Origin of the sequence: Ruegeria sp. HKCCA5929 (genome assembly GCF_013034525.1) — a bacterium.
GTDB lineage: Bacteria > Pseudomonadota > Alphaproteobacteria > Rhodobacterales > Rhodobacteraceae > Ruegeria.
In genome coordinates this window covers 1-114623 of sequence record NZ_WQGE01000003.1, presented here as the reverse complement: position 1 = coordinate 114623, position 114623 = coordinate 1, and the positions used below count along the sequence as shown (strand labels likewise).

Genomic DNA, 114623 nt, shown 5'->3' with positions numbered 1-114623 from the left:
AGGCAGACTGGAATGACCAAGATAAAAAACATGGAAGAGTTCGCGGCCCTCAGCGGGATCTCGCGACCCACGGTGTCTAAGTATTTCCACGACCCCGACAGCGTACGCCCGACAACAAGAGCGCGCATCGAAGAGGCGCTGGAACGGTTTGACTACCGCCCGAATATCTATGCTGTGAACCAGAACCGGAAACTGACCAAGAACATTGGCATCGTCGTGCCCTATCTTGCCGATCCGTTCTTCGCTGAAATTGCCCGGTATCTGGAACAATCCTGCATTGCGGCGGGCTATCGACCGTCCCTGTTCAGCTCACACGGGGAACAAAAACTGGAAAACGAAATTCTGGACGGGCTGCAATCCATGAAACCCGCAGGGGTTTTGCTGGCACCATTGGGGCGCATCTCGGACCGATCCGCAGTCGAAAAATTCTGTGCCAATGTGCCAACCGTCCTGTTCGACAGTAACCTTGATGGTCTTGGGGCAGCTTTTGTTGGCTCGGACAATTTCAGCTTTGTATCGCAGACCGTGGAATACATGACACGGACAGGCGAGCCGCCTTCTTTCTTTGAAATGCGCACACCTGCAAACCCAAACGCAAATAAGCGACGGAAGGCCTATATTGAGGTTATGGAACGCTTGGGGTTCGAGCCTCATATCATCAAAGTCGATGGCAAAGGCTGGGCTTTTGAAGAGATTGGGCATCGGGGCGCTTTGAAAGTTCTGGCAGAGCGTGGGCTGAAGACAAACTCGGTTTTGTGCAGCAATGACCGGCTGGCCATTGGATTTCTTGCGGCCTGTTTTGAACAGGGGATTCGGGTAGGGCGCAAAGATGATTGCACGCTGCGCGTGGCCTCGAATGACGATCACCCCTTTGCAAAGTTTACGTGCCCGTCTCTGACGACTGCTGCACATGACTACGACAACGTTGCGGGGCGCAGCGTAGAGACTTTGTTCGAACTTATTGAAAATGGTGGAGAATTTGAAACACGCAGTGAAACCCTTTTTCCCGCAAGGCTGGTTCTGAGGGATTCTGCATAAACGAATTATTTTAACGCGCGTAAAGTTTTTATTGACGGCGCGACAATTTACGATCTAGGCTCCCTGCACGACATCCAAGCTCAGGGAGGACAGGGATGTATCTGAAGCACGCACTTCGTGCGGCGACTGCATTGACTTTCGTCGCCACGGCAGCGGCCCACGCGCAATCCATTACCATCGCCACTGTGAACAACGGCGACATGATCCGGATGCAGGGCTATACCGACAAATTCACCGAAGCGACCGGCATCGACGTCGAATGGGTGACACTGGAAGAAAACGTGCTGCGTCAGCGCGTGACCACCGACATCACCACCAAGGGCGGTCAGTTCGATATCATGACCATCGGCATGTACGAAACGCCGATCTGGGGCGCGAATGGCTGGCTGGTCCCGTTGGAAGGCATGTCCGCCGAATATGACGTGGACGACATCCTGCCCGCGATGCGCAACGGCCTCAGCAACGACGGCACACTGTATGCAGCCCCGTTCTACGGCGAAAGCTCGATGGTGATGTATCGCACCGACCTGATGGAACAGGCCGGGCTGGAGATGCCTGATGCGCCGACGTGGCAGTTCATCCGTGAAGCTGCGGCAGCCATGACCGACCGCGACAACGACATCAACGGCATTTGCCTGCGCGGCAAGGCCGGTTGGGGTGAGGGCGGTGCGTTTATCACCGTGACCGGGAATTCCTTCGGTGCCCGCTGGTTCGATGAGGACTGGAAACCTCAGTTCGATCAACCCCAATGGAAAGAGGCGCTGACCTTTTTCGTCGATATGATGAATGAGTCTGGCCCAGCGGGATATGCAACCAACGGGTTCAACGAAAACCTCTCGCTGTTCCAGCAGGGCAAGTGCGGCATGTGGATCGACGCCACCGTTGCGGCATCCTTTGTGACCAACCCTAATGACTCGACCGTGGCTGACCAGGTTGGCTTTGCGCTGGCACCAAATTCAGAAGGTGTGGACAAACGTGCCAACTGGCTGTGGGCTTGGGCACTGGCCATTCCTGCGGGCACGCAGCAGGAAGATGCCGCCAAGCAGTTCATCGAGTGGGCAACTTCGAAAGACTACATAGAGTTGGTGGCCGAAAATGAAGGCTGGGCCAATGTGCCTCCGGGTGCACGGACCTCACTGTATGAGAATCCGGAATACCAGAAGGTTCCATTCGCCAAGATGACGCTGGATTCGATCCTTGCGGCAGACCCCGACAACTGCTGCGCGCAACCGACGCCCTATGTTGGCATCCAGTTCGTCGCGATCCCGGAATTCGCAGGCATCGCCACGCAGGTGAGCCAGGAGTTCTCGGCAGTCTATGCCGGACAACAGACGGTGGACGAGGCGCTTGAAAAAGCGCAGGCCTTCACCGCTGAAGAAATGGAAGCCGCAGGGTACTGACGTCTTCTCCCCGCGGGTGGGCAGCGCTCTGCCCCCCGCCTCAACCCTTCCACAACCCGCGTTTTTCTCGCAGGCTAAGCTACGCCTGAACAGAGAGGTCTTGCGTCATGGCTACTCAACATTCCCGATCCGTTGCTCGCCTGATGATGGCACCCGCAGTGATCCTGCTGCTTGGCTGGATGCTGGTGCCTCTGACGATGACGCTGTATTTTTCCTTCAAGAAGTACCTGCCCCTGCGTGGCGGTGATCTGGGATGGGTCGGGTTCGACAACTACGTCCGCTTTGTCTCGTCCAGTTCGTTTTGGCCTGCAGTTCAGGCAACGCTGATGATCGTCGGCGGTGTTCTGGTCATCACCGTTGTTCTGGGCATCCTACTGGCGATGCTTCTGGATCAACCGATGTGGGGCCAAGGGGTTGTCCGCATCCTCGTCATCGCACCCTTCTTTGTCATGCCCACCGTGTCGGCGCTGGTCTGGAAAAACATGTTCATGGACCCGGTCAACGGCCTGCTGGCGCATCTGTGGCGTTTTTTCGGGGCCGAGCCGATCTCATGGCTGTCCGAGGCGTCGATGACCTCGATCATCATAATCGTCTCTTGGCAGTGGCTGCCCTTTGCAACATTGATCCTGTTGACCGCGATCCAGTCGCTGGACAGTGAGCAGTTGGAAGCGGCAGAGATGGACGGCGCACCGGTCCTGAAACGCTTTTACCACATCATCCTACCGCATCTGAGTCGCGCGATCACCATCGTGATCCTGATCCAGACCATCTTTCTTCTGTCGATCTTCGCCGAGATCTTCGTGACCACGGGCGGTGCGTTCGGCACCCGCACACTCACCTACCTGATCTTCCAGCGCGTGCTGGAAAGCCAGAATGTCGGCCTCGGATCCGCCGGAGGTGTCTACGCCATCATCCTTGCCAATATCGTTGCGATCTTCCTAATGCGCATCGTCGGCAAAAACCTGGACGCGTGAGGAGGTAAGACCATGGCCCGCGCCGTCACAACCCGCCGCAAATCGCTGAACACTGCCCTTGCCTGGGCCGTTGGACTGCTGATTTTTTTCCCGATCCTGTGGACGATCCTGACCAGCTTCAAGACCGAGGCGCAGGCAATTGCAAGCCCACCGATTTTTCTGAACTTCAACTGGACGCTTGAGAATTACGCCATCGTGCAGGAGCGCTCGGATTATATGCGGTTCCTGTGGAATTCGGTCATCATCGCAGGTGGGTCGACCGTATTGGGTGTGATCATCGCGGTGCCCGCAGCCTGGGCAATGGCTTTTGTTCCGTCCAAGCGCACCAAGGACATCCTGCTGTGGATGTTGTCCACCAAGATGCTACCTGCGGTCGGCGTGCTGTACCCGATTTACCTGCTGTTCATCCGTCTGGGCCTGCTGGACACGCGTGGAGGGCTGGTCGTCGTCTTGATGCTGATCAACCTGCCGATCATCGTCTGGATGCTCTACACATACTTCCGCGAAATTCCGGGAGAGATTCTGGAGGCCGCGCGGATGGATGGCGCAACTCTGAAAGAAGAAATCCTCTACGTCCTGACACCCATGGCTATCCCCGGCATCGCCTCAACGGTGCTGCTGAACTTCATCCTCGCGTGGAACGAGGCGTTCTGGACGCTCAATCTGACGGCCGTTGATGCGGCACCGCTTACGGCTTTCATCGCCAGTTACTCCAGCCCCGAGGGCCTGTTCTTCGCCAAGCTCAGCGCGGCCTCGACCATGGCTATCGCACCGATCCTGATCCTTGGCTGGTTCAGCCAGAAACAACTTGTACGCGGCCTGACCTTCGGCGCTGTGAAATAAGGAACACGACACATGGGACGCATTCAACTCAAGTCCGTGACCAAAAGCTTCGGCGACGTGCAGGTCATCCCGCCACTGGACCTAACCATTGAAGATGGCGAGTTCACCGTCTTCGTCGGCCCCTCGGGTTGCGGCAAGTCCACCCTTCTGCGCCTGATCGCGGGTTTGGAAGACATCACCTCAGGCTCCATCGACATTGACGGTTCGGACGCCACAGACGTGCCGCCCGCCAAACGTGGATTGGCGATGGTGTTCCAGTCTTACGCGCTCTACCCGCATATGACAGTGCGCAAGAACATCGCTTTTCCCTTGCGCATGGCCAAGCTGGATCAGGCCGAGATCGACAAACGCGTCGAAGGCGCTGCAAGCGTTTTGAACCTGACCGACTATCTGGACCGCCGCCCCGGCCAACTGTCCGGTGGTCAGCGCCAGCGCGTGGCAATTGGCAGGGCGATTGTTCGGGAACCGGCGGCGTTCCTGTTCGATGAACCTCTTTCAAACCTCGACGCGGCGTTGCGCGTAGGTATGCGGTTGGAAATCAGTGAACTGCACGAACGTCTTGCAACGACGATGATCTACGTGACCCACGATCAGGTGGAAGCCATGACTATGGCTGACAAAATCGTTGTTCTACAGGCCGGCGTGATCGAGCAAGTCGGCAGCCCGCTGGAGCTATACCGCACACCGCGCAATCTGTTCGTAGCTGGCTTCATCGGCTCGCCAAAGATGAACTTCATCGAAGGGCCAGAAGCGGCAAAACTCGGCGCTCAAACCATTGGAATCCGGCCAGAACATATTGCTGTCTCAGAAACGGAAGGTGAATGGTCTGGGGTTGTAAGTGTTTCAGAGCACCTTGGATCCGACACCTTTTTCCACGTTCACGAAACCGGATTGGCGGAAACGATCACCGTCCGTGCGGATGGCGAGGTTGGGTTCCGCCATGGGGACCGCATCCACCTGACACCAAGGGATGACGTCATTCACCGGTTTGACGCAAAAGGTCTGCGGATCGAATGAAACGGCTGGCAGGCAAAACCGCCCTGATCACCGGGGCCGCGCGCGGCATTGGATTGGCGTTTGCCGAAGCATATGTGGCAGAGGGCGCCCGCGTAGCTATAGCCGACATTGAAATCAAGCGTGCGCAGGACGCAGCCGCCGGGATAGGCGAGGCCGCCTTTGCTATCGAAATGGACGTAACCAGCCAACAGAGCATAGACGCAGCCGTTGCCAAGACGGCCTCACTTCTCGGCCCCATCGACATATTGATCAATAACGCAGCCATCTTCTCAGCGGCACCCATCGTCGAAATCGAGCGCTCAGATTACAACCGTGTTTTCAACATCAACGTCGCGGGCGCCCTGTTCACAATGCAAGCCGTTGCGCGCCATATGATCGAGCATGGAACCAAGGGTCGGATCATAAACATGGCATCGCAGGCCGGGCGCAGGGGCGAACCTTTGGTCGCTGTTTACTGTGCCAGCAAAGCCGCGATTATCTCCCTCACGCAATCTGCGGGACTGAACCTGATCTCTCATGGGATCAACGTGAACGCCATTGCCCCAGGTGTCGTCGACGGCGAGCATTGGGACGGTGTCGATGCTTTCTTCGCAAAACATGAGGGCAAACCGCTTGGTCAAAAGAAACGCGAAGTGGCGGCATCCGTTCCGTACGGCCGGATGGGTCGCGCCGACGATCTGACCGGGATGGCGGTGTTTCTAGCCTCGGATGAGGCCGAATACATTGTCGCACAAACCTACAACGTCGACGGCGGAAACTGGATGAGCTGATGGACCCTCTGGCGAACGCAAATCTCCCGGTCAGGTTACAGCGCAACACCCTGCCAGACCTGCCAGAAAGTGTTGGGACGCCCGCGTATGAACGCGCTGACCTTGCGCCGGGCATCGTTCACATCGGGCTTGGTAACTTTCATCGTGCGCATCAGGCTTGGTACATTCACCAACTGATGCAGCAAGGTCTGGCCTATGACTGGGCGATCATTGGGGCCGGTGTACGAAACTATGACGCCAAGATGCGAGAACGCCTGCTGGAACAGGACTGCCTGACAACGTTGATCGAGCTGGATCCCAACGGGATAACAGCAGAGGTAATCGGGTCGATGATTGATTACCTGCCGATTGAACCCGGCAATGGTACTTTGATCCAATGCATGGCCGAGCCATCCACGAAAATCGTGTCAATGACGGTAACGGAAGGCGGGTATTTTCTGAACGCCAATACCGGTACGCTCGGCCTTGATCACGAAGATATTCGGTATGATGCGAAAAACCCGGATCAACCCCGTACGGTTTTTGGCGCAATCGTTTCGGCCTTGAAAAAACGCCGGGACACAGGCCTCAGACCATTCACCGCGTTAAGTTGCGACAACCTTCAGGGCAATGGGGCAATCCTGCGAGAATGCGTTGTCGGGCTGGCGCGCCTGTCTGACACTGATCTGGCCGAGTGGATTGACCGAAACGGCGCGTTCCCCAATTCCATGGTGGATTGCATCGTTCCGGCAACCACAGACCAAGTGATATCGCAGTGCCGCGCGCTTGGCGTCGACGACCGCGCGCCGGTCTCTCACGAAAACTTCCGTCAATGGGTGGTCGAAGATGATTTCTGCGCAGGACGACCGCCACTCGAAAAGGTTGGGGTAACGCTGACCCGCGATGTCCATAGCTACGAAACAATGAAACTGCGCATATTGAACGGCGGTCACCAACTGCTTGCGAATGTCGGTGAAATTCTAAATGTTTCGACAATATCCGATTGTATGTCAGACCCGGACATCCTGGCATTTTTTCGGAAAGTTCAAGCAGATGATATTTTGCCGTTTGTCGAAGCCGTTCCCGGAACGACCCCGAAAGAATACCTAGAGTTGGTTGAGAAGCGGTTTGCAAACACCGCAGTTCATGACACGACGCGCCGGGTTGCGTTCGACGGATCGGCACGGCATCCGGGTTTTCTGCTTCCATCGCTGCGCGATGCAACGGCATCTGGGTCTTTCGCAAATGGGCTTGCACTTGCCGAAGCTTTCTGGTGCCGGATGTGTGCGGGTATTCGTGAAGACGGCTCGGAGATTGAGCCCAACGATCCGCAATGGGACACCCTGCACAAAGCTGCTTTGGTCTCTAAAGCCGATCCGGAAGCATGGCTCGAACAGCGTCAGTATTACGGCGACCTCGGGCGCGGAACGCGATTTGCCGAAGTCTTTGCCATGTGGCTGAACGCGATTTGGCGGAATGGGAGCCGGGCAGCTATAGCTCGATACATCGCATGATTGATCCGGTCACTTAAGGCGAACTGGCAGCCGTGTTTCGGGGTATCGGTTTCGATTTCAGCACCATTTTATCAGTAAAATGGTCAGAACTTGGCGATACAATTGGCCAACGGGGAATGTTGCAAAAACAAACCCTACATCAAAGCAGCAGCTTCGCGTGCTACAGTTTGAAAAGCTTGATAGGTTTGAAATCGTCTTTGATGAAGATCTGAAATCCGTCCGCCCGAGGGCCGATAAACATCAGAAACGCGTGACATCTCTGACATACATTTGGACAAACTCGCACCGTGCTGTCCGGCTGCGCAGGCCCCAAGGATCGCCGCGCCTAAAAGAACCGGCTCTTCAGTTTCCGGGCCAGAAATTGAGATGCCCGTTGTATCCGCCAAAAGCTGCCGCACGGGCTCTTGTCGGCTGGCCCCTCCGGAGACAACTATGTTCGAGATTTTGGCATTGTGTTCCGCCTGCGTTTCGATGATCTGCCGCAGCCCGTAGCCCAACCCACAGAGACCTGCGATATAGAGGCTGACAAGACTGTCCAGCGATGTGTCCATGTCCAGCCCTGCAATCACCGCGCGTGTGCGCGGGTCGGCAAACGGTGCGCGGTTGCCGAGGAACTCGGGAACAACATGCAAGTCACGGGCGAGGTCAACAAGATGGCCAGAGCTGTCGACCATTTCCGTTGCCTTCGTCATCAGCCAGTTGGGAACGGAAAGGTCCGCATTTTTGGCGTGATCTGCCGCTTGCTGGACTGCGGGGTGCATCGCAATCAGCCGCTCTATTCCAACGCCAGCAGCGGACTGACCACCTTCATTCAGCCACATGCCCGGCAGCATTGCCGAGTAGTACGGACCCCAGACACCAGGAACAAAAGTAGGATTAGCGGTTGTTGTCATTGTACAAGAAGATGTCCCGAACACATACGCCATGTTTTCGATCGCAGGACCAAGCCCCTTTGCGCCCACCGTTCCGACACCGCCAGCATGAGCGTCGATCAACCCGGCGGCCACAGGGGTACCCGCGACAAGACCAAGCGATTTGGCCGCATCGGCAGTAAGTCCATTCGCCAAAGGCTGCCCTGGGTCGACAATTTCATTGCCAATGCGACGAAAGCCTTCTTCCGCCAGTTCGCCTAGACCTGTTTGTTTGAAAAAGCTTTCATCCCAACCGCCGCTTCGCGCGACGTAGGTCCATTTGCATGTCACCGTGCAACTTGACCGCGCCGTAAATCCTGTGGCCTTCCATGTCAGGAAATCCGTCAGGTCAAAGAAATGCTCGGCAGCAGTAAATGTTTCGGGCATGTGGCGTTTGAGCCAAAGAAGCTTCGGTAACTGCATTTCGGGTGAAACAGCTCCGCCCACATAAGCCAGAACAGCATGCTTCGTTGCGTTGATTTCATCCGCCTCTGCCATGGCACGATGATCCATCCAAACGATGATGTCCCGCGCTGCGTCCCCGCTGGATCCCACGGGTAACGGTGCCCCGTTCTTGCCTACAACGACGAGAGAACATGTGGCATCGAACCCGATGCCGGCAACATCCTTCAGGTCGACGTTGCTCTGGCCCACTGCTGCTTGCACAGCCTTGCAGACTGCGGACCAAGCTTGCGTCGAGGATTGTTCGACAATATCCGCGCCTTCTTGAAACAGCGCAAGTTCACACACACCGCAGCCTTGCAGGTGACCTTCTGAATCGAATATTCCTGCGCGCGCACTGCCGGTCCCGACATCAACCCCCAAGAAAAATCGCATTGTACCCGTCTCTTCCGCTTTCTCTGGCGTTGTTAGTTGCGTGGCCTCGCAACATCGTTGCTGCCCTCGGACTCAGGTCCAAAACCATACTTCATACGCTGCATCTGATCGATAACACGTGACATTTCATCGTCCGACAATACCGGTGGTTCCCCCAACGGCAACGCCTGCACGTAAAGGCGCGACAAGGTCTCGACTTCAGTCGCCAGCCAAAGAGCTTCGTCCAAAGTCTTGCCAATCGCGATCTGCCCGTGTTGGGCCAATAGACACGCGGTTCGGTCCTTAAGCGCAGTCAGCACCGCGTCAGACAAATCCTGAGTCCCAAAGGTTGCGTATTCTGCGCAAGGAATCGTTGTGCCCCCGGCCACACCGACCATGTAGTGAAACGCCGGAATCTGACGATGGTGACAGGCAAGCGTGGTTGCGTAGACCGAGTGACAGTGCAGCACCACATCGATATCCGTGCGCTTTTGCAAAATATCACGGTGGAACCGCCATTCCGACGATGGCCTGCGCCCGACATAGGTGCCCTCGAAATCCATCTCGACCAGATCTTCGGGTTTCATCTTGTCATACGGCAGAGATGATGGCGTGATCAGGAACCCGCGCTCGAAACGGGCCGACAAATTGCCTGCCGTACCCTGATTAATTCCGGTGGCATTCATCTTTAGGCATGTCTCGACCATGCGCTCGCGCAATTCTCGTTCAGTCATTGAGGCGGGCTCCTTGTTCGTTTGCGGCCTCGCGCCACTGCATCGCGTATTCTGCCAGACCAGGCATCACAATAGGGGTTACCGGATCAAGCGCCAGAGGTGGCGGTGAAGATCCAGAGTGTTTGCAAGCCAGTTGCAACGCACCTGCGACAACACCATGCGTTTCATGTGACGCTTCGGTCCGACGTTGCGGGCGCAGAGCAGCAACAATGGGCGCATAAAGCGGCTCATTCAGAAAGGTCCCATCCAGAATAAGCCTGTCCCCACCGTTCAACACATCAGAACAGGTCACTGTCAGCAACGCCGAATGAAGCACCGCCAGCGCTTTGCGTTCTAACTCGTCTGCCGGAGGTGCCCCAACGAAATGCCCTTGCCTTGCCGAGCCGGGAAACTGCCCTTCGTTTTCTCCAAAACTTGGTATCGCCATGGTTCCGCGTCTAATCAATCGTTCCAAGACCTTGCGATCGGCAGCCTGTTTATCGGGGTCTGGTCCTGCTATGGCCGAGAATTCGCGCCCACCCATCGTCAATGCACCTCCGACCGGGTCGCCATCCATATCGGCGTTGATTGTTGTTCCGCGCGTTTGATCAAGACTTGCAATGTCTGCTTCGCGCGACAATGCAACCACCCAAGTACCCGTGGAAACAAGTGTAAAGTCGGCAATCTGAGAAGCCAGATACCGGAAGAAATTCGCGGAAGAGTCATGCGCGCCAGTCAGTACAACCAGGTTTTGAGGCATCCCGAAACGCTGCACCAGAGTGTTGCGAACCGGTCCAAGCGGTTCCCAGGCCGCCCGAAACTCTGGGATCAATCTCTGCCAGCCATGGTCTTGAACTATTGGTGTCCAGCGGCGGCGCGGGACGTTCCACAGATGCGACTGCGCGCCCATCGCAGAGTATTCCGAAGCCGCAACACCCGTCAGCCACCATCCCCAGAATTGCGCAATATTCAGAAAATGCCGGGCCTTTCCGAACTCAGTTGGACAGGCACGCTCCATCCATAGCAACTGTCGGGCGGAGTGAGTGGAAGCCATCATTACCGGACTGCCACGGTCCTCGAACGTTCCCGCCTTTCTGCGATATTCCACATCAATTTCGGGTGGACATGCCTGTTCATAGTCGATCATGGGCAAGACGCATCCGGAGCCGGTGCTATCCGGATCGGAACCCACAAGCACACCGCCCGAACCGTGACCAACGGGAACAATCGTCCGAATTGGGTGCCGTTGGCAGAGCTCGCAAAGCGTGCCGATAAGCCAGGCTGCGATACCATCCAGGTCGTGAAACCGCCAAATCTGGCCATCCAGCACAGTGTTGGGGGTCGACCAATTCTCCAGCAAAGTGCCATCTTCGCTGGCGACCCAAAGTTCGACATTGGTTTTACCAACGTCTAGAACCGCGATATCTCCCTTGCCCGTCAACGCCTTACCACGGGGGTAGTGGGACGGCCTCTCTCATGTCCGGGTGAACCTTGCACCGCAGTCATATGAGCCGATATTGGGCGGCCTTGTTCCTGAGGAACGGCAAACCCTTGTCCATAACATCCTTGAAAGAAGGGGCAACGGGTCGCCAAATCGCCAGCCCGTACCCGATCTGTGGCGGCATATTGATGAAACTCTCCATTGCGAGCCCGCCCTTGAACCCAATCGCCGCCAAAGTGGCGTAGATCTCGTCCCAATCACAGGTCCCCTCGCCCGGCGTGCCGCGGTCACTTTCCGACAAATGAATGTAGCGCAGGTGTTCGCGTGCATCGAGGATACCGTTGCCTGCGCCCTTCTCTTCGATATTCATGTGATAAGTGTCGAGATGGATGAAAATATTATCGGCACCTACTTTCTCGATCATTTCAACTGCCTGCCAGCCCGTATTGATCAAGTGGTTCTCATAGCGATTCACGGGCTCGATACCAAAGGCGATGCCCAGCGTTTTTGCGTGTTTCGCGGCGCCCTCCAAGGCGCGGGCGATATTGTCATACTCGGCCTGAGTGGGCGGCACACCCGTGCGTTCTCCGATCCCACCGTACGTGACGCCGGACAGGGCTTCTGCGCCCATCTCCTTGGCTTTGTCCATAGCGTTGACAAGGTGCCCGATTGCGCCATCGGGATTGACCGAGGCCCAGTTTTGATCGGGCAGCCCCAGCGAGCAGACAGCCCGCATCTCGTGTTTTTCAAGTAAGTCACGCGTATGGGCCGCGTCGACAACGCCTGTATCCAGCAGGGCAATCTCGATGAAGTCCATCTGATAGGCGGCGGCGGCGGGTATTGTCCGCTCGGCCCCATCGCGATCCCAGTGCATTGTCCACATGCTGGTATGTACGCCGAAACCTTCCATAATCATGTCCCTCTTCGTCGTTTTAATTGCCATCGCGCGCCAACCCACCGCAACGCCATCACGCCAATCAGAAACAAACCCCAGACAGCCGTAGACAGATGCTGGTTGGCACCGATCAGGTTCAGACCTGATGAAAGAGCTTGCAGAATAATCAGGGCCAGGACCACTGGCAGCACGCGCCCGAACCCTCCGAACGGATCAATCCCGCCCAGAAAACACGCCAGAACAGTTACCAAAAGCAACGCCTCACCATGGCCGACACGGACTGAATTGAAGCGCGCTGCCATCAGGATGCCCGCCACAGCGCAGATCATGCCTGAAATGGCATAGATCAACACAAGGGTACGACGTGTCGGCAGCCCGGAATACTCAGACGCCTGAATGTTCGAACCGATCATGTAGACCGAGAACCCGTGCCGCGTGCGTTTGAGCATGATGTGCCAAACGAGCGCGGCCAACAGGAAGATGATCATCGGAACCGGAATGCCCAGAAAACTGCCGTGACCCAGTACATTCATATATTCCGGGAACCCCGAAATATCGCCGCCGCGCGTCAGAAATTCACCCAAACCACGCAGGAAAATCATCATGGCCAGCGAAACCAGAATGGGGTGCGCGCCCACATAAGCCACCACGAGTCCCATGACGGCGCCGGAAGCGGCACCAGCCAGCAAGGCAAGCGCTGCTCCAAGAACGAAAGCCCCTGGCCCCGCTTCGGCCCCTCCGAACGCGATGAGAACCCACGCCAATGCGAGCCCCGAGATGTTGGCCTGAAAGATGATCGCAAGGTTCAATCCGCCAGACAGGATCGGCACAAGCATAGCCAATGTCAGCAAACCCAATACCGGCATCTGAAAAGCCATCGAGCGTAAATTAGCGCCCGTCAAAAACAACGGTGTCGCCAGGGAAAACGCCAGAAAGACCAAGCCGAGAAAGACAAGCAATGGTAAGGTTTCGGCCCCAAGTGCCGCATGTATCCGTTCGCGCAGGTTCATCCCGTTTCTGCCTTTGCAACACTAGTGGCAGCACGCGGACGCCACCCAAAACTCAGGTTCGATGACGAAATCGCCAACAGGATGGCAGCGCCGATAATCATCTGGAACGCAAAGGGAGAGATCCCCAGAAGGTTCAGACCGTTTTGCGTGATCGCGACAAACATAACCCCCAGAATGCATCCAAAGACGGTGCCACGACCGCCGCCTAATCGGGCGCCGCCAAGCACAACCGCGGCCAACACGTCCAACTCTCGACCGTAAAGCGCATTTGGCACCACCTCTTGCGCAATGTTTACCTGCATCAACCCACCGATCCCGGCCATCATTCCGCACCATCCAAAGGCGACGATCTGCATCTGCCAGATATTCACACCCGCACGCCGAGCGCCCTCGGGATTATCGCCAAAAGCATAAAGCTGGCGACCAAGCGTAGTCAGGCGAATGAGACCCCAAGTCGCGACCACACAGACAATCATGACAGCAACCGAGAGATTCAGTTCTGACCAGGTCCCGTCCGCCGCCTGCCTTTCGAAGATGAAGATGCGGTCGGTCCACCAATCCGGCAGGTTGTAGATGTTTCGGCCTTTGGTGAAGAACATCAGCAATCCAAAGAACGCATTGAACGTGGCGATGGTGATAACGATGGAAATCACCCGAAATCCGTGGATCAAAAGCGCGTTGACCAGCCCGAGACCGATCCCGAGCAGAGCTGCAACGAAAAAACCAATCGCCCAATTGCCGCCGCCAATGCTCATGAAAACCTGAGCTGCCACGTATTGAACAACCGAAGCAGCCACCGCAAAGGAAATATCGATCCCGCCAGCAATAAGGACAACCAGCAAGCCGACCGCCCAGATCAGATTGACTGCGTTATTGTTCAACAGCGACGTGACATTTCCCATTGTCAGGAATGTGTCGGTGCCAAACGACAAACCGAAGATCATCAAAAGCAGGACGACGCTGAGGCGCGCTTCGACGGGGTGTGTTCGAAAGTGGTCACGCATAGATACGTGCCTCTAGTTCAGACACGCTGGTGGTGCGTGGATCGTATTCGCCCACAATCTGCCCATCCGCCATGTGAAGGACACGATCCGAATTGAACATCGCTTCGGTCACTTCGTCCGAGATCAGAAGGATCGCCAGTCCCTCATCGGCCAACTGACGCACAATCTTAAATATACCGGCCCGCGCCCCGACATCCACACCGACAGTCGGACTGTCCAGGATCAAAAGCCGTGGTTCGGTTGCCAGCCATTTTGCCAAAACAACTCTTTGCTGGTTGCCTCCTGATAGTGTCGAGACCGCATCTTCCGGCCTTCCAATTTTCACGGCAAGTTCTCTGATCCAGTGCCCAACAAGGTCGGATTGGCGTTTGGGAGACAACAAGCCAAGGCCATTGAGAATGCGGTCAAGCACAGAAATAGCGGTATTGTCCGCAATGGATTGCGGCTGGATAAGTCCTAAAGACAGGCGGTCTTCGGATACATAGGCAACACCGCGTGCGATGGCCTCGCGAATTGAGGCAAAGCGGACCGGAGTACCCTCCAACCGGATTTCGCCCACATCCAACGGGTTCATTCCGATCAGTGCGTGGGCAAGCTCTGTTCGGCCAGCTCCGATCAAGCCGGTAAGGCCAAGCACCTCTCCGCGTCGGATGGTCAGGGAGACATTCTGGAATTCGCCTTGTCTGCTTACCCCTTCAACTTCCAGCACGGGTTCCGCCTGTGCGCGGTCCTGCGCATTGACTGTGTGCTCCAACAACGCCCCGGTCATTAGTTCACCAAGACGGGATTGTGTCATGTTTTCCGTAGAATACACGCCGACAAGCTTACCGTCGCGCAGAACTGTGACACGCTCAGAAATGTCGATAACTTCGGCCAGACGGTGACTGACAAAGACAACAGCGATCCCTTGTGAGGATAGCGTGCGTACCACCTCTAGCAATGCATCTGTTTCGGTTTGGGTCAGCGAAGCTGTCGGTTCATCCATGAACACCAGCCGGGCTTCACCCATCAATGCACGGGCAATGGCAACGATCTGGCGTTGCGCGATCGGTAGGTCTCCCAGACGGGTATCAAGGTTCAATGGTACATGCAATCGATCAAGAATCGATTGGACATGGCGTCTGTAGTGGCTTCCAAAAGTCAGGCGCGGTATCAGCCCGACCATCTCATCAAAAGCGATGTTTTCCGCCACTGTCATATGCGGAAACAGCGCAAGATCCTGCCATATGACGGCAATACCCAACGCCCGCGCTTTTGTTGGAGAAATCGTAGTAAAGCTGTGGCCGAACAATTCCAATTCAGCACCGGGATCAGCTGTATAAACCCCTGTAACGATCTTGATCAGCGTTGACTTTCCGCAGCCGTTTTCTCCGGCAAGGCAATGCACCTCGCCCGGCCGCACTTCGAAATCGACGGATTTCAGCGCTTTTACCCCGCCGAAGGTTTTCGAGACGTTTCGCAGCCTCAACGCCGGGGCCGTATCAGGATCAGTTTTCATTGTGTTCTATGCCTGAGTGGAGACCCACGTGTCGCAGGTCTCCAAACCGTCGAAACACGACCTCAGAGACCTTTCGCAGCCAACTCGTCGACTGTGCTTTTATTGATCTCCAAAAGGTTGTCCGTGATGATGTTGCGGGTCGCTTCATCCGGGCTAACAACACCCAAACCTTCAATCTCGGTGCCTTCGGTGATTTCCTCTCCATTCACAAGCATATCACCCAAGGTGACAAAAACACGGCCTGCCTCGGCCGGATTCCACATAAACCCACCGGATATGACATCATCTTTCAACAGTTTCTGACCCTGACCCGGCGAGAACGGGCCAAGCACGTGGACCTTGCCACCCAGACGACGTTCTTCAATCGCGCGCCCTGCCCCAATCGGACCCTGGCTTCCAAAAGCAAGGAACCCGCGCAGATCCGGATTTGCCGCGATGAGATCAAGTGCGGTGGAACGGCTGTCATCGACACTTTCTGCTACGCCATAGCGATCACCAACCGGCTGCAGCTTTTCGGAACAGTTTTCGGCCAGCCAGGCGATACCTGCATCCGCCCACGCGTTGTGTAGTGGTACGGTCAGTGACCCGACATAGACAGCGTAGGTACCGGGCTCTTCGGTTTTCTCGCACAGCAATTTGGCATGTGCCTCTCCAAACCCATCTGCTGAGGCCAGCTCGAAGTTCCAGTCCACATTGTTAAGGCCCGGACCTTCATGTGCAATCACCTTGATCCCGGCATCCATGGCTTTTTGCAATACGGGTTCAAGCGCGGCCTCATCATTTGGCACCACCCCGATCACATCAACGCCCTTTGCGATCAGATCTTCGATTGCACGGACCTGAAGGGCTGGGTCGGCAGACGTCGGACCAATCATTTCGGCACTGACACCCAACTCACCGGCGCGCTCTTTGATGCCTTCTTCCATCGCGTTGAACCAGGGAATCCCTCCGATCTTTACTACGATTCCCATCGTGGTCTCGGCAGCAGCCGAGGTCGCTGTTAGGGCAAGTGTGCAGACAGAAGCTGCGAGTATCATTTTTGTCTTCATAACTTCCTCCCTAATTGGCCAGCGCCAAACAGCAGCACTCGGCCTATAAATAATTGCACCATCGGTTGTTCTTTGTTGCGCAATCGATGGTGCATAGGCTATATTGAAACCGCTAATTTTGTCAAAGGGATATATTTTTGGCGAAAACCGATACAAATAAGCAGGTCACGATCTACGATATCGCGGACCGCGCAGGCACTTCGGCAAGCACGGTCGGGGCAGTACTAAACGGATCCTGGCGCAACCGACGCATCAGCGAAGAGCGTGCAAACACCATCCGAAAACTGGCAAGCGAGATGGGGTATGCACCAAATATGCAGGCGCGTGCGCTGCGCAGTGTCAGATCAAGCATGATCGGTATGATCATCCCAATGTATGATAACCGCTATTTCGGAGCCATCGCAGAGCGCTTTGAATCAGCCTCGCGCGCCAGGGGCCTGCTACCGATGACCTCGTGCACGCATCGCGAACCTGAACTGGAATTGGCCACCGTCAGGCAAATGCTGTCCTACAACGTGGATCACATTGTGTGCACCGGCGCATCCGATCCCGATGGTATTGCCGAGATTTGCCGTGCGCAGAACGTGCCGACGATCAACCTTGATCTGCCGGGAACTGCTGCACCTTCCATAATATCCGACAATTACAGCGGCGCATATAAGCTGACCGAGGCATTGATTGAACGCGCTGATGCGAAAGGGCTCAACTGGCAAGATGAGTTTCTGTTCGTTGGGGGACGTCCGACTGACCACAACACAAGTGAACGGATACGTGGCTTTAGAGACGCGTTCACACGTGCTGGCGCGCGTCCGATAGAAGACAACATCCTGGCTTGCGGCTATGCAGCGTCGAAATCCAAAGCAGCATTTTCGGCAAAAGTGAAAGCTTCGGGCCGCATGCCGACGGCTATGTTCGTAAACTCTACGATTTCATTGGAAGGTGTCTTCGAGTGGTTGGCACAGAATGACAGAGCCGCGCTGGACACAATTCTCTTTGGAAGTTTCGACTGGGATCCATTTGCGCAATATATGGCACAAAACCTGTTCTCGGTTCGCCAGGATGTCACCGCCATGGTGGACACCATGTTCCAGGTCATCGACAACGCAGCGCCATACGGTTCCGACGTGATACACATACAACCGATTGTAATGTCTGAAGGTACGTAAACGAACCGGAACCCTGCCTTTTGCTTCCGCAGATCACTTGAGAAAGTGACGTGATCGGCCTTCGCAATGCACTTTGTTCGCCTTTCGCATGTTTCAAAATTTGTGTCCGTGAACTTTTGTCGTTCTAAAAACACGATGCGCAATTCCGCAACCTAGGCTCAGAACACATTGAGTTCTGCCTCGTCGAAGCGTCCACCTGCCAACGAAACGAACAAACTAGCGCACCCAAACGGTCTGTATCAGCCTTTCCCTTAGCGTCTGAAACGCAGCATAGAGTACGGGGATCATCAGCAGGCCCAATGTGCTATCCACCACCATGCCAAATAGTACCGGGTAACCGATGGACACGCGCGCCTCTGCACCGGCACCGCTGGACAATACCAACGGCAGAACTCCGACGATGAAACACAGACCCGTCATCGTCACAGGACGAAACCGGATTTCGGCAGCTTTGATCGCCGCCTCGTGAATATTGGTGCCGGAACGCCTTTCCTGATTGGCGAACTCAACAACCATGATGGCCTTTTTGACCGCCAGCCCGATGAGCAACACCATTCCAATCTGCGCGAATATGTTGCTTGTCAAAAACGGAAACAGTGCCAACGGAATAAGCGCGCCCAGCAATGCAAAGACGGCCGACGTGATGATCGACAAGGGCAATATCCAGCTTTCATACAGAACCACCAGAAACAAGTAGGCCAGTATCAAGGCAGACAACATGATAAATGGCACCATGCCATGAGATTCTACTTCTTGCTGCGTCACACCGGACCACTCGATCCCAAAGCCGTCCGGTAGTGTTTTGTCTGCAATCTCTTGAATCGCTTTGATGCCCGCACCTGAACTGACCCCTTCGGCCAATTGCGCGCTGACAGACGCTGCAGTGAAAAGGTTGTACCGGGGGATCGTGTCTGGCGCGAGTACCGGCTCACTGCTCAGAAAATTTCGCAACGGCAGCGACTCGCCCGAACTGTTTTTGACATAGATGTTGTCCACATCCTCCAGTGTTTGACGAAATGGCGCATCAGCTGAAATGACGACCCAATAGACCCGATCGGACACGATAAAGTTGTCGACAAAAAACGAGCTGAGATTGGCTTGTAGCGCCGTGAATATGTCAGACACGCTTACGCCAAGTGTCTCGGCCCGGTCCCGATCCACTGACAGATGATACTGTGGTGTCTGACCCGAAAAACTACCATGTGCGCGGGTAAATTCGGGTGCGGCATTCAACGCGGTCACAAATGCGTTCATCACCGCATCCAGTTGCACACCGTCCCCTTTTTCATACTCCAAAAGCTCGACCGAAATTCCGCCCGCCGATCCTAGCCCGTGGATTGTTGGGAACGGAAACACATAGCTTTCCGCCTCTGGCAGGGTGGCCAGCTGTTGGTCCAGGTCTCGCATAATCGCATCCCAGTGCAGATCCGGGCTGGTGCGTTCGTCCCACGGCTTAAGAGTAACAATCGCCATACCGACATTCGACCGGCCACCTGCCAGCATGCTCGCCCCGGACACCGTGGTGACAGTGTCCACACCGGGTGCTTTTTCGATCACCGTACCGGCCTTGGCCATAAAGGCCTGTGTACGCTGTAGCGAGGCACCATCAGGAAGCGTCATAGCCGAGAGCAGAACACCATTGTCTTCTTGCGGGATAAGGCCGGTTGGCACCGTTCTGAACAGATAAATTGTCGCCCCGATACAGGCGGCGAAAAAAAGCAGTGACACCGCGATGTATCTTAACATCCACGACACCAAACGCATGTACTGCCGCCTACCCCATGAAACCGCCAACGGCACAAAACGCAATGGACCAATCGGTTGCATACCTGATTTCAGGACCATCGCGCACAGCACCGGGGCCAGGGTCAGTGCATTCACCGCCGACAGCACAAAAGCAAAGATAATTGTCGCCGCAAACTGGTAATAGATCGTTCCGGTCAAGCCGGGGAAAAAACAGACCGGTGCAAAGACTGCCGCCAGCACAAAAGTGGTTGCAATGATCGGGCGATTGACTTGTGACATCGCCTTAAGCGTAGCCTCGCGCGGTTCAAGCCTTTCTTCGGTCATGATCCGTTCGGCGTTCTCGATGATGATTATCGCGTCATCGACCACAAGCGTGATGGCGAGGACCAAGGCAAACAACGTGATCATGTTTGCACTGAATCCAATCGCATAAATCAGTGCGATTGCGCCCAGCAGAGAGACCGGAATTGCAATTGCCGGAACAATGGTCGCCCGGATACTGGCCAAAAAGAGAAATGTGACCGCGATCACCAATCCTGCGGTCAGCGCCAGAGTTTTAAGAATATCTTCGATTGAAACACGCACGGCGTCAGTGACGTCATAGGTGATCTCATACGAGACTCCTTCGGGAAACTTTTTTGACAGTTCACCCATCAGGTTGTGGACGCTGTCTGAAATCTCAAGCGCGTTGGCAGTACTCTCCTGATGCACAGCAATGGCCGCCGTGTCCTTGCCATTGAGTTGCGAAGAGCCGCTATAGGTGGCCGAACCGAGCTCGATCCGCGCTATGTCCTCCAGTCGGGTTATCGACCCGTCATCGCCAGTGGAAATGATGATCCGGCCGAACTCTTCCGCGCTTCGCAACAGGCCCTCTGCACGCAGTTTAAACTGGAAATCCGTGCGCGCATCGCCAAATGGCGGAGCGCCAACCTGACCAGCTGCTGCGACAACATTTTGGTTTTTAATCGCATCGGCGATCTCTGACGCGGTGACGTTCAGCGCGGCCATACGAACCGGGTTGATCCAGATCCGCATACTGTATTCCAGTTGACCGAACTGCGTGACCCCACCCACACCTTGCAGACGTTGTAAGGGATCATGCAGGAAATCGGCCGCATAATTACTCAGATATAGTTCATCACGCGAACCGTCCGGCGAGGTCAGGTTGATCACAAGGATCATGTTGCCGGATTGTTTGGTGACCTCGATGCCCTGTTGCTGAACAACGGACGGCAGTTCTGCGCTTGCCAGCGCGATGCGGTTTTGCACCTCAACCGCAGCAACATTGGGATCTGTTCCCAACTGGAACGAAACACTCAGAACATAGCTGCCATCGTTCGAGCTTTTGGACTTCATGTACAACATGCCATCGATTCCGTTCACACGTTCCTCGATGGGAGTGGCCACGGATTCCTGTATCACCTGCGCATCCGCGCCGGGGTACTTTGCAGACACATAGATCTGCGGTGGCGTAATGTTCGGATATTCCGAAATAGGCAAAAGACGCACACAAACCGCGCCGAAGAGAACCATCAAAATCGCGATGACTGCAGCAAAATGCGGGCGATTGATGAAATAGTGAGAGACCAAGCCAAGCCCTAACTCTGACTATCGACCGGTTTCACGAGTAGGCCGTCGTGAATTTTCTGCAACCCCTGCACGACCACGCGATCTCCGTCCTTAAGGCCGGATTTTACCTGGGTTCTGGTTGCCGTCTGAGTGCCAATTTCGATGTCAATACGATGAACCGTGTCTTTGCTATCGACAGAGAACACGAAGTAGCCTTGCTTATCGAACTGAACCGCATTGCGCGGCACAGTCAACACCCTGGAGTCGTCCGGCCCGCTGAGCGTGACGCTGACAAACTGCCCAGGAATGAGAAACCCATCGGGATTTGAGAACGTGGCCCTCAACTCAATAGTATCGGTGTCCTGACTGACACTGTCGCCCACATACGTCACCTTACCTTCTGTCTCGTAGGCCAGACCGTCGGCCAAAGTGATCCGCGTCGCAAGCTTGATACCTTGGGGGGAGATTGATCCATTGCGGCGTTCGCGCAGCAATACAGGCTCACTGACAAAAAAGCTGACCAGAATGGGGTCAACACTTGTGACGGTCGCCAAAACGCCGCTGTCGGTATTGACGATATTCCCTGCATCAATCGCCGACAAACCGATCCGCCCGTCCAAAGGGCTGATGATGTCCGTAAGGTCCAGCGCGATCTGTGCGATCTTCAAATTGGCCTGCGCTTCATCCACCGAAGCCTGACCCTCGTCATAGGCCGCCTTGGCCGTGTCCAGAACGGACTGGGGAACATCGCCTTTCTCAAAAAGCTTCTGCTGCCGGTCGAGTTCCGTCTTGGCGCTGAGCGCAGAAGCCTGGGCACTTTTCAAAGCAGCCTGCGCGCCTTCAACACTGGCCGCATATTTCCTTTTCTCAATGCGGAACAGAACGTCGCCCTTTGTAACGGCCCCCCCTTCGATAAAGTTGACCTCAAGCAGAACGCCTTCCACCCTGGCCTGAAGGTCGACACTCTGATCAGCAACCACACGACCCACGAAGTTATCCTGCTTCTGCAGCTCCTCCAGTTTTGCGGAAGCTACCACCACGCTGGGCGCCGTTGGGTCAGATTGCGCAGCTGCGGGACCCACCAATCCAAGGGCGATCAGAACACTAAGTAACTGGGCCGTTTTTTTCATCCGATGCTCGCTTATCCGCAAGTACATGGCTGCCAGTATACTATTGATGGCTGAAGGCGGCACTGCAACGGAATTCTGGTTTGGCTGAATTGCCGAACCGAAATATGTCACGTGCTTCAGAATACTGAACCGGCGGCAACAGAAACAAATGTGGATCGCATGTCTTTGACTGATGGCCGGGATCCTTTCAGGTATCCCTGCAACAGGAACCGAAACGCTCCGTCCAGACGCATATATAATCGCTCTTGTTCTGTCCGCTCCACTGCCAGAGGTGCCATCATCCCGATCAAAAGCTCTTCGATTTCTGTCACAACGGGCTCAAAAGTGTCGTCAAACATGGCTTGATTGCGGATGTCGTACCAAAGCCTGTGCAGTTCAGCCTCTTGCTGGATCGTCTCGGCGAGAGCATGGCAAAACGCTTTCATCGCCTTGTCCGGCGCTTCGATCCCTTCTACGGCCGAGGTCATCAACTCCACAAAGTGGAGCTTGTATTGACGGACACAGAAAACAAGCAATTCGTCTTTGTCTTCAAAATAGTAGTGCAGGCTACCCAGCGACATATCTGAATGCGCGGCGATGTCGCGCAGCGTGGTGCGCGCATAGCCATAGATTTTCAGCGCGTTGATCGCGCTTTCGGCAATCTCGCGTTTTTTCGCATCGCGCTTTCGGACCTTATGGGTTTTGCGGTCCGCAAGCTTGTTTATCGGTTCTACTTTATTCATCCCAAACCACCTTGGCCGTTCCGTGGCATAGGCCCACCCGCTAGGGGTGGACCAATCCGTTTATGCGCGGATCAGATCCGAGGCTTTTTCACCAATCATCACACAGGGCGCTTGGGTATTGCCGTTTGTGATTTTCGGCATGATCGAGGCATCGGCAACACGCAGGCCGGAAATCCCGTGCACGTTCAGTTCGGCATCAACAACTGCCATTTCATCCGAGCCCATCTTGCAGGTGCCCACCGGGTGATAGATCGTCTGTGCATTACCTCGGATCCAGGCACGTATGTCGTCGTCCGATTGCACTGCAGCCCCAGGAAAGCGCTCTGCGCCGCGGAATTCATCCATGGCAGGTGACATCAATATCTTACGAGCGATCTTCACACCTTCGACCATTACATCGAGGTCTTTCTCGTCTGCAAATGCGTTTGGATTGATGTTGAGTTTGTCTGCCGGATCGCTGGAAGCCAATGTCAGTTCGCCGACAGAGCGGGTTCCCACAACCCCCGGAAGCAACGTGAAACCTTCAGATCCATCGCTGGGGTTTCCAGCACCATCTGAAATGAACCAAGTGGGCGCGAAGTGGAATTGAAGGTCCGGTACAGGGGCATCATCCATAACCGTTAAATAGCCTCCGGCTTCACCGATGTTCGAGGTCAAAAGACCCATCCCCTTCTCCATCAGCAAAGCGCCTTGAGCTTCATCTGTCGCATGGGCCAGTGTCACCGGCTGAGTACACTCGTAAGCCACTGGTGCCATGTAATGATCCTGCAGGTTCTTACCGACACCAGGCAGGTCATGCACAACGTTTATGCCGATCGCTTCTAACTCGGCCTTGGGGCCAATACCGGACAGAAGCAAGATTTGCGGTGACCCATAGGCACCTGCCGACAGGATCACTTCTGAACCAGCTTTTGCTTCAAGTATCTCATCACCAGCTTTGAAACGTACGCCCGTACAGCGATCATCTTCGATGATCAGGTTCTGAACATGCGCTTCGGCCTGGATCACGATGTTGTCGCGCTCCAGCGCTGGGTGCAGAAACGCGCCTGCAGTCGAATTACGGAAACCGCCTTGCTGGGTGACCTGATACAGACCAAACCCTTCCTGTTCCGTGCCCTCATTGAAATCTGTACGCTCAGCATACCCCGCTTCGAGCGCCGCTTTTACCATCGCCTGGCTCAGCACATTCGGATCGCGCTGGTCCGCTACGTTCCAGGCGCCGCCAACGCCGTGGTTTTCGTCTGCGCCACGTTCATTGTTTTCTGACCTTTTGAAGATCGGAAGAAGATCTGCATAACTCCAGCCCGGATTGTCCTTGCCCCAATCATCAAAACAGGCAGGGTTGCCCCGTTTATAGATCATCGCATTGATAGAAGTGGATCCGCCAAAAACCTTGCCGCGCGGGCTGTAATAGACCTTCCCGTCTGAATGTTCCTGCGGGACCGTGGTGTAGCCCCAATCAAGATCGCTCAGGAACAGATTGGGGAAAGCTGCCGGAATATGGATGAACTGGTTTTCATCCGCAGGACCAGCCTCTAACACCAACACAGTTTTGTCTACATCTTCGGAAAGTCGCGCCGCCAATGCGCATCCAGCCGCCCCTGCTCCGATCACAATGTAGTCGTAGATTTCTGCGGATTGTGCCTTGGCATGACGCGCCCCCAAAGCCAATGGCGCAGTGACCGCCACACCCAAAGCGGCGCTCTGACGCATAAACGCGCGGCGCGAAAGGTTCCCTGCACTGAAGGATTTTTGCAGTTTTCCAAGCTTTTCTTGCTTCACGATTTCCTCCCAAAATCTCAGCGTCACGGCTTCGAATCCGGGTGACGCGCAAAAAGTGAAACACATTTTCTGGACATCTGTACAGTTTTTTCGTTCAAGATTGACAAGGTGCCATCTGCTTGCGCTGCAGTTTCTTTTGCCAGTTGGAATGATCGAACGAAACTTTTGTGGACCTGCCTTGATCGCCTGGTTTGGACCTTCAGCGGATACATCACCCAGAACCTTAGAGGTCTGAAACAGAACTGACGGACTGCCCGTACGCAGACCGTTTTCTACTGCGCGTGTTCCAGAACTGTTCGAATTTCTTGGTGTTTTCCGCGTACCTCGCAGTCCTAAAACCAGCAGGTTCAATATTTCCGCAAAAAAGAAAATCAATATGATATAGAGAGATACGAATATGATTTCTTGCAGTGCAATTTCACGACGCAACCGGGCAATCTTGATTTGGGAGGTCAAAAATGCTTCGTACGTTTGGATGTTCTATCACGCTTATACTGGCATCAACGACGGTCTTTGCCGACGCGGTTCCCAGCAAAGAAGCGGCGGAAGGATTATTTTCAGATCAACCGTATTCCCCATATGCCGAGCGCTCTTTTCCTGAACGCCCATTGTGGGGCGACACGCATCTTCACACCGGGCTTTCGCTGGATGCAGGAGCTTTTGGCAACACTTTGCTGCCGGATGAAGCGTGGCGTTTCGCAAAAGGCGAGCAGGTCATTTCTTCGACGGGGCAACCGGTAAGGCTGGCCCGTCCGCTGGATTGGATGGTGCTGACGGATCATACCGACCTGATGGGTTTTGCGCCGGATCTTCAGGCGGGCAAGCCAGGCGTATTGGCTGATCCAAAGGGATTGGAATGGTACGAGGGCTACAAGGCAGGGGGTGAAGAGGCTGGGAAAACCGCCTTCGACATCATCACCAACTTCTCGCAAATGACATTGCCCGAGGTTCTGTTAGAATCTTACAGCCCCGGTGCCGACGCATTTGCTTTCACTTGGGAACACATTGTCCTGGCCGCCGAAAAACACAACGATCCCGGCAACTTTACGGCTTTCATCGGGTTCGAGTGGACATCGGTGCCCAAGGGTTTCAACCTGCACCGGAACGTCATGCTGCGCGATGGGCCAATCCGAGCTTTGCAAATGGTACCGCCAGTCACGCAGCCGCCTTATGGTGATACGGATCCAAAATCCCTTTACGCATGGCTGGAAGAGTATCAGGAAAAGACAGGGGGCCGCGCTGTTGCTTTTGCACATAACGGCAATCTGTCAAATGGATGGATGTTCCCAACCGAAGACACGTATCACGGCGGCAAGGTCGACGAGGAATACGTGGCAGCCCGCGCGAAATGGGAACCCCATTATGAGGTCACTCAAATCAAGGGCGACGGCGAAGCACACCCCTTCCTGAGTCCCGACGACGAATTTGCGGATTACGAGAACTGGGACGTCGGCAATCTGGACATTACCGAGCTAAAGACTGACGATATGCTGGCCGGCGAATACGCCCGAGAGGCCTTGAAACGTGGTTTGATGCTGGAAGAAAAGTTCGGCGTGAACCCCTACAAGTTCGGAATGGGTGGCGCGACGGACAGCCATACCTCTTTGGCCACAGCCGAAGAAGATAACTTCTTTGGGAAATCGGTGAGTGTCGAGCCTTCGGCCTCGCGCATCCAACATCCATTCATTGCCAATGATCTAGGAGAGATTCCCGGCGACCTACTTGTTGCTTCCGGATACACCGCAGTATGGGCTACAGATAACACGCGCGCTGCGATCTTTGATGCATTCAAACGGCGTGAAACCTACGCGACCACTGGGCCACGTATTGGCCTGCGATTCTTTGGCGGGTGGAACTTCGATCAAGCGGATGTTGAAACCCGTTTCCTTGCAAATGTTGGCTACACCAAAGGTGTTCCAATGGGGTCAGACCTTCGCCCTCGCGAGGGTGATGGTGCGCCTTCTTTCCTGATTGCCGCTCTGCGCGACCCGGTTGGTGCAAACCTTGATCGCGTGCAGGTGGTCAAAGGGTGGCTGGATTCAGAAGGAGCCATGCAGGAAAAGGTTTACGACGTAGCATGGTCGGACAACCGAGTTGCCGATGACAACGGTAAGATCCCTGCGGTTGGAAATACGGTCGATGTAGAAACTGCCAGCTGGAGCAACACGATCGGCACTGCCGAACTTGTGACTGTTTGGACTGACCCAGATTTTGATCCGAGTGAGAGGGCGTTTTATTACGTTCGCGCCATCGAAATCCCGACCCCGCGCTGGGTGCTGTACGATAAGCTGCGATTTGGCGCTGAGCTTCCGGAAGACGCAGTGCTTACGCATCAGGAACGCGCCTATTCATCTCCGATTTGGTACACGCCGGCGGAATGATCAGGTCAACACATGAAATTGGATACCGGGGCGGTTACTACGGCCTCGGTTCCTCCTCCAAATCTCTAAGACCTGCAGGACGCTATTCATCCCCTGCGTAGTGTTAGCTCTTAAGAGCTACAGACGTTTTAACCACGTGCGTACCGGATGCCCGTTTCGGTTGCAGTGTTTGTTCTTCTGGTCTTCAACTATACGGTTTCAGAGAGACGCACACGGTATTGATGCATATGCAAGTAATGCGGCTGCATGCGATAATGGATGCGCTGCACGCGTCGTGGCGTGTTGCTGAGATCGACATACTTGCGCTTTTGCGGGACCAGCCCGGTGGATTGCGCCAGATTGGCATGAAACTTGCCGCCTTCGCACCAGCTGTGCTCGGAAGGATCTCCACCAGCTTCCCAGCTCAGCGCTTCTTTGATGAAGGGAATATCAACCGCCTCACAAAACGCACGCGTGACGTCGCCCGGGTTTTCAAGCAGATCATCGCTGTCGATGACAAATGGCCGTTTGCCATGTTTTGCGGACAGCAGGTCGAACAGCGCGCGCTGCTCGGGAAAACCAATCTCAAGCTCGTCGAAATCAGGCCATTTGTCATACATCGACGTGATCGTTTTGGCCGGATCACGGATCAGGAAGGCGTGGGTGAAATGCGACAGAAACTCTTCATCCCACATATGGCTGATGTAGTTCGGGAAATCCTTGATGAAGACCGGGCCTTTTTCGGCACGGGCTTTGATGTCTTCCCAAACACTTTCCAGCGAAAGACCGGGCCGGGTCTCGCCTCCTTCGGGAAAACGCGGCCACATCGGGTTTTCCCCGTGATACCAGGCCTCACCAAAAGGTTCATGCAGGCAATCCAGATCGCCGCGTTGTTTCATCATGTGTTCGAACGCGGTTGATGTGGACCGGGGGATGGCCCAGAGCGCGATGATCTTATGCATGGATCATGTCTCCAAAGTCGCCATCAACTGACCGTGGTAAGATGTTGGAGCAAGGCCCAAGGTCTTGAATAGGCGCCAGTAGAGCGCAGTGTCGTGACCAATGACCGGTTTCCCCAGCCGTTTTTCAAGCTCGGCCGTATGGTGTACCGGGCGGCGGGCTACTCCGTCCGAGGGGCGGCGATAGTTCGACATGCCGTTGATCAGATAAGCATCCACATTCGGGGCCTGCTCGGCGGTGTAGTCGAAGCTCTTCCAGATCAGCGCTTCATCAAAGCACCAGACGCAATCATCGACCTCTTCCTGCGTGGCAAACCAGCCCTGATCAAAGAAATTCCCGGCCCAGACCACGTCAAACCCGGCCTCTTTCAGGAACCCGACCGTGCCCATGTACCAGGAATTGGTGTGATAGCAGGCGTTCAGCGCCACCTTCTCGGCACCGATCTCGCGCAGCGCCTCGACCATGGCGTAACCCGCCATGTGGAAGGGCGTTTCGTATTTGTCGCTGAGCATCTCGCAATGCTGGCGGATGCCTTCAACGCCCAAACCGCTGGCATGCACCCAGTTCGAACCGACCTGCCCGCACACATCGGCATTGTTGATCGCCATGCACTCGACGAACTCCTCAAGCAGGCCAAAGTTCTTTTTCCGCTGATCCAGTCCGTGCTGGTAGCCTGGAACATGCAGCATACGCCCATGTACGCCGACAGTGTCGGGTGCCATGCGGATAAAGTCCGACGGAGCCGCGCAATAGTCGAAAGGCGGGCAGGTGAACCCCACCTGATAGGGAAACAGTTTACGCTCTGGGTTTTCCCACCGTTCAGGTTTGGTGAAAGTGTTCATGTGTCATCTATCCTGTGCGAGGCAGCTCCGCTTGTGCATCCTGAAACAAAGCGCAGCCGCAAATCTATTGCTTTTTCGGCAAGAACTCTTGCCAATTCTGGAAAGAGTTCCGCTGCATTTTGCAGGTTCAAACCGGATGTCAGGCAGGGGCGTTTACCGTTTCGTCTGCCTTTAGCCGGTGCTTAAAAAGATGCTCGTAATGCGGCAGTGCTTGCGCATAGATCTCTTTGACGTGATCCGGTTGATCTTCAACCGAGCCATAGGTGCGCGGCATGGGCTTGAGCCCGCTGGACGCGCTCAGGCTGTCATGCCAGGACCCGTTATCATACCACCCCACTTCGGGCCGCGCGCCGGGTTCCCATGACAAGGCCTCGGGCACGAAGTCCAGACCGACGGCTTTGCACCAGGCCGATACGATACCTTCGGGGTTTTCCAGCAGATCGTCGCTGCCGATCACGGGCGGCGCTTTGCCGTCGCGTTCGGCAATCCGGTCAAAGAGTTTGCGATGTTCCTCGAACCCATACTCGGCCACGACCCAATCCGGGCCGCGCTTGAATATGGACGGGATTGACTTTGAAGGGTCACGGATCAGGAAACTGTGGGTCATCGGGGCGAGAAATTCATCGCTGATATCAGGGGCCAGAAAATGCGGCATGTCCTTGGAAAAGACCGGCTTGTTCCGTGCGGCCTGCAGCATCCGATCATGCACCTTCTGCGTCGTCAGGCCCGGCACGCGTTCGCTGTCTGCGGTCAGGCGCGGCCACGCGGCATCGTCGCCCTTGTACCAGGCTTCGCCGAAGGGTTCGTGGAAACAGGCCATATCGCCCCGCATCCGCATCATCCATTCAAAAGCGGTTGATGTTGTACGGGGCGTGGACCACAGCAGTACAATTTTGTTCATCGCGTTCTCCCTGTTTACCGGTGCATCCATCCTCGCGCGAAGCCGGAAGAATGTTCGGGGCAACGCTGAAGCAGACCGCCGCACAAATCCATTGCTTTTGCTGCCGCGAGGATTATCAATTTGGACATGAGTACGATGCGACGTGTCCCCTCGATGAGCCCGCTCATCGCCTTTGAAGCGGTTGCACGGCTGGGCAGCGTCACGTTGGCAGCGGAAGAGCTGAACACATCGCAATCCGCGATCAGCCGGCACATACGCAATCTTGAGGAACGGTTTTCGCTGGAACTGCTCCAGCGTGACGGTCGCGGGATTGCACTGACGGCGGCCGGCAAAAGCTATCACGCGGCGGTGTCATCGGCCCTGACCAGCCTGCAATCGGCCGAGCATCGACTGACGCAGGCGCAGCGCTCGCTGACCATCGCCTGTTCGTATTCCGTCAGCCATCTGATCATCATGCCCCATTACAACCAACTGCGCCGCCGTGTGGGTGAGAATGTCACAATCAATGTGCTGACGTCGAATTACGAAAGCCAGAGCATGGTCAACGAACCCAATGCCGACGTTGCCATCGGATACAAGTTCAACGGGCCGGGCGGGAAATTGCAAAAAATCCTGCACGAAAGTGTCATCCCCGTCGCCTCGCCCGAGTATATCTTACAGCACAAAGACATCCTCGAAGGACCGATCGAGGGATGGAGCCAACTCCGCTTTCTTGACCTTCCGCAGGGCACGCTCGGTTGGGCAACGTGGAGCGATTGGTTCAGCAATCACAACATCACACCCAACATTGCGCCGGCCGACACGTTCAGCAATTTTGTCTACCTGCTCGAGGCCGCCTCTTCCGGCGCGGGGATCGCGCTCGGATGGCAAGGATTCATTGAGCGCTACATAAAGATCGGCTCTATCCAGACCATCGGCGAACAATGGTATTCCACAAACAACTGCCTGTGGGGGCGGTGTACCCAGCAAGGCCAGAACAAAAGATCCGCCCAGGATTGCCTCGCCTTTCTAACCGAACTTTTCGAAAACGCACCAATGCGCCAAAACTAAACCAAACTGCAAAGCGTCAGGCCCCATCTTCATGCCGCGGAAGAGTTGGAGCGGTCTGCTCCAGCGACAGTTCCGCATCAGAAAAAACCCAAGGCCCCCGAATACCAGGAACACCTTCAGGGCAAATCTGCATACCGCGAGACTGAATTTGCGGATCCTCAAAAGCCTCTCGGATCGAATTGATCGGACCTGCAGGCACCGTCGCGGCCTCAAGCGCCTGCAGAAGTTCGGCCTTTGCCCATTTGCGCGTCTCAGTCTCAAGCTGTTGGGTCAACACCGCTCGGTTTTCCACGCGCAGCGGATTGGTGGTAAATTTGGGATCAGCGCTGAGATGGTCGAGGCCCAGAACCCCGCAAAGCCTTTGAAACTGGCCATCATTGCCCACTGCCAGGATGAAGTGCCCATCCGCCGCAGGGAGCACCTGATAAGGTGAGATATTGGGATGATCATTGCCCCGGCGTTGCGGGCTTTCCCCGGTGACCAGATAGTTCATACCTTGATTGGCCAGCAACGCGACGGCGCAATCCAGAAGGGACATGTCGATGTGCTGACCCTTACCGGTGCGGTGGCGTTGCTCAATGGCGGCCAGAATTCCGATAGTACCATAAAGGCCAGTCAGGATATCCGTCACAGCTACGCCCAGCTTTTGAGGCTGACCAGCTGGATCGCCTGTTACGGACATAAGACCTGACATTCCCTGAAGAAGAAAATCATACCCTGCGCGTTGTGCGTAAGGTCCGTCTTGCCCGAACCCCGTGACCGAGCAATAGATGAGCCGAGGGTTCAGATCTTTGACCTGATCGTAAGACAACCCATATTTGGACAGCCCGCCAACCTTGAAATTCTCGATTAAAATATCCGCATCCGCGATCAGCGCACGCACCTGTTGCTGCCCTTCCGGGGTTCGGAAATCGCAGGTGATGCAGTCTTTTCCACGATTTGCAGAATAGTAGTACGCTGCTGTCTTATCCCCATCTCGCTCGACGAAGGGCGGGCCCCATTTTCGGGTGTCGTCGCCATCGGGGCTTTCGACCTTGATGACCTCGGCACCCAAATCGGCCAAGGCTTGTCCCGCCCATGGTCCAGCCAAAATGCGGGCGAGTTCTACGACTTTCAATCCATCCAATGGGGCCATCGGTTCTTCTCACTAACTAGGTGCGGCAAGACACAACCCTGCCCATGCACACAGATTCATGACCTATACCAATACCGCCGCACATATCCTGCGCCACAGTTTTTTGCCCGCAGGGCCGGAACCTGATCCGGTCGTGTGAAATCAATGCTCGGCAATTGCTGCGACAGCGGCGCGGATTGCATTCTGCCTTTGCTCAAAATCCTCATCGGTCAGCGCAAGGTGGGGGTAAAACTTGCCCGCGACTCTGAATATTCCCTGCTCACGCAGAGCGGCATCGAATAAGACCGGTATCCAACGATTTGATCGGAGATTTCCGCCGCTTCCAACGATCCAGAAAGCACCCCCATCAGTCTTTTGCCATTGGCATAAAGCCGTTCATAGGTTCCATCCCGGCGCAGTGTTTCCATCGTATTGCGACCGACCACAGCGGCCAATGGGTTGCCGCAAAGGGTCCCAACCATCATCAACCACTTGTCTGGTCCCACGATGATTTTGTCGAAGTGGTCCATAAAATCCTTACGCCGTGCAAGCGCTGCCAGCGGGAAACCACCACCGACGACCTTGCCAAGCGTGCACAGGTCGGGCGTGACACCGTAATTTTCCTGAGCACCGCCATAGGAAAGGCTGAAACCCGTCACCACCTCGTCAAATAACAAAACGGTTCCATACGTGTCGCACTGGTCGCGCAGCAGCTGTAAAACCCAGGCTGGGGTGGGATGAAGCGTTGCAGGGGCTCGACTATAATCGGCGCGATCTCGTCAGCCTGTTCTTTCAGAAGGCTGACCAAAAACTCGGGATCGTATACGGGGCCACCGGCATCTGGGCACGCACAGCTTCGGGGATACCAGCGCTGTCGGGCATTGCTTGTGGGAAGTTGATCAGCTTTTCCGGGCAAGGCTCATCTGCCCCTCGGCGGACATTCCGCGATAGGCGCCTTCGAACTTCAGGATTTTGTCGCGACCGGTTTAGGCGCGGGCCAGCCGCATCGCTTACATATCGGCTTCGCCACCTGACGTGAGAAAGCGAACCTGCTCAGCGCAGGGCAGCGCGTTGCAGATATCTTCGGCCAACTCGACCGCCGCTGTATTGTTGGCGAAGAAAGTCATCCCTTTGGGCAGTTGCTCCAGCACAGCCTCCAGCACTTCTGGGTGCCCATGCCCCAGAAGCATCGGGCCTGAACCGACCAGATAATCGACATGCTCACGCCCATCCTGATCCCAGATGCGGCTGCCGCGCCCTTCTTTTACAAAGACGCTGTGGTCGTAGTTTCCCAACCCACCGGCGGGCATCACCATTTGCGCGCGAGCAACCCAATCGGTCATAACTTACATACCGTTTCTCTCTTTGTTCAAAAGTCGGTCGACCAGCAGGCTCCCGCCTCCGCTAACCCCGCCCAGGTTGCCGACCAAAAGAGATTGCGTATCAATTGCGTAAGAAGATCGGTGTGAACTCCAAATCCGTGACCTGAGCAATGCGCATCTCTGTTACTCCATCGTGACCACGATGTTGCCGGTATGAGCCTTGGCAATGAAGGCTTCTTGCGCCTTGTGCAGATCCCGTAGCGGATAGGACGCGGCCAGCAAGGGCCGCAGCGCCCCGGTAGAGATCAACTGAACAGCGCGCGAGAACAGACCCGGCGGCGTGATCGTGGCCCCGGTCATCTGGATGTCCTTATAAACCAGCTGGCGCAGATCAAACTCGACCATCGGCCCGGCAATGGCCCCGGATGTGGAATAGCGCCCACGTTGCCTCAGCGCGTTGATCAGCGGCATGAACATTGCCCCGCCCACCACATCCAGTGCCACATCGACCGGGCCGCCCGCCGCGTCGCGGATGCGGGTCTCAAGATCAGCCTCGTTTCGGTCAATCACTGCAGAACAGCCCAAATCCAGCAGGTCTTGCGCCTTGGTCGCTGAGGCAATCCCGATTACCCGCGCCCCGCGCGCCAGACAGAGTTGGATCGCCGTTGTGCCGACCCCGCCCGATGCGCCCGAGATCACCACCCACTCGCCCGGCTGCGGTGCCGCGCGCCAGACCAGATGTTCGGCAGTTGTCAGCACGGTGGGGAAAGTCGCCAGCTCAGCGTCAGACAGATCGCTGGTCACCGGAATGGCGTTTTCAGCACGCACCTTGGTATAATCGGCAAAGCCGCCATCACATTCCGAGCCATAGTACCACGTGTTTTCTGGCAGGTGCCAATCCCCATGGCCGTGCAGCCAGGGGTCAATCAGAACCCGCTGACCAACGAGGTATGGGTCCACGCCCGCGCCCACAGCTGCAATGCGCCCAGCCACATCCGCGCCCTGAATGCGCGGGAAGGTCAGTGGCGCGTTGGACCAACTGCCGGTGTCCTCATCAGCGCTGACAAAGCCGCCCTTGCCGCCGTCTTCAGTGATACCATCAGTGACGGTTTTGGAATACCACGCCGTCCGCGTATTAATATCAGTGTTGTTCAGCCCGCAGGCCCCCACCTTGATCACTACCTCACCCGGACCGGGTTGCGGGGTTGGCCAATCCTCATGGTATTCCAGCTTGTCCAACCCGCCATGGCCAACCAGCACAACCGCGCGCATTTTCTCGGGAACAGTGCTCATCTTCAGGGTCCTTGTTGCAGAAGCAAACATCAGTTCAGCAGATTTTCGTCGTAAGGATAGTCGTCAATCTGTTCGAGACCATTTGCCGTAACAAGGAACTGATGCTCGATTTTGACGCCGCTTCCACCACGGTCCGAACCGACATAGCCCTCGACGCAGATCATCATGTTCTCTTCGATTATCCCGTCATAGCCGATATCGTCCCAATCCAGCGGGTAGGGCACATAGGGGTATTCATCGCACATCCCGACGCCATGCATGATGCAGGGGTAGCGATGCGCATGGAATTCCTCGGGGTGGCGGAAACTTTTGTCGACCAGCTCCTTGAAGGACACTCCAGGGCGCACATTGGCCTTGTTGTGCTCGATCTCGTCCAAGGCTCGCTTGAACAGATCGCGGTATTCCTGCGGGGCCTTCCCATCGCCACAGTACCATGTGCGTGAGATGTCGGACATATAGCCAAAGGGGCCGACCATGTCGGTGTCAAAGCCCAGTAGTTCGCCCTTTTGTACACGACGCTCTCCGGCCTCTTGTAGCCAAGGATTGGTGCGTGGCCCCGAGGCCAGCATTCGCGCCTCGGACCACAGGCCGCCATGGGCGATGTTGATCTGGCTCAGGATGCTCCAAAGTTCGTTTTCCGAGATACCGGGCTGGAAGGCCTGGTGCATCTTGGTAATCCCAAGCTGCGCCACGTCAATGGCATAGCGGCATAACGCAATCTCTTCCTTGCATTTGATCGAACGGGCTTTTTCCAAAAAACCGGGTGCGTCTACAACCTCGAAACCGGCCTGCATCAACCCCTGCACGGCAGAGGCATCCAGACGGTCGAGCGCCACGCGGCAGCGACCTTTGCCCGCAAGCCGACCTTTGACAAAATCCACGAATTTGCGCGTGTTCTCTACCTGATCAAACCCTGCCAAGAACGGCGCAAGCCCAAACATCGGCACATATTCCGTGACGTGGTCCAGATCCTTGATAAACGCGCCGCTGAAGACCACCGGACCGTCTGCAAAGATCATGAGCATCATCAGTGGGATGCGTGCCTGGAACTGCATGTATTCGTGATAGTTCACCGCGTAGCGCATGGTCAGCGGGTTGGTGATGACGGCCAGGTCCACATCCCGTTCCGCCATCGCCTCGCGGATACGGCCCATACGGTAATCGTTCATCGTGTCCCAATTGATGTCAGGCGCGGGCAGGACTGCCTTGGTAAACTCGGCAAAGGGTTCGTGTTCGTTCATAACGCTACCTCTAGGGTTGCTGCGACGTCACGCAGACGCAGGTTTTGCGGGTCAAGAACCGCATCGGGCAGGACTTTGGCTTTGTGCATTTCACCAAACACGATCACCTCAAGCTCGGTCCCTGGCTTCGCGACCTGTGGTTTGACGAAGGCAAAGGCCAGATTGCGCCCTGTGACCGGACCAAAGCCGCCCGACGAGATCGAACCGACCTTTTCGCCGTTCAGATAAACCGCCTCACCGCCCAGCACATCGGTGCCCTCCATCTGGATGTCCAGATAGGCGATGACCGAAGAACTGCCGGTCTCGGCCAGCTTGGCCAGCGCCTCTTTGCCAACAAACGTCTTGTCGAACTTCACAAAGCGCATCTGGTCGGTGTGCACGGGGCTGGCGTCATTGGCCAGCTCATGCCCACCGCGATAGGCTTTTTCCATGCGCATCATTTCCAGCGCCTTTGACCCAAACGGCACCATGCCATGGGGCTGGCCGGCATCCCAGATCGCGTCCCACACAGTGCCAAGCTGATCCATGGGCGCGTGCAGCTCCCATGCCAGTTCGCCCGAGAAGGACAGGCGCAACGCAATCAGGTTGACCCCTGCAACCGACATTTCACGCGCCTTGAGCCAGCCGAAGTCGGCGTTTTCCAGCGACGCATCGCTGAGCGGGGCCAACACCTCGCGGGCTTTGGGACCCGCCACGGTCAGAATGCCCCAATCGTCGGACAGGTTGCGGATGCTCACATCCTCGGACCCGCGCTGATGCACGGTGATCCAGTCCCAGACGCGGCGCTCGGACGGGCCGCCGGTCACAAACCAGAACCGATCTTCGGCCAGCCGCGCAATGGTTGCCTCGCCCTCGATCGTGCCTTGTTCGTTCAACAGCAGCGTCAGGCAGGTGCCGCCCACCTTTTTGGGCATCCGGTTGGCGCAAAGCCGGTTCAGATACGCCTCCGCCTCGGGGCCGGTGACCTCGAACTTGGAAAAGGCCGAGAAGTCGCCGATGCCAACGCCTTCATGTACCGCGCGGGCCTCGGCCAGGGCGGCCTCCCACGATGGGCCACGTTTCCAGGACTCGAGCTCTTTGCCACCCCATTCGGGTTTGCCGTAAACGCGGGGACGCTCCCAGCCGCCAGCCTCTTCGAACACGGCATGCAACGCCTTGGTCCGGTCATGCACGCCAGAGTTTCGGATCTCGCGGCAGGTTTCATATTGCAGCTGCGGATAAGGCAGCGACAGGCGCGTCATGTAGTTCTCGCGGCAGCGCTGATAGATATAATCCTCGTCCACACGGCTATGGAACCGGCGCGGATCAAAGCCGCGCATCGAGATATCGGCCGTGCCATGCACCATCCATTGCGCCAGCGCCCGGCCCAGTCCCGGCCCCCAGGCAATGCCCACGGTCGCACCGCAGGCCAGCCAGTGATTGCGCAAGCCCGGCGCAGGCCCGACCAGCGGGTGGCCGTCCGGCGTATAGGTGATTGCGCCATTGACGATGCGTTTGATGCCGCGCTCCATAAGGCAGGGATAGCGTTCAAAACACTTCTCCAACCACGGCATAATACGGTCATAGTCGGGTTCAAACAGTTCGTTCTCGCTGTCCCAGGGGCAGCCCTCGCGCCATTTGGCCAGCGCGTCATGGGTGTCATACAGCCCGATCAGCGCCCCACCCTGTTCGCGGCGCAGATAGCCCGTAAAGTAATCATCGCGGGTGACGGGGATTTCATGACCCATCGCCTCAAACTCGGGCACCGCATCGGTGACCACATAGTGGTGCTGCATCGGGACAATCGGCAGGTCCAGCCCGCTGAAGGCCCCGATCTGGCGCGCATGGTATCCACCGGCATTGACCACATGCTCACAGATGATGTCGCCCTGCTCGGTCACCACCTTCCATTCGCCCGAGGGCATCTGCTGCACATCCGTCACCCGGTTGCGGCGCAGCACTTTGGCCCCCCGCATCCGCGCGCCCTTGGCCATCGCCTGACAGGTGCCGGATGGGTCAACATGGCCATCATCGGGCGTATAAGTCCCGCCGATGATATGCGACGTGTCATAGATCGGGTTCAGCTTGGCGATTTCTTCGGGGGTAACCCAGCGACACTCCTGCCCGCGGGCCAAAACCGCGTCACGCGTGTGCATCAGCCAGGCACGGTGATCCTCGGTTGCGGCCACGCGCAAGGACCCGCAATTGTGCCAGCTGACGCCCTGCTCGGTCTCATCCTCAATGGTTTTATACAGATCCACCGCGTAATCGTGACAGATCCCCAACGCATGGCCCGCCGTCATGCGACTGACCAATCCCGCCGCATGCCAAGTAGCCCCGGACGTCAGTTCCGCCTTTTCAACCAGAACAACATCTGTCCAGCCTTCCTTAGCCAGATGATACAGGACGCTGGCACCCATATTGCCACCGCCGATTACAACGACCCGAGCCGATTCCATTACAGTTCTCCGCGTTTCCTGCCGGAGACACTTCCGCATCGGAAAAATTTTGTCCACATTTTTTTCCTGCAGTATATCTTTTTGCCAATAACTTGATTCGGAGGACCACAATGGACGGTGCAGTCGTAAGAGAATCCAACCAGGATCGCATGCGGCGCATTCTGGGCGAAGACGGGTACGCGCAGCTGTTTCGCAACATTGACGAAGCCGCAGGCCTGCCAAACGCGGCATACTGGTCGCCCGAATGGTTCGAGATGGAGCAGGAACTGATCTTTCGCCGCTCCTGGGTGTTCGGCGGCGCGCGCGCGGAAATCCCCGAACCCGGCGACATGAAGCCCATCGACATCGCTGGCACGCCGATCGTTCTGGTCCATGGCCGCGACGGTGTGATCCGGGGGTTCCAGAACGTCTGCCGCCATCGCGGCATGCAACTGGTCACCGAACCCTGCAAAAAGGCCACGCTGACCTGCCCCTATCACCGATGGGCCTATGGGCTGGACGGCAAGCTGCGGTCCCGGCCGCATTTCGACGGGCCCAATTCCAGCGGCACGTTCAAAGACGGCGGCGGCGACAAGCTGGACCTGATCCCGGTCCGGGTAGAAGAGTTCTTTGGCTGTCTGTTCGTCAACGTTTCGGGCGACGCGGATCCGCTGGATGTGTGGATGGCCCCGGTTCTGGATCAGCTCAAAGGCTATGATCTGTCAGCCATCCGCTGGGCCGGGAAGCGCGATTTTACGGTCGAGGCCAACTGGAAGCTGGTTTACGAGAATTATATGGAAGGCTACCACGTTTTTGCCCTGCATCCCCGCCTGCTGGACTTTGCCCCAATGGACGTTCGGTGGTCCGGAGAATGGCGTGGTTCGACCTTCGTCAATGGCTACCGGTTCCCGAAACTAGAAGAAGGCCGCGGCCAGGGCCTGCCCCATTATCCCGGCCTGTCCGAGGAGGATCGCATGCAGGGACAGTGGTTCCTGACCATGCCGCATTTCGCAGTCGAGGTGTATCCCGATCAGTTTACTGTGTTGGTCGCCTACCCCGAAGCGCCGGACAGATGCCGAGAGGAACTGCACGTTTTCGTCATCGGAGATGAGGCCGCAACCGGCGACAAATACCGCAAGGAACGCGAAGACCTGATCCAGATGTGGGACGATCTGAACGTCGAGGACATATCGGTCCTCAAAGGGCTTCAAAATGGCCGCCGCTGCTTTGGATACGACGGCGGCCGTCTGTCACCGCATTGGGAAGGACCAACATTGGCCTATTCCCGCAAAATCATTGAACTGATGGCGGATAGCGAGACGATTTAACGGGACTTCATGATCACGGGCGTGTTGGTGTGAACGATCTGCAAATCGTTCTCACCATTGTTAATGTATTTATGTGGCTTATCGCCGGAAAACCCAAAACTGTCGCCTTCTTCCAGCACAAAAACATGGCCATCTACTTCCAGAGTCAACTGCCCGGACAGGACATAGCCCACCTCTTCGCCCTCATGGCTCAACGGGTTGTCGCCGGAATGACCTCCTGGAGAAAACTGCATCAAAGACATAACAATCTGACCGTCGATGCCGGGCGACATCAAATACACTGAATGATCCAGATACTCGGTGCCGGCAAGGCGTGAAAAGTCAATTCTACGGCGAAATCCCTTGCGAACGACATACTCGTTTTCCACAGGATCATCATTGGGCGAAGGCGGGAACAACCAGCCTACCTCGATCCCCAAAGCTGCACTGATCCGCTGTAACGCGTCCAAGGAAGGCTGCTTCTGCCCCCTTTCAACAAGGCTCAGAAACCCAACCGACAAAGACGCCGCTTCTGCGCATTCGGCCAGCGTCATACCCATCGCGCGGCGCACCCCACGGATTTCGTGGCCAACTCCAGCATTGGCATTCGCCGCTTCGGTTTGAGACGTTGAATTCGACTTTGTTACGCGCGCCATAAATCAGTTCCTGGACCTTTCGCAAAACTCTGGCAATCGACGCTTACACTGCAAACAAGGAAATGGCTATCCGCGCCTCCCAACACCCTCAAAACAAACTCTGACTGGGTAGATCAAGAACGTGATTTTGGGGGGTAACGGATTGGGGGCTAAGCTGCTGTCCGATGGCCGAGCCTTGGTCCGGTTCAAAATCAATCAGATTGAACGTCTTGCAGATCAGTCACCACAGCCACCGCCGTCTCCCGAGCCACAGTCGCCTGCATCTTCGTCGGCAAAAGGGTCATGACTTTCAAACACCAGCGTCAGCTCACTTTTAGAGCTCAGGCTATTGAGGGTGATTGCAAAGCAGACCAGCGGCACGCTCAACCAAAGCGCACCGAATAATAGATCGCCACTCTGAATGATGGAGCTGGCGCCGGTGCAAATGAAGACGATCAAGAAAACCAGCATTATGAAAGTTCCAACTTTATTTTTCATCTTCCAGATGCCTTTCGGAGGAGTTCCGAATAGCTCTTTGTACGCTCGGACGGTGGCCTTGTAGTCGTCCAGATGTCTGGGGCCTTGACCGCCGGGGTTGTGGTGCACGGGTTTGCCCAGCTTTTTGCAGAAGACATCCCAATAATCGCGACTGTGCTGCATATGCAGGTGCCACACCAAATCGACCGCCTTCGAGGGGACGTTTCGCTCTGATCGCGTGGCACAAAGATACATGAATTTCTTGTATTCAGTGATCGCAACGGCAGCAGTATCAGGAGAGATGCAGTTTTCGGCCATCAATTGATCAATGAATGGCGCGCCTGTCGCATCATCAGGCATTTTATGCGACTTAATCAGCTCCCATAGCTGAGTATTGAGAGAGGTCATCGGAGCCTCCTATGTTTTCTCTTTTTTGCGATTTCTGCCTAGCGCACGAATATGACAGGTTTGTGACACGAGCGGGAACGTGTTGGAAATTCAAAGACCTTGAACGGTTCACGACCTATCAGACCTACCGCCGGCATTGGGGCCCAGCGCTTTCAGAGCAACCCTGCACGCCTTCAGTCCTCAGGATTTCGCGCGTGTTTTCGACGCCACAAGTAATACGTTCCTGCGAACCAGAGTCATAACTGTCGATCCCTCACAGAAACAAGTTTTCGAAACGAGAGTGTCGGCGCTGATAAACATCTGTCGACACCCCGGTCCAGCGGCACCACGCAATAGGAAAACACGGAATAAGATGCGCTTCAGTGGTGAACCTCACCAAGGGACAATTCCTGAACGCAGTCCAATAAGGCATCGGTGTAATGAGATTTGTCGTCCCTCAGCCGAAAAAGCGGTACGGATATACTGACGGCGGCAATCGGGCAGGCGTTCTCGTCCAGGATGGCCGCGCCAAAACAAGCGATACCAACTTCATTCTCTTGACTGTCAAAAACGAAGCCTTGGGCACGGCATTGATCGATCTGCGCGCGCAATTTGATTGGATCAGTTGTTGTAAACGGGGTGATCGGCTGCAAGCTCGAAGCTTCCAATAGCGCTGAAAGCTTTTCGTCCGACAGCGCCGAAAGATAGGCTTTGCCGACCCCACTGGAGTGAAGCGGAACAAAGGTGCCTATTGTCGAGTTCATGCGCACCGTCTCAAGGCTTTCGATTTTGTCGATATAGACCAGTCCCTCACCGCTTGGCACGGCAAGGTGCACGGTTTCACCTGTCTGATCCCTGACGCGCACCAGGGCATCCCGGGCGCGGTCCCGAATGTCCGACGATGCTAAGGCAAGACGGGCAAGATTGACCAGACGTGGGCCGGGTTTGTACCTTTTGTCTCTGAGTTGCACGATCAGCCCTTCGGCTTCCAAACTGTTTAACAGGCGGTACAGAGTCGGGCGTGTAAAAGCACATTCTTCCAAAAGATCGGCCAGGGTTGGCGGGTTTTTGCGGTCACAAATGTGCTGCAACAGCCCGATGCTGCGCGCAAAGCTCTGGGTTCCTTGGACCTGTTTTACCATTCCGGCCTCTCAGATTGACGGCACATATCAACGATGTATATTTCCATATAATGAATCTTTTGTCCACAATGTGGTCATTCCAAACTGCTAAATTAGGTAAGCCGAAATGCCACTGACCGATACAGACGAAAACCCGATGGTGCCCTATAAACACCCGATGCCGCAGGATGCCCTGCCGGAAATCGTGGTGCCCAACGCGCTGGCCGAAAATGACCCCCGTATGTGGGTCCAGCAGACCGAGACGGTGTTTTTCCGCCCACTGTGTTTGAACGTAAGTCAAGGTTATTGGATGAACCTTTTGAAGGTGACCAAGGCAGGCGTTCTGTCCCGCCATCGCCATCCGAACCCCGTACATGGCTTTGTTCTGAAAGGCCGCTGGCATTATCTTGAGCATGACTGGGAAGCCACTGAAGGGTCTTATGTTTATGAGCCTCCGGGTGAGACCCATACTCTGGTTGTGCCGGATGATGTCGAGGAAATGATCACTTATTTTCAGGTCAATGGGGTGATGTACTATTGTGATCCTGATGGAAATCACCTCGGTTATGAGGATGTTTTTACCAAGATCGACATGTGCCGTGCGCATTTCGAGAAAGTCGGCCTCGGCGCTGACTACGTGAAGAACTTCATCAGGTAACACTCATGAGCAACGTATCATACGACTTTACAGGCCGTACCGCTGTGGTGACAGGCGGGGCAGCCGGGATCGGGGCGGAAATCGCACGCCACTATGCAGCAGCAGGCGCCAACGTGGCGATCTGGGATTTGTCAGAACCCGACGACGCCCCTGAAGGCGCGATCTCATGCAAAGTAGACATAAGTGACCCAGACCAAATCGCCGCAGCCGTTGCAAAGACCAAAAGCGCCTTCGGCGGCGTTGATTTTTTGTCGCACAATGCAGGTTTCGCCGGGCCGACCCTGAGCGTCGTGGAGAGCGACCCGAAAATCTGGGCGCGCGTCGTCGAGGTTAATCTGACCGGAACATTTCACTTGGCTCACGCCATTGTTCCACTCATGCAAGAGGCCGGCTTTGGTCGGATCATCAACATGGCATCGCTTGCGGGCAAGGAAGGCACACCCAACGCCTCGGCCTACTCGGCGTCCAAGGCGGGCGTCATCGGGTTTACCAAGTCGCTGGCCAAGGAACTGGCCCAGACTGAAATCCGTGTGAATTGCATCGCACCTGCTGCCATCAAAACGGCGATTCTGGATCAAATGACGCCAGAATTCGTGCAGATCATGATCGACAAATCCCCAATGAAACGCCTGGGCTGGGTTGAAGAGGCTGCACGCATGGTGATGTGGCTAAGCTCGGAAGATTGCACGTTCAACACTGGTGCCGTTTTTGATCTTTCAGGCGGAAGAGCGACCTACTGATCGCGTACATCCGCAATTTCACGCCCGGCCTTATGGAAGTGGCCGCACATGTATTGGCAGCGCAGCACGGCCCATAGTTTTTGCAAGCCCGCGCGCGCAACTGAAAGTCTTAAAACCGTTTTTGGCACCATCGGATTTGTCGGTGTTGTTTCGGGCTCTGGCACCTTGGCCAGTGAAATGGCGATCCGGGCGAGCAAGTCCCAGGAACCTGCTCGACCCGTTTCCAATATCCCCAGCCATACAATTTGCCGCCGTTTTGACCGGATCAGCTGCGCACCAAGTGCCCACCATCCACGTCCAGAACGGTGCCGGTCAGAAAGTTATTTGTCATGGACAGGACAACAGCTTGTGCGGCTTCTTCCGCGGTTCCTACGCGGCCGACAGGCAGGCTGCCGCCGACTTGCGCGTACATGGCCTCTCGTGCCTCTTCTGGCATTGCAGCATAGGCTTCCGTGTCAACCATACCGGGACTGATGCAATTCACACGGGCACGGCCCGACAGTTCCAGCGCCAGCCCTTTGGCTAAAGCTTCAACCGCCGCGTTTACCGCAGCCAGACCTGTTGTCCCGGCAGACGGGCGGCGGCTGAGCACACCGGAAAAGAATGTGATGGAGGCACCTTGGGTCAAAGCAGGCAGGACCTCACGCGCGGCCACATACGGGCCGATGAACTTGGCCTCAAACATACCACGCAATGCGTCAGTGGGCAGCTCTTCATAGGCCCCATGCGCAGCGCTTGAGGCCGAGATCACCAAGTGGTCCACCGTCCCGAGATTGGCGGCCCAGGATTTCACGCCTACCTCATCCGTAGTGTCTACGGGCGCGATTTGCACAACACCCCCGACCTCTGCCGCCGCCGCCTCAAGTTTGGCCAGACTGCGACTGGCAAGTGTGACTTTTGCCCCAAGGGCGACTGCCATCTTGGCCGTAGCCTTACCCATACCGCTACTGCCGCCGATGATGACGACGTGTTTGCCTGCAAGGGCGGTTTCAAAAACCGTACTCATTGTGTTGGTTCCTTGTCTTTAGGGTTACCTGTTCGGGTCAGTTGATGCTCAGCACAAGCTTGCCGGTCGTCTCGCCTGCTTCCAGACGGCGATGGGCCTCAGCAGCTTCGCCAATCGGCAACATGGTGATCTGAGGACGCAGAACGCCGGTTTCCAGCAGGTTGAACACGGTCGCCATATCAGCGCTGAAGGCATCGGGGCGGTTCAGGAAATACGTGTAGATATCGCTCACCCGCACTGAAACGGATTTCTGGAAATGCTTTGTCAGATCTTCGGCAAAGCCACCTGCGGGCGGTCCTGCAAGGAACCCAAACAATACGGCCGTACCTAGCGGTGCCAGCGCGTCGAGGTCCGATTTCAGTGTTTCGCCCGAGATTGGATTCAACGTCAGATCAACACCACGTCCTTCAGTGATCTCCGAAACTCGCGCAGCGACGTCTTCTTGGCGGTAATCAATAACGTGATCAGCGCCCTGCTCATATGCGTAGCCAAGCTTGTCGGTGCTGGCAGAGGCAATCACGGTCATACCCAGATGTTTGGCGATTTGCAGAGCCATCGTACCAACACCGCCCGCCGCCGCGTGAACCAGCACGGATTTTCCTGCCACTGCACCACCGAGATTGACCAGCATATGATAGGCGGTCATTGCATTAACCGGGATCGCGGCAGCGGTTTCAAAGGTGACATCGTCAGATAGCCTGGTCACGTAAGGTGCCCCAATCACGGAATGCGTGCCATAACCGCCCGCACCGATCGGCCCCATCCAAGCCACACGTTCGCCTATGGCAAAGCCTTCGACCCCTTCGCCCAGCGCTTCAACAACTCCGGCGCCTTCGACGCCTGGTACGTGCGGCAGGGCAGGCATCATACCTTCTGGCATCTCTCCGCGTCGGATGATCGTGTCGATAAAGTTAACGGCTCCGGCATGGTTACGGATCAAGACGTCGCCGGGGGCTGGCTGAGGAACGGCGCGGTCGGATTTGCGCAGAACATCGGGCCCACCGTTTCGCGTGATTTCGATTGCATAGGACATAACGTGTCTCCTTCTGTTGCGCAGAAAGTAGAGACCGTCAGTCGTAATGATAATCGTTGATTTCAGGAGTTATTATCTCAAAAATAGGATTATGATCTACAACGACCTTGCCCTGTTCACTCTTGTCGCTGACCATCTCAGCTTTTCCAAAGCTGCGGACCAACTTGGTATCCCTCTGAGCCGGGTCAGCCGAAGAGTTGCCGAATTGGAAAACCACCTCGGCACCAAGCTGTTTGAGCGCACGACCCGCCAAGTACGTCTGACAGAAGAAGGCCGCCGCCTTCTGGATCGCTGCCAGGAGCCATTCGAAGCACTGCAAGAGGTTGCGGGATTTGCCGACGAAACCAGACGCCAGACCATACGCATTACGGCCCCGCCCCTGGCCGCCCGTGCAACGATTGGCCCGCGTTTGCTGGAGTTTGCAGAGCGAAACCCACATGTGCAGCTGGAAATGACACCCACGAACGTCATGTTGGATTTTTTCAGCGACAATATCGATTTGGCCTTTCGGGTCGGTCCACTGACTGATTCCAGCCTTGTCGCAAAACGCCTTTGGTCGGTTCCTTACTGTTTTTGCGCCGGGTCGGGTTTTATTGAGGAGAACGGATTGAAGGGCGCGATTTCTCGGCAGGTTTTTCAAAGCTTACCTGCCCTTACCGCTGGCCAGCCTTGGGTTTTGGAAAACGGCGACAAACTGCAACCCAGAAATGTCGCCCACAGTTTAATCGACCTTGACGTCATCGCACTCGCCGCGCGTCGCAATCTGGGCGTTGCAATGCTGCCTCTGGACATGATGGGGGGAGATTTGCACGAGCTTGAGGTTCAGGATGCGCGACCTTTGACACGAGAAATGTTCGCCGTTTATCCCAGCCGCCGCCTGCTGCCCGCGCGGGTCAGAGCATTGATTGATTTCATGGCACCGGGATAGCGCCTACCATTCGATTGGCGCCCCATCGCGAAAGAAACCGCCTGTCGGGCCGTTGTTCGGCAGAGTTGCCGCCCAAACAACACCCCTCGCCCCCTCAGACACCGGGCGGCCACCCCCGCCCACGTCCGTGGCAACCCAACCGGGGCAAACGGCGTTGACAAGAATGCCTTCGTGTTTCAGCTCGGCTGCGGTTTTGATGGTCAGCGCATTCAATGCTGCCTTGGATACACCATAACCTGCCGTGCCACCGGACATGTCGCTCAGCGCGCCTGAACCGGAAGACACATTGACGATCCGGGCACTCTCACCACGTCGCAACAGAGGAGTCGCTGCGATTATGGTATCCCAAGCACCAAAAAGATTGGTGTCAAAGGCACGCCGCACGCGATGCAGGTCGGCGCAATGCGCCTGCTGATCCGTGTCGTAATCCACACCTGCGTTATTGATCAAAATATCGAGACGCCCGTAGCTGGGTTCAATCTTCAGAATAAAGGCGGCAGCGACAGAGTCCGGGTTCGATACGTCCAGCTGAAAGGCTTCCACCCCGTACCCGATCTCATCTGCGGCCCGATGTCCTTTATCCAGGTCTCGAGAACCGAGCAGAACTTTTACCCCATGATCTCTGGCCAATTGTCTGGCGACTTCTTTTCCGATGCCTCGGTTGGCGCCGGTTACAAGTGCGATGCGTTGGTTGGTCATGCAGATCCCTATGACTTTGTGTCAGCCGGCATATCTAAAATAGATCGTGGCAATGCAGCCAGCACCGGTCCACTCCTAAAAGTGGAACGGTGTAGCAGTCCTTCAATCTATCAATTTCCTTGATTTGCACGCTCGGCAGCAATGGCGACAAGGCCGCGATCTCCGGTTTCCCAAAGCGCCGTCATGGTCAGAGAGGTTACAACCCAGCGGTCCCCGGATTTTTCCAACGCATAATCATAGCGTCCGCCCAGAACCCACAAGCCATCCTCAATGCGGTGGGTTGCGGTGAAATCAGCCTGCGCCGTGGCTTCGGTTTCGGCAAGTGACGTGATGGTATGGTTGGTGACCATGTGGTGGGTGCTTTCAAACCCAGGCAGGAATGCAGACCAACCTGCGACAAGGTCGTCGGCGGGTTGGGTGACCGGGTCACCGCCCCAAAGGCTGGTGTAATCGGTCGTCACCGTATCGGCAAAGGCACCGCGCACACGGGCCCAGTCGTGACGGTCAGCACCCGCTGCGATATCGGTGATCGTGGTTGAGATGGTGGCCTGCTGATCGGCGAAGGCTGCGCTTGCGATCATGGTGGCAGCTGCAAGTGTGGCTGTAAGGTTTTTGGGCATCGGTCTACTCCGGGGTAAAGGGCAAGCGCCGAAGTCAACTTCGACGCCTGATAAGGTGTTCAGCTGTCCAGATCAGCGCGGAAGTGATCGGCCACGGTATCCGCCGCACGGGTCACATCCTCGGGGTTGTCATAGAAGTCGAACTGCGTGACGTCTTCCAGCCACTGAGCCGTCGCATTGCCCGCAAACCCTGCAAGGAAAGTCTGTACGCCCTGCGGGATGGCCGCGCTTTCCGAGTGCACAATAGCCAGCGGTTTGTCCAAACGCTGCGGATTGTCGGCAGGGTGATAGGTCAACCAACCTTCCCAGCCTGCATTGTTCCACTTGTCGTCATATTCGGGGATGCCACCACGGTCGGCCTCATAGTAATACCCACCAATCGGCATCAGAACACCTTCGGCACCTTCCGGCCCGGCCGCAGGAATAATCTGCCCACCCGCGGCTTCGGCAGCGTGGGAGACTTCGATCAACCCGGCAACGCCTTCTTTGCCGCCATAGACGGCTTCAACAATCTCTTCATTCTGAAGCCAGGGTGCGACAAGGCCGACGCGCTGAACCAACGGATTTCCGGAAACGGCATCGACCATGTAACCGGCCGAAGCACAGATCCCAAGCCCGTTGATGTGATCGGCATCCACTTCGGGCAGGGTCGCAACATATGCAAACGCTGCCTTGATGTCCGAGGTTTTGGCCTCGGGGCTTTCAACGTAGCGCACATTGTTGGGCAGGTCGCCCGACTTGCCCCAGCCACGGAAATCGAAGGTGAAGGCGGCGAACCCGCGCGACGCCATTTCCTGGGCGTAGTTGGCAGGCATCTGTTCCTGCACCGATGTCCAGGCCCCGGTGACAACAACTGTGGGCAAAGGCGCGTCACCGCGTTCTTCCGGCAAATACAGCGTGCCGGTCAGGATAGCCCCTTCGTTTTCAAAGGTTACAGTGCGGGTTTCGACCTGCGCAATCGCGGCAGTCGAAGCCATTAGTGCAGCGGCGGTGTTAAGGGCGAGGGTTTTCATGGCGGTATCTCCCAAAATCTGTCTGGTTGGGCTCAAGCCCGATGACATGAAAGATACGAAGGCGGCGGATGCGATACTTGCACCGGTCTGCCTGGTTTTTGAAAGATTCTGCTTCAGCCGTTTCGCCCATCACCCCGAAGCGAACTGGCCTGATACCTTGGCATGGGGGCTGGAAGCTGAAATGTATGTGGTCTGGAGACACCTGCACATGTAGGGCGATGGCGAAATGAATTTTCGAGACCCTGTAATCGCGAATTTCCGCACCGGGAAGAGTCCGGGTATTGGCGAAAGTCGTTCGACCGAATAATCCTCCCTAACGCCTTGGTCGGCCCGGCCTGACTGACCCTTTTTGAGAACGAGATGACCATGACCCCTGATATTCTATGTCTTGGCGAACCGATGCTGGAGTTCAACCAGCAGCCCGACGGGAATTACCTGCCCGGACATGGCGGCGACACGTCGAACTGTGCCGTCGCTGCAGCCCGCCAAGGCGCGTCCGTGGGCTTTGTGACACATATCGGAGCCGATACGTTCGGCAATTCATTCATGGATCTGTGGAAGGCGGAAGGCATCGGCACTTCAACCGTACGCCAAGTGACAGACGCCCATACCGGCGTTTACTTTGTGACCCACGGCGCGAATGGGCACGAATTCAGTTATTTCCGGGCTGGTTCCGCCAGTAGCCGGATGAGAGCAGAAGACCTGCCCGTCAAGGCCTTGCAGTCGGCAAAAATCCTGCATGTTACGGGCATCAGCCAGGCGATTTCGGACGTTGCCGCCGATGCCGTGTTCGCCGCCATCAAGATAGTGAAAGAAGCCGGCGGTCTGGTTTCGTACGACACCAACCTGCGCCTGAAACTTTGGCCGATCGAGCGCGCCCGCGCCGTGACCCATGCGGCGATGGCGCAATGCGATATTGCGCTTCCGGGTTTGGATGACGCAGAGCAGCTGACCGGGCTGTCTGATCCGGATGCCATTGCAGATTTCTATCTGAACCTTGGCGCAAATATCGTCGCCTTGACCCTTGGGGCAGAGGGCACATTGGTAGCCACCCCGAACAAACGCGAGCGCGTCAAAGGCCGCCGGGTCGAAGCTGTGGATGCCACCGCTGCTGGCGATACCTTTGACGGGGCTTTCCTGTCGCGTATTGTTGCCGGAGACGACCCATTCACCTCGGCCCGCTACGCGAACGCTGCTGCTGCCCTGTCGACCCAAGGATACGGCGCGGTTGCTCCAATGCCGTACAAGGACGCGGTCGAGGCGTTTTTGGCCGAAGGGGACTGACCCATGAAACACGCTGTTGTCATTGGTGGAACGCGCGGGATAGGCGCCGGGATCGCTGACACGTTGCGACAAAAGGGGTGGCGTATCACAGCTACGGGCGTTGGTGCAGACGAAGTGAGCCGCCACGCGAAGCTGAATCCAAATGACACGTGCACGCAGCTTGATGTACGCGACACCATTGCCGTGAACACCTTCTTTACCAATATGCAGCGCTTGGACGGATTGGTGAACTGCGCCGGAATACTGGCGCGAGGCGCAGAATATGATCTCGAAACCTTCGAGAAGGTGATCGACATTAACCTTACCGGCACAATGCGCTGCTGCCTGGCTGCGCATCCTTTGTTGGCTGCGTCGGGTGGGTCAATCGTGAACACCGCATCGATGCTCAGCTATTTCGGCGGGCCCCTTGTTCCGGCCTATTCAGCGTCTAAAGGCGGTGTGGCGCAATTAACCAAAGCGCTTGCCGGAAAATGGGCCGCTGACAGCATCCGCGTCAACGCCGTAGCACCGGGATGGATCGAAACGGAAATGACCGAAGCCCTACGTGCCGATCCGGCCCGCAACCAGCCGATCCTGGGCCGTACACCGCTGGACCGTTGGGGTAAACCTGCTGAGGTCGGAGCCTTGGCAGCGTGGTTGCTGTCGGATGAAGCCGCTTTCGTAACCGGTGCCGTATATCCCGTAGACGGCGGCTATTCCGCGATGTGATGATCTGTGCCGCTGAGTCATCCCAGCGTTAGACCATGCTGAAGATCGAAGTGATCTTTCAATTGCCCTTTTATAGTTCGTTCGCAAACGGTATTTTAGAGCCTCGCTCCGGCCCACCTAAACAGGCAGGCCGGACAAAGTGAGTGGTTCTGCTTAGTCGTACAAAACGGCCGAGATCTTCGGGTCGTCAATGTTTGAGGCGTCGTAGTAGTAGAAGCCTGTGTCGATCAGCGCCGGAACCTCTTCTCCGTTCAGGGCCGCAACCGCTGCCTTCACCGTTTCATAACCGATGCCCACCGGGTTTTGCGTGATTGCACCCGCCATCAGGCCGCTCTTGATTGCGTCTTTCTGGGCTTTGCCGCTGTCATAGCCGATGATCACCAGACCTTCGGTCCCCAATTCCTGAACGCCGTTTACCACACCGATGGCCGAGCCTTCGTTGGTGCCAAAGATCCCATTCAGATCAGGGTTTGCCGTCAGAATTGCTTTGGTGACTTCGGTCGACTTCAGGTGGTCGCCCTGGCCGTATTGAACCGTCACAACTTCGATATCCGGGTACTTCTCGGCCATGCGATTGACGAAGCCGTCGCGACGATCGATCCCGGTGCGGCTGGTCTGGTCATGAGCGACAACCGCCACCTTACCCTTGCCTCCGATTTTTTCGGCCATCTTGTCTGCGGCCAGCCCGGCTGCTGCAAGGTTATCCGTCGTCGCGGTAGAAAGCGGAATGTCGCTGTCTACACCGCTGTCGAAAGCGATGACCGGAATGCCCTTATCGTTGGCCTGTTTCAAAAGCGGGATCGCGGCCTGACTGTCCAGAGCCGCAAAACCAATAGCCTTGGGGTTATTCGCCAAAGCTGCGGCCAGCATGTCGATCTGGCGGTCCACCATGGTCTCGTTATCCGGGCCTTCGAAGGTGATGGTGACGTCAAACTCATCTGCCGCCTGTTCCGCGCCCGACTTCACCGCTTGCCAGAACTGATGCTGGAAACCTTTGGACACCAGTGGGATGTAGATTTCTTCGGCTGCCGCCATCGAGGCGGGTCCTGCCAGGGTAGCCGCGCTCAGCGCACCCAGAATGAAACGACGTGATAACATGTTTTCTCCTCCAGTTGGTCGTTTTAGCCTTTGATTGAGTTGTTTGGTCACCCCGATTTCTTGCGTCGCGCCATGTCGGCGTAGACGGCCAGGATGATGATCGCACCGGTCACAACGGTCTGCCATTCCTGCGCGACGGACAGCACGCGCAACCCGTTGGTCAGCACCGCCATTATCAAAGCGCCAATCAGCGTACCCAGGATAGTCCCGCGCCCGCCGGACAAAGACGTACCGCCGATGACCACCGCTGCAATCGCCTCCAGCTCGTAGCCCAGCCCAAGTGCCGGCTGCGCTGAATTCAGACGCGAGGCGATCAGGATACCGGCGATGCCGCAGATCGCTCCGGCCAGGGCGTAAATGCGCATCTTCCACATGTCGGTGTTCACGCCGGACAGGCGCACCGCTTCTTCGTTAGAGCCCAGCGCAAAGGTGTAGCGACCCAGAACCGTGCGACCCAGAATGTAAGACGCTGCAATGGCCACCAGAAACAGGATCAGCACACCGTTGGGAATGGGCAGCGATGGAAAGACCTCTCCGATCAGCGAGCCGCGCGAAATCTGGTCAAAGCCCGGCGTATCGTTGAAGTAGATTGGTCGCGTCCCCGAAATCACCAACGACAGACCTTTGAGGATCAGCATCATCCCTAACGTGGCGATGAAGGGCGGGATCTTCATCTTGGCGACGAAAGTGCCGGAACACAGCCCACAAAATGCGCCTGCTGCAATTGCTGCAATAACACCCAACAGCAGCGGCATCCCGAGATAGGTCAAAACCACGCCAGCGATGACTGCGCAGAACGTCATCAGCGTTCCGACTGACAGGTCAATTCCTCCGGTAATGATGACCAACGTTGCCGCGACGGCCAGAACCCCGTTGACCGACGTCGCCTGAAGAATGGCGATCATGTTCGATGTCTGCATGAAGTTGGGTGATGCGATTGAGAACCCGATCAGCAGCACAATCAGACTGGCGAAAGCCAACAGCTTTTGATAGGCGCCGCTGTCCGCAAGCCCCGCAAGTGGCTTTTTCTTTTCGATATCGGTTGCTGTGGTCATTGAACTGTCCCTGTTACCTGCATCGCCGCCTTACGTTGCGTGGCCAGACGCATGATGTCTTCTTGAGTGGTGTCTTTTCCGCCGGGCAGTATTCCGGTCAGTCGCCCCTCGCACATCACCGCGATGCGATGGCTGAGGCGCATGATCTCGGGCAGTTCGGATGAGATCACGATGATCGTCTTGCCCTGCCCCGCCAGTTCTTCCAGCAGCTTGTAGATTTCAGATTTTGCGCCAACGTCGATGCCGCGGGTCGGCTCGTCAAAGATCAGTATGTCGCAGTCGCGCAGCAGCCATTTGGCGATGACAACCTTCTGTTGGTTCCCGCCTGACAGCAGTCGAACTTCCTGCACATCCGACGGCGTTCGAATGCCCAATTGCTGGATGTAGCTTTTGGCGGTGTCGCTGATTTCACCATCGTGCAGAACTCCGCCTGCGCCCGTGAACAAGTCCATCGAGGCAAGCGCTATGTTGTCGCGCACGTTCATGCCGGTGGCGAGGCCGAAATGCTTTCGGTCCTCGGACAGGTATCCGATCCCGGCTTTGACAGCGTCAGTCGGTGACTTAATCGACACCACCTGACCATGTACCCGAATTTCGCCGCTATCCTTGGGATCGGCCCCGAAGATAGCCCGTGCAACCTCTGTACGACCAGCTCCCATCAGCCCGGCGAAACCCAGAATTTCGCCCTTTTGGACCGAGAAGCTGACGTTCTGAATCTCTTTGTCCCGGCTCAGCCCGGTGACCTGCAAAGACATCTCGGCGTCACCCAGATCGGGCACGTCCAGCGGTTCTTCTTTGACCTCGCGCCCCACCATCATGGCGATGATCTGGCTGATCGGGGTTTCAGCGGCCCCAACCGTTCCGACATATTCCCCATCGCGCATGACCGTTACGCGATCCGAGATCTGCTTGAGCTCGTCCATCTTGTGGCTGATGTAGACTACGCCCACGCCCTCGGCCTTGAGGCGGCGAATGATCACAAACAGCTCGGCGATCTCGGCGTCATTCAGGGCAGCCGTGGGCTCGTCCATGATCAGTACCTTGGACCGAAAGGACAGCGCCTTGGCGATCTCGACCATCTGCTGTTTCGCGATGGTCAGACTGCCCACCAACGCCTTTGGATCAAGGCTGAGGTTCATCGAAGCAAAGATTTCGGCGGTCTGCGCATTCAGCGCAGCCTCGTCCAAACGACCAAAGCTTTTGCGCGGTTCGCGCCCGATAAAGATGTTCTGAGCGACGGTCAAATCGTTCATCAAGCTCAGTTCCTGATGGATGATCCCGATGCCCAGATCCTGCGCTTCACGCGGGGTTGTCGGGCTGACGTCGCGCCCTTCGATCTTCAGCGTCCCGCCATCGCGTTGATAAATACCCGACAAGATCTTCATCAGCGTACTCTTACCGGCACCGTTCTCACCCATCAGCGCGTGAACTTCGCCCGGTTCAAGATCGAACTGCACGGATTTCAGCGCGTGCACGCCGGGGAAGAATTTATCAATCCCCGTCATTTCGACCAATTTTTGCATTTGCCCTCCCATGTGCCCCTCTCCCTTGGGCCCAGCGCGCACTACATCACCGCGCCGATTTGCCAGGGGACGAATTCAACGCCCCCAAAGCCAAGTTCCTCGCTTTTGGTTTTCTGACCCGAGGCGACGCGGATGAGCATTTCGAACAGCTCTTCGCCCTTGGCCTCGATGCTGATCCCGTCGGTCACGACGTCACCGCAGTTCAGGTCCATGTCCTCGGCCATGCGCGCGTACATTTCGGAATTGGTGGCCAGCTTGATACAGGGCGTTGGTTGGTACCCTGAAACCGAGCCGCGCCCAGTGGTGAACACGATCAGGTTCGCGCCCGAGGCGACTTGGCCGGTAACCGAACATGGATCAAAACCGGGGCTGTCCATGAAAACGAACCCGTGTTTGTCCACCCTCTCACCAAATTTATAGACGTCGCGCAGAGGGGCTGTGCCCCCTTTGGCGACCGCCCCCAGCGATTTCTCCAATATGGTCGTGAGGCCACCGCGCTTGTTGCCAGGGCTTGGATTGTTGTCCATCTCACCACCGTTGCGGGCGGTGTAATCCTCCCACCAATGGATGCGGTCGATCAGCTTTTCACCGACCTCCACGGTCTCAGCACGGCGCGTCAGCAAGTGCTCTGCCCCGTAGATTTCCGAGGTTTCAGACAAGATCGTTGTACCGCCGTGGCGCACCAGCAGATCCGAGGCGTATCCCAAAGCCGGGTTTGCCGTGATCCCTGAATACCCGTCCGATCCCCCACACTGCATACCCACCGTGATGGCACTGATCGGCGCAGGCGCGCGTTCGGCCTGATCAGCCAACTCGGCGATGCCGCGCAGCTCCTCCAGCCCCCGTTCGATGGTTCGCCGGGTTCCGCCCTCGTTCTGAATTGTCATGTAACGCAGGGCGCCGTCAGCACGGATTGGTCGCCCACCGACAAGGTCGGCCACTTGCATGACCTCACACCCCAGACCAATCAGCAGAATGCCTGCGAAATTCGGATGCTGCGCATACCCGGCCAGCGTCCGGAACAGGGTGGCATAGCCTTCATCGCTGGCGGACATGCCGCAGCCGGTTCCGTGCACAATTGGGACCACACCGTCAACATTGGGAAAGCTGTCCAACAGCCCGGATTTTTCCGCCGCCTCGGCAATGAAACGCGCCACAGATCCCGAGCAATTCACGGTGGTCAGAATCCCGATGTAGTTGCGAGTGCCCACTTTGCCGTCGGACCTGTGGTAACCGTCGAACGTCCGCTCTTCGGTCAAGGCAGGCAGCGGAGCGTTGGCGCTTGCGTGCGCATAATCCTGCTGATGCGCCCCCATGCCGAGGTTGTGCACATGGATATGCTCGCCCGGCGCGATATCGCACTTGGCCTGACCGATAATCTGACCGTAACGAATGATATTTTCCCCGGCTTGAACTGAGACCACGGCGATCTTGTGACCACGAGAGACTGATGCGGTCAGCGGCACGGGAACCAATACGGGCTGCTCGCCTGCGTTCAGATCGCGCAATGCAATGACAACATTGTCTCGCGGGTTGAGCTTCACGACATCACGCGTCGCCCCTTCCAAAACATTTATGCCGCTATGTGCTTGCATCTCTTCCCCGCTTGCTTGGCTCATGTTGCTAATCTCAAATTCACTACTTGTCAACTAACATGTTAGAATGCTAAATTACCAAACATGAGCAAGCAACAAGACATAAACGCTGCACTGCTGCCTGAGATCACGACAATCGAAGGGCCGCTTGCGCAGCGTGTTCACCACTCACTGAAACAGGCGATTCTATCGCTGGATTTTCCACCCGGCGCGAATCTCAGGAAGGCACCCGTGTGTGAAAGGCTGGGTGTTTCGCGCGCGCCTGTGGCCGACGCGATTGCACGTCTGGCGTCGGAAGGGTTGGTGGATGTGGTGCCGCAATCGGGCACCCGTGTGTCCTACTTTTCGATGGATGAAATTCGCGAAGGCGTCTTCCTCCGCGAAGCGTTAGAACTTGCGACCGTTGCAAAGGTTGCCCGCGATCTGACCGACGATCAGCGCAAAAGACTAAGCCGCAATATGCGCCTGCAGGAACTGCTGATCGAGGACGAGGATATTCCGGGCTTTTATCAGGCCGATGAAGAGTTCCACGGCCTGCTGATGGAATTCACTGGCTTTCGCCGCCTCGCAGATGTGGCCCAAACCGTTTCCTTGCAGGTCAGTCGCGCTCGTATGCTGCTGCTGCCCACCCCCGGCCGGATCGCCGAGACTTTGGCAGAACATCGGGCCATTTTCGAGGCAATCAGCAATCGCGATGAACAGGCTGCGCAGGATGCTATGCGCACTCACCTTGGACAATTGATGCCACGCATCGAACTGCTGGAACAGCAAAAGCCTCATTTGTTCAACCTTACACCACAACTGCACAGTGAGGCAGGATGACAGTTTCTCAGACAGAATTGCTGAACAATCGGACCGCGCGGCCTGTTCCATTGACCCGCATGGGGTTTGGCGGGGCGCCGTTGGGAAACCTGTATCGCAAAGTCTCGGATGAGGACGCGCAGGCGGCATTGCAGGCCGCTTATGACGCCGGCATCCGGTTTTTCGATACCGCGCCCCAATATGGGCTTGGTCGGTCAGAGCAACGGTTTGGGCAGGCGATTAGCCGGTTTGGTCGCGAAAACATTCAACTGTCGACCAAAATTGGCCGGCTGCTTTTGGATTGCGAACCGCATGAAGTGACACCCGAAGCTTTCGTCGATGTGCCGCAGAAACGGATCGTGTTCGACTACACTTACGACGGGGTCATGCGATCTTACGAGGCCAGCCGCGACAGAATTGGCGTGGCCAACTCTGACATTCTTCTGGTCCATGATGTCTGTGTCTTCAGTCAAGGCAGTCAGGAAGTGTCTGATGCCAAGGTCCGCGAGCTTTTTGATGGCGGCGGTTATAAGGCTTTGACCGAGTTGCGCGATGCAGGTGAAATCGCTGCAATTGGGGCGGGCGTAAACGAATGGCAGGTTTGCGAAAAACTGCTTGGACTCGGGGATTTCGACGGCTTCCTGCTGGCCGGGCGCTACACACTGCTGGAACAGGAAGCCCTCGACAGTTTCCTGCCACTTTGTGAGCAGCGCGATGTCGGCATTATCCTTGGGGGACCTTACAATTCGGGCATTCTCGCGACCGGAGCTGTACCAGGTGCCAAATACAACTACGCCGACGCGCCCGAGGATATACTCGAGCGGGTACGCAAGATCGAAGCCGTTTGCGCGGCGCACGATACTCCGCTGATCGCCGCGGCGTTGCAATTTGTTCTGGGTCATCCTTGCGTCAAAACCGTGGTGCCGGGGGCCGTCAACGCATCCGAAGTCCAGTCCAACGTCGCATTGATGGAGCGCGACATTCCACCCGGCCTGTGGTCGGATCTGCGGTCCGAGGGCCTGATCCGTTCGGACGCGCCCCTGCCAAGCGAGGCTGCAAATGCTGCGTAACATCGACCCGATCCTTTCACCTGAACTTCTGTATACCCTCAGGGCCATGGGCCACGGGGACGAGATCGTTATTGCAGATGCGAATTTCCCCGGCTCCAGCAGCGGACCGGACTGCATCCGGGCCGATGGGTCTTCGGCCAGTGAAGTGCTGCAAGCTGTTTTATCCGTGATGCCGTTGGATACTTTCGTACCTGATCCGGCGTTGAGCATGCAGGTTGTGGGCGACCCAAAGGCAATTCCTGACGCAGTCGCGGACTTTCAGCGCATCATAGACGCAACCGCCGACAACCCAACCAAAGTACAGGGGCTGGAACGGTTTGCTTTTTACGCGCGGGCGGCAAACGCTTTTGCCATTGTTCAGACAGGCGAACGCAGGCTTTACGGCAACATCATCCTGAAAAAGGGTGTGATCGGATGAGAATCGACGCGCATCAGCATTTCTGGGCTTTGGCGCGGGGCGACTATGGCTGGTTGACGCCTGATCTGGGCGCGATCTACCGTGATTTTACGCCGGACGATCTAATGCCACTGTTAAAAGCTGCCGAGATTGAAGGCACGGTCCTTGTCCAGGCGGCACCCACAGTGGCCGAGACCGAATATATGCTCGCTCTGGCCGACCAGCATGCGTTCATCAAAGGTGTTGTCGGCTGGGTCGATTTTGAAGCCGCTGATGTGGACGCGCAGATTGCAGCCTTGGCCGCCCACCCGGCATTCGTTGGTATCCGTCCGATGATACAGGACATTGCTGACCTTTTGTGGATGCTCGGTGACGCGTTAACGCCCGCTTTTGAAGCAGTTCAGCAGCACGATCTGACATTCGATGCACTGACCTTACCTCAACATCTGGGCCCACTCAGGCAACTTCTGGAACGTCAGCCCGATTTGCGTGTGGTCATCGACCATGGATCGAAACCGCTGATCAAAGACGCGATCTTGGACGGCTGGTCCGACAACATGGCGGTCTTGGCCCGCGATACAAATGCATGGTGCAAGCTGTCCGGCCTCGTGACTGAGGCTTCTGCAGACTGGACTAATGAAGATCTGCGTCCCTACGTGGATCACCTGCTGGACACCTTCGGCCCGTCGCGTCTGATTTGGGGCAGCGACTGGCCGGTTTGCACATTGGCCAGCAGTTACGAGCGCTGGTGTGAGACAACCGACACGTTGCTGAACCAGCTAAACAGCACAGAACGCCAGGCGATCATGGGTGGCAATGCCGCCCGCGCCTATAACCTCAGGGATTGAAATGACCATATCCACATTGGATTCCAACGGGCTGTGGCTCGGCCGTATTGAGCGTGCCGGGGTCGGCCCCAGCGTGGTAACACTGCGCAATGGTCGGGTTGTCGATATCACATCGAAAACGGCTCCAACCGTCCGGGACATTCTGGAACGCGAAGACGCAGCGGATTACGTGCGCAACGCCCAAGGTGAAGATATCGGCCCCTTGGACGCCGACCACCAATGGCTCGCACCGTGTGATCTGCAAGCGGTTAAAGCCTGCGGAGTTACATTTGCCGGATCCATGGTCGAGCGCGTGATAGAAGAACAGGCTGCAGGCGATCCCGCCAAAGCCGACGCGATCCGGGCGCGCATCGGGGGCCGGATTGGGGAAAGCCTTTCCAACATTGTTCCGGGATCGGACGCGGCGGCAGAGGTCAAAGAAGCACTGATCACCGAAGGTCTCTGGAGTCAGTACCTTGAAGTCGGGATCGGCCCCGATGCCGAGGTTTTTTCCAAGGCGCAGGTCCTTTCATCAGTCGGGTTCGGTGCGGAAATCGGGCTTCACCCGATCTCGACATGGAACAACCCCGAACCCGAAATCGTTCTGGCCGTTACCTCACGGGGCGAGATCAAAGGCGCAACGCTGGGCAACGATGTGAACCTGCGCGACGTCGAAGGGCGTTCAGCTCTGTTGCTGAGCAAAGCTAAGGACAACAATGCCTCTTGCGCGATCGGGCCGATGATCCGGTTGTTCGATGATGGGTTCACACTGGACGATGTACGGCAAGCCGAACTGACGCTGACCGTTACCGGACCGGATGGGTTTGTCCTGAACGGCAGCTCATCCATGTCCCAGATCAGCCGCGATCCTGCCGATCTTGTGAAGCAGACAATCGGACGCCACCACCAATATCCTGATGGGCTGATGCTGTTTCTCGGCACGCTCTTTGCTCCGACCCAGGACCGGGATACTCCGGGTGGTGGATTCACACACAAACTTGGCGACGTCGTCACCATCGCCAATGCACAACTTGGGACACTTACAAACACAGTGCGCCTGTCGACGGAATGCCCTGAATGGACCTTTGGGGCGTCACACCTGATGCGAAACCTTGCCCATCGCGGCCTGCTTTAAGTGAGAACGAACATGTTGACTGGAAAACACCTGATCGCCGGCGAATGGGTCGGCTCAGATGCGACTTTTGCGTCCGAACCCGCGCATGGACCAAGCCACGACTTTTCTGTCGGGACAGCGGCATTGGTCGATAGCGCAGTAGAAGCGGCCGAGGCGGCGTTTGCCACGTTCGGGTGGTCCTCGCGTACCGAGCGCGCCACGCTGCTGCGCATGATCGCAGATGAGATCGACGCGCGCGGGGATGCGATCACCGAGATTGGCACTCAGGAAACTGGCCTGCCCGAGGCGCGCCTACAAGGGGAACGTGGCCGCACCGTCGGCCAGCTGCGTCTGTTTGCCGATCACATCGAAGCGGGCGACTATCTGGACATACGCCACGACCCGGCCATGCCGGATCGCGCGCCCCTGCCCCGCCCCGACCTGCGCATGATCCAGCGTCCGCTGGGTCCTGTTGCGGTGTTCGGCGCGTCGAATTTCCCGTTGGCTTTCTCGGTTGCCGGGGGCGATACCGCCGCGGCAATTGCCGCCGGATGCCCCGTTGTCGTCAAAGGCCATTCGGCCCATCCCGGCACGGGCGAGATCGTGGCTCAGGCCATTGACGCCGCCATCAAGTCGACCGGAGTTCATCCCGGAGTGTTTTCACTTGTTCAAGGCGGCAAACGCGATGTGGGCACGCGTCTGGTGCAACATCCTTTGATCCGGGCGGTGGGCTTTACCGGCAGCCTTGCAGGTGGACGCGCGTTGTTCGATCTGTGCGCACAACGGGACGAACCCATCCCATTCTTTGGCGAACTGGGTTCGGTCAATCCAATGTTCATTCTGCCACAAGCCGCTGCTGCGCGTGGGGCCCAGATCGGCACAGGCTGGGCGGCTTCGCTGACGATGGGTGCCGGTCAGTTCTGCACCAATCCCGGTATCGCCGTTATCATTGAAGGTCCGGATGCCGACGCGTTTCAGTCCGCAGCCCAGACCGGGCTGTCTTCGGTCGCTGACCAGACAATGCTGACCGACGGTATTGCCTCAGCCTATCGGGACGGCGTTTCGCGTGTTGCCGCCGGAACAGGTGTTTCAAAAGTTATGGGCACCAGTTGCGCGACACGCGATGCGGCCCCTTACCTGTTTACTGTTGCCGGCGATGACTGGCTGGCCGACAAAAAACTGCAGGAAGAGGTTTTTGGCCCATTGGGCATCATCGTGCGCGTAAAAGACGTCTCGCAAATGCATCAGATCGCGCGGGCCATCGAAGGGCAACTGACCTGCACACTGCATCTGGACGCGGGTGACAAACCCGAGGCTCAGGCGCTGCTTCCGCTGCTGGAACGCAAGGCGGGGCGTCTGCTGGCCAACAGCTTCCCGACCGGCGTCGAAGTGTGCGACAGCATGGTTCACGGCGGCCCCTACCCTGCTTCAACCAACTTTGGCGCGACGTCTGTAGGAACTCTGTCGATCCGCCGTTTCCTTCGGCCGGTTTGTTATCAGGACATCCCAGCTGACCTGCTGCCCGAAAAACTGTGAGGCACCAATGACAACTTTCAACCCATCCAACCGACTTGCAGGTAAGACCGCCCTGATTACAGCTGCAGGACAAGGCATCGGCCGTGCAACTGCCGAACTGTTCGCAATGGAAGGCGCACATGTGATTGCCAGCGACATCAACGGTATTTCGCTTGCCGAACTGGGCAGTATTGCGGGTATCGAGCCGCTGAAGCTGGACGTCACTGACAATGAAGCGGTGACAGCCGCCGTCGCCGACCTGCCGCACCTCGACGTTCTGTTTAACTGCGCGGGCTACGTCGCAGCAGGGTCAATTCTTGAGTGCCCAGAGAAGGATTGGGATTTCAGTTTCGACCTCAACGTCAAGGCCATGTTCAGACTGATCAGACTAACCCTGCCAGGGATGTTGGAAAATGGTGGCGGATCGATCATCAATATGTCCTCGGTCGCATCGTCCATCAAAGGCGTTCCAAACCGGTTTGCCTATTGCGCGTCAAAAGCTGCGGTCATTGGCCTGACAAAATCCGTGGCAGCCGATTACGTCACGCAAGGCATTCGGTGCAACGCGATTTGCCCCGGCACCGTCGACAGCCCCAGCCTGCATGACAGGCTGCGCGCAACCGGAGATTATGAACAGGCAATGACCGATTTCATCGCCCGTCAACCGATGGGCCGAATTGGCACAGCGGACGAGATCGCAGAACTGGCACTGTACCTGGCCAGTGACGCCAGTAAATACACCTCGGGTCAGCCCTTTGCCATTGATGGCGGCTGGACGATCTAAACGGAAGGACCTTGCAATGAGACTGCTACGCTACGGCCCAACGGGGGCCGAGAAACCCGGTATTTTAGCGTCGGACGGCTCTGTTCGCGATCTATCCGGTGTGGTCGATGACATTTCGGGCGACGCTCTTGGCGATGCCGTTCTTGGCAAATTGCGTGCACTCGATGTGGACAGCCTGCCAGCGGTGCATGGCGATACGCGCGTCGGTCCCTGCGTTGGCAATGTCGGCAAATTTGTTTGCATAGGTCTGAACTATGCGGATCACGCGGCAGAAAGCGGCATGGAATTACCAGCTGAGCCGGTGGTTTTCTTCAAGGCCACCTCTGCCATCATTGGACCCAACGACACGGTCGAAATCCCGCGCGGGTCGGTCAAAACCGACTGGGAGGTGGAACTGGGCGTCGTCATCGGCAAAGAGGCCAAATACGTCTCCGAGGCCGAAGCCATGAGCCACGTCGCCGGATACTGCGTGGTCAACGATTTGTCCGAGAGGGACTTTCAGCTTCATCGCTCGGGCCAATGGGTCAAAGGAAAATCCGCCGACACGTTCGGTCCGATTGGCCCTTGGCTTGTGACACGTGACGAAGTGCCTGATCCTCAAAACCTGGCGATGTATCTTGAGGTGAACGGGCACCGGTATCAGGACGGGTCGACCAAAACGATGCATTTTAGCGTTGCAACGGTGGTCTCACACCTGTCGCAGTTCATGTCGCTGCAGCCCGGGGACGTGATCTCAACAGGAACGCCTCCGGGTGTTGGTATGGGTCAGAACCCTCAGACCTATTTGAAACCCGGTGACAAGATGGAACTTGGCATCGAAGGTTTGGGCGTACAGCGACAAGACGTTGTGGCCGGGTAATCCAAAAGCGTCCAGCGGCACCCAAAACATTCGTTCAAGTAAACCCCGGACCACGCGTTCGGGGTTTTGTCTTTTCATAGTCAAATTCGATTGCTTGCTGCGGCGAATTGGTCGGGCCCGGCATATCCCGACTGAAGCGAGACAGACCTTAATGCTTAATTTTTAGACTACATGCTGCGGGTGTGTTCAAAAATTGAGCTTCCCGGACGAGCTTTGATCAAAAAACAGCCCATGCGGATAGAGTTTCGACACCCAAGCGGTGAAAAACGCCTGATGTTCACGACGTGAAAGCCGCAGCCATCAATCAGTTCGCACCCATACCGCCTGCGTCACATGCGACGCCGCCGCGCGCCGAAGGACGGGTTACACTGTCCGCCAAGCTGTTTCGGGGGCGCAACGTAATCGATCGTCTGCGGCAGGCGGGTTCGTTCAAATGCCTGTTTCCACGGGGGCACGACACCCATCTAAATGCGGTGCTTTTGAACACGGCCGGAGGAGTAACCGGCGGCGACGCGTTCCACTTTTTGGGCCACGCCGGTGAGGGCACGGGCCTGACACTAACAACTCAGGCCTGTGAACGGGCGTACAAAGCAAAACCCGGTCAGACGGCGCGGATCGTCAACACCCTGAGCGTCGGGCCGCAGGCGCGACTGAACTGGCTGCCGCAAGAGACGATCCTGTATAATGGCAGCGCGTTGACACGGCGCTTGCAGATTGACCTGGCCAAGGACGCCTCGGCGCTAATAGTCGAGCCTTTGATCTTTGGCCGCGCGGCGATGGGCGAGACACTGACCGACATCCGCCTGAGCGATCGGATCGAGATTAGGCGCGACGGGGTCATGGTGTTTCTGGACGCCACCCGTTTCACCGGCGACCTGGCCGCCCATCTGGCCAGACCCCATATCGCCAATGGCGCGGGTGCCATGGCACTGGTCGCGCTTGCCTCCCCCACCGCCGAGAGCCAACTGGTCCCGATCCGCAAGATGTTGCCAGATACAGCCGGGGCCAGCCTGGTCCGGCCCGACCTGCTGGTGATCCGGCTGCTGGCCGAAAACGGTTTCACCCTCCGCAAAAGCCTGCTGCCCCTGCTGCGGCGACTGAACACCGACACATTACCCCGATGCTGGATGCTCTGACATGAACCTGACACCGCGTGAGAAAGACAAACTGCTGGTCGCCATGGCCGCCGAGGTCGCCCGCAAACGGCTGGCTCGCGGCGTCAAACTGAACCACCCCGAGGCCATCGCCCTGATCACCGACGCCGTGGTCGAGGGCGCGCGCGATGGCCGGTCTGTCGCTGATATGATGCAAGCCGGGGCCGAAGTGATCACCCGAGACCAATGCATGGAGGGCGTGCCCGAAATGATCCACGAGGTGCAGGTCGAGGCCACTTTCCCCGATGGCACCAAACTTGTGACCGTCCACAATCCCATTCGCTAAGAAAGGACCACAATTATGACACGTATGCTTTTCCCCGCCCTGATCCTTGCTGGCCCCGCTGCGGCCCATACGGACACACATATCCACGCCCATGCCACAGACTACGCCGCGTTGGGCGTTGGCCTTGCTGTTATCGCGCTGGCCGCACTGGTCGTGATCACGAAGCTTCCGAAATGATTCCTGGCGAGATCATATCTGCCAAAGGTTCACTGACTCTCAATGCAGGGCGCAGCAGTCGTCTTGTTGTTGTCGCCAATACGGGTGATCGACCGGTACAAGTCGGCAGCCACTACCATTTTGCCGAAGCGAACTCTGCCTTGGATTTTGATCGGTATGTGGCCTTGGGGATGCGATTGGACATCCCGGCAGGCACTGCTGTGCGATTTGAACCGGGTCAAACGCGCGAAGTTATGCTGGTACCCTACGACGGGCGCCGCCACATCTATGGTTTCAATGCACATATTATGGGGGCTCTGAAAGATGCCGGGCAAGATCAGCCGGAGTGACTATGCCTCCATGTTCGGCCCAACGGTCGGCGACAAAGTACGATTGGCAGATACCGATCTGATTATCGAGGTCGAGAAAGACCTGATCGTCGAGCGCGCAACAGCTGCGCGTTTCAGCGAAACCGGCCACCGCGAAGACGTCTATGGCGAAGAGGTCAAATTCGGTGGCGGCAAGGTCATTCGTGACGGGATGGGGCAGTCTCAGGTCACACGCGCCGAAGGGGCGGTGGATACGGTGATCACCAACGCGCTGATCGTCGATCATTCCGGCATCTACAAAGCGGATGTGGGGCTGAAAGACGGGCGTATCGCCAAGATCGGCAAAGCCGGAAATCCCGATACACAGCCCGGCGTCGACATCATCATCGGCCCCGGCACCGAGATTATCGCGGGCGAGGGTCGCATTCTGACCGCAGGCGGGTTCGACAGTCACATCCATTTTATCTGCCCACAACAGATCGAAGACGCGCTGCATTCCGGCCTGACCACGATGCTGGGCGGCGGCACCGGACCGGCGCATGGGACACTGGCGACTACCTGCACACCCGGCCCCTGGCATATCGGGCGGATGTTGCAGGCAGCGGACGCGTTTCCGATGAATCTGGCCTTTGCAGGCAAAGGCAACGCCTCATTGCCCGAAGCACTTGAAGAACAGGTCAAATCCGGTGCTTGTGCCCTGAAACTGCACGAAGACTGGGGTACGACCCCCGCCGCCATCGATTGCTGCCTGTCGGTCGCTGATGCAATGGACGTGCAGGTGATGATCCACACCGATACGCTCAATGAATCGGGCTTTGTTGAGAACACCGTAGCCGCCATGAAAGGCCGCACAATCCATGCGTTCCACACCGAAGGCGCAGGCGGCGGCCACGCCCCGGACATCATCAAGATCTGCGGTGAAAATCACGTTCTGCCGTCCTCGACCAATCCCACGCGGCCCTTCACCGTGAACACGGTTGAGGAACATCTGGATATGCTGATGGTCTGTCACCATCTCGACAAATCCATCCCCGAGGACGTGGCCTTTGCCGAAAGCCGCATCCGGCGAGAGACTATAGCGGCCGAAGATATCCTGCACGACATGGGGGCTTTCTCGATCATCGCGTCTGACAGTCAGGCCATGGGCCGCGTCGGAGAGGTCTTGATCCGCACCTGGCAAACTGCGGACAAGATGAAGAAACAGCGTGGGCGACTGCCCGAGGAAACCGGTGAGAACGACAATTTTCGCGTCCGTCGTTACATCGCGAAATACACCATCAACCCAGCCATTGCCCATGGCCTGAGCCGCGAAATCGGAAGCATCGAGGAAGGTAAACGCGCTGATCTTGTTCTTTGGAATCCTGCTTTCTTCGGGGTGAAACCAGAGATGGTTTTGCTGGGTGGCACAATTGCCTGCGCGCAGATGGGGGATCCGAACGCGTCGATCCCTACGCCGCAGCCAGTTTACAGTCGCCCTATGTTCGGCGCGTATGGGCGATCGGTAGAAAATTCGGCAATCACTTTTGTCTCGCAAGCAGCCTATTCAGACGGGCTTGGTGATACACTGGGATTGGCAAAAAAGACCGTCGCCGTCCAAAACACGCGAGAGATCGGCAAACAGGATCTTTTGCTGAACGACACGACGCCTCATGTCGAAGTCGACCCTGAAACCTACGAGGTCCGGGCAGATGGCGAATTGCTGACCTGCCAACCCGCCGAAACGCTGCCAATGGCGCAACGATACTTTTTATTCTGACCAGAAATTGTGCGGCGTTGCGGCACGCGCAAGGCGGAAATGACCAAACACTATCTACTGAGTGAGGCCGATATGACAAATATTAGACCCCATGGGAGGACCAACGTTTACGAGGGTCCAAATGGCACATTCAACAACACATACAAACGCGCGCTTTTCGCTGCCCGGTTTGATCGCATCCGTCGGGTCGTCGATTTACTCGGCTCTGACCAGGTTAGCCGAAGCCCAATCACGCGTCCGGCAAGTCGAATTCCTGCAATCGCTCAGCGACGAGGAATTGAAAAAACGCGGTCTGACACGCGAACGGATCGTGCACCGGGTCTTTGCGGATTCAATCTGGCTCTGACCAACACTTCTACAGAGGAGGTACTGGTATGACCGCCCTGCTCTGTACTGCGCATCGTTATTCGGATCACACACATGGCGATCCGGCAGATTGCTTGTCTCTGACTTACGATGACCGGTTTTTGCGCCGCAAGGTTCTGACTTGTGAAAGCGGTGAACAGATCCTTATCGATCTGGCACAAACGACGTCGTTGAACCACGGCGGCGCATTGGTTCTGGATGACGGTCGCGAAGTGGAGATACAGGCCGCACCCGAAGCGTTGCTTGAAGTAAATGCCCCGGATCTGACGCGTATCGCATGGCATATCGGCAATCGCCACACGCCCTGCCAGATCGAAAAGGATCGACTTTTGATTCAGGTCGATCACGTTATCCGGGACATGCTGTTGAAAATTGGTGCATCGGTAAAAGAAGTGCATGAACCGTTCACCCCCGAAGGCGGAGCTTACGGCCACGGCAGGACCCATGGCCACACCCACTGACGCTGACATTCTGACGCTGACCCAATGGTTGTCTCCTGCCTATCCTGTCGGGGGATTTGCCTATTCGCACGGGCTGGAGGCGGCGATTGACGCGGGAACTGTCGCGAATTCTCGGGATACCGAAGCCTGGATTTCAGATGTGCTTGAGCATGGCTCTGGGTGGAATGACGCAGTGTTTCTGGTGGCTGCGTACAACGCGCAGGACAAAGATGAGCTCATCAATACCGATAGCATCGCGCGGGCCTTTTGCGCCACATCCGAAAGGCTTATGGAAACCGATCTACTGGGTCAGGCATTCGGAAATGTCACGAAGGGCGTTTGGGAACTGGACCTTGGACAGTTCACATATCCGGTCTCTGTCGGTCAGGCTGCAAGACTACAAAACCTTCCTGTTGCGCTAACAACCAAAATGTTTCTGCAAGCATTCGCAAGTAACCTTGTCGCCTGTGCAACTCGCCTCGTGCCACTGGGGCAAACTGATGCTCAAAGCGTGATCCGCCAGTTGACGCCGCTGTGTGCTCAGGTTGCTGCAAGGGCACAAAAGGCAAGTCTTGACGAATTGGGCTCTACCGCGTTCCTGGCAGATCTGGCGTCCATGAAACACGAAACACAGTATTCGAGGATCTTTCGCACATGACCAGTATGAACGGCCCACTTCGCGTCGGTATCGGAGGCCCGGTCGGAGCCGGAAAAACCACTTTGACCGCTGCTTTGTCCGAAGCGCTGCGCGATGTTTGTTCTGTGGGTGTTATCACCAATGATATTTACACGCAGGAAGACGCCGAGGCACTGATGCGCATGCAGGTTCTGCCGCGGGACAGGATCATCGGCGTTGAAACCGGTGGTTGCCCGCATACGGCAATTCGCGAAGATGCCTCGATCAATTTGGCGGCCGTTGCTGAAATGCAGGCACGCCACCCCGATCTCGACGTGGTGTTGATTGAAAGCGGTGGCGACAATCTGTCGGCCACATTCAGCCCGGAACTGGCGGATTTAACCATCTACGTCATCGATGTCGCGGCGGGAGAGGAAATCCCCAGAAAAGGCGGGCCGGCAATCACGAAATCGGACATCCTGATCATCAACAAAACCGATCTGGCGCCGCATGTTGGCGCTTCGCTGGAGGTTATGGAACGTGATGCCAAGAAAATGCGCAAAGGACGACCTTTCGTGTTCTCGTCGCTTCGCCACAGAAATGGGGTCGACACAATCGTGGATCTGCTGGCGAAAGGAGGGGGGCTGGGGATTTCGAGGCGAACTGATTCCGATGACAAACTGTCCACACACAATTCCGGTTAGAAAGACCTAAGGAAAAATCACAGTGGCATTTTTTCGGATTTCAAATACGCGTCTGAAATCTATGCAGGCACGGGACACCTTAGAGGTTCTACAATGCGCCTCAATTTCAAGTGGGCTTGAATATGGCAACGCGAAAGACCCTTAAAGAATTGAAAAATAAAGCCTTTCGGGAATGCGGCGCTGAACCAATTGAACACCGCTACTCATGCGAAAACGGTTTCTTAAACCCGTCAGTGCATTGTGGCGCTATGTGCAATCTGATTGGTTTTGCCAAGGCGCAAAGGATGACAGCTTAACGCAGTCTATTCAGTGCGGATTACCCGCAAACGCCCATTGCGATCGTCTTTCGATATCTGCCACCAAAACCCGTGACCCTGTCCAAATCTGCAGTATCCAATTCATCAAATGCTTCACCTTCGGGCAAATCCAAAGGATCGGCTTCGCGTTCACTTGGGATTAAATCGTCGACTTTTTGGAGGGTGGCGTCTTTACCTTCGACAATGGCCATTCTGATCGCTCTCTGTTCCAGTATCCCGCCTAAACACCGGTATGAATGTGGTGATATAAAAGACAATAACTTTTGGATGACAGCTTATCCTGACCAACTGATCCCAACAGCGCCACCTGAACGCAATGTATCAATCATTATGTCAAATGAAGGCGGCAATTCTCATTTTGATTATAGTTTTTCGCAAATTAGCTATTGAAGCGCTTGCTTGACTTGGGGTCCGTCAGTACCGTCTGGGCACAGGTGAGCCAAATCGGAGTTTGAGTGGTGTTCCGAAACAGGGTGTTGTGTTTTGCTCGCGACGCGGGTGCGTCGATTTTTTTCCATTGCATGATTTCAATCTCGTTTGCTGCCTACGTGCTTATTGCAATTGCAGGGCCGGGACATGCGGGCGTCAATTTAAAAAACGGCAACTTTTATATCACGTACACCGATATCATCGTCATGGTTGGCGGTGACGAATTCAGTTTATCGCGGACCTACAATTCGAAATCGGCGCAAAACTTGTCCTTTGGCTACGGTTGGGGCTCGGCTCTGGACACCCGATTAATTATCGGTGGGGATGGCAGTGTGTCCGTTCAGGAAATTGGTTCGGGAAAAATCTATAGTTACGTGCCAGCGTCACAGACAAGGGAACAGCTGGACGGCCTGCTGGACGACATCATCTCGGGAATGGAGGCGGGCGGTTGGTTGTCTTCCGATCTCAAAGCCGAAGAAACCCGGCGCGAGTTGCTGACCAACGCCGAAAGACGCCGCAGTGTGTATCTGGCGCTTGAGCGCGAGGGGCTCGTCCAACCTGTTGATATTGCAGTGGGAACACGCTTTGTCGCGACATCCGGGGAACAGGCGGGCGTCGAAATATTTCGCGAACCCGGCGGATTTTATCGACGCAGTAGGGATGGGTTTGAACGCTTCAACGAACGCGGGCAATTGATGGAAACCGCGCTTAGGGACGAAGCTTATTTTCGGTTGAACCGAGATGCGCAGGGTCATCTGCGCGAGATCGTTTTGGAGGATGATCGCCGAATTCGCGTGGAAAGTGATGAAGACGGAAAAATCGTGAATTTACGCTTCGGCGAACTTGAGGCGCGTTATGTGTACTCGGACGGCAATCACCTGGTCCGTTCGACGGATGTTGCGGGAAACACGTTTCAGTTTGGATATGATGCCCGAGTGAACACGACCAGCATCACCTACGAAGATGGCACCAGCCTGTTGATGTCCTACCACCCCGAAACACAGTACATCGCACGGCAAAAAACGCGTCAGGGCCGCGTCACAACTTACGACTACGGCGACTATCCGGTGGCGGAAGAAGGGCTCGTCGATCACTATTACACTCTCATTCGCACCTTTGAATCGGAAGCCAGTGAAGAACCCTATGACGAACGCAGGACAGAGTACCGGATCGGAGTAGACAGTTTTGGACAACGCTATACCGCAGGTATTCTTGAACAGGTCAACGGGGTCGAGACCGAAACACGGTACCATCCTTGCGGCAGCCCAACCTTGCAACGGCGTGGTTCTGTTCAGAATGCCTACGAATACGATGCCAAATGCCGGTTGACGTTGAAGCGTCAAATCGCGGACAGTTTCTTGGACATGTCATCCGGTGGGACCCATTCTGCTTTTGGTCTGGACGCGCGCGATCGTGTTTCAAAGAAGTTCCCTCTCAACTTCGTAGTAAGCTGGTGGCGCAACAATGACAGAGAAGATCAACTGAACAATTATGTAGGTCAGAGATTCTGACATATTACGGCAGGACAGTCTTGATCGAAGAAAGCGGAATTCTGTATATGGAACACCCTCTTTCGGAAACCGCGCAGCTTTTTAAGCGGGCATGAGCAAGCTTTCTGCTTATGACCTTCACCAATCAACCTCGCCCTAGGTGCACAAGTTCACTTGGTGATGACTGCACATCAATGCCTGCGACACGGTTTAATTCGGATGACCGCAAGAAATTTAATGGTCTTTTTTTACCTTTTTTGCACACCACATGGGGCGTCTCATTGCCGTCCTTGGCGGCTTACCTATCGCCGCACTATGCAAGTGCGCCGTTGAGACAAACACTACGAACGGTATCAGCCACTGCCCTACCCTTTGCTCCCCTTAAGAATGAGGTTCGGCCAAAACTCGGCAACCCCCAGTTCCGATGAACGCGACGCGTTGTCTTGGCCGACAAATGACCACCTTCTCGATGGCGTCGTTTCGTGTGAGACGAAGGTTCAGACTACATGAGATTCTTCTGTATCAGCCCCTGTCTTTACCACGCGCCGGTGACCGTGATGTTCAAACGCCTGCATCAGTTGGAACCAACGACATGCTGCATGTCCAGCGCGGCGTTTTCAAGAAGCGTACCTTGGTTCTGGTTCCTCTGAAGGCGTATGTTTGAGCATCAAGCGCACAAGCAACTTACAAGCCGGTTGCAACTGCCTCATTCGTCAACTTGCGTAAAGCCCTTGCTCGTCACTGTGAATTAAATGCGGTGTCTCTTGAGACGCTGTGCGCCATTGCAACTGGTTGGGTCCGGGCAAGGGAACCAATGCGACAGGTTGAAAAAAGGCACGGACAAGTGTCCGCGCACTTTTGAAAATGTAGGCTTGAAATCTTACCCGTGGGTAAGATCGTCTTCTTCGGGCAGTGCTTCAATGAAAGCCGAAATCGCTTCTTCCAGTTTGCTTCGATCCACCCGCGTAAAATCCAAATCATACTTCAACTCAATGCGCCCGCTCGAGGCGGAGCATTTTGCGACCCCTGCCCGTCCCGAAACCTGGAACGTCGTTTTTGCCCGCCGTGGCTTGCTGCTGCCTTCATTTGCCGGCTTCTTGCTTACACTGGGCTCTTGCTCTTCCAAGAACGACCGCAGTATCGCAACTTCCCGAGCACCATCACGATCCGGCTCACTCAACAACGTGTCGGTCACACGTCGTACCAAACCTGGCGTTGCGTCGAGCTTTCGCTTTAGCTCTACTCCAACATTGCGCGGAATGTCATTCGGATGCATGAGCGCCTTGTCCATCATCATCAGCAAACTGGCAAAAGATCGTATGTAGCTGCGCTTGGTATAACTTGCTGACTTGAAAAGTTTCGACACGGCCTTGTCCACATCGGGACAATCATTTGCGGGGTCTTCAGCATAAGCACGCGCCAACGCACCCATTTCAGCGAATGAGATATCCTTACGGATCAGGTTTTCATCCACCATCCGCCGATAACTATTGTCGAGGTCACTTGCCTCAGAAATACCGGCAGGGATCTTCGCGTATATCTCTTCGCCGGTTTCCTCAAACAGAGCTCGATATGCGGATAGTCGACGCATCCCTTGAATCAGTTCGAACCGACCGTCTGCACGACGTTCAAGCCGTATCGGATTGGACAATCCGATATCGCGAATGGATGCCTTGAGTTCGTCCAATTCAGGATCAGGGCCCGGCTTGCGATCTCGTGTCAGTTTTTCGGTCAGAACGTCTGCCAGTGCCACATGCTCTGTGACAAGCCCTTCGTTCCGCAAACGAACCAGTTCATGCGCCAGCGCATCATTTTCGGCACGAATAGTTTCTTCTGTTGATTGCTGATCCCGCAACGCGTCAGCGTTTTCTGAAATCGCTGCGGCCATAGGGCCGCGTCGCTTTTCCAGAACTTTGTCCGGCACCTTGCCAACAGGAATGTCGTCCATGGCCGGTATATCGATATCGAACATTCTGCGCTTGCGGCTCATGCCTCATCCTCCAGCTTGTCCCAGGCCGACAGCATGACGCCCCGGAATTCCTCATACACATTGTCAAAAGTCGACCGAGCGCGGCGCCAGGTTTCCCGCGTCATCTCTCGGTAGTCCATCTCATATACTGAACTGAGAAAGCGGCCGGACTGTTCAACCGCGCGCGTCATCTCGACCGGATGTTCGGCGACATGCTCACCAAAGACTTTCTTGAAAGCCTCAAACATCGCCAGGTGAAGGGCGTTACCCGGCTCGTATCGCGTCAGCAGGAACCGCAACTCGCAAAACGTTTTCGGCAGGCCGATCTTACCCGTGGGTAAGGTTTTGTCGAAACCGTAGGCCAGATCCTCCAAAGCTTCAGCAAGCTGACCGATAAAGGACGTGGTGGAATCGTATTCCCAATATCCGGGGCCTGAAGGGATATACAGCATGTCTGCCGCAAAAACCGCGTTCATCGACTGATACCCAATGGCCGGCGGGCAATCGAAAATGATCAGGTCATACGCGTCGTCGGGAATCTGATCCAAGTATCGAGACACGGCTGCAAAGAATGACCATTCGGGGTTTAGGTGCCGGTACTGGGCCGAGGCAAACTCGACGAAAGCTGCGTTAGCGCAGGACGGGATCGCATCGATGGTGGACCAGGACGTCTTGCGAATGAAGTCAGAGATCCTCAGATCGCCAAGACCCATATCTGTAATTGCTGGCGGCAATTCGCGGCGGGGCAGGGCGGTTCCCGATTGCGCGGCGACAGGGCGGTTGTTCATGCGCTCCGTCTCGCGGATAAGGTCACGCGCCATGATCCCCCAGACAGTATAGTCTTCTGCAACATCCGTCAGGCCCATCGAATGGCTCAAGGTCGCTTGCGGGTCAAAGTCCACCACCAGAACACGATACCCGTCCAGCGCTGACGCATGCGCAAGATGCAGCGCCACGGTCGATTTACCGGCACCGCCCTTGAAGTTGGCGACGGCCGCACGAATAGCGCGCTTGCCTTCCGGGCGTGGGGGCATGAGGGACTTGCGGTTCACTTTGAGGCGGCGGCGCAACTCGTTCACCTCTTCCAGGCTGAACCAGCGCTGACGACCGTCGGGCTCGACCTCGCCACCAGGCAGCGAAGGATCCGCCGCCAGCTTGCCTCGGAAGGTCGATTGATTGACCCGGAAGATCAGCTCGGACACCTCCCAGCTGGAAAACCGGCGGAGGGTTTTCTCCATCTCGGGGCTAAAGGTCTGCTGGCGGATCCAACCCTGCAGCTTAAGGGATTGGTTACGCAATGCGTTCAGGTCTTCGTGCGTGTACATGCCTCGGGTCTCTTTGTTTGGAACGTAAATTTCTGTTCGTTTTCTATTTACGACCGATTTGCACTTTACGCAAAAGAAAATATGATGAGACTGCAATCTTACCCACGGGTAAGAAAACAAAGCCTTTAGGGGTTGGAATCGATTCGGCAGCCCTACCGTGCCGCCACATGGAACACAGACCCTCACACCCCGGTATTTAGGGGGACGCCTGAGGCCCTAAACCCATATATAGGGGGACACAAAGGGCAAATAAGGGGACAACCAAGATGTCCCCCCTCACCAATACTTCACCAGATTCTTTTTAAATTTGAATTGGAATGGGCGTAAATTTCGCCTGAATTCAGACTCTTCTTGACAGAATCGAAGCTTTGGACGCTAATTAGGCCAAGATGACGAAAAGCGTTGGCAAACGGCGCGAACACGGCGGGGAAAACCCGTCTGAGGCAGATGAAGCGGTGAGAACGGGTATGCAACTGGCTAAACCGGTCGGGCGTAACGCAGCGGCCTTGAAATATGATATACTCTCTGCGCTGACCGTTCATGCGTTGTCCGGAGACAAACATCGACAGCGCAGTATCCTGCGCATCATTGCTTTGATTACGACCCGATATAACTGGCGAAGCAATGAATTGTCGATCGGGCGTGAAGAAATTGCGCGCCTTTGGACAGTGAACGAAAGGACAGTAAAGCGCGAAATGTCCAAATTTCGCGCATTAGGCTGGGTAACGGTCAAAAGACCCGCGGCGCGTGGCAGAGTTGCGGTGTACGAAATTGACCTCAAGCAGATCATGATCGACACGCAAGAGGTCTGGCCGGTCATAGGTTCTGATTTCAACGCACGAATGACAGATGAGCCTGAATCGGAAACAAACATCGTGCCTTTCGCGATCAAGCCTGCAACCAGCGAAGTTGGCGAGGGTGATGTCTGGTCACAGGTTCAGTCGATTCTTCACGGTCGCGATCCTGAACTATGGGCCAGTTGGTTTCAGCACCTGTCCGAAGGTGAAAGGGCAGGGGGGTCTGTGACCCTTTATGCGCCGTCACGGTTCATGGCCGATTACATCTCGCAAAAGTGGAGCCAGCGTTTGCTTGCGGCGTATAGCCGGGTGGATCCCGCTGTCAGAGTTGTGCGCGTGGAATCAACCGAGTGAAGCCTGCCGGACTGATGTGAAATGGTCTTGACCAAAAGCCTTCACTGAACGGGAAAGACTAATCCAAGTAGATAAAGTCTACGCTAACGGGAGAGGTTCGCGGTGACCCGACTGTCAATGCCTGAACTTGACAGGTCGAGAGGGGCCATAGTTTACTTTGTCAGGTATCCACCCGTTGCCTGACCTGACACGTTTGTCGACCGATTGCCTGTTGAGCCTTTGTGCGCTCAGCTTCAGGAGGAGGGAGAATGAGCGAAATTTCCTATAAACAGCTCCCGGACTACGCACCGGGAAATTTGTTGGGCAGTGGCGACGGGCGCGGATGGTCTGGCATCAATTACCGAAGCTACAGGCATCTTGGGATGGAAATCGAGCTGCCGCCAATGGAAGATTTTCTGGTGATTGCCTACGACAAAGGCCGCACACCTGTGCAGCGAAAAGTGGGCAACACTTGGAGCGACTACAGCCTTGGAGTGGGTGATCTTACACTTTTGAATAAGTCAGACAGATCGGAATGGGCGTGGTCCGAAACGGTTGAAGTATCTCATGTCTATCTTAGCGCGGAACTGGTCGAGAGCGTCGCCAACGAAGTCTACGAACAGGATGTAAGCGACATTCGCTTACGGGATACTTTGAAGGCGCGCGACCCCGGTATTTCCAGATGCGTTTCGGTTATCAAAACCGAGGTCGGAGAAAACAGTGTTGGGGGCTCTTTGATCGTCGAAGCTGCAGCACGGGAGATGTCGGTCAGACTGCTGCGGAAATATGCTGACACCCGGTTTGGATCTGCCGCACGTTTTGGCAAACTCTCGCGGGCTGAAACAAAACGCGTTGTCGCTTTTGTTCAGGACCAGCTGCGCGAGAAATTGTCTTACGAACAAGCTGCGGCCGAAATGGGCCTTGGGGACTGGAATTTCATGCGCAAGTTCAAATCGACCTTCGGGCATTCCTTTCACGATTATGTCCTGACGCAGCGGGTGGAACGTGCGGTTTCCCAATTACGCAACACGCGCAAACCCATAAAGAACATAGCTTTGGATTGTGGGTTTTATGACCAACCGCACATGAACCGTGTGTTCAAGAAAATAAAGGGCGTGACACCAGGATCTTTGCGCAGAACGTGAACCGTTTTTCCCGATCCACTCGCAGGGCAGGGATAACGCGAGCCTGTGCAAGATTGTGCAAGAAATTCACAGAATCCTCCAAGAGTTTATCGGGCCAGCTTGATTGACTTAGCGGATCTTGTGCCCTGACGTTTCGGGTGATCCCGCGTCAGCGGCAGTAAGGTGCGCTGCGCGCAAGCAGCGCCGCATGGACTTAACGGGAGGATACCTATGCGGATGAACTTCGGGATTTTCATGGCTCCGTTTCACGCGCCGGGGCATAACCCAACGATTTCACTGGAAGACGATCTTGAACTGCTCCAGCATCTGGACACGCTGGGCTATGATGAGGCGTGGATCGGGGAACATCATTCCGCTGGTAGCGAGATCATCGCATCCCCTGAGATTTTCATCATGGCCGCCGCCGAGCGCACCCAGCGCATCAAACTGGGCACGGGCGTCGTGTCGATGCCCTATCACAACCCACTGTGGACAGTAGAACGCATGGTTCTGCTGGACCATCTCACGCGCGGGCGCGTGATGTTCGGTATGGGGCCAGGTGCCCTGCCTACGGATGCATCCATGCTTGGCCTCGAACCTCAGCAGATGCGCCCGATCTTTGAGGAATACATTGATATTGCCTATAAATTGCTGACGACGGACGAACCGGTCAACTACCAGTCTGATCGCCTGACGTTGAAAGATGCGCGGCTGCATCTGCGTCCGTATTCCGATCCGTTGTTCGATCTGGCTGTAGCTGCCGTGGCCTCGCCTTCCGGAGCAAAACTGGCCGGGCGCTACGGGGCTGGGCTGCTGTCATTGGGCGCAACCGTTGCCGTGGGCATGGATGTTCTTGCACATCACTGGACCATTCAGGAACAGGCAGCGGCAGAATATGGTCAGGTCGCGGATCGTGCGAAATGGCGGCTGGTCGGGTTGATGCACCTTGCGGAAACCGAAGAACAGGCCCGCGAAGATGTGAAATACGGAATGACCCAATGGTTCAGGTATTTCCAGAACGTGGCAGCCTTCCCGCAGATGGCTGTCGAAGGTGGCAATCTGGATGAGATGATTGATTTCGTGAATGGCGGTCTGGGTGTAATCGGCACGCCCGAAATGATGGTCAAGCAGATCAACGAACTTGTCGAACAAAGCAATGGCGGGTTCGGTGCTTACCTGACGCTTGCGCATAACTGGGCGAACAAGGCTGCGACGTCAAAAAGCTTTGAGCTTTTTGCGCGCGAAGTCATGCCGCATTTCCAGTCTTCCGGTGGCGGTTTGCATGCAGCCGCAGACCGTGCGCAAGCGCGCCGTGATGGGCTGGCAGAGAAGCAACTGAAGGCAGTGGCCGAAGCCACGGAACGGTATGAAAAAGAAACCGGAACTGCAGGTTAGGGTTCAGGTTTTCTTGTCTTTACTGCCAGGCAATCAAGGGTCACGCGCCACGCAATGTTGCGCGCGTGGCTCTGTCTCACGCAAGGTTGCACAGTTATGAGCACCCCAAAAACAACGGCTTCGGAACACGAATCCGTGGACGAAACGGCGTTCCGCCAAGCTTGCGGTCACTTTCCCACAGGTGTCGCGATTGTCACCGCTTTGGATGTTGAGGGGCGGCCAATTGGGCTGACGTCAAACAGCTTTACCTCGGCTGCACTGTCGCCGCCGATGGTGCTTTGGACGATCGGCCCCAAATCGCGCAGCTTCGACAGCTTTGCGCGCGCACGGTTTTATGCGGTTCATATTCTGCGCGACGAACAAAAAGAGATTGCCGCGCATTTTGCTGGTCGCAGCGACGACAAGTTCAGGGATCTGGAATGGCAGGCTGGCACGCAAGGGCTTCCGATCCTGCCGGATTTCTCGGTGTGCATGGAATGCGCTGTTGAAGACGTGCACCCCTGTGGCAATCAAAGGCTCATGATTGGTCGCGTGGTGAATATCCGGCAAAACGAGAGTACCGGTTCACTGTTTTATTTCCATAGCACCTTCGGCGCGCTTGATCGTCCGGTGACCGATCAGTGAGGAGGACCAAAGGCGTTGGTCTTTGGCATGTCCGTTCCTTTCCCGGGCCGCTTGAGCAACTTGGTCTGTGCCTTACTGGACAGCACAATTGAATCGCTTTAGTGATGTAATGTTATTACAAAACAGAGCTTGCGATGTTTATGACCCATGCCTCCCAAACTCAGCCAGAGCAAACTGACGACCTACGCGTTCCCGTGACGTTGCTTACGGGTTTTCTGGGGGCAGGGAAAACAACGTTGCTGAACCAGGTGCTTTCGGATTCATCTTCGGGGCGCATTGCGGTCATTGTGAATGAGTTTGGTGAAGCAGGGCTGGACCATGACCTGATCGAAACGGTGAACGGCGATGTCATGCTGATGTCGTCGGGTTGTTTGTGTTGTTCCATCCGTGGTGATCTGTCGGACACTTTTGTCAAACTGCTCGCGCGGCGGGATGAAGGTATGCTCAGCTTTGACAGGGTGGTGATTGAAACCACAGGGCTGGCAGATCCGGGACCGATCCTTCAGACGCTGCTGGTGGATTCATTTCTTGCGCGCAATACACGCATGGATGGTGTCGTTACGGTGGTGGATGCGGTGAACGGACCCGCGACACTGGATGCCCAATTCGAGGCCGTGTCGCAGGTCGCGATGGCCGATCTGATCGTGCTGAGCAAAACAGACCTTGTTTCCAAAGCTTCAGCGAAAGCCGTGACTGACAGACTGCGCGATCTGAATCCGACGGCCGACATTCTTCGCCGGTCAGATCATGAATTCGCATTGAAAAAGCTTTGGAACCTGACGAGCATGCGCGAGGACGCGCATCAACACGAGGCTATTTCCTGGACGACACCGAAGGTGGTCAACGATCCACTGGGCAACCTTTCAGGGTTGATGGCAACGTCCGTCTCAAAACCTGTGACGACATCCGAGTTTAGTCGCCATGACACTGATATCTCATCCGTTTCGATTGTTCTGGACGAGGCGTTGGATGACGCGGTTTTTGACAAGTGGTTTGACACTTTGATCGCCTACAAGGGTTACGACATCCTGCGCGTGAAAGGTATTTTGTTTCTCGAAGGGATCGAGACGCCGTTTGCGTTTCACGGTGTCCAGCACATCTTTGACCCGCCAGTTCCGTTGAAGAACTGGACCGGCAATGACCGGCGGACACGTATCGTGTTGATTGGCCGCAACCTGAGCAAACCCGAGATACAGCGAAGCCTTGATTTGCTTCGCAAACCTGAGCACGCCGACGCGATGTCTGTTCAAGCCGCGCGGGGCAGTGATTGAAACGCTGACCTGTGCGGACTGGCGCGGTCAATAGAACGACATGCTGATTTCGCCTAGGTTTCTAGGTCAAAGTCGACACAGCGAAATCAAAGTCTTCGTTGTATTGCGCACTTAGGAAGTCAACGAACCGTTTGTGAAATTGTCGCGTATGTTCATGGGCCAAATGGTCCGCGCGCGCGATGTCACGGTCCCGGATCGCTGTGATCATGTCCTCGTGTTCTGACCCCAATAGGGTGTCGGTGGCTGAAGATTGAATATAGTCGAAGTGCATATGAAGGATACGGCGGCCTTCGTCCAAAAGCTGGCCATAGGCGCGCGCCAAATACGGGTTTTTACCTGCCTGGGCGATGGTCATGTGAAAGTCGCGATTGCTGGCGGACATTGCGAGATAGTCGTTTGCAACACAGGCTTGGTCAAACGCCTCTGCTTCCTTCTTCATCAGTTCTATCTCGCTGTCGGATCTGTTTTGCGCGGCAAGCCTTGTGTTGATCCGCTGCAGGAAATCCAAAGCTTCGACATAACGGGGAAACTCGGTCAAGTTGATCGGCGCGACAAGGGTCGAGCGGTTCGAAAGCATGACCACCAGCCCTTCGGCGGATAAACGGACAAGCGCTTCGCGTACGGGCGAGCGCGACATGGCAAACCGTTCCGACAGGCCGGTTTCATCGAGTGGCGTTCCTGGTTTCAACGCCAGGGACAGAATCTCGTGTTTGAGGGTCTCGTAGACGAATTTTGACCCTCCGCCCTTGGCGCGTTTCTTCGTTTCCATCTGTTTTCTGCTCATTTCCATTTTTCCCACAGTGAAGCGAAGACCCGAGAAGAGGTTTGTATCAACAACAAGCATTTAGGCAGGATGTTGACAAGGCATCGGCTGACAAACGGTAGCTTGCTGTCTGAGGCACCGTATCGTGGCGCGGTTTTATGCAGGAGGCCAGTAACACAAACACCAAGTTGTACCTGTGCCGTTCCGTAGCTCCATTTGGTTGGTTTCGCGCGTGTGAATCTTGTCGACATATAATCGACAATATGCGAAATCACGGAAAGGAACCACAAAGGAATCAAGTCCCCGGTCGACTGCTGTTGCCGTGTTCCCGCTCTGAAAAGAGCGCCAGTATCGGTTGCGCGTTTTGACGGTGGTTCTTCCCCACTGTTGGGCGGCAGGGGGATTTGCGATGCGAGGAAAAGAGGACCGTAAATGAGCTTTAACGTCAAACTTTCGGGTGTCATGCCTGCATTGGTCACTCCTTTCGGTGCGGATGACCAAATCAATTTCACTGCTTTTGAAAACCTGCTGACCCATTTTCGCGACGCGGGTGTGACCGGTTGGGTCCCGAACGGTTCGACCGGGGAATATTTCAGCCAGTCCACCGATGAGCGCCGTCAGGTGCTGAAATTCGTCAAGGATTTCGCCAAGGACGATGAGATCTTGATCGCAGGCACCAATGCCCCGGCTACCCGCGAAGTGATCCAACAGACAGCAATGGCGAAAGAGATCGGGTATGACAACGTTCTGCTCGCGCCTCCGTTTTATACGCGCCCCACGCAGGACGAATTGATCAAGCATTACGAAACGGTTCTGGCCGAGGTCGATGTGAACATCGTGCTCTATAGCTATCCGCTCAAGGATGGTGCCGACATCTCATTTGATCTGATGGACCATTTTGCCGACAATCCGCGCGTGATTGGCATCAAGGAAAGTTCGGGTGTTTTGCAGCGCGCGATCGACATCGCGTCACGTTATGAGGGCAAAATTCAGTTGGTTTCGGGGTCTGACGACATCGCGTTGGACTTCATGTTCTGGGGGGCTGACAGCTGGATCTGCGGGCCGTCGAATTGCATGGCCAGGGCCTGCTGCGAGCTGGACCGGCTTTACAAGGCGGGTGAGTTGGTGGCTGCCAAAGACCTCATGAAAAAGCTGTATCGGGCCATGAACATTCTTGAGAGCGGAAAGTTCGTGCAGAAGATCAAATTTGGGGCTGAGTTGCAGGGACTGGATGTGGGTGAATGCCGCGCGCCGCTGGGCCCGTTGACCGAGGCGGAAAAAGCCGAGTTTTCTGAGGCCATGCAACCCATTCTGGCGATGTAATCGCATCTCTGAGTGATGGCTCTGACAGGTCATCACTCAGTCTGCGGAGGGTGGCGCCAGGTGCAATCGGATCAGTCTAAACACAGCGTTGTTGTTGGAGCAGGTATCATAGGCTCTGCCATAGCGTATGAGCTGCAAAAACGCGGTGGTCAGGTGACGCTGATCGACGCCGATACGCCGGGTCGCGGGGCGTCTTACGGCAACATGGCCTCGATTGCAGTGACGGAGTTTATGCCTGTCTCGCGCCCGTCAGTCTGGCGGCAGACGCCCGGCTGGCTTCTGCATCCCGAAGGTCCGATACGTGTTTCTCCGAGATACGCACCGCATTTGATTCCCTGGTTTGCCCGGTTTTTCTGGGCCGGGCGGCCATCGAAACTGCGCCAACTGGAAGCACAAGGCGCGGCCCTGTGCCAGCGTTCCTTGGCCGATACCGAGAACCTGATGGCCGAGCTGGGCTTGGCCGGTGATCTGAGCACAACAGGCTGCCTGTCGCTTTATGCAAGTGAGGCCGAGTTCATTGCAGATCAGGAGCGGCTGGATATGCTGGACCGCCATGGATTTGGCTAAGAGATGCTGAACCGGGATGCTCTGCACGATCTGGAGCCCGAAATCTCTCCGGTCATTCAAAAGGCGGTACTGCTGCCCGATAACCGAACGGTGCGCGATCCTTATGCCTTTGTAACCCGTCTGGTTGAGGCGTTAGTGAGCCGGGGTGGTCAGGTTCAACGCGGCAAGGTGTCCGGTTTTGAGCGAGCCGAGCGGCTCACCAGCGTGCGGCTAGAAGATGGGCGCCAGATAAAAGCGGATCAGGTCGTTCTTGCCGCCGGAGCCTTTACGGCTCGGTTGTCAAAGAAGCTGGATGAGCCCATCCCGCTTGAGACTGAGCGCGGTTATCACACCCAGATCAACGCGCCGGGCATCCGTTTGGATCATTCGATCATCTGGCCTGCCATGGCATTCATGGTGTCACCCACTGCTGGCGGTATCCGGGTGGGCGGCACGGTTGAAATGGCCGGTCTGGACGCTGCCCCGAATTGGCGGCGTTCAAAGATCACGGTCGGACGTGCCCGCAAGGCTCTGCCGAACCTCAGGATCGACAATTCCAGCGAATGGATGGGCCATCGCCCTGCCTTCCCGGACACGGTGCCGGTGATGTCTGCGTCGGCCAAGGTTTCCGGGGTTTATTATGCCACAGGTCATGGCCATCTGGGCCTGACCTATGCGGCGACAACCGCTAAGCTGATGGGACAACTTATTTCGGGTGAATTGCCCGATATCGATTTGAACCCCTATCGGATAGATCGATTTTGACACTGAAACAGGAGCGGATCATGGCCGAGAAAACATGTTTAGTTATTGGTGGTGGACGCGGGATGGGTGCCGCAACGGCACGCGAGATGCACGCGCGGGGGTACCAATTGGCGCTGATGTCGCCTTCGGACTCCTGCGAGTTACTGGCGCAGGAACTGGGCGGCGTCGCGCATCGAGGCAAGGCAGAGAATGCCGCCGATACACAGGCCGCCTTCGATCTGGCCATGGCCACTTACGGACGTATTGATGCCTGCCTGATCCATGTGGGGGGTCCGCCAAAGGGTGATTTGCTGGATATTCCCGAAGAAGACTGGGACCGCGCGCATGAGATGGTTCTGAAACCCGTTATACGCATGGCCAAGCTTCTGGCCCCGGTGATGGAGGCGCAGGGTGGTGGCTCAATCGTCAATATCACCACATTTTCAGCCTTCGAACCGTCGCTGACCTTTCCGACCTCAAGTGTTTATCGTGTGGGTGTATCCAGTTTTACCAAACAGTTTTCAGATCGCTATGGCCCGGCGAATATTCGCATGAACTGTTTGTTGCCGGGATTCACCGACAGTCTGGATCTGCCGCATAAATTTGCGGAAATGTCCGCGCTGGGCCGGTTGGCAAGGGCCGAAGAACAAGCGAAGGCGGCTGCCTTCCTGCTGAGCGACGACAGCAGCTATATCACCGGCCAATCCTTGCGCGTCGATGGTGGCGTCACCCGGCATATGTGAGCGGATCATGCAGGTCGAAAAGCCAGCCCGACAGTTGCGTTTGGGATTTGTCGGAACCGGAGTGATCACCGAGGCGGTTGTGACCGGCCTTTTGGCGACCGATCTGGAAATAGCAGAGGTTCACGTAACCAAACGCAACCAAGAAGTGTCCGCGCGTCTGGCCGCCAGCAGCGCGCGGGTGCAGGTTCACGCGTCCGCTCAGGCGGTTGTTGATTGCTCTGATCTGGTGTTTCTGGCCGTCCGTCCGCAAGATGCCCGTTCAGTGCTGTCTCCGCTGACGTTTTCCGAAGGACAACAAGTGTGCAGCCTGATCGCCACGCTGACCCATGAAGTTTTGCAAGGCTGGATTGGCACGCACGTGCGCCTGTTTCGATCAATCCCTCTGCCATCGGTCGCCCACCATCGCGGTGTCACGGTCCTGTTTCCGCATGACCCGTTGGGTGAGGATCTGTTTGGTGCGTTGGGCACAGTGGTCAGTGCCAAAACGGTAGAGGAGTTCGATGCCTTTGCTGCAGCCAGCGCGCTGATGGGCACGTATTTTGGCGTGCTGGGTGCAGCCGCGGACTGGATGCAATCCAATGGGATTGGGCGGGTGGACGCGCAGCGCTATCTGAGCGGCGTTTTTTCTGGGCTGGCGCACACGATGATGGAAGATCGTGACAAGCCTTATGAAACGCTGCGGGTTGAACACTCCACCCCGGCTGGGTTGAACGCGCAATTGTTCGAAGTCTTTGCAGATGCCCGTGGTCCCGACGCATTAAAGGCGGGGCTCGACAGCGTTTTGCAGCGGTTGTCTGATGCCCGCAAAACATCTGGTGGAGGCGTCAAATGACGCGTCATCTGCACGGAAAAACCGTTCTGCTGACGGGGGCTACCGGGTCGATTGGCCAGGCCATCGCACGCGAATTGGCGGCTGAAGGCGCGCGTGTTCTGCTGCACTATAACAGCAATGCAGCCGGTGCTGACGCTCTGGCGACCGATCTCGGGCAGGGGGCTATTGCGCTTGTGGCCTTTACCCAGAATCTGGCCCGCGACTATGCGCCTGACAACATTCGGGTGAATGGTGTGGCCCCGGGCGAGGTTCGGACACCGATGTTGGAAAGCAATCTGGCGCGTTCGGGCCGAAGTCTTGATGACCTGAATGCGCTGGTGCCGTTTGGTCGGATTGGCGAGCCCGATGAGATCGCCGCGCTTGTTGCCTTCCTGGCATCGGACGAGGCGCAATATCTGTGTGGGTCGGTGGTGGAAATCACGGGTGCTCAGGCGGTGGCCTGAAGTAACGAGAAGGGAGAAACCATGCGCTGGTCCAGAACGCTGCAAACAGTCGATGTGCATTGTGCCGGTGAAATTGGCCGGGTGGTTACAGGAGGAGTGCTGGACATCCCCGGCGCAACAATGGCTGACAAGCTGGACCATCTGAACAAGGTCGATGACAGCTTGCGCCAGCTGCTTTGTTCGGAACCTCGTTCTGCCCCGGCAGGATCTTTTTGCCTGTTGGTTCCAGCTTGCGATCCGCAGGCAGATATTGGGTTCATTGTGCTGCAGCCGGATCAGGCGCACGCGATGTCAGGTTCGAACGCCATGTGCGCTGTGACGGCTCTGTTGGAAACTGGGATGATCCCGATAACCGGCCCCGAAACCGTTATCACGCTGGACACAGCGGCGGGCCTTGTACGGGCACGGGCCACATGTGAAGACGGGAAGGTAACGCGGGTTTCGCTGGATATGCCGCCCGCTTTTGTGGCCAAGAAGGACGTTGAAATTCAAACGCCCGATTGGGGAACAATCCGCTATGATCTGTGTTTCGGCGGTGTCTTCTATGCACTGGTCGATGTGGATCAGGTCGGGTTGTCGATTACGCCGGACAACGCCCGCGCGCTTGCAACGCAGGGCGTTGCCCTGCGCAATCTGATTGCCGAAATCGAGGACGCTCCGCACCCGACCACGTCGGCCCTGAACGGTTTGGCCTATGTCATGTTCCGGTCGACAGATCCTGATGGCGCTGTGCGAACCTGCACAACACTGCGTCCGGGCCGCGCGGACAGATCGCCTTGTGGCACCGGATCGAATGCCAACATGGCAGTGCGCCACGCAACGGGGTTGGCCTTGCCCGGCGACAGGGTCGTGTCACGTTCGATTATCGGCGGAGAGTTCACAACCGAGCTGTTGAGCCTCACCAAAGTGGGGCCCTATCAAGCCACCCAAAACCGTGTTTCCGGGCAATGTTGGATCTATGGGATCAGCCAGATCGGATTGGATCCAAGCGACCCGTTTCCAAATGGTTTCAGACTGTCAGACACCTGGGGTGGTTAGCGATTGAGGCCGCTTAAACAGCGCGTCCAGATTTCAGCCCTGCACGATCATGACCGCGCATTTTGCATGGCGTACAACCTTGGCAGCGTTTGGACCCAGCGGATAATCGCGACATTAGTGGCAATTGGCTTGCGGGTGAAACCAAGTGTGACGATTCAAAAGACAATCAAGAGCACTATCGTTGCCAGACCCCATAGCGTCATCTGGTAGTGCGTATTCTGCGCGCCTTCGTGGCAAAACCAATAACAGAACCAGTTTCCTACGATCAAAAAGCCAGCCCAGGTGGCGGTGAACAACAAAACCCCCAGCACCCCGATTGCTCTGGCGTTGGCTGGTTCAATCACACCTATGGTGGCGAGGATCAGCGAAGCGACTCCGATCCAAAGCGTAAGCGTCGCGAGGCCCTCCCAGCAAACAATCAGTTTGAACAGAATCTTTTGAATAGCGGGGTTTTCGATGCTGCGATGGGCGACGACCTCATACGCCTCGGGGTACTCTTCTTGCATCCGCTCCATGCTAAGCACTTGCGCGGTGAACGTTTCGTTGAGGTCCGGATGCAAAACGTTCTCGACGAACCCAGTGCTCAACCAAGCCGCAAGGAAAAATACTGCTGCGGATTGCGCAACGAGGACCATTATTTCTAACAAAATAACCTACTCCGCCAATGTGACGGGGTGGTCTGTGCCACCCCGTCGCGTTTTAGCTCCAGTACATTTGGGCCGGGCGTATTTCCAAGGAAATATGCTGAGCTGCACCGCCAAGCCCTTCGCGCGTGTGGTTATAAAGCGACCGCCAATACGGTTGGATCGTGACACCGTCTTCGCGGACAATCTGTTCGCCCTGCGCCATCAATTCGCGACGTTTCTCAACGTCTGGCGTCGCAAGCGCTTGTTCGAGGATTGCGTCGAAGTCCGGATTGGACCAGCCGAACTCGTTCCATGGCTCACCTGACCGATAGGCCAGCGCCCAGATTTGGACGCCCAGCGGACGGTGGTTCCAGTTGGTTGAGCTGAACGGGTACTTTGCCCAGTCATTCCAGAACGTCGATCCCGGCAGAACCGTGCGCTTGACCTTGATACCGGCGTCTCTGAGTTGAGCAGCAACGGCGTCCGTGGTGTCTTTGCGCCACGCATCGTCGATTGACAGCAGCTCGTGCTCATAGTCTTCCATTCCGGCTTCTTTGATCAATTCAAGTGCTCGGGCAGGATCATAGGTTGGCATACCGATATCGGCATATTCCGGATGTGCAGGGCCGACATGGTGGTTGGCGGCAACAGCTCCTCTTCCGCCATACCCAAGTTCAAGCAGAACGGCGTTATCCACTGCCATTGAAATAGCCTGACGGACACGTTTGTCGGCATAAGGCTGCACGCCGTCAACTTCGGCCTGTTGGTTGGGGCGGATAACGATAGTCGCCATGGTGACGACCTCGTTTTCAACCCAGCCGTCCAGCCCGGTCAGGATGTCAATGAACTCGCCTTCCGAGATATAGACCATGTCGATCTCGCCGGCATCCGCCGCCGCAAGGTGGGCCGATGGGTCGGTTCCGAAGTCGATGAACTCGATGCGGTCGAGCCAGGCGCCGTTGCCGGCATTCCACCAGGTGTGGTCGTCATTGCGGACCAGAACGCCTTTTACGCCAACCTCAAGGCTTTCCGGCAAGTAAGCACCGGTCCCAATCGGGTTACCCAGCATATTTTCCGCGTCATGCGTCGGATGCACGATGGCCGCTGGATAATCTGCCATGCCGGCGATCAGCGAAATGTCCGGGCGCGGCAGGTTCAGCTGAACCGTGTGAGTGTCGACAACTTCGATAGCACCTTCCAGCGCGCGCTCTGTTTCCGGATCGACCAGAACCGAGAAACGCCCGGCCATGGAGTTCCCTTCCACCGACTTGTCGCACCAACCGGTGATGTTGCGCGCCACATCGTCGGCGGTAAATTCGTCGCCATTATTCCAGGTCACACCTTTTCGAACGTTCAGAGTATAGGTTTGCGCATCATCCGAAATCTCCCAACTCTCCAGCAGCGCGGGCGAAAAGGTTCCATCGTTTTCGTATGCGACAAGGTTTTCCAGCCAGCCTTTGGCAAAATTCGCGATTTCGTTCCAGTCAAATGTACGCGGGTCCTTCAGGCCGCGTACATCCATCTGAATACGCACCGTACCGCCTTGTTTTGGTTCAGTGGCAGCCTGGGCGGGCGCGGGCAGACCCAGCATCGCATAAGCTGTGGCTGCTGTTGCCCCGAATGAACTGGCGATGGCCAGAAATTCACGGCGGTTCACCGCATCGTTGCCGACCTTCCTGGCCTGATCGGTGATCACTTGCGGCAGTGGTTTCCCTGTACGGGTTCTGAAAGTCATGTGTTTTCCTCTCTGTTGGTCGTGAGGTGGACCCCTCGGTGTGTGCGGCGTGGTTTCGCCATGTGGTGCCCGGCCAGGTTGCCGGGTTCTAATGTGATCTGCGCATGGTTTCGATTGCGTCGGCTTCCGTGACGGTCGAGCAGATGCTCGACAGCACGCGCGGCTGTTCGTAGGGCCAGGGCGTGCCGCGATGGAGCACCGCACGCTGATCCCAGATCAGTACGTCGCCAACCCGCCAGTTGTGGGAATAGACAAACTGCGGTTGCGTGCAGAAATCGATGAGATCTTCGATGATCGCCTGGCCTTCGGCTTCGTCGTAGCCATCCAGTTTGAAGGCGTGTGACGCGATATAAAGCGCCTCGCGCCCGTTGACCGGATTGCGCCACAATGCGTTCCAATGCTGGTCCGGCCATTTGTTGAACATCGGCAATTCGGCCAGTTCGGGCGAGATTTTGCGGCGCGAATGGCTGTAGCGATGCCAGATGCCGCGTCCGCGCACCTTTACCTTCATGTCTTCGGGCATGTTCGCCCAGGCTGCGCGGGTGCTGGCCAGTTCCGTGGCACCGCCCTCGGTCGTGGCGACACGGCTGATCAGGATGTTCGTCAGCGCCGGTGTGGGAAGAAACGTGCTGTCGGAATGCCACAGAAAATTCGATTTCAGGTTCAGCGTGTGCAGGTCCATTTCTTCGGTGATCGAACCGTCGTCGCGCACGTTGGAAACGGTTGGAACCTCGAATTTTTCGCCCTTTTTTCGCTCGTCAGCTTTGCGATCTTCGATGGGGCCGAAGAGTTCGGCCAGTTGCTTGTGCTGCGCGTCCGAGATGTCCTGTCCGCGGAACAAAAGGGCTGAATGTTCTTCGAATAGCGCGCGTATTTGCCCGAACAACCGGCTGTCGGTTGCGTCAGTCAGATTGATCCCGGTCACTTCAACTCCGAAATGCGGGTTCAGGGGGCGTGTTTCAAATGCGGACATGGCGACCTCTTACACGGTTGCTTTGGCTTCGATTTCTTCGGGTGGCAGATCTTTGACCAGATCCCAGGCGCGGGATTTGCCGGGGTTCAGCAAACCCTTTGGGTCCAGTCGTTTTTTCCAGGCGAGGTGCAGATAGTCAGCGGTTTTCAAACCACCGCTTTCCACATGGAAACTATGGGCGTCAAACACGCCGTGCCCGTGTTCTTCGTAAATTCGACCGATCTCTCGCAGGCGATCTTCGGTGGAGTACCAGATGATTGGCAGATCAAAGGCGACGACCTCGCCGTTCAGCAACGAGAATTCGTGATGCTGCCAGACATCGTCACCCAAGGCTGCACCAACCTTTGCAACCGCGCCCGCGTCGGATGCATCCGGTACGCCGATTTGTTGGTAGGTCGCTGACCGGTCCGCTTTCAGAACCTGCAGAGTGGTGTGGTTATAGGCAAATTCGAACACATGGGGCAGTGATGCTGCCTTCCGGTCATCTTCGGTCAATTCCAGATCAAGATTTCCGCCCTGATCCACAATGAGGCCGCGAAACCGGGCCATATCGGTCGCGGGTACAAGCGAAACAAGAAGGTGTTTATCAGGCCGGACGTGGCCTTTCAGCCGGGGGAAATACTCCACGATCCGCGCGTCGACAGTGCTGGCCAGCTTACATCCGATCTGATCGTCGGTCGCAACCGCGTACCCGGCGGCGTAGCAGTCTTGGTAGCTGTCGAACGTCGCCATGCACCCGATCCAATCCGGGTGAGGGACCGTGCGCAGCGTCACTTCGGTAATGACCCCGTTCAAGCCCCATGCGTGGTGGATTTGCAGAACGTCCTGACCTTCGAACACATACACCTGGGGGTTTTCTTCAACGGACAGAGCCTTGAGCTGCAGGATGTTTCCGGGCTCTCTGAGAACACCGTTCGCAATCGAGCCAATGCCCGCAGAACCGCCCGCGACAAACCCGCCGATCGTCGCGATATCCTGCGTCGACGGGAACATGGCCATTTCCCACCCTTGCGCCATCAGTGTTGCATTGACATCCGCCATCAGCGCGCCTGCCTCGGCGCGGACAAAGCCGTCTCCGATTTCCAATACGTGGTTCATCCGGGTGGTTTCGATGATCAGACCACCGTGCAACGGCACGGCCTGTCCGTAATTGCCCGTCCCGCCGCCACGCAGCACGACGGGGGCATCTGCGTCATACGCAGTTTTCAGGCAATGCGCCATCTCGTCAACGGTTTTCGGCAGGGCGACCAGATCGCCAAAACTGCGTTTGAGCTGTTGATTCAGAATAGGGCTGTACCAGAAGAAATCGCGCGACCGTTTCTTGACCAGAACGGGTTCGTCGATCACTTCGACCGGCGCGAGGCGTTCGGTAAACGCGACCCAGTCCAGATCGCTTTTTCCTGAAATCGACGTCATGCAATCTCTCCTGTCAGAGCGTGCTTCAAGGGTTTGGGTGCGGATGTCCCGGTCAGCCAGTCCGAGGTTGATGCGGCATCAAAGATCAGCAGGTCTTCGACTGCGGCCCCATCCACGGTGGTTGGTGACAGACCCAGCGCTGTTTGCGCATTTGTGGTGATCATGGGCAGTAAATCACCAAATGGCGGGTCCAGATGGGCCGTAAGCGCTGCCAGTTCCAGACTTTTGCGTGGGTCATGGCGTCCAAGGGGGCAAAAAGCGTCGCGCACGTTGTCGGTGCCAACGACAACCGGCACACCTGCGGTGCGCAACTCGCCGATCCGCGTGATCCCACGCCGGTCTGGTGTGCCTGTGCTGCGCCCCTGCAGATACAGGTTGGACGTTGGCAGGCTGGCTATGGTCAGACCGGCCCGTGCGATCTTGCCTAAAAGCGCTTGCAAAGGCTCGCCCGCGACGTTGATCAGGCTGCAGGCGTGACCGCATAGCACGGGGCCCTGAAACCCGGTCTCGATGAGGGTGTCTGCGATGATCTCCAGCCCGTCCAGCCCTTGGTGCAACCCTTCATCAACGTGAAAATCCAATGCGAGGCCATGCTTTTCAGCCAGCTGAACCGCAACTTGTATCGCGGCGTGGCGATCCGGTTGGTTCAAAACGAATAGCCCGAGCACCCCATTGCCACGGGCGATCTCGCGACCTATTGCATTTGCCTTGGCCGGGTCGGCCAAATCGGTTGTGTTCAACAGCGAAGCGACTTGTAGGTGGACTGTATCCTGATAATCCACCGCGAGCTCTTGTAGCACGGACCATGCCAAAGGCGGCGAGGTGCTTTCCGGATCAGCGGCCCAGTCGAAATGACTTCGAACGATGCCGCACCCCGAGGACATCAACTCTTGCAGTCCCCGTTCGGCCCGCTGACGCAGGTCGTCTTCCGTCCAAAACATACGGTCGCGGCGCTGGGCGTCCATGGCGGCATTTAGATCTCCGCCAATCCGGCCCATTCTTGAGATCGTGTGGCATTTATCCAGATGCACATGGCATTCGGTCAGGCGCGGGGTGATCAAACCTGATGGATGGCTAGGCGCGGTGTTGGGGCGCAAACAAACCGCTTGTCCGCCCCGGATAATCAGATCGCCCGCCAAACAATCCGAAATCTGCGTGCCCCCAAAACCATGCGGGTCCAAGAGGAGCGAGACAGGGACAAGCACGTTCTCGACAACATACGAATCTGTTGCATTCAGCATGTTCATGTCGCGCCACTCCGGTGATCGAACCGGGCGAACTCGGCCAGAAATTGGGCGAAATTGTCGGCGGCTGTATCCAAGAGGCGTTCCCCCTTTTCCAGAGTCGCGGCAGAGGCATCCCCGCAAGCCCCATCCGGATGCAGGTCATCAATGATCCAGCCCGGCCGCGCGGCTTGCCCCGTCAGACCAATATGGTTGAATTGCTTTTCCCATGTGCGGATGGCGGGAACAAAGTTCTGCGCCCGGCTCATATCCACCAGATGCGGTTTAGCTGCCAACATAGAGGAGGTCTCAGACTCACCGGCATGCAAGTCGACCGAGGCAGCATCGGGGTCGAGGATGCTTTCCCAATCGGAAAAACCGAACCACGAGCATGTAACAACGATCATCTCATGCGCGATCCGTAAATCACGCGCGGCGGTTTCCAACACGGCTGTGTTTCCCCCATGGCCGTTGAACAGAACAAGCCGCTGTACACCTGCCCGCGAGATCGAGGCCCCGATGTCGTGCAACACCGCCAGCAAAGTATCCGCAGACAGGCTGAGGGTTCCGGGATGCCGATCATGTTCGCCGCTTTTGGTGACGGTCAAACCGGGCAGGATCAGCACGTTCTGTTCGGCATGTAGCCGAGGCAAAGTACGCTCGACCACAGCGGCCACCAGGTCACTGTCAACGGATACTGGCAGATGGGGACCGTGTTGTTCTGTGGCTCCGATTGGCAGAACGGCAACCAGATCATCTGGCAGATCGCGAAAATCCGGCGCTTTGTGATTGGTCCAATAGCCTTGGATGCTCATACGGGCCTCCCAAACAGGCGGCTCGATGAACGGCAGAAACGACTGGATGGTGGTCGGCCGTGTTCGCTTATCAACCGGGTGACTTCGTTCGCCCGCCCTGATTTATGACAAGTCGGGAGGATCCCCGGTATTGGACCGAAATTGAAGTAGAGTGCGTACACGTCACACAGCAAATGACCACGTTTGCCCATATCGCCCTCCTTGACGAAACTGGAATACGTGGCCCTTGGATTATCCGTGCCAGAGAAGTGCGCTAAGACTTGCAAAGAAAGTTTGAACTCGCAAGAAAAATTACAATTCAGAAAAGAGTACAGGAAAATGAAAGAGTTAAACCCAAACGATATGTCACCTCCGTTCGCGCGCTATGCGCATGGCGTCGAAATCCCCCGCGATTGGAGGCTTGTTCAAACCTCAGGGCAATTGGGGATTCGCGCCGATGAAAGCGTCCCGGAAGGCGCGTACGAGCAAGCGATTGTCTGTTTTCAAAACATCGAAAAAATTCTGCGGTCAGCGGGTATGGGTGCAGGGGATGTCGCGCATATCAAAGCTTTTGTAACCGACCGATCGCATATGTCAGGCTACATGCGCGCCCGGGATGAATTTATTGCTTCGACCAGCCGCTTACCAAGCTCGACGCTGTTGATAGTCAGCGGTTTTACGAGGCCGGAGTTCAAGGTCGAAGTCGAGGTGCTTGCCGCCGCTCCGTAGGGAAGCTGTTAAATTCAGTGGTGTCATTATCCCTGCCGACAAACGGGCCAGTCGTGATCTGCACTTTCTGTTTTAAATGTCTTTTTCGGGCTTCGGTGTCGCTGGTGTTGTTAAGTGCGGTAGCCAAAGGCGTTAGGGTGCCAGAGAATCGCTAGGGGAATACTTCGTGACAAATGATCATAGCGTAATTGAAAACGTCTTCATCCCAATGGCGGATGGTCGCAATCTGGCCGCTCGGATCTGGTTGCCGGTAAGCGGGCCAAGCCCGGCCATTCTGGAATACCTGCCTTATCGTAAACGCGATGGCACGGCACCTCGGGATGAATCTACTCACCCCGTGTTTGCCCGCGCGGGCTATGCGTGTGTCCGGGTGGATATCACGGGAACCGGTGACAGCGACGGGCAGTTCGATGACGAGTATTCCGAGCAGGAACTGAGCGATGGCGAGGCGGTCTTGGCGTGGATTGCCGCGCAGGATTGGTGTGACGGCAATATTGGTATGATCGGGATCTCCTGGGGTGGCTTCAATGGGCTGCAACTGGCGTACCGTCAGCCTGAGGCGCTCAAGGCCGTGGTTTCCGTTGCTTCGACCGTGGATCGTTATGCTGATGACATCCATTTTATAGGCGGCTGTCTGCTGAGCGATAATGCAAACTGGGCCAGTCAGATGTTTGCCTATCTGTCGCGACCGGCGGATCCGGACTTGCGTGAGGATTGGCGTGAGGATTGGCTGAACCGGATGGAAACGCTGCCCTTTTCCGCAGTGGATTGGTTGCGGCATCCCACGCGTGATGCGTTTTGGAAACACGGATCCGTGTGTGAGGACTGGGATGCAATCAAAGTTCCGGTGCTGGCCATGACAGGCTGGGCTGATGCCTATGTCAACGCGCCCTCCGCGATTGCGACCCATTTGAAAGTCCCGGCCAAAGCAATGGTTGGCCCTTGGGAGCATCGTTATCCACACATCTCAAAACTTGCACCATCCGATTTCCACTCGGAAGTGATTACGTGGTTTGATCGCTGGCTCAAAGGGCGGCAGAACGGGGCCGAGGACCTGCCAGATTATCGTACTTTCATGCAGGAACACTTCCAACCGACCAAACAGAATGGCCCACGCAAAGGGCGCTGGATTGCCGAACAGAACTGGCCGTCGGACAATGTGAAGGATCGGTTTCTGTACCTGACGCAGGACGGGTTTGGTGCCGGACCTACCAACGGCACAGTCACCGTAAGCAGCCTGGCCAGTGTTGGAGCAACCAGCGGATATTTCTGCCCGGGAATGCGCTTTGACAATGAATTGTGCGGGGATCAGGCCCCCGACGATGTGCTGTCGCAATGCTTTGACACTGCCGTGCTGGATGAACCTTTGGAGATTTTGGGACGGGCGCGGCTGCGCTTTGCATTCAGCGTGGATAAACCGGTCGCGCAACTGATGGCGCGGCTGTGTGATGTTTCTCCCCAAGGGGTGTCCCAGCGTATCAGTTACAGGCCGCTCAATCTTTGCCATTATGCCAGTCACGAAACGCCCGAAACCCTTGTGCCGGGACAGGTTTACGAGGCGGAAATCCTGCTAAACGAATGCGCCCATCACCTGCACGCAGGGCACCGGTTGCGGCTGGCGCTGTCGACCAGCTATTGGCCCGTTGTCTGGCCCGCACCGGAACAGGCCAAGGTCACGCTTCATCTGGACCGCAGCGTTCTGCAACTGCCCGTGCGCGAGGTTGAGGCGGAAATCGAACCGCAGAACCCGGGTCCGGCACGGGATTTTCCTGTACTGGAAACAGAAGTACTGCGCGCGCCGTCCGGGCGATCCGATCAGCATGTGCTTGAGGATGGGACCCTCGTTCTGGACACGTTCGACGACTATGGTAAAGCGCGCGATCCCTATCACGGACTGGTCGTTGGCAGCCATGTCGCCATGCATTACAGCATCCATCCCGACGACCCTGCGTCCGCCCGTTTCAACAGCCAGTGGCGTTTCACCTTCGAGCGGGGCGACTGGAACGTGGAGATCGAGACCGAGAGTTCGATGCATTGTGATGCGCAGAATTTCTACCTGACACGAAAACTGCGGGCTACCGAAGGCGCAGAGGGTGCCGAAGTCTTGGTCAAAGAGTGGACGGAAAGCGTTCCGCGCGGATTTCACTGACAGCCTCAAGACTGCGAGCATCAACAGTTCAAAAAGTTAAATCCTGCCGGTTCCGGTTTGTTTCATTGCTGATCGGACCTGCAGGCCCAAACGAGGCTGTACAAACTCTGCCATCGTCGTTAAGGGCGTGATCTTTCTTCTGCAAGGTGATGTATGCCCAACCTCTTCGACCTGCCAATGACGCTCTCGCAGGCGTTGACCAACAAAGGTTACAGCGAACTTACGCCCGTTCAGGTGGCGGTGACGCAGCCTGAGCTGGCCCAGCTTGACCTTTTGGTGTCAGCACAAACCGGATCAGGAAAGACGGTTGGCTTTGGGTTGGCAACTGCACCCGACCTGCTGGACAAAGACGGCCGATTTGATCGACCGGCAGCCCCTTTGGCCTTGGTCATCGCGCCCACACGTGAACTGGCCATGCAGGTTCAGCGAGAGTTTGACTGGCTTTTCTCTGAAGCCGGGATCGTTACCGCATCTGCCGTGGGTGGTATGGATGCGCGCACGGAACGCAGAGCGATTGAGCGTGGCGCGCATGTCATCGTCGCCACGCCCGGTCGTCTCAGAGACCACGTGTCGCGAGGCGTGATCGATCTGGGTGATCTCAAAGCGGTTGTCCTGGACGAAGCGGATGAGATGCTGGACATGGGGTTCTCCGAGGATCTCGAATTCATTCTGGATCACACTCCGGAAAACCGTCGGACTTTGCTGTTTTCCGCAACGGTACCGCGCGGTATCGCCAAGCTTGCGCAGACCTATCAGAAAGAAGACGCCCGTCGGATAGAGGTCGGAAACAAAGACGCCCAGCACGCGGACATTTCCTATCTTGCGCTGTCCGTGGCCCCGTCAGACATCGAAAAGGCAATCATCAACCTTTTGCGTTTTCATGATGCGCAAACGGCGATCATCTTCGCCAATACCCGGTCTATGGTGGCCCGCTTGACTGCGAAGTTCTCCAACAGAGGGTTTTCGGTGGTTTCGCTTTCGGGCGAGCTGAGCCAGTCTGAACGCACCCATGCTTTGCAGGCCCTGCGCGACGGGCGGGCGCGTGTATGTATAGCAACAGATGTGGCTGCACGCGGCATTGACCTGCCCCGGCTGGAACTTGTGATCCACGCGGATCTGCCGTCCAATGCGGAATCCCTGTTGCACCGATCCGGGCGAACAGGCCGCGCCGGACGCAAGGGCACTTCGGTGCTGATTGTACCTGGGCGCCAACGGTCAAAGGCACAACGCCTGTTGAAATCCGCCAAACTAGAGGCGGAATGGGGCACGCCACCCTCCGCCGAGGCAGTCCTTGCGCGCGATGAAGAACGGCTGATGTCCGATCCGGGCTGGGATCAGTCCCCAAGCGCTGAAGAACGGGCTTTCGCGCAAAGGCTACTGCAAGAGCATTCAGCCGAGAAAATTGCGGCGGCGTTTCTGCGGCTCTACCGCGAGCGCAATTCCGCGCCCGAGATTTTGGGTGATGTGCCTGAACCGGGTGCCCGCAAAAAGCGAGAGGCTTCGGATTTCGGGCCCAGCACTTGGTTTTCGTTGTCTTTGGGCCGCAAACAGCGGGCTGAGCCGCGTTGGTTGCTGCCGATGCTGTGTCGAAATGCCGGGATCTCCAAAGATGCGATTGGGGCCATTCGTGTCCAGTATCAGGAAACATTCGTTGAAATCCTCAGCGACGCAGTACCGGCGATGAAGAACGAGCTTGGCCCTGAGCTTGATCTTGAACAGGGCGCGCGCTTGACCGAATTGCCGGGCGTTCCGGATTTCGACGCCTCGCCCAAAGGCCCCCCGGCTGCGCCGAAAGCACTACGTAAAACGCCACGCCCAGATCGGAAAGAGGACACATCGCGTCGAGACAGCAAGCCCGCTGGCGCGTCGAAACCAGCTGAGTTTGCAGCGAGCCCGAAAAAGCCGCAGAAGCGCCGGGAAAACCCGGGCAAACCAAAGTCTGCAAAGCCAAAGGCAGGTCATAGCAAGAGTCAGGGCAACCCCGGAAAGAAACCAACGGGTAAAAGCGGCGGTGCGGAAAACAAACGGCGCAAAAACGCGGCCGATCCGTCGAAACCGATGGGGTCTCGGACCGAACGCCACAAAAGTCGACAGGACGGCGATAAGCCCAAGACCTTTAAAGTGCGTGCAAAAAAAGGCCCGGATGCGCGTCCGATGAGGAAACCATCGCGGACCAAATGAACTTTGACCAAGTGTGCTTGCGGATCACGTGCAAGCAACATCCACAATGGTTTCGGGCGGTCGTATGAGAAGGGTTGAGTTCCAAACGATTTGAGAACTCAACCCTTTATGACGCTTTTGTCAGCCGCCTAAGCGTACGGTTTCACCGCTTTCCATCGCCTGTTGTGCGGCGTGTCCCATCCGGACAGCCCAAAGACCGTCCTTCAGGCTGACATCGGGTTGGGCCTTTTCGCCGCGCAGCACGGCCAGAAATCCTTGGTGCTGATAATAGGTTGATCCATTGTGGTCTCCGGCCGCCAGTATTCTGGCGTCTACGGGGACGTCTATTGACGTGGGCCCCTTGGGGTTGCGGGGGCTTACGATAACCTTGGGCACAGGCGGTTCCCCCAGATGATCAGGCCAAAAGCGTCCTGGTCCGGGAACCAGTGCCTCAACTTTGGCGTCGGGTCCAACAGCCGAAATTTCTTCCTGATACCGAGAGCCTTCCGCAAACATGCACAGCTCTAACATGGCGCGTGCGCCCGAGGCGAAATCGACAATAACGTACCCGTGGTCCAGAATATCCGGTGTTTCGCCTTCGTAGCTTTCGTCCAGATGGTTGACGGCTTGCCCCCCACTTGCGGTAACCTGCACTGGGTCGGATTGCAGGATCAAGCGCATGAGGTCGAAGAAATGACAGCACTTTTCAACAAAGGTGCCTCCGGTATTGCGATTAAACCGGTTCCAGTGGCCGACCTTTTCCAGAAATGGGAAACGATGCTCGCGGACAGACAGCATCTTCACGCCACCTGTTGCTTCCGCCTTGTCGATCAAAGCGGCAATTGGGGGCATGTATCGGTATTCCATCGCAACCCAGATTGGGCAGGGATAGCTACGCTCAACCTCTTCTAACCGGGCCGCATCCTGTGGGTCGGTGAACAACGGCTTTTCCACCAGCAGCGGCAGGGGTCGCGTTTCCGCGACTTCGCAGATCTGGTCCACGTGCAAGTGATTGGGGCTTGCTATGACAAGGCAATCCAAGTCCTCGACAGCCAGAAGCTCTTTGACCGAGCTCACCATCGTGGCGTCCGGCGCAATGGCTTTGGCGGCTTTTGCCATCACCGGATCCGGCTCAAAAATCGCTGCCACGCGTGTCCCTTCCAACAGGCCGATATTGTGCAAGTGTTCTTGCCCCATCATGCCGCATCCTATCAGCCCGTAGTTGATGGTCCGGGTCATGCGTGTTTCCTTTTACTTCAAACGTTGGACGTAGTTGGCCCGATCCGGGTCGAACCATGTTTTCGAGAATTCAACGGGTTCAGCGGTCTCTGACCAGCTGAAACGTTCGATATACCCTACTGTTTGGCCCGCTGGTTTGGTGAAACTTTCGGGCGTCCAATCGGGAAGCGATTGGACCGAGACCCTGTCTTCGGCCCGAATGATCCAAAATCCCAATTGGCGTTGGTAGTAGCGGTAAAGAGAGTCGGACAAGAGGGTCCGGTCGATCAAACCTGCTGATTCGTCCAGCCAGATTTCTTCGACAGCTATGATTGTGTCATTCAAATAGCGCATCCGGCGCACGCGTGATCCCCGGCTCGACTTACCGAATTGCGGCAGATCGGATGGTTTATCCAGGTGATCAACCGACAGGACATCGGCGCGTGGCAGGCCACCGCCTTCGGGCAGTTCAAGCCGGAACATCGCATAGACGCTGCTCTGCGTGCCCGTTTCGCGAATGTAGTTTCCCGAACCCTGGATGCGTTCCAGCATTCCCTTTTTTTCAAGCTCGGCGAGCGATTTTCGCAGTGTCCCGACCGAGACATTCAGATCAGCGGCCATCTCGCGTTCGGGCGGCAGGCGCTCTCCATCCATCAGCCGCCCTGCCGCGACATCGCGGATCAGCAGTTCCGCAATCTGGATGTAAACCGGAAGTGCGTTCGGATTTCGATTGGCAGAGGGCACAGTCAGTCGCTTCACTTGGTCGCGGGAAAAATTGATACACTATTGATCTACATCAAAGCGATTGCTACGCAAGAGAAAAAGCAAACGCTGCGCGGAGACCGACTCAGATGACTATCGTCCCCATCACATCCCCTGATCTGGACGCTGCTGAAGTATCATGGTTTGCGGCACTTTGCTCGGACGATTATCAATTTCTGGGTGTGCCGGACGGCGATCTTCGATCCAGTTGGGAGCATTGCTCGGGCATCGTGAAAGAGGCCGAAGCACAGGGATTCCGCAACATCCTGTGCCCGTCTTCGTATCAAGTTGGTCAGGACACCCTGAGTTTTGTCGCTGGCTGCGCACCGATCACCGACAGGATCAACATGCTGGCCGCCGTACGCTGCGGTGAGATGCAACCGATCATGCTGGCGCGCACCATCGCAACGCTGGATCACATGCTGAAGGGGCGGCTGACCGTCAACATCATCTCATCCGACTTCCCCGGTGAGAAAGCCGACAGTGCATTCCGTTATCAGCGATCGCGCGAAGTGGTCGAGATTTTGAAACAGGCCTGGACGCAGGATGAGATCAACCACGCCGGCGAAGTGTACAATTTCTCGGGTCTGACGACCGATCCTGCGAAACCCTATCAGACCGGCGGCCCGCTGTTGTATTTTGGTGGATATTCACCTTCGGCTTTGGACTTGTGCGGTGAACATTGCGACGTCTACCTGATGTGGCCTGAAACCAAGGACCAACTGGCCGAACGGATGAAAGCCGTGCACGCAGTTGCCGAGAATTACAATCGAACGCTGGATTACGGACTGCGCGTCCACATGATCGTCCGCGATACCGAGGCTGAGGCGCAGGAATATGCGGACTACATCGTCTCGAAACTGGATGACGAATACGGTCGTGCCATTCGCGAACGGGCGCTGGACGCGACGTCGCTGGGTGTTGCGCATCAGGCCAAGAACCGCGATTTGGCAGATGAATACGGCTATGTCGAACCCGGTCTCTGGACTGGTGTTGGCCGGGCGCGGTCTGGCTGCGGTGCCGCTCTGGTCGGATCGACTGATCAAGTTATGTCGAAGATCGAGGAATACCAGAAGATGGGCATCCGCGCTTTCATCTTCTCGGGCTACCCGCACATGGATGAGGCCAAGCATTTTGGTGCTCGGGTGCTGCCCAACTTGAAAACCTGCTCGCTGCCCGAAGCTTACGGGCGCGTGCCAGCAATGACCCCAGCGACCCCACTGGGCAACGGAGAACGCCGCTGATGCAACGTGTGAAACTATCTGACTCGCTTGAGATGAGCCGCCTTGTCTATGGCATGTGGCGGCTGGGCGATGACGCGGATACATCCACAGGCCATGTTGAGGCCAAGATTCAAGCCTGCTTGGATCAGGGCATCACCACCTTCGATCAGGCCGACATTTATGGTGGTTACGCAGCCGAAGCTGTTCTGGGCAATGCCTTGCGCGCCAACCCGAGCTTGCGCCAGAAGATGGAGATCGTCACCAAATGTGACATCATCGCCCCGGTCGGCCGTTACGCGGATGCGAAGGTGAAATACTACGACACGTCGCGTGCGCATATCGTGAAGTCGGTCGATACCTCGCTGACAGAAATGGCCATTGACCATATCGACCTGCTGTTGATCCACCGCCCTGATCCATTGATGGACCACCATGAAACTGGTGCCGCGCTGGACGAAGTTGTTGCCAGCGGAAAGGTCGGTGCTGTGGGTGTATCGAACTTCCGCCCCTGGGACTGGTCGTTGCTGCAATCGGCCATGAAGACCAAATTGGTCACCAACCAGATCGAGATCTCGCTGGGCGAGATCAGCCCCTTCACCAATGGCGATCTGGCGTTTCACCAGCAGCATGGGCACCCGATCATGGCGTGGTCTCCGCTGGGTGGCGGTCTGTTGATGGCCGGAAACCCTCCGGTCGGAATTGTGGCAGACGAGATCGCAGCCGAGTTCGGCGTGGATCGCGCCGCCGTAGCCGTGGCGTTCCTGCTGGCGCATCCTGCAAACATCCTGCCGGTGATGGGCACCAACAATCTGGATCGGATAAAGCGCGCCTCAGACGCGTTGAAGGTCAAACTGGATCGCGAAACCTGGTATCGCCTCTATGAGGCTGCGCTGGGACATGAGGTACCTTGATGAACGCAATCTCAAAGGACATGACCCATACTTTCGTTCCGCGTAAGGACGACACCCGCACCCTTCGTGACGCTTTTGGCCGCTTTGCGACCGGCGTCACCATCGTCACCTGCGACAGCGCAGATGGCCCGGTTTGCATCACCGCAAACAGCTTTTCGTCGCTGTCGCTGGACCCGCCGCTGATCATGTGGGCAGGCGACCGCAACTCACGCCGCTTCCCCTATTTCCACAAAGCCCGCCATTTCAGCGTCCATGTGCTGTCGGCGGAACAGGCCGAGCTGTGCTTTGGCTGTTCGAAAGACGCTTTTGCCCTGCGCGATATCGCCCATGAGCGCTGCGAAAACGGCACGCCGTTACTGTCGGATTGTCTGGCACGGTTTGAATGCGAGCAACATGCGTATCACGACGCGGGCGATCACGTTATTGTCGTAGGAAAAGTTCTACGGGCCAGCATGGCGGATGGAGACGCGCTGACCTTTTACGCCGGGAAACTCGGCCAATTCGCGCAGCACTAAGCGCGATCTGACGACCGTGGGCATACCCGCGGCTGAACAAGGGAGGATCCGCATGGGCGGACTGGCATCGGTGCTTGCGCCGATTGCATTCGTGAACGAAACCGTGCTGCGTCTGGGCCGCGCGGTTGGTGTCGTTGCGATTGCACTCATGGTAATCGCAATCCTGATTCAGGTGTTCTTCCGATACGTTCTGGGCAATGCTCTGCCCTGGCCAGATGAGGCCGCGCGGTTCTGCATGTTGTGGATGACCGGTCTGATGGCCCCCACGGCGTTTCGGCGCGGGGGTTTTGTGGCCATTGATATGCTAGAGCGCTTTTTACCGCGTTTTATTGGCCAAACGCTGAACTTGTTCCTGCTGGTAATCTCGCTCGCCGTGCTGTTGGTCGCCGTCAATATCGGCTGGTCCGAAGTGACTGGCTTTGGCGGTAGGTTCGCCACCGCCGCGCTGTACCTGCCCACATCTTTCGGGTTCGACGAATGGTACCGCATCCCGCGCAGCTGGATGATGGCTTCGCTGTTGGTGGGGATCATCTTGCTGATCTCGGTGAATATCGAGTTGATCCTGCGATCCTTCATCACTCTGCTGGGCGGAGGTCACCTGTTGCCCGAAATTCCTGATGCGGCAGTGGGGGCCGAATAAATGCTGATCTGGTTCCTGCCCACCTTTCTGGTTTTCCTGCTGATCGGCCTGCCGGTCTTTTTCGCATTGCTTGCCGCGCCGGGCATCCTGCTTTGGCTGAACGGCCAGACCAACGACATCACGCTGCTCTACCGCAATGTCTATAACGGTATGGACAGCTTTCCTTTGATGGCGATCCCCTTCTTCATGCTGGCCGGAGAGCTCATGAACCGAGGCGGCATCACCATCCGCCTCGTCGAGTTTTCACAGGCGCTTATGGGCCATCTGCGTGGCGGTCTGGCGCATGTGAACGTGCTGAGTTCGATCCTGTTCGCGGGCCTCTCGGGATCTGCGGTGGCCGATACGTCCGCTTTGGGGTCGATGCTGATCCCGGCGATGGAGAAACAGGGCTATACCCGCAAATTCGCCGCTGCGATCACAGCGGCCAGTTCTGTGATCGGACCGATCATTCCGCCTTCGGGTATCATGATCATCTACGCCTATGTGATGGGCGAAAGCGTGGCCGCCCTGTTCCTTGCGGGTATCGTGCCGGGCGTGATGGTGGGCGTCGGCCTGATGCTGATGATCAAACTGATGGCTGACAAATATGACTTCCCCGTTGCCAGCCGAAAATACACGTGGCCCGAGCGGCGTCAGGCCAGCCTTAAAGCCTTCTTCCCTCTGATGACCCCGGTCATCATTCTGGGCGGTATTCTGGGCGGCATCTTCACCCCGACCGAGGCTGCAGCCGTCGCCGTAGGCTATGCCTTTATCATCGGTTTCTTCGTTCTGCGCACTTTGACATGGAAAGAGGTGCCCGAGGTTCTCAGCAACGCAGGTATGACATCGGCCGTTGTGCTTCTGCTGGTCGGCGCGGCGATGGCGTTCAAGACGGTCGTCAGCCTCAGCCATGCGCCGGAGCAACTGGCCTCGCTGATCCTGAGCCTGTCGGAAAACCCACTGATCCTGCTGTTCCTTATCAACCTGCTGCTGTTCATCGTCGGCATGTTTCTGGATGCAGGCCCTGCGATCATCATCCTTGGTCCCATCCTTGGCCCGATCTTCACCAGCCTCGGTGTTGACCCGATCCACTTCGCCATCATCATGAGCGTCAACCTGACCGTCGGCCTCGCCACCCCGCCAATGGGGCTGGTCTTGTTTGTCGCTGCTGCTGTCTCGCGCGAACGGGTCGAAACCATCGCCAAAGCGATCCTGCCGTTCCTGGCGGTCGAAATCATCGTGATCTTCCTGATCACCTATATCCCCGCACTATCCATGACGATCCCGAGGATAACGGGATTTGCCAACTAACTGAGTTCCACAGGGAGGAAACGCATGCTCAGAAACTTCATCAAAACCGCAGCGGTGGCCACTTCGCTTGTGGCCGCGTCTGCCATCGCGGCAACAGCTGCCGACTACACGCTGCGCGCCACTGCCAATTCGAACGAAAACGACGAAGACTATGACGGCCTGATCGTCTTCAAGAACTATGTCGAGGCCGCCTCGAACGGCGCGATTGAAGTCGAATTGTTTATCGGCACACAACTGTGCTCGAACGGGGCCGAGTGCTTGCAGGGTGTGGCCGATGGCACCATCGACATCTACATCTCCACTTCTGGCGGTGCGTCGGGCATTTTCCCATACGTGCAGGTTCTGGATTTGCCCTATTTGATGGCTGACGACCGCATTGCCGAACATGTTCTGTCCGGTGACTTCACCCGTACCATGCGCAACATGGCGCTTGAGGACTCGGGCGGCGCGATCCGTCTGATGACCATTGGCAACACCGGAGGCTGGCGCAACTTCGCCAACACGCAGCGCCGCATCGCGGAGCCTGCGGATATGGAAGGTTTGAAAATTCGCACCGTGGTTGCTGACTTGCCGCAGGAATTGGTCAAAGCGCTGGGCGCATCGCCCACCCCGATCCCGTGGCCCGAACTGTTCACCAGCTTCCAGACCGGAGTGGTTGAAGGCTCAAAGAACGGCATCACCGACATCATGGGCATGAAATTCCCAGATGCGGGTCTGCAATATGTCACGCTGGACGGGCATGCTTACATGGGTGCGCTGTGGTGGATGAACAACGCCAAGTTCCAGGAAATGCCCGAGGACATGCGCCGCGTCGTGGTCGACGGGTTCTATGCGCTGCAACAGGCTACGTTTGCCTCGCCCAAGCGCAAGTCGATCCAAGCCTATGAGGATTTTGTCGCTGGTGGCGGCGATCTCTATGTGCTGACACCTGACCAGAAGGCTGCGTTCAAAGAGGCCGCAACGCCGGTTTATGACTGGTTCCAGTCCAATGTCGCGCGTGGAGACGAGATCTTTGTTGCGTTGACAGATGCGGTGGCGGCGGCTGAGGCCGATGTGAACGCGTCGCGTGATGCGGATCTGAACTAAGCTTCCGGGTCGGGCCCCTAAGGCCCGGCCCTTACCGAAACGGGTACATCCACCCTTTGTAATCATTGACCAAAACATGCGCTCTCTCGATCTGCTCCGGCGACATTTTCTTGATTACTTCCTCAAGGCTGATCGCTGCGTCGGGATCGCCGCCAATGGCGCTGAGCGTGTACCACATGTAAGCCCTGACCAGATCAGGCGCGGGCATCCCAAGACCCAGCTCATAATACCAGCCAACCCCCGACTGGGCCCCCGGATGCCCCTTCATCGAGGCGCGCAGATACCATTCGAATGCGCGCTCATAGTCCCGTTCGACGCCCAGGCCCAGCCCGTACATCACGCCGATCAATTCCTCGGCCTCGGCATTGCCCGAGCGGGCGGCGGGCAGCAGTTCTTTGCGCGCAGCCTCAAACTCGCCGGCCTCCATCAAATCGCGCGCCTGTTCCAGTTCGGCGAGCGCCGGGCTGGCAAGCAGACAAAGGGCAAGTACAAACTGGCGCATGGGGTTGCTTTCCTCTTGGCCGGGAGCGCGGTAGCACAGGATGTGCCGCGCCCTCTGACAGATGATGACTTCCTGCCTTTTGATATGGAACAGGCCGCCATCGGTCATCAACTGTTTTACGATCCGATCCTGTCAGGCAATCGGAATATATCCTGCGCCCATTGCCACCACCCGGACTTCGGTACCTCGGACGGGGTGTCGCTGGGCATCGGAGAAGGCGGACAGGGGTTGGGGCCAGAGCGCACACCCGGCATCGGTGCAGACAAGATTCGAAAACGCATTCCCCGAAATTCGCCGGGGCTTTGGAACCTAGGGGCAAAAGACATCCACACGGTGTTTCACGATGGCCGATTGAGCATCTCGGATGTCTACGGCAACGGGTTCAACTCACCCGCGCAGGAATGGTTACCGGAAGGCTTAAACTCACTACTCGCTGCGCAAGCGCTTTTTCCGCTGACCTCGCAATTCGAAATGGCAGGCAATGTGGCCGAAAACCAAGTCACCGGGGCTGTCCACGACCGGATCGACAAAGGGTGGCCGATCCTTGCCAAACGCGTAAGAACGGATCCCCATTACGGCCCGGCAATGGTCGCAGCGTTTGATGAGATTGAAACCACGGAAGACATCACAATCACCCAAGTTGCCAACGCTTTGGCCGCTTTCATGGCCATCGAGTGGAGGAGCACCGACAGCCCATTTGATCGCTATCTTGCTGGAAACACGAATGCGTTATCAACCGTTCAAAAAGACGGGATGGATCTGTTCTATGGTAAGGCAAACTGTTCCGCGTGCCACGCGGGAACGTTGATGTCCGATCAGGAATTCCATGCTTTGGCCATTCCTCCTTTTGGTCCGGGTCGAACCCGTCAATGGGATCCGTATGCGCGTGACGTTGGTCGTATGGGTGAAAGCAATCGGTTGGAAGATGCCTACAGGTTTCGCACCCCCATGTTGCGCAACGTTGCTTTGACGGCCCCTTACGGTCACAACGGGGCTTTCCCCGACCTTGAAAGCGTCATCCGCCATCATCTTAACCCTCAGGCGAGCTTTGATGCCTGGACGCCCGATATGGCCGGGTTGCCCGAGGTTCCCTGGTTGCACGACGCTGACTTTCTGGTTTGGGATGATCGACTGGAAATGGAACGCCAACGCAGCAAAACTGACATTGATCCGATTGAACTCTCGGAAGTGGAAATCCAGAATCTGGTCGCTTTTATGGACGCTTTGACAGGCTCCAGCGTGGATGCACCGATTTTTGGCTTGCCCAGTGGATTTGTTCCTTAGCTGTCCTTGTTTTCAGCAGGGTTGGACAAAGCCACGCCTTCAACCGTGACCCGGTGCATCAGGCGTCGAAAACCGTGATAGTCGTTGATTGCCTTGTGCCATGTGGCTCTGTTGTCCCACATTGTTATGTCGCCCGCGCGCCAGCGCACGCGGCATTGGAACTCGGGTTGTTTGCAGTGTTCGTACAGCATCGCAAGAATTGCATTAGACTCGTCTTTGCTGAGCCCTTCGATATGCGTTGTGAAGACAGGGTTCACAAAAAGACCACGACGCCCGCTGAGTGGATGTGTGATGACAATGGGATGGTGCGCATCTTGTGTTGCGGCGTCTGCGTTGCCCAATCGACCGCTCTTGGCGGCTTCGCTGTCTTGTATGGTGGCACCAAAGACGTGACGTGAAGAATGCACAGCAGTCAGCCCGTCTAGAAACTGACGCATTGGGGCCGAGAGCGCTTCATACGCGGCCGCCATAGACACAAACAGCGTGTCTCCGCCATAAGGCGGCATCTCAATCGCATGCAGGATCGATCCCATGGCTGGCGCTTCGTCATAGGAATGATCGGTGTGCCACCCTTCACCCACCGCTTCTTTCTGGTCTTTTTCTTTGAGAACGGTCGCAATCTCGGGATGGCCGTCAACCGGTTTGAAGAAACGGTTGACGTTGATCGCGCCAAAGCTGCGAGCAAAGTTCAGATGGTCTTCAGGGGTGGCAGTTTGACCCCTTAAGACGATAACGGAATACTTGGCAAAGGCTTGGTGGATATCAGGGAATTGCCCGTTGTCTCGAATATCGGCGCCGTCGATTTCGGCGCCTAAGCCGCCGGTGAGGGGTGTGATGTCCATCGGGGTGCTCCTGCTTTTTCAAGATCAGGATAAAGGACGATTGGGCTTTGGAGAAACGGAATTAGTGAGCACTGCGCCGCTGGGCATTCTGGACAGCAGACCTCGGACCATGGTCCTAATCCAGTGCGGATCTGGACGAATAGTAAAACGCTATGGCCTGAGTTCTGTTTTTCACGGCCAGCTTGTCATAGATATTGGACAGGTGAAATTTGACCGTATTCGTCGAAATCTGAAGCTCTTTTGAAAGGTCCCGATTTGACATGCCTTGGGCCAAGGCTTCAAGAATGGTGCGTTCTTTGCGGGACAGGCTTTGGATTGGGTCCTGCTGCATTTTCCGAACGTCGATGAATGGAAAGACCATTTTGCCAGCCGCCACATCGGCGCAGGTTTCAAGCAAGCCTTCGACCTCGCCGGATCGCGCCGCAAAACCGGCAGCCCCGGCTTGCATGGCCAGCCGCGGCGTTTCGCTGGTGACATCCCCATACACCACAAACCGGGGTGCATTGGCCTGTTCTCGGAGAACCTCGATCAGCTTTGCTGCTCCGAGCACCGGGAGGTTCCAGTCGACCACCCCGACCTGAACCGGAACTCGCATGACGGTTCCCAGGAACCCTTCGGCGGTGGCTGACGTCGCCACCAACGAGAATCGCGGGTCACGTTCAAAGATTTCAGACATGGCAGACAGAACCAGCGGATTGCCGTCTGCCAGCATGACATCAATAGGGGTACTTGGCGCGCCAATCATCTGTTTTTACCCAACTTTCGCAATTTCCTACCTAAACGGGTAGGTGAAAACTCAGTATACCTTGGTATTTTTACCAATTCGGGTGGGAAATTCCCCATCCTTTTGGCCATCCTAAAGCAGTAGTAAGTTACGTTGCGTCATCGCGCAAGGCGGCGTTTTCTGTCCGGCAACGAAACACGACGGGTCCAAGAGCCCGACCAACGCCGAGGATGACAGACAATGACGTTTCAGATTTTCCCTCCTCTTGAGATCCCCGAGACTCTGGCCGCTGGCCCGGGACCGGGCAACACCGACGCCCGTGTCCTGCGCGCCTTCAGCAGCGCAGGCGTGGCGGATCACATGCAGGGTGACGTTCTGCGGGGCATGATCGAGTGCAAACACATGCTGCGAAAGATCTGGGGCACGTCCAACACCTATACTTTCGCGGTCGCAGGCACCGGTTGGAGCGCTCTGGACGCTATGTTCTCTGCCGTCATGCCTGGCGACAAGGTTGTGGCGTTTGCCAACGGGACATTCTCGGGTATCGACGCTCTGACCCTGCGGATCAAGGCAGCTACACCTCAAGAACACGCGTCCAACCCGCTTGACCCGCAAGCCGCCAGTGTCACCGTGATCGAGGTTCCGCACGGTCAGCCGGTGACAGGTGAACTAGTTGACGCTGCTTTGTCTGAGCACCAGCCCAAATGGGCGTTCATGGCCCATTGGGAAACCGGATCCGGGCGTGTCAATGATCTGCGCGGCTTTTCGGATGCCTGTGAACGCAATGGTGTCATGGGTCTGATCGACGCGGTTTCGTCGTTGGGTGCGGATGACTTTTCGATTGATGATTACCCCGGGATCGCCGGGTGGGCGTCTTGCCCGCAAAAAGGTCTGTGCTGTCTGCCGCTGACCTACGCGCCGGTCAGCTTTACGGATGCTTATATCGAAAGCCTGAAGGTGTCAGGTGCATACTCCTATGTCCACAATCCGATCTTTGAAGCGCGCCATTGGGGCATTGTCGATGGGCAAGACGTAGAGAAAGGCACATACCACCGGACGCATTCGGGATACGCCGTTGCGGCGTTCCACGAAGCCCTGCGTCTGACCCTGCAAGAAAGCCTGGCAAAGCGGGCCATGGCCTACCGCACCCATGAGAAGGTTCTGCGCGATGCGGCGATCGAAATGGGCTGCGAAGTGACATCGGACATGCCCAGCCTTGTTGTTCTGAACCTGCCGCCGGAACTGGCGGGGCGTGAGATGGAGCTGGTCCAGAACTGCCGCGCACGGGGATTTGGCATCTGGCCGACTCTCAGCGCTCCGGTACAGGTACGGATCGGAATCCTCAATCAGTTGAACAGGGACTCGGTCAGCCGGATCGTACGTCTGTTCGCCGAAGCCCTGCGCGAGCTTGGCGGAGAGGTTGATCGAGATGCGATCGAGGCTTTGCTTGAAAGCCGCTACGGCACTTCAATCGCTGCTTAACCACACTGCATGAACGGGAGGATTGCAGATGGATATTCATGAATACCAAGCGAAAGAACTTCTTTCAAATTTCGGGGTGGACGTCCCTGCGGGCGCGCTTGCCTACAGCCCGGAACAGGCGGCCTATCGGGCGCGCGAGCTGGGCGGTGAAAAGTGGATCGTCAAAGCGCAGGTCCACGCCGGGGGGCGCGGCAAGGCCGGAGGGGTCAAGCTGTGCAACACTGAAAACGAGATCTATCAGGCCTGTGATGACCTGTTTGGTCGCAAGCTGGTCACACATCAAACGGGGCCGGAAGGCAAAGGGATCTACCGCGTTTACGTCGAAGCCGCCGTGCCGATTGATCGCGAAATTTATCTGGGCTTTGTTCTGGACCGATCCAGCCAGCGGGTGATGATTGTTGCCTCGTCAGAGGGTGGTATGGAGATCGAGGATATCTCGGCCGACCGTCCGGACAGCATCGTGCGATCCATTGTGGAACCGGCAGTTGGGCTTCAGGAATTCCAAGCGCGTGAAATTGCGTTCAAGCTTGGTCTTGAACCCAAGCTGATCCAGCAGATGGTGCGCACACTGCAGGGTTGCTATGCCGCGTTCAGCGACTTGGATGCCACCATGGTCGAGATCAACCCGCTGGTCATCACCGGCGACGACCGCGTTCTGGCGTTGGATGCAAAGATGAGCTTTGACGACAACGCTCTGTTCCGCCACCCGCAGATCGCCGAGCTGCGCGACAAAAGCCAGGAAGACCCGCGCGAAAGCCGTGCGGCGGACCGGGGGCTGTCTTACGTCGGTTTGGACGGAAACATCGGCTGCATCGTCAACGGTGCCGGTCTGGCAATGGCCACGATGGACACGATCAAGTTGGCCGGCGGTGAGCCCGCAAACTTCCTTGATATCGGTGGCGGGGCTTCGCCAGAACGGGTCGCCAAGGCGTTTCGGCTGGTTCTGTCGGACACCAATGTTCAGGCCATCCTCGTCAACATTTTCGCTGGCATCAACCGTTGCGATTGGGTGGCCGAGGGCGTCGTTCAGGCGTTGAAAGAATTGGATATCGACCTTCCGGTCGTGGTCCGGCTCGCTGGTACCAATGTCGAAGAGGGCCAGAAGATCCTTGCCAAGTCCGGCCTTCCGATCATTCGCGCCACAACACTGATGGAAGCGGCAGAACGCGCCGTGGGCGCATGGAAAAACGACCTTACCCAAGGCACCAAGATGAGGGCTGTGTAATGAGCATTCTTCTCGATCGCGGCTCGCGTGTCATCGTACAAGGCATCACCGGCCGGATGGCGCGGTTTCACACCAAAGACATGCTGAAATATGGCACGAATGTCGTAGGTGGCGTCGTTCCCGGCAAGGGAGGTGAAACCGTCGAAGGCGTTCCGGTTTTTGACACCGTCAAACAAGCCGTTGAGGCGACCGGCGCAGATGCCAGCCTTGTTTTCGTTCCCCCACCGTTTGCAGCGGATTCGATCATGGAAGCAGCGGATGCCGGTATCCGGTACTGCGTTTGCATCACCGACGGTATCCCGGCGCAAGACATGATCCGGGTGAAACGCTACATGTACCGCTATCCCAAGGACAAACGTATGGTTCTGACCGGTCCGAACTGCGCGGGCACCATTTCGCCGGGCAAAGCGTTGCTGGGGATCATGCCGGGTCACATCTACCTTCCGGGGCATGTCGGGATCATCGGTCGCTCTGGCACGCTGGGCTATGAGGCCGCAGCGCAGCTGAAAGAGCGCGGGATTGGTGTTTCAACCAGCGTCGGGATCGGGGGCGACCCCATCAACGGGTCATCCTTCAAGGACATCCTTCAACGGTTCGAAGAGGACGAAGACACCCATGTCATCGCCATGATTGGTGAGATTGGCGGCCCGCAGGAAGCCGAGGCGGCAGAGTATATTCGTGACCACATCACCAAACCGGTGATCGCCTATGTTGCGGGCCTGACTGCTCCGAAAGGGCGGACCATGGGCCATGCAGGTGCGATCATCTCGGCCTTTGGCGAAAGCGCCAGCGAGAAGGTCGAAATCCTGTCTGCCGCTGGAGTGACCGTGGCGGAAAACCCTGCCGTGATTGGTGAAACAATTGCGCGTGTGATGGAGGCTGCGTGATGGTCAAACCTTCGGTTCTTGTGACCCGTCGCTGGCCTGCTGCCGTCGAGGCGCAGTTGGCCGAGAACTATAACACCGTGCTGAACACCGGGGACAAACCTTTGTCCCCGTCCGAAATCCGGCAGGCGTTGAAATCCTATGACGCGGTCTTGCCTACGGTAACCGATACGCTCAGCGCCGAGGCGCTGGACGTATCTGGTGCGCAGACAAAAATCCTTGCCAATTATGGGGTCGGCTACAGCCACATTTGTGAGCCGTCTGCCCGCGAACTGGGTATGACCGTGACGAACACGCCTGATGTTCTGTCAGAATGCACCGCAGATATCGCCATGACCCTGCTGCTGATGGTGGCGCGTCGGGCGGGCGAGGGTGAACGCGAGCTGCGTTCCGGCAACTGGACCGGTTGGCGGCCCACGCATCTGGTGGGGACCAAAGTCAGCGGTAAGACGCTTGGCATCATCGGCTATGGGCGCATCGGTCAGGAGATGGCCCGCCGTGCGCATCACGGCTTTGGCATGGACGTGCTGGTCTATAACCGTAGCCCGGTGGACCCGGCTGTATTGGCGCGATGCAATGCCACTCAGGTCACGTCAATTGATGAGTTGTTGCCGCAATGCGATTTCGTCTCACTTCATTGCCCCGGCGGGGTTGCGAACCGCCACATGATCAATGCGCGCAGGTTGGACCTCATGAAACCTGACGCATTCCTGATCAACACGGCGCGTGGTGAAGTCGTCGACGAACGGGCGCTGGTCCAATCGCTTATGTTCGACATGATCGGCGGTGCAGCACTGGATGTGTTCGATGGTGAACCCCGTATCTGTGCAGATCTGCTGCAGTGCGACAACCTCGTGATGCTGCCGCATCTTGGCAGCGCCACCCGCGAGGCGCGCGAGGCAATGGGGTTCAGGGTTTTGGATAACCTAAGTGACTTCTTTGAAGGCCGAGAGCCGCGCGATCGGGTGATCTGACCCACCCAACGTACCAATCGAATTTGTCGATGCGGCCCTCAGGACCTCATCGACCCCTTTACACAGGAGATTTGACCCGTGAATGCGCCGCACCGTACAGACGGATTTTTCACCCAGTCCCTATCGGACCGTGACCCTGAGCTTTTCGGCTCGATCACGTCCGAGCTGGGCCGTCAGCGCGACGAGATCGAGCTGATCGCAT

Annotated in this window: 107 protein-coding genes and 1 pseudogene; 60 read left to right on the top strand and 48 right to left on the bottom strand. The window is 56.5% G+C overall.

Annotation, left to right across the window (positions count from 1 at the left end):
• The first annotated feature begins 12 nt into the window (after window positions 1-12).
• The 7 genes from GOV90_RS09465 (at window position 13) to GOV90_RS09435 (ending at window position 7535) form a co-directional block, all read left to right on the top strand.
• A complete protein-coding gene (locus tag GOV90_RS09465; RefSeq protein WP_171095549.1) occupies window positions 13-1038 on the top strand; it encodes a LacI family DNA-binding transcriptional regulator in 1026 nt (341 codons plus the stop codon).
• Window positions 1039-1133: 95 nt separating this feature from the next.
• Window positions 1134-2438 (top strand): sugar ABC transporter substrate-binding protein, encoded by a 1305-nt coding sequence (locus GOV90_RS09460; protein WP_171095547.1) that lies wholly within the window; start codon window positions 1134-1136, stop codon window positions 2436-2438.
• A gap of 107 nt (window positions 2439-2545) precedes the next feature.
• Window positions 2546-3412 carry a carbohydrate ABC transporter permease gene (locus tag GOV90_RS09455; RefSeq protein ID WP_171095545.1) on the top strand — a complete coding sequence of 289 codons (867 nt, stop codon included), beginning with the start codon at window positions 2546-2548 and terminating at the stop codon, window positions 3410-3412.
• 12 nt (window positions 3413-3424) lie between these two features.
• Window positions 3425-4255: a carbohydrate ABC transporter permease gene (locus tag GOV90_RS09450; protein ID WP_171095543.1), complete on the top strand. Its 831-nt coding sequence runs from the start codon at window positions 3425-3427 to the stop codon at window positions 4253-4255.
• A gap of 12 nt (window positions 4256-4267) precedes the next feature.
• Complete coding sequence (locus GOV90_RS09445; RefSeq protein ID WP_171095540.1) at window positions 4268-5272, top strand: ABC transporter ATP-binding protein; 1005 nt, start codon at window positions 4268-4270, stop codon at window positions 5270-5272.
• Complete coding sequence (locus GOV90_RS09440; protein ID WP_171095539.1) at window positions 5269-6042, top strand: L-iditol 2-dehydrogenase; 774 nt, start codon at window positions 5269-5271, stop codon at window positions 6040-6042. The genes GOV90_RS09445 and GOV90_RS09440 overlap by 4 nt, the downstream gene beginning before the upstream one ends.
• Window positions 6042-7535: a mannitol dehydrogenase family protein gene (locus GOV90_RS09435; protein ID WP_171095536.1), complete on the top strand. Its 1494-nt coding sequence runs from the start codon at window positions 6042-6044 to the stop codon at window positions 7533-7535. The genes GOV90_RS09440 and GOV90_RS09435 overlap by 1 nt, the downstream gene beginning before the upstream one ends.
• A gap of 134 nt (window positions 7536-7669) precedes the next feature.
• Here the strand turns inward: GOV90_RS09435 and GOV90_RS09430 are convergent, their stop codons facing one another.
• From GOV90_RS09430 to GOV90_RS09395, 8 genes are all read right to left on the bottom strand, one after another.
• The gene (locus tag GOV90_RS09430; protein ID WP_171095534.1) at window positions 7670-9283 is read right to left on the bottom strand and encodes an FGGY-family carbohydrate kinase; all 1614 of its coding nucleotides are present in this window, start codon (window positions 9281-9283) and stop codon (window positions 7670-7672) included.
• Window positions 9284-9315: 32 nt separating this feature from the next.
• Window positions 9316-9996 carry a class II aldolase/adducin family protein gene (locus GOV90_RS09425; RefSeq protein ID WP_171095532.1) on the bottom strand — a complete coding sequence of 227 codons (681 nt, stop codon included), beginning with the start codon at window positions 9994-9996 and terminating at the stop codon, window positions 9316-9318.
• Complete coding sequence (locus GOV90_RS09420) at window positions 9989-11416, bottom strand: FGGY family carbohydrate kinase (protein WP_171095530.1); 1428 nt, start codon at window positions 11414-11416, stop codon at window positions 9989-9991. The genes GOV90_RS09425 and GOV90_RS09420 overlap by 8 nt, the downstream gene beginning before the upstream one ends.
• Window positions 11417-11477: 61 nt before the next feature.
• The gene (locus GOV90_RS09415) at window positions 11478-12326 is read right to left on the bottom strand and encodes a sugar phosphate isomerase/epimerase (RefSeq protein ID WP_216602355.1); all 849 of its coding nucleotides are present in this window, start codon (window positions 12324-12326) and stop codon (window positions 11478-11480) included.
• Between the two features lie 2 nt (window positions 12327-12328).
• Complete coding sequence (locus GOV90_RS09410; protein ID WP_171095526.1) at window positions 12329-13321, bottom strand: ABC transporter permease; 993 nt, start codon at window positions 13319-13321, stop codon at window positions 12329-12331.
• Window positions 13318-14325: an ABC transporter permease gene (locus tag GOV90_RS09405; RefSeq protein WP_171095523.1), complete on the bottom strand. Its 1008-nt coding sequence runs from the start codon at window positions 14323-14325 to the stop codon at window positions 13318-13320. Before GOV90_RS09405 ends, GOV90_RS09410 begins: the two co-directional genes overlap by 4 nt.
• Window positions 14318-15823: a sugar ABC transporter ATP-binding protein gene (locus GOV90_RS09400; RefSeq protein ID WP_171095522.1), complete on the bottom strand. Its 1506-nt coding sequence runs from the start codon at window positions 15821-15823 to the stop codon at window positions 14318-14320. The genes GOV90_RS09405 and GOV90_RS09400 overlap by 8 nt, the downstream gene beginning before the upstream one ends.
• 62 nt (window positions 15824-15885) lie before the next feature.
• Entirely contained in the window at window positions 15886-16872 is a 987-nt protein-coding gene (locus tag GOV90_RS09395) for a substrate-binding domain-containing protein (RefSeq protein ID WP_171095520.1), read from the bottom strand.
• Window positions 16873-17009: 137 nt separating this feature from the next.
• On the opposite strand from GOV90_RS09395, the gene GOV90_RS09390 reads away from it, so the two are divergent.
• Window positions 17010-18038: a substrate-binding domain-containing protein gene (locus tag GOV90_RS09390; protein WP_171095518.1), complete on the top strand. Its 1029-nt coding sequence runs from the start codon at window positions 17010-17012 to the stop codon at window positions 18036-18038.
• A gap of 216 nt (window positions 18039-18254) precedes the next feature.
• Here GOV90_RS09390 and GOV90_RS09385 read toward each other — a convergent pair whose 3' ends face one another.
• The 4 genes from GOV90_RS09385 to GOV90_RS09370 all read right to left on the bottom strand — a co-directional run bounded on the left by GOV90_RS09385 (window position 18255) and on the right by GOV90_RS09370 (window position 24987).
• Window positions 18255-21374, bottom strand: coding sequence for an efflux RND transporter permease subunit (locus GOV90_RS09385; RefSeq protein ID WP_171095516.1), 3120 nt, complete (start codon window positions 21372-21374; stop codon window positions 18255-18257).
• Window positions 21375-21382: 8 nt separating this feature from the next.
• Window positions 21383-22483: an efflux RND transporter periplasmic adaptor subunit gene (locus GOV90_RS09380; protein ID WP_171095514.1), complete on the bottom strand. Its 1101-nt coding sequence runs from the start codon at window positions 22481-22483 to the stop codon at window positions 21383-21385.
• A 116-nt stretch (window positions 22484-22599) separates the two neighbouring features.
• Window positions 22600-23205, bottom strand: a complete 606-nt coding sequence (locus tag GOV90_RS09375) for a TetR/AcrR family transcriptional regulator (RefSeq protein WP_171095513.1) — start codon at window positions 23203-23205, stop codon at window positions 22600-22602.
• A 60-nt stretch (window positions 23206-23265) separates the two neighbouring features.
• On the bottom strand, window positions 23266-24987 hold the full coding sequence (locus tag GOV90_RS09370) for a GMC family oxidoreductase N-terminal domain-containing protein (RefSeq protein ID WP_256367974.1): 1722 nt from the start codon (window positions 24985-24987) through the stop codon (window positions 23266-23268).
• Between the two features lie 458 nt (window positions 24988-25445).
• Between GOV90_RS09370 and GOV90_RS09365 the strand changes: the two genes are divergently transcribed.
• On the top strand, window positions 25446-27368 hold the full coding sequence (locus GOV90_RS09365) for a DUF3604 domain-containing protein (protein ID WP_171095511.1): 1923 nt from the start codon (window positions 25446-25448) through the stop codon (window positions 27366-27368).
• 188 nt (window positions 27369-27556) lie between these two features.
• Here GOV90_RS09365 and GOV90_RS09360 read toward each other — a convergent pair whose 3' ends face one another.
• The 3 genes from GOV90_RS09360 to GOV90_RS09350 form a co-directional block, all read right to left on the bottom strand.
• A complete protein-coding gene (locus GOV90_RS09360) occupies window positions 27557-28309 on the bottom strand; it encodes a sulfotransferase family protein (protein WP_171172838.1) in 753 nt (250 codons plus the stop codon).
• Window positions 28310-28312: 3 nt separating this feature from the next.
• Entirely contained in the window at window positions 28313-29149 is an 837-nt protein-coding gene (locus GOV90_RS09355; protein WP_171095507.1) for a hypothetical protein, read from the bottom strand.
• Window positions 29150-29288: 139 nt separating this feature from the next.
• Window positions 29289-30050 carry a sulfotransferase family protein gene (locus GOV90_RS09350; RefSeq protein WP_171095505.1) on the bottom strand — a complete coding sequence of 254 codons (762 nt, stop codon included), beginning with the start codon at window positions 30048-30050 and terminating at the stop codon, window positions 29289-29291.
• Window positions 30051-30203: 153 nt separating this feature from the next.
• Between GOV90_RS09350 and GOV90_RS09345 the strand changes: the two genes are divergently transcribed.
• Complete coding sequence (locus GOV90_RS09345; protein WP_171095503.1) at window positions 30204-31100, top strand: LysR family transcriptional regulator; 897 nt, start codon at window positions 30204-30206, stop codon at window positions 31098-31100.
• 16 nt (window positions 31101-31116) lie between these two features.
• Here GOV90_RS09345 and GOV90_RS09340 read toward each other — a convergent pair whose 3' ends face one another.
• The 6 genes from GOV90_RS09340 to GOV90_RS09320 form a co-directional block, all read right to left on the bottom strand.
• Window positions 31117-32235, bottom strand: coding sequence for a CaiB/BaiF CoA-transferase family protein (locus GOV90_RS09340; protein WP_171095501.1), 1119 nt, complete (start codon window positions 32233-32235; stop codon window positions 31117-31119).
• Window positions 32236-32444: 209 nt separating this feature from the next.
• Window positions 32445-32891 carry an aminotransferase class III-fold pyridoxal phosphate-dependent enzyme gene (locus GOV90_RS21370; protein ID WP_371732516.1) on the bottom strand — a complete coding sequence of 149 codons (447 nt, stop codon included), beginning with the start codon at window positions 32889-32891 and terminating at the stop codon, window positions 32445-32447.
• Window positions 32892-33224: 333 nt separating this feature from the next.
• Window positions 33225-33557, bottom strand: a complete 333-nt coding sequence (locus GOV90_RS21365) for an aminotransferase class III-fold pyridoxal phosphate-dependent enzyme (protein WP_371732515.1) — start codon at window positions 33555-33557, stop codon at window positions 33225-33227.
• A 162-nt stretch (window positions 33558-33719) separates the two neighbouring features.
• Window positions 33720-34829, bottom strand: a complete 1110-nt coding sequence (locus GOV90_RS09330) for an alcohol dehydrogenase family protein (RefSeq protein ID WP_253284790.1) — start codon at window positions 34827-34829, stop codon at window positions 33720-33722.
• A 29-nt stretch (window positions 34830-34858) separates the two neighbouring features.
• Window positions 34859-36070 carry a Xaa-Pro peptidase family protein gene (locus GOV90_RS09325; RefSeq protein ID WP_171095499.1) on the bottom strand — a complete coding sequence of 404 codons (1212 nt, stop codon included), beginning with the start codon at window positions 36068-36070 and terminating at the stop codon, window positions 34859-34861.
• Window positions 36067-38508: an FAD-dependent oxidoreductase gene (locus GOV90_RS09320; RefSeq protein WP_171095497.1), complete on the bottom strand. Its 2442-nt coding sequence runs from the start codon at window positions 38506-38508 to the stop codon at window positions 36067-36069. Before GOV90_RS09320 ends, GOV90_RS09325 begins: the two co-directional genes overlap by 4 nt.
• A 110-nt stretch (window positions 38509-38618) precedes the next feature.
• On the opposite strand from GOV90_RS09320, the gene GOV90_RS09315 reads away from it, so the two are divergent.
• The gene (locus GOV90_RS09315) at window positions 38619-39815 is read left to right on the top strand and encodes an aromatic ring-hydroxylating dioxygenase subunit alpha (protein ID WP_171095495.1); all 1197 of its coding nucleotides are present in this window, start codon (window positions 38619-38621) and stop codon (window positions 39813-39815) included.
• Here the strand turns inward: GOV90_RS09315 and GOV90_RS09310 are convergent.
• The 3 genes from GOV90_RS09310 to GOV90_RS09300 form a co-directional block, all read right to left on the bottom strand.
• A complete protein-coding gene (locus tag GOV90_RS09310; protein WP_171095493.1) occupies window positions 39812-40450 on the bottom strand; it encodes a cupin domain-containing protein in 639 nt (212 codons plus the stop codon). The two genes, GOV90_RS09315 and GOV90_RS09310, sit on opposite strands and share 4 nt — an antisense overlap.
• A gap of 216 nt (window positions 40451-40666) precedes the next feature.
• Entirely contained in the window at window positions 40667-41314 is a 648-nt protein-coding gene (locus GOV90_RS09305) for a hypothetical protein (RefSeq protein ID WP_171095491.1), read from the bottom strand.
• 359 nt (window positions 41315-41673) lie between these two features.
• Window positions 41674-42435, bottom strand: a complete 762-nt coding sequence (locus GOV90_RS09300) for an IclR family transcriptional regulator (RefSeq protein WP_171095489.1) — start codon at window positions 42433-42435, stop codon at window positions 41674-41676.
• A gap of 106 nt (window positions 42436-42541) precedes the next feature.
• Here GOV90_RS09300 and GOV90_RS09295 point away from each other — a divergent pair, with 106 nt between their 5' ends.
• Window positions 42542-43072 (top strand): 2,4'-dihydroxyacetophenone dioxygenase family protein, encoded by a 531-nt coding sequence (locus GOV90_RS09295; protein ID WP_171095487.1) that lies wholly within the window; start codon window positions 42542-42544, stop codon window positions 43070-43072.
• 5 nt (window positions 43073-43077) lie between these two features.
• On the top strand, window positions 43078-43812 hold the full coding sequence (locus tag GOV90_RS09290) for an SDR family NAD(P)-dependent oxidoreductase (RefSeq protein ID WP_171095485.1): 735 nt from the start codon (window positions 43078-43080) through the stop codon (window positions 43810-43812).
• 265 nt (window positions 43813-44077) lie between these two features.
• On the opposite strand, the gene GOV90_RS09285 is transcribed toward GOV90_RS09290, so the two are convergent.
• Both GOV90_RS09285 and GOV90_RS09280 read right to left on the bottom strand, forming a co-directional pair.
• On the bottom strand, window positions 44078-44818 hold the full coding sequence (locus GOV90_RS09285) for an SDR family oxidoreductase (RefSeq protein WP_171095484.1): 741 nt from the start codon (window positions 44816-44818) through the stop codon (window positions 44078-44080).
• Between the two features lie 37 nt (window positions 44819-44855).
• Complete coding sequence (locus tag GOV90_RS09280) at window positions 44856-45851, bottom strand: zinc-binding dehydrogenase (RefSeq protein ID WP_171095482.1); 996 nt, start codon at window positions 45849-45851, stop codon at window positions 44856-44858.
• Window positions 45852-45942: 91 nt separating this feature from the next.
• Between GOV90_RS09280 and GOV90_RS09275 the strand changes: the two genes are divergently transcribed.
• Window positions 45943-46779, top strand: a complete 837-nt coding sequence (locus tag GOV90_RS09275) for a LysR family transcriptional regulator (protein ID WP_171095480.1) — start codon at window positions 45943-45945, stop codon at window positions 46777-46779.
• Between the two features lie 3 nt (window positions 46780-46782).
• Here GOV90_RS09275 and GOV90_RS09270 read toward each other — a convergent pair whose 3' ends face one another.
• The 3 genes from GOV90_RS09270 to GOV90_RS09260 form a co-directional block, all read right to left on the bottom strand.
• Window positions 46783-47478 carry an SDR family oxidoreductase gene (locus tag GOV90_RS09270; protein WP_171095478.1) on the bottom strand — a complete coding sequence of 232 codons (696 nt, stop codon included), beginning with the start codon at window positions 47476-47478 and terminating at the stop codon, window positions 46783-46785.
• Window positions 47479-47588: 110 nt separating this feature from the next.
• Entirely contained in the window at window positions 47589-48098 is a 510-nt protein-coding gene (locus tag GOV90_RS09265) for a nuclear transport factor 2 family protein (RefSeq protein ID WP_171095476.1), read from the bottom strand.
• Window positions 48099-48157: 59 nt separating this feature from the next.
• Entirely contained in the window at window positions 48158-49111 is a 954-nt protein-coding gene (locus GOV90_RS09260) for an alpha/beta hydrolase (protein WP_171095474.1), read from the bottom strand.
• On the opposite strand from GOV90_RS09260, the gene GOV90_RS09255 reads away from it, so the two are divergent.
• From GOV90_RS09255 to GOV90_RS09245, 3 genes are all read left to right on the top strand, one after another.
• Window positions 49110-49325 carry a hypothetical protein gene (locus GOV90_RS09255; RefSeq protein ID WP_171095472.1) on the top strand — a complete coding sequence of 72 codons (216 nt, stop codon included), beginning with the start codon at window positions 49110-49112 and terminating at the stop codon, window positions 49323-49325. The genes GOV90_RS09260 and GOV90_RS09255 overlap by 2 nt on opposite strands.
• Before the next feature lie 152 nt (window positions 49326-49477).
• Window positions 49478-50395, top strand: a complete 918-nt coding sequence (locus GOV90_RS09250) for a sugar kinase (RefSeq protein ID WP_171095471.1) — start codon at window positions 49478-49480, stop codon at window positions 50393-50395.
• A 3-nt stretch (window positions 50396-50398) separates the two neighbouring features.
• Window positions 50399-51103, top strand: coding sequence for an SDR family NAD(P)-dependent oxidoreductase (locus GOV90_RS09245; RefSeq protein WP_171095469.1), 705 nt, complete (start codon window positions 50399-50401; stop codon window positions 51101-51103).
• A gap of 153 nt (window positions 51104-51256) precedes the next feature.
• On the opposite strand, the gene GOV90_RS09240 is transcribed toward GOV90_RS09245, so the two are convergent.
• Genes GOV90_RS09240 through GOV90_RS09225 form a run of 4 tightly spaced genes read right to left on the bottom strand, consistent with a single transcriptional unit; the run spans window position 51257 to window position 56374 of the window.
• Window positions 51257-52201, bottom strand: coding sequence for an ABC transporter substrate-binding protein (locus GOV90_RS09240; RefSeq protein WP_171095467.1), 945 nt, complete (start codon window positions 52199-52201; stop codon window positions 51257-51259).
• 47 nt (window positions 52202-52248) lie between these two features.
• Window positions 52249-53256, bottom strand: coding sequence for an ABC transporter permease (locus GOV90_RS09235; RefSeq protein ID WP_171095465.1), 1008 nt, complete (start codon window positions 53254-53256; stop codon window positions 52249-52251).
• Window positions 53253-54779 carry a sugar ABC transporter ATP-binding protein gene (locus GOV90_RS09230; protein WP_171095463.1) on the bottom strand — a complete coding sequence of 509 codons (1527 nt, stop codon included), beginning with the start codon at window positions 54777-54779 and terminating at the stop codon, window positions 53253-53255. Before GOV90_RS09230 ends, GOV90_RS09235 begins: the two co-directional genes overlap by 4 nt.
• A 41-nt stretch (window positions 54780-54820) precedes the next feature.
• Window positions 54821-56374 (bottom strand): UxaA family hydrolase, encoded by a 1554-nt coding sequence (locus GOV90_RS09225; RefSeq protein ID WP_171095680.1) that lies wholly within the window; start codon window positions 56372-56374, stop codon window positions 54821-54823.
• An 84-nt stretch (window positions 56375-56458) separates the two neighbouring features.
• On the opposite strand from GOV90_RS09225, the gene GOV90_RS09220 reads away from it, so the two are divergent.
• The 17 genes from GOV90_RS09220 to ureG all read left to right on the top strand — a co-directional run bounded on the left by GOV90_RS09220 (window position 56459) and on the right by ureG (window position 69548).
• The gene (locus GOV90_RS09220; protein WP_171095461.1) at window positions 56459-57196 is read left to right on the top strand and encodes a GntR family transcriptional regulator; all 738 of its coding nucleotides are present in this window, start codon (window positions 56459-56461) and stop codon (window positions 57194-57196) included.
• On the top strand, window positions 57193-58245 hold the full coding sequence (locus GOV90_RS09215) for an aldo/keto reductase (protein WP_171095459.1): 1053 nt from the start codon (window positions 57193-57195) through the stop codon (window positions 58243-58245). Before GOV90_RS09220 ends, GOV90_RS09215 begins: the two co-directional genes overlap by 4 nt.
• Window positions 58235-58663: an RbsD/FucU family protein gene (locus tag GOV90_RS09210; protein ID WP_171095457.1), complete on the top strand. Its 429-nt coding sequence runs from the start codon at window positions 58235-58237 to the stop codon at window positions 58661-58663. The genes GOV90_RS09215 and GOV90_RS09210 overlap by 11 nt, the downstream gene beginning before the upstream one ends.
• A complete protein-coding gene (locus tag GOV90_RS09205) occupies window positions 58660-59490 on the top strand; it encodes an amidohydrolase (RefSeq protein ID WP_171095455.1) in 831 nt (276 codons plus the stop codon). The genes GOV90_RS09210 and GOV90_RS09205 overlap by 4 nt, the downstream gene beginning before the upstream one ends.
• A gap of 1 nt (window position 59491) precedes the next feature.
• Window positions 59492-60604: a fumarylacetoacetate hydrolase family protein gene (locus GOV90_RS09200; protein ID WP_171095453.1), complete on the top strand. Its 1113-nt coding sequence runs from the start codon at window positions 59492-59494 to the stop codon at window positions 60602-60604.
• A gap of 12 nt (window positions 60605-60616) precedes the next feature.
• Window positions 60617-62119, top strand: coding sequence for an aldehyde dehydrogenase (NADP(+)) (locus tag GOV90_RS09195; RefSeq protein ID WP_171095451.1), 1503 nt, complete (start codon window positions 60617-60619; stop codon window positions 62117-62119).
• 7 nt (window positions 62120-62126) lie between these two features.
• The gene (locus GOV90_RS09190) at window positions 62127-62882 is read left to right on the top strand and encodes an SDR family oxidoreductase (protein WP_171095449.1); all 756 of its coding nucleotides are present in this window, start codon (window positions 62127-62129) and stop codon (window positions 62880-62882) included.
• Between the two features lie 16 nt (window positions 62883-62898).
• On the top strand, window positions 62899-63741 hold the full coding sequence (locus GOV90_RS09185; protein ID WP_171095447.1) for a fumarylacetoacetate hydrolase family protein: 843 nt from the start codon (window positions 62899-62901) through the stop codon (window positions 63739-63741).
• Between the two features lie 284 nt (window positions 63742-64025).
• Window positions 64026-64877: an urease accessory protein UreD gene (locus tag GOV90_RS09180; RefSeq protein WP_256367973.1), complete on the top strand. Its 852-nt coding sequence runs from the start codon at window positions 64026-64028 to the stop codon at window positions 64875-64877.
• 1 nt (window position 64878) lies between these two features.
• Window positions 64879-65181 (top strand): urease subunit gamma, encoded by a 303-nt coding sequence (locus GOV90_RS09175; RefSeq protein ID WP_171095445.1) that lies wholly within the window; start codon window positions 64879-64881, stop codon window positions 65179-65181.
• A gap of 15 nt (window positions 65182-65196) precedes the next feature.
• Window positions 65197-65358, top strand: coding sequence for a hypothetical protein (locus GOV90_RS09170; RefSeq protein ID WP_171095443.1), 162 nt, complete (start codon window positions 65197-65199; stop codon window positions 65356-65358).
• The gene (locus GOV90_RS09165) at window positions 65355-65687 is read left to right on the top strand and encodes an urease subunit beta (RefSeq protein ID WP_171095441.1); all 333 of its coding nucleotides are present in this window, start codon (window positions 65355-65357) and stop codon (window positions 65685-65687) included. The genes GOV90_RS09170 and GOV90_RS09165 overlap by 4 nt, the downstream gene beginning before the upstream one ends.
• Window positions 65662-67422, top strand: a complete 1761-nt coding sequence (gene ureC, locus GOV90_RS09160) for an urease subunit alpha (RefSeq protein WP_171095439.1) — start codon at window positions 65662-65664, stop codon at window positions 67420-67422. The genes GOV90_RS09165 and ureC overlap by 26 nt, the downstream gene beginning before the upstream one ends.
• A gap of 121 nt (window positions 67423-67543) precedes the next feature.
• Window positions 67544-67768 carry a hypothetical protein gene (locus GOV90_RS09155; RefSeq protein ID WP_171095437.1) on the top strand — a complete coding sequence of 75 codons (225 nt, stop codon included), beginning with the start codon at window positions 67544-67546 and terminating at the stop codon, window positions 67766-67768.
• A gap of 28 nt (window positions 67769-67796) precedes the next feature.
• On the top strand, window positions 67797-68249 hold the full coding sequence (gene ureE / locus GOV90_RS09150) for an urease accessory protein UreE (RefSeq protein ID WP_171095435.1): 453 nt from the start codon (window positions 67797-67799) through the stop codon (window positions 68247-68249).
• Complete coding sequence (locus GOV90_RS09145) at window positions 68233-68886, top strand: urease accessory protein UreF (protein WP_171095433.1); 654 nt, start codon at window positions 68233-68235, stop codon at window positions 68884-68886. Before ureE ends, GOV90_RS09145 begins: the two co-directional genes overlap by 17 nt.
• Complete coding sequence (ureG, locus tag GOV90_RS09140; RefSeq protein ID WP_171095431.1) at window positions 68883-69548, top strand: urease accessory protein UreG; 666 nt, start codon at window positions 68883-68885, stop codon at window positions 69546-69548. The genes GOV90_RS09145 and ureG overlap by 4 nt, the downstream gene beginning before the upstream one ends.
• Before the next feature lie 316 nt (window positions 69549-69864).
• Here the strand turns inward: ureG and GOV90_RS09135 are convergent, their stop codons facing one another.
• Window positions 69865-70056, bottom strand: a complete 192-nt coding sequence (locus GOV90_RS09135; protein WP_171095429.1) for a hypothetical protein — start codon at window positions 70054-70056, stop codon at window positions 69865-69867.
• A gap of 267 nt (window positions 70057-70323) precedes the next feature.
• Here GOV90_RS09135 and GOV90_RS09130 point away from each other — a divergent pair, with 267 nt between their 5' ends.
• Window positions 70324-71805 (top strand): DUF6531 domain-containing protein, encoded by a 1482-nt coding sequence (locus GOV90_RS09130; RefSeq protein ID WP_171172837.1) that lies wholly within the window; start codon window positions 70324-70326, stop codon window positions 71803-71805.
• Window positions 71806-72664: 859 nt separating this feature from the next.
• On the opposite strand, the gene GOV90_RS09125 is transcribed toward GOV90_RS09130, so the two are convergent.
• Both GOV90_RS09125 and GOV90_RS09120 read right to left on the bottom strand, forming a co-directional pair.
• On the bottom strand, window positions 72665-73774 hold the full coding sequence (locus tag GOV90_RS09125) for a ParB N-terminal domain-containing protein (RefSeq protein ID WP_171095423.1): 1110 nt from the start codon (window positions 73772-73774) through the stop codon (window positions 72665-72667).
• On the bottom strand, window positions 73771-75078 hold the full coding sequence (locus GOV90_RS09120; RefSeq protein ID WP_171095421.1) for an AAA family ATPase: 1308 nt from the start codon (window positions 75076-75078) through the stop codon (window positions 73771-73773). Before GOV90_RS09120 ends, GOV90_RS09125 begins: the two co-directional genes overlap by 4 nt.
• 389 nt (window positions 75079-75467) lie before the next feature.
• On the opposite strand from GOV90_RS09120, the gene GOV90_RS09115 reads away from it, so the two are divergent.
• The 5 genes from GOV90_RS09115 (at window position 75468) to GOV90_RS09095 (ending at window position 80622) form a co-directional block, all read left to right on the top strand.
• A complete protein-coding gene (locus GOV90_RS09115; protein WP_253284791.1) occupies window positions 75468-76229 on the top strand; it encodes a DnaA N-terminal domain-containing protein in 762 nt (253 codons plus the stop codon).
• Between the two features lie 248 nt (window positions 76230-76477).
• Window positions 76478-77353 carry a helix-turn-helix domain-containing protein gene (locus GOV90_RS09110; RefSeq protein WP_171095419.1) on the top strand — a complete coding sequence of 292 codons (876 nt, stop codon included), beginning with the start codon at window positions 76478-76480 and terminating at the stop codon, window positions 77351-77353.
• Window positions 77354-77563: 210 nt separating this feature from the next.
• Complete coding sequence (locus GOV90_RS09105; protein WP_171095417.1) at window positions 77564-78727, top strand: LLM class flavin-dependent oxidoreductase; 1164 nt, start codon at window positions 77564-77566, stop codon at window positions 78725-78727.
• 96 nt (window positions 78728-78823) lie between these two features.
• Window positions 78824-79351: a flavin reductase family protein gene (locus GOV90_RS09100; RefSeq protein WP_171095415.1), complete on the top strand. Its 528-nt coding sequence runs from the start codon at window positions 78824-78826 to the stop codon at window positions 79349-79351.
• 140 nt (window positions 79352-79491) lie between these two features.
• Window positions 79492-80622: a GTP-binding protein gene (locus tag GOV90_RS09095; protein ID WP_171095413.1), complete on the top strand. Its 1131-nt coding sequence runs from the start codon at window positions 79492-79494 to the stop codon at window positions 80620-80622.
• 61 nt (window positions 80623-80683) lie between these two features.
• Here GOV90_RS09095 and GOV90_RS09090 read toward each other — a convergent pair whose 3' ends face one another.
• A complete protein-coding gene (locus GOV90_RS09090) occupies window positions 80684-81406 on the bottom strand; it encodes a GntR family transcriptional regulator (protein ID WP_171095411.1) in 723 nt (240 codons plus the stop codon).
• 411 nt (window positions 81407-81817) lie between these two features.
• On the opposite strand from GOV90_RS09090, the gene GOV90_RS09085 reads away from it, so the two are divergent.
• The 6 genes and pseudogenes from GOV90_RS09085 (at window position 81818) to GOV90_RS09060 (ending at window position 87054) form a co-directional block, all read left to right on the top strand.
• On the top strand, window positions 81818-82708 hold the full coding sequence (locus GOV90_RS09085) for a dihydrodipicolinate synthase family protein (RefSeq protein ID WP_171095410.1): 891 nt from the start codon (window positions 81818-81820) through the stop codon (window positions 82706-82708).
• 15 nt (window positions 82709-82723) lie between these two features.
• Window positions 82724-84019, top strand: a pseudogene (locus GOV90_RS21155) (NAD(P)/FAD-dependent oxidoreductase).
• A 20-nt stretch (window positions 84020-84039) separates the two neighbouring features.
• Window positions 84040-84741, top strand: coding sequence for an SDR family oxidoreductase (locus GOV90_RS09075; protein WP_171095408.1), 702 nt, complete (start codon window positions 84040-84042; stop codon window positions 84739-84741).
• A 7-nt stretch (window positions 84742-84748) separates the two neighbouring features.
• Complete coding sequence (locus tag GOV90_RS09070) at window positions 84749-85573, top strand: pyrroline-5-carboxylate reductase (RefSeq protein WP_171095406.1); 825 nt, start codon at window positions 84749-84751, stop codon at window positions 85571-85573.
• Window positions 85570-86016 carry an SDR family oxidoreductase gene (locus GOV90_RS09065; RefSeq protein WP_171095404.1) on the top strand — a complete coding sequence of 149 codons (447 nt, stop codon included), beginning with the start codon at window positions 85570-85572 and terminating at the stop codon, window positions 86014-86016. Before GOV90_RS09070 ends, GOV90_RS09065 begins: the two co-directional genes overlap by 4 nt.
• Before the next feature lie 21 nt (window positions 86017-86037).
• Window positions 86038-87054: a proline racemase family protein gene (locus tag GOV90_RS09060; RefSeq protein ID WP_171095402.1), complete on the top strand. Its 1017-nt coding sequence runs from the start codon at window positions 86038-86040 to the stop codon at window positions 87052-87054.
• A gap of 155 nt (window positions 87055-87209) precedes the next feature.
• Here GOV90_RS09060 and GOV90_RS09055 read toward each other — a convergent pair whose 3' ends face one another.
• From GOV90_RS09055 to GOV90_RS09030, 6 genes are all read right to left on the bottom strand, one after another.
• Window positions 87210-87689, bottom strand: a complete 480-nt coding sequence (locus tag GOV90_RS09055) for a DUF2165 family protein (protein ID WP_254441801.1) — start codon at window positions 87687-87689, stop codon at window positions 87210-87212.
• Window positions 87690-87753: 64 nt separating this feature from the next.
• A complete protein-coding gene (locus GOV90_RS09050; protein WP_171095399.1) occupies window positions 87754-89415 on the bottom strand; it encodes an ABC transporter substrate-binding protein in 1662 nt (553 codons plus the stop codon).
• Window positions 89416-89503: 88 nt separating this feature from the next.
• A complete protein-coding gene (locus GOV90_RS09045) occupies window positions 89504-90388 on the bottom strand; it encodes a TauD/TfdA family dioxygenase (RefSeq protein ID WP_171095397.1) in 885 nt (294 codons plus the stop codon).
• Between the two features lie 9 nt (window positions 90389-90397).
• Window positions 90398-91804, bottom strand: coding sequence for an FAD-binding oxidoreductase (locus GOV90_RS09040; RefSeq protein ID WP_171095395.1), 1407 nt, complete (start codon window positions 91802-91804; stop codon window positions 90398-90400).
• A complete protein-coding gene (locus tag GOV90_RS09035; RefSeq protein ID WP_253284793.1) occupies window positions 91801-93051 on the bottom strand; it encodes an amidohydrolase family protein in 1251 nt (416 codons plus the stop codon). The genes GOV90_RS09040 and GOV90_RS09035 overlap by 4 nt, the downstream gene beginning before the upstream one ends.
• Window positions 93048-93842, bottom strand: a complete 795-nt coding sequence (locus GOV90_RS09030; RefSeq protein ID WP_171095393.1) for a creatininase family protein — start codon at window positions 93840-93842, stop codon at window positions 93048-93050. The genes GOV90_RS09035 and GOV90_RS09030 overlap by 4 nt, the downstream gene beginning before the upstream one ends.
• Window positions 93843-94115: 273 nt before the next feature.
• Between GOV90_RS09030 and GOV90_RS09025 the strand changes: the two genes are divergently transcribed.
• The 3 genes from GOV90_RS09025 to GOV90_RS09015 all read left to right on the top strand — a co-directional run bounded on the left by GOV90_RS09025 (window position 94116) and on the right by GOV90_RS09015 (window position 98880).
• A complete protein-coding gene (locus GOV90_RS09025) occupies window positions 94116-94550 on the top strand; it encodes a RidA family protein (protein WP_371732514.1) in 435 nt (144 codons plus the stop codon).
• Window positions 94551-94758: 208 nt separating this feature from the next.
• A complete protein-coding gene (locus GOV90_RS09020; RefSeq protein WP_174825515.1) occupies window positions 94759-96699 on the top strand; it encodes a CocE/NonD family hydrolase in 1941 nt (646 codons plus the stop codon).
• Window positions 96700-96852: 153 nt separating this feature from the next.
• On the top strand, window positions 96853-98880 hold the full coding sequence (locus GOV90_RS09015) for a DEAD/DEAH box helicase (protein WP_171095389.1): 2028 nt from the start codon (window positions 96853-96855) through the stop codon (window positions 98878-98880).
• 120 nt (window positions 98881-99000) lie between these two features.
• Here the strand turns inward: GOV90_RS09015 and GOV90_RS09010 are convergent, their stop codons facing one another.
• Both GOV90_RS09010 and GOV90_RS09005 read right to left on the bottom strand, forming a co-directional pair.
• Complete coding sequence (locus GOV90_RS09010; RefSeq protein ID WP_171095388.1) at window positions 99001-100098, bottom strand: Gfo/Idh/MocA family protein; 1098 nt, start codon at window positions 100096-100098, stop codon at window positions 99001-99003.
• Window positions 100099-100110: 12 nt separating this feature from the next.
• Entirely contained in the window at window positions 100111-100821 is a 711-nt protein-coding gene (locus GOV90_RS09005) for a GntR family transcriptional regulator (RefSeq protein WP_171095670.1), read from the bottom strand.
• Window positions 100822-100928: 107 nt separating this feature from the next.
• On the opposite strand from GOV90_RS09005, the gene GOV90_RS09000 reads away from it, so the two are divergent.
• Genes GOV90_RS09000 through dctP form a run of 6 tightly spaced genes read left to right on the top strand, consistent with a single transcriptional unit; the run spans window position 100929 to window position 106504 of the window.
• Complete coding sequence (locus tag GOV90_RS09000; RefSeq protein WP_171095386.1) at window positions 100929-102083, top strand: LLM class flavin-dependent oxidoreductase; 1155 nt, start codon at window positions 100929-100931, stop codon at window positions 102081-102083.
• Entirely contained in the window at window positions 102083-102973 is an 891-nt protein-coding gene (locus GOV90_RS08995) for an aldo/keto reductase family oxidoreductase (protein ID WP_171095384.1), read from the top strand. The genes GOV90_RS09000 and GOV90_RS08995 overlap by 1 nt, the downstream gene beginning before the upstream one ends.
• A complete protein-coding gene (locus GOV90_RS08990; protein WP_171095382.1) occupies window positions 102973-103488 on the top strand; it encodes a flavin reductase family protein in 516 nt (171 codons plus the stop codon). The genes GOV90_RS08995 and GOV90_RS08990 overlap by 1 nt, the downstream gene beginning before the upstream one ends.
• A 52-nt stretch (window positions 103489-103540) precedes the next feature.
• Window positions 103541-104128, top strand: coding sequence for a TRAP transporter small permease (locus GOV90_RS08985; protein ID WP_171095381.1), 588 nt, complete (start codon window positions 103541-103543; stop codon window positions 104126-104128).
• Complete coding sequence (locus tag GOV90_RS08980) at window positions 104129-105418, top strand: TRAP transporter large permease (protein ID WP_171095379.1); 1290 nt, start codon at window positions 104129-104131, stop codon at window positions 105416-105418. It begins immediately after the preceding gene.
• Between the two features lie 24 nt (window positions 105419-105442).
• Window positions 105443-106504, top strand: coding sequence for a TRAP transporter substrate-binding protein DctP (gene dctP, locus GOV90_RS08975; RefSeq protein WP_171095378.1), 1062 nt, complete (start codon window positions 105443-105445; stop codon window positions 106502-106504).
• Window positions 106505-106535: 31 nt separating this feature from the next.
• Here dctP and GOV90_RS08970 read toward each other — a convergent pair whose 3' ends face one another.
• A complete protein-coding gene (locus GOV90_RS08970; RefSeq protein WP_171095376.1) occupies window positions 106536-107006 on the bottom strand; it encodes a tetratricopeptide repeat protein in 471 nt (156 codons plus the stop codon).
• Window positions 107007-107021: 15 nt separating this feature from the next.
• On the opposite strand from GOV90_RS08970, the gene GOV90_RS08965 reads away from it, so the two are divergent.
• Window positions 107022-108290: a cytochrome-c peroxidase gene (locus tag GOV90_RS08965; RefSeq protein ID WP_171095374.1), complete on the top strand. Its 1269-nt coding sequence runs from the start codon at window positions 107022-107024 to the stop codon at window positions 108288-108290.
• Here the strand turns inward: GOV90_RS08965 and GOV90_RS08960 are convergent.
• Together GOV90_RS08960 and GOV90_RS08955 are read right to left on the bottom strand one after the other, a co-directional pair.
• Window positions 108287-109132, bottom strand: coding sequence for a TauD/TfdA family dioxygenase (locus GOV90_RS08960; RefSeq protein WP_171095372.1), 846 nt, complete (start codon window positions 109130-109132; stop codon window positions 108287-108289). The genes GOV90_RS08965 and GOV90_RS08960 overlap by 4 nt on opposite strands.
• A 115-nt stretch (window positions 109133-109247) precedes the next feature.
• The gene (locus GOV90_RS08955; RefSeq protein ID WP_253284794.1) at window positions 109248-109877 is read right to left on the bottom strand and encodes a response regulator transcription factor; all 630 of its coding nucleotides are present in this window, start codon (window positions 109875-109877) and stop codon (window positions 109248-109250) included.
• Window positions 109878-110096: 219 nt separating this feature from the next.
• On the opposite strand from GOV90_RS08955, the gene GOV90_RS08950 reads away from it, so the two are divergent.
• Genes GOV90_RS08950 through GOV90_RS08935 form a run of 4 tightly spaced genes read left to right on the top strand, consistent with a single transcriptional unit; the run spans window position 110097 to window position 114421 of the window.
• A complete protein-coding gene (locus GOV90_RS08950; RefSeq protein WP_171095369.1) occupies window positions 110097-111338 on the top strand; it encodes an aminotransferase class V-fold PLP-dependent enzyme in 1242 nt (413 codons plus the stop codon).
• Between the two features lie 28 nt (window positions 111339-111366).
• Window positions 111367-112563, top strand: coding sequence for a malate--CoA ligase subunit beta (locus GOV90_RS08945; protein WP_171095367.1), 1197 nt, complete (start codon window positions 111367-111369; stop codon window positions 112561-112563).
• On the top strand, window positions 112563-113450 hold the full coding sequence (sucD, locus tag GOV90_RS08940; protein ID WP_171095365.1) for a succinate--CoA ligase subunit alpha: 888 nt from the start codon (window positions 112563-112565) through the stop codon (window positions 113448-113450). Before GOV90_RS08945 ends, sucD begins: the two co-directional genes overlap by 1 nt.
• Window positions 113450-114421, top strand: a complete 972-nt coding sequence (locus tag GOV90_RS08935) for a D-glycerate dehydrogenase (RefSeq protein WP_171095363.1) — start codon at window positions 113450-113452, stop codon at window positions 114419-114421. Before sucD ends, GOV90_RS08935 begins: the two co-directional genes overlap by 1 nt.
• Window positions 114422-114623 lie beyond the last annotated feature (202 nt).

Excerpts from the sequence above, each read along its gene's own strand:
- GOV90_RS09465 (WP_171095549.1), top strand. The coding sequence starts at position 13 with ATGACCAAGATAAAAAACATGGAAGAGTTCGCGGCCCTCAGCGGGATC.
- GOV90_RS09460 (WP_171095547.1), top strand. The coding sequence starts at position 1,134 with ATGTATCTGAAGCACGCACTTCGTGCGGCGACTGCATTGACTTTCGTC.
- GOV90_RS09455 (WP_171095545.1), top strand. The coding sequence starts at position 2,546 with ATGGCTACTCAACATTCCCGATCCGTTGCTCGCCTGATGATGGCACCC.
- GOV90_RS09450 (WP_171095543.1), top strand. The coding sequence starts at position 3,425 with ATGGCCCGCGCCGTCACAACCCGCCGCAAATCGCTGAACACTGCCCTT.
- GOV90_RS09445 (WP_171095540.1), top strand. The coding sequence starts at position 4,268 with ATGGGACGCATTCAACTCAAGTCCGTGACCAAAAGCTTCGGCGACGTG.
- GOV90_RS09440 (WP_171095539.1), top strand. The coding sequence starts at position 5,269 with ATGAAACGGCTGGCAGGCAAAACCGCCCTGATCACCGGGGCCGCGCGC.
- GOV90_RS09435 (WP_171095536.1), top strand. The coding sequence starts at position 6,042 with ATGGACCCTCTGGCGAACGCAAATCTCCCGGTCAGGTTACAGCGCAAC.
- GOV90_RS09430 (WP_171095534.1), bottom strand. The coding sequence starts at position 9,283 with ATGCGATTTTTCTTGGGGGTTGATGTCGGGACCGGCAGTGCGCGCGCA.
- GOV90_RS09425 (WP_171095532.1), bottom strand. The coding sequence starts at position 9,996 with ATGACTGAACGAGAATTGCGCGAGCGCATGGTCGAGACATGCCTAAAG.
- GOV90_RS09415 (WP_216602355.1), bottom strand. The coding sequence starts at position 12,326 with ATGGAAGGTTTCGGCGTACATACCAGCATGTGGACAATGCACTGGGAT.
- GOV90_RS09410 (WP_171095526.1), bottom strand. The coding sequence starts at position 13,321 with ATGAACCTGCGCGAACGGATACATGCGGCACTTGGGGCCGAAACCTTA.
- GOV90_RS09405 (WP_171095523.1), bottom strand. The coding sequence starts at position 14,325 with ATGCGTGACCACTTTCGAACACACCCCGTCGAAGCGCGCCTCAGCGTC.
- GOV90_RS09400 (WP_171095522.1), bottom strand. The coding sequence starts at position 15,823 with ATGAAAACTGATCCTGATACGGCCCCGGCGTTGAGGCTGCGAAACGTC.
- GOV90_RS09395 (WP_171095520.1), bottom strand. The coding sequence starts at position 16,872 with ATGAAGACAAAAATGATACTCGCAGCTTCTGTCTGCACACTTGCCCTA.
- GOV90_RS09380 (WP_171095514.1), bottom strand. The coding sequence starts at position 22,483 with ATGAAAAAAACGGCCCAGTTACTTAGTGTTCTGATCGCCCTTGGATTG.
- GOV90_RS09375 (WP_171095513.1), bottom strand. The coding sequence starts at position 23,205 with ATGAATAAAGTAGAACCGATAAACAAGCTTGCGGACCGCAAAACCCAT.
- GOV90_RS09365 (WP_171095511.1), top strand. The coding sequence starts at position 25,446 with ATGCTTCGTACGTTTGGATGTTCTATCACGCTTATACTGGCATCAACG.
- GOV90_RS09360 (WP_171172838.1), bottom strand. The coding sequence starts at position 28,309 with ATGCATAAGATCATCGCGCTCTGGGCCATCCCCCGGTCCACATCAACC.
- GOV90_RS09355 (WP_171095507.1), bottom strand. The coding sequence starts at position 29,149 with ATGAACACTTTCACCAAACCTGAACGGTGGGAAAACCCAGAGCGTAAA.
- GOV90_RS09350 (WP_171095505.1), bottom strand. The coding sequence starts at position 30,050 with ATGAACAAAATTGTACTGCTGTGGTCCACGCCCCGTACAACATCAACC.
- GOV90_RS09345 (WP_171095503.1), top strand. The coding sequence starts at position 30,204 with ATGAGCCCGCTCATCGCCTTTGAAGCGGTTGCACGGCTGGGCAGCGTC.
- GOV90_RS09340 (WP_171095501.1), bottom strand. The coding sequence starts at position 32,235 with ATGGCCCCATTGGATGGATTGAAAGTCGTAGAACTCGCCCGCATTTTG.
- GOV90_RS21365 (WP_371732515.1), bottom strand. The coding sequence starts at position 33,557 with ATGACCGATTGGGTTGCTCGCGCGCAAATGGTGATGCCCGCCGGTGGG.
- GOV90_RS09330 (WP_253284790.1), bottom strand. The coding sequence starts at position 34,829 with ATGAGCACTGTTCCCGAGAAAATGCGCGCGGTTGTGCTGGTTGGCCAT.
- GOV90_RS09325 (WP_171095499.1), bottom strand. The coding sequence starts at position 36,070 with ATGAACGAACACGAACCCTTTGCCGAGTTTACCAAGGCAGTCCTGCCC.
- GOV90_RS09320 (WP_171095497.1), bottom strand. The coding sequence starts at position 38,508 with ATGGAATCGGCTCGGGTCGTTGTAATCGGCGGTGGCAATATGGGTGCC.
- GOV90_RS09315 (WP_171095495.1), top strand. The coding sequence starts at position 38,619 with ATGGACGGTGCAGTCGTAAGAGAATCCAACCAGGATCGCATGCGGCGC.
- GOV90_RS09310 (WP_171095493.1), bottom strand. The coding sequence starts at position 40,450 with ATGGCGCGCGTAACAAAGTCGAATTCAACGTCTCAAACCGAAGCGGCG.
- GOV90_RS09305 (WP_171095491.1), bottom strand. The coding sequence starts at position 41,314 with ATGACCTCTCTCAATACTCAGCTATGGGAGCTGATTAAGTCGCATAAA.
- GOV90_RS09300 (WP_171095489.1), bottom strand. The coding sequence starts at position 42,435 with ATGGTAAAACAGGTCCAAGGAACCCAGAGCTTTGCGCGCAGCATCGGG.
- GOV90_RS09295 (WP_171095487.1), top strand. The coding sequence starts at position 42,542 with ATGCCACTGACCGATACAGACGAAAACCCGATGGTGCCCTATAAACAC.
- GOV90_RS09290 (WP_171095485.1), top strand. The coding sequence starts at position 43,078 with ATGAGCAACGTATCATACGACTTTACAGGCCGTACCGCTGTGGTGACA.
- GOV90_RS09285 (WP_171095484.1), bottom strand. The coding sequence starts at position 44,818 with ATGAGTACGGTTTTTGAAACCGCCCTTGCAGGCAAACACGTCGTCATC.
- GOV90_RS09280 (WP_171095482.1), bottom strand. The coding sequence starts at position 45,851 with ATGTCCTATGCAATCGAAATCACGCGAAACGGTGGGCCCGATGTTCTG.
- GOV90_RS09275 (WP_171095480.1), top strand. The coding sequence starts at position 45,943 with ATGATCTACAACGACCTTGCCCTGTTCACTCTTGTCGCTGACCATCTC.
- GOV90_RS09270 (WP_171095478.1), bottom strand. The coding sequence starts at position 47,478 with ATGACCAACCAACGCATCGCACTTGTAACCGGCGCCAACCGAGGCATC.
- GOV90_RS09265 (WP_171095476.1), bottom strand. The coding sequence starts at position 48,098 with ATGCCCAAAAACCTTACAGCCACACTTGCAGCTGCCACCATGATCGCA.
- GOV90_RS09255 (WP_171095472.1), top strand. The coding sequence starts at position 49,110 with ATGGCGGTATCTCCCAAAATCTGTCTGGTTGGGCTCAAGCCCGATGAC.
- GOV90_RS09260 (WP_171095474.1), bottom strand. The coding sequence starts at position 49,111 with ATGAAAACCCTCGCCCTTAACACCGCCGCTGCACTAATGGCTTCGACT.
- GOV90_RS09250 (WP_171095471.1), top strand. The coding sequence starts at position 49,478 with ATGACCCCTGATATTCTATGTCTTGGCGAACCGATGCTGGAGTTCAAC.
- GOV90_RS09245 (WP_171095469.1), top strand. The coding sequence starts at position 50,399 with ATGAAACACGCTGTTGTCATTGGTGGAACGCGCGGGATAGGCGCCGGG.
- GOV90_RS09240 (WP_171095467.1), bottom strand. The coding sequence starts at position 52,201 with ATGTTATCACGTCGTTTCATTCTGGGTGCGCTGAGCGCGGCTACCCTG.
- GOV90_RS09235 (WP_171095465.1), bottom strand. The coding sequence starts at position 53,256 with ATGACCACAGCAACCGATATCGAAAAGAAAAAGCCACTTGCGGGGCTT.
- GOV90_RS09230 (WP_171095463.1), bottom strand. The coding sequence starts at position 54,779 with ATGCAAAAATTGGTCGAAATGACGGGGATTGATAAATTCTTCCCCGGC.
- GOV90_RS09225 (WP_171095680.1), bottom strand. The coding sequence starts at position 56,374 with ATGCAAGCACATAGCGGCATAAATGTTTTGGAAGGGGCGACGCGTGAT.
- GOV90_RS09220 (WP_171095461.1), top strand. The coding sequence starts at position 56,459 with ATGAGCAAGCAACAAGACATAAACGCTGCACTGCTGCCTGAGATCACG.
- GOV90_RS09215 (WP_171095459.1), top strand. The coding sequence starts at position 57,193 with ATGACAGTTTCTCAGACAGAATTGCTGAACAATCGGACCGCGCGGCCT.
- GOV90_RS09210 (WP_171095457.1), top strand. The coding sequence starts at position 58,235 with ATGCTGCGTAACATCGACCCGATCCTTTCACCTGAACTTCTGTATACC.
- GOV90_RS09205 (WP_171095455.1), top strand. The coding sequence starts at position 58,660 with ATGAGAATCGACGCGCATCAGCATTTCTGGGCTTTGGCGCGGGGCGAC.
- GOV90_RS09200 (WP_171095453.1), top strand. The coding sequence starts at position 59,492 with ATGACCATATCCACATTGGATTCCAACGGGCTGTGGCTCGGCCGTATT.
- GOV90_RS09195 (WP_171095451.1), top strand. The coding sequence starts at position 60,617 with ATGTTGACTGGAAAACACCTGATCGCCGGCGAATGGGTCGGCTCAGAT.
- GOV90_RS09190 (WP_171095449.1), top strand. The coding sequence starts at position 62,127 with ATGACAACTTTCAACCCATCCAACCGACTTGCAGGTAAGACCGCCCTG.
- GOV90_RS09185 (WP_171095447.1), top strand. The coding sequence starts at position 62,899 with ATGAGACTGCTACGCTACGGCCCAACGGGGGCCGAGAAACCCGGTATT.
- GOV90_RS09175 (WP_171095445.1), top strand. The coding sequence starts at position 64,879 with ATGAACCTGACACCGCGTGAGAAAGACAAACTGCTGGTCGCCATGGCC.
- GOV90_RS09170 (WP_171095443.1), top strand. The coding sequence starts at position 65,197 with ATGACACGTATGCTTTTCCCCGCCCTGATCCTTGCTGGCCCCGCTGCG.
- GOV90_RS09165 (WP_171095441.1), top strand. The coding sequence starts at position 65,355 with ATGATTCCTGGCGAGATCATATCTGCCAAAGGTTCACTGACTCTCAAT.
- ureC (WP_171095439.1), top strand. The coding sequence starts at position 65,662 with ATGCCGGGCAAGATCAGCCGGAGTGACTATGCCTCCATGTTCGGCCCA.
- GOV90_RS09155 (WP_171095437.1), top strand. The coding sequence starts at position 67,544 with ATGGCACATTCAACAACACATACAAACGCGCGCTTTTCGCTGCCCGGT.
- ureE (WP_171095435.1), top strand. The coding sequence starts at position 67,797 with ATGACCGCCCTGCTCTGTACTGCGCATCGTTATTCGGATCACACACAT.
- GOV90_RS09145 (WP_171095433.1), top strand. The coding sequence starts at position 68,233 with ATGGCCACACCCACTGACGCTGACATTCTGACGCTGACCCAATGGTTG.
- ureG (WP_171095431.1), top strand. The coding sequence starts at position 68,883 with ATGACCAGTATGAACGGCCCACTTCGCGTCGGTATCGGAGGCCCGGTC.
- GOV90_RS09135 (WP_171095429.1), bottom strand. The coding sequence starts at position 70,056 with ATGGCCATTGTCGAAGGTAAAGACGCCACCCTCCAAAAAGTCGACGAT.
- GOV90_RS09125 (WP_171095423.1), bottom strand. The coding sequence starts at position 73,774 with ATGAGCCGCAAGCGCAGAATGTTCGATATCGATATACCGGCCATGGAC.
- GOV90_RS09120 (WP_171095421.1), bottom strand. The coding sequence starts at position 75,078 with ATGTACACGCACGAAGACCTGAACGCATTGCGTAACCAATCCCTTAAG.
- GOV90_RS09115 (WP_253284791.1), top strand. The coding sequence starts at position 75,468 with ATGACGAAAAGCGTTGGCAAACGGCGCGAACACGGCGGGGAAAACCCG.
- GOV90_RS09110 (WP_171095419.1), top strand. The coding sequence starts at position 76,478 with ATGAGCGAAATTTCCTATAAACAGCTCCCGGACTACGCACCGGGAAAT.
- GOV90_RS09105 (WP_171095417.1), top strand. The coding sequence starts at position 77,564 with ATGCGGATGAACTTCGGGATTTTCATGGCTCCGTTTCACGCGCCGGGG.
- GOV90_RS09100 (WP_171095415.1), top strand. The coding sequence starts at position 78,824 with ATGAGCACCCCAAAAACAACGGCTTCGGAACACGAATCCGTGGACGAA.
- GOV90_RS09095 (WP_171095413.1), top strand. The coding sequence starts at position 79,492 with ATGACCCATGCCTCCCAAACTCAGCCAGAGCAAACTGACGACCTACGC.
- GOV90_RS09090 (WP_171095411.1), bottom strand. The coding sequence starts at position 81,406 with ATGAGCAGAAAACAGATGGAAACGAAGAAACGCGCCAAGGGCGGAGGG.
- GOV90_RS09085 (WP_171095410.1), top strand. The coding sequence starts at position 81,818 with ATGAGCTTTAACGTCAAACTTTCGGGTGTCATGCCTGCATTGGTCACT.
- GOV90_RS09075 (WP_171095408.1), top strand. The coding sequence starts at position 84,040 with ATGGCCGAGAAAACATGTTTAGTTATTGGTGGTGGACGCGGGATGGGT.
- GOV90_RS09070 (WP_171095406.1), top strand. The coding sequence starts at position 84,749 with ATGCAGGTCGAAAAGCCAGCCCGACAGTTGCGTTTGGGATTTGTCGGA.
- GOV90_RS09065 (WP_171095404.1), top strand. The coding sequence starts at position 85,570 with ATGACGCGTCATCTGCACGGAAAAACCGTTCTGCTGACGGGGGCTACC.
- GOV90_RS09060 (WP_171095402.1), top strand. The coding sequence starts at position 86,038 with ATGCGCTGGTCCAGAACGCTGCAAACAGTCGATGTGCATTGTGCCGGT.
- GOV90_RS09055 (WP_254441801.1), bottom strand. The coding sequence starts at position 87,689 with ATGGTCCTCGTTGCGCAATCCGCAGCAGTATTTTTCCTTGCGGCTTGG.
- GOV90_RS09050 (WP_171095399.1), bottom strand. The coding sequence starts at position 89,415 with ATGACTTTCAGAACCCGTACAGGGAAACCACTGCCGCAAGTGATCACC.
- GOV90_RS09045 (WP_171095397.1), bottom strand. The coding sequence starts at position 90,388 with ATGTCCGCATTTGAAACACGCCCCCTGAACCCGCATTTCGGAGTTGAA.
- GOV90_RS09040 (WP_171095395.1), bottom strand. The coding sequence starts at position 91,804 with ATGACGTCGATTTCAGGAAAAAGCGATCTGGACTGGGTCGCGTTTACC.
- GOV90_RS09035 (WP_253284793.1), bottom strand. The coding sequence starts at position 93,051 with ATGAACATGCTGAATGCAACAGATTCGTATGTTGTCGAGAACGTGCTT.
- GOV90_RS09030 (WP_171095393.1), bottom strand. The coding sequence starts at position 93,842 with ATGAGCATCCAAGGCTATTGGACCAATCACAAAGCGCCGGATTTTCGC.
- GOV90_RS09020 (WP_174825515.1), top strand. The coding sequence starts at position 94,759 with ATGGCGGATGGTCGCAATCTGGCCGCTCGGATCTGGTTGCCGGTAAGC.
- GOV90_RS09015 (WP_171095389.1), top strand. The coding sequence starts at position 96,853 with ATGCCCAACCTCTTCGACCTGCCAATGACGCTCTCGCAGGCGTTGACC.
- GOV90_RS09010 (WP_171095388.1), bottom strand. The coding sequence starts at position 100,098 with ATGACCCGGACCATCAACTACGGGCTGATAGGATGCGGCATGATGGGG.
- GOV90_RS09000 (WP_171095386.1), top strand. The coding sequence starts at position 100,929 with ATGACTATCGTCCCCATCACATCCCCTGATCTGGACGCTGCTGAAGTA.
- GOV90_RS08995 (WP_171095384.1), top strand. The coding sequence starts at position 102,083 with ATGCAACGTGTGAAACTATCTGACTCGCTTGAGATGAGCCGCCTTGTC.
- GOV90_RS08990 (WP_171095382.1), top strand. The coding sequence starts at position 102,973 with ATGAACGCAATCTCAAAGGACATGACCCATACTTTCGTTCCGCGTAAG.
- GOV90_RS08985 (WP_171095381.1), top strand. The coding sequence starts at position 103,541 with ATGGGCGGACTGGCATCGGTGCTTGCGCCGATTGCATTCGTGAACGAA.
- GOV90_RS08980 (WP_171095379.1), top strand. The coding sequence starts at position 104,129 with ATGCTGATCTGGTTCCTGCCCACCTTTCTGGTTTTCCTGCTGATCGGC.
- dctP (WP_171095378.1), top strand. The coding sequence starts at position 105,443 with ATGCTCAGAAACTTCATCAAAACCGCAGCGGTGGCCACTTCGCTTGTG.
- GOV90_RS08970 (WP_171095376.1), bottom strand. The coding sequence starts at position 107,006 with ATGCGCCAGTTTGTACTTGCCCTTTGTCTGCTTGCCAGCCCGGCGCTC.
- GOV90_RS08960 (WP_171095372.1), bottom strand. The coding sequence starts at position 109,132 with ATGGACATCACACCCCTCACCGGCGGCTTAGGCGCCGAAATCGACGGC.
- GOV90_RS08955 (WP_253284794.1), bottom strand. The coding sequence starts at position 109,877 with ATGATTGGCGCGCCAAGTACCCCTATTGATGTCATGCTGGCAGACGGC.
- GOV90_RS08950 (WP_171095369.1), top strand. The coding sequence starts at position 110,097 with ATGACGTTTCAGATTTTCCCTCCTCTTGAGATCCCCGAGACTCTGGCC.
- GOV90_RS08945 (WP_171095367.1), top strand. The coding sequence starts at position 111,367 with ATGGATATTCATGAATACCAAGCGAAAGAACTTCTTTCAAATTTCGGG.
- sucD (WP_171095365.1), top strand. The coding sequence starts at position 112,563 with ATGAGCATTCTTCTCGATCGCGGCTCGCGTGTCATCGTACAAGGCATC.
- GOV90_RS08935 (WP_171095363.1), top strand. The coding sequence starts at position 113,450 with ATGGTCAAACCTTCGGTTCTTGTGACCCGTCGCTGGCCTGCTGCCGTC.